The following is a 94,842-nucleotide window of genomic DNA, read 5'->3' as shown; positions in this document are numbered from 1 at the left end:
GGTCAAGGCGCGGCATGCCATAACCGGTGTCCAAGCACATTACCACTTGACCAGTTCAGCCTTGCCGGCGATGGGCCGCAAAGCGGCCCTTGAGGGCTTACAGCCCGTTCTTCGCCTTGAACTCGCGACGACGACGATGCAGCACCGGCTCGGTGTAGCCGTTCGGCTGCTTGGCGCCTTCGACCACCAGCTCGATAGCCGCCTGGAAGGCGATGTTGCTATCGAAGTCTGGCGCCAATGGGCGGTACAGCGGGTCGTTGGCGTTCTGCTTGTCCACCACCGGCGCCATGCGCTTGAGGCTTTCCAGCACCTGGGCTTCGCTGACGATGCCATGACGCAGCCAGTTGGCCAGCAACTGCGCGGAAATCCGCAGGGTGGCGCGGTCTTCCATCAGGCCGACATCATTGATGTCCGGCACCTTCGAACAACCCACACCCTGGTCGATCCAGCGCACCACATAGCCAAGAATGCCCTGGGCATTGTTGTCCAGCTCGTTGCGTTTCTCTTCTTCGGACCAATTGGTGTCCACTGCCAGTGGGATGGTCAGGATGTCGTCGACCGAAGCCGGCGCACGCTTGGCGATCTCGGCCTGGCGAGCGAACACATCGACCTTGTGGTAATGCAGCGCATGCAGCGCAGCAGCCGTTGGCGACGGTACCCAGGCGGTGTTGGCACCGGCCATCGGGTGGGCGATCTTCTGCTCGAGCATGTCGGCCATCAGGTCCGGCATGGCCCACATGCCTTTACCGATCTGGGCGCGACCCTGCAGGCCGGTTGCCAGGCCGATATCGACGTTGGAGTTCTCGTAGGCAGCGATCCACTTCTGGGTCTTCATGGCGCCCTTGCGCACGACGGCGCCGGCTTCCATGGAGGTGTGGATCTCATCGCCGGTACGGTCGAGGAAGCCGGTGTTGATGAACACCACGCGCTCCTTGGCCGCCTCGATACAGGCCTTGAGGTTGACCGTGGTGCGGCGCTCCTCGTCCATGATGCCGACCTTCAGGGTGTTGCGCTTCATGCCCAGCACGTCTTCGATGCGACCGAACAGCTCGTTGGTGAACGCTGCTTCTTCAGGGCCGTGCATCTTCGGCTTGACGATGTAGACCGAACCGCTGCGGCTGTTCTTGCGGCTGGTGTTGCCGTTGATGTTGTGGATCGCCGCCAGGTTGGTGACCAGGCCGTCGAGGATGCCTTCCGGCACTTCGTTGCCATCCTTGTCGAGGATCGCGTCGATGGTCATCAGGTGGCCGACGTTGCGCACGAACAGCAGCGAACGACCGTGCAGGGTCACGTTGCCGCCGTTGGGCGCGGTGTACTCGCGGTCCGGGTTCATGGTGCGGGTGAAGGTCTGGCCGCCCTTGCTGACGCTTTCCGAGAGGTCGCCCTTCATCAGGCCCAGCCAGTTGCGGTAGATCACCACCTTGTCGTCGGCATCGACGGCGGCAACCGAGTCTTCGCAGTCCATGATGGTGGTCAGGGCGGCTTCCATCAGCACGTCCTTGACGCCCGCCGCGTCGGTCTGGCCAACCGGGGTGGTGGCGTCGACCTGGATCTCGAAATGCAGGCCGTTGTGCTTGAGCAGCACGGCGGTCGGTGCTGCGGCATCGCCATGGAAGCCGATCAGCTGGGCATCGTCACGCAGGCCGCTGTTGCTGCCACCCTTGAGGCTGACCACCAGCTTGCCGTCGGCAATGCTGTAGCGGGTCGCGTCAACGTGGGAACCGGCAGCCAGTGGCGCGGACTCGTCGAGGAAGGCGCGGGCGAAGGCGATGACCTTGTCACCCCGGACCTTGTTGTAGCCCTTGCCCTTTTCGGCGCCATCGGCTTCGCTGATGGCATCGGTTCCATACAGCGCGTCGTACAGCGAACCCCAGCGTGCGTTGGAGGCGTTCAGGGCGAAACGTGCGTTCATCACCGGCACGACCAGCTGCGGGCCGGCCATGCGGGCGATTTCATCGTCGACGTTTTGCGTGGAAACCTGGAAGTCGGCTGCTTCTGGCAGCAGGTAACCGATGTCCTGGAGGAAGGCTTTGTAAGCCACAGCGTCGTGGGCCTGACCTTTGCGCGCCTGGTGCCAGGCGTCAATCTGCGCCTGCAGTGCGTCACGTTTGGCCAGCAGGGCTTTGTTCTTTGGAGCGAGGTCGTTGATGATCTTTTCCGCCCCGATCCAGAACTGCTCGGCGTTGACGCCGGTTCCGGGAATGGCTTCGTTGTTCACGAAGTCGAACAGGACTTTGGCGACCTGAAGGCCACCGACTTGAACGTGTTCAGTCATTGCTTGCCTCACTCTGCTCAGCTATTCAGCTCTTCAATTTAAAGCCTGTAGCGCTTCTCTAAACACGGCACCAGAACATGCCCTATGGGCGGCTGGGTGCAGCCTTCCAGACGGGCTGGTAAGCGTTTCGTATTTTCACAGGCGCCTTGGCAGACATCGATCCGACGTTTTGTAGTCCGCGCAGCGGCATACTACATGATGCGTTGCGCTTCTGAAAATCTGACTAAATACGCCGTTCTGCGACCATTTGGTCGCAGGGGGGTCACGCTGGGAAGGGATATGTTCTCAAAAATCTGGTTAATTGTTCCAGATAAATCTTAAAACAGTACACGATTTGTTGTTCGGGTCGCCTGCGGCAGGTTGCCGCGCCTTGCCTATACTTTCCCCGCGCCTCGAATTTCAGGCGTCCAAACAGAGGAAGTGCGCGTGGACCATCTTGTATTGACAGTGATCGCCCCCGACAAGGCCGGGCAGGTGGAACGCATCGCCGAATGTATCGCCGAGCACAATGGCAACTGGCTAGAGAGTCGCATGTCGCGCATGGCAGGGCAATTCGCCGGGATCCTCAAGGTGGCGGTGCCGGCCGAATCCTATGCCGAACTGGTGTCTGCCCTGCAAGCACTGGGCAAGTACGAGATTCGCGTGCTGATCGCCGAAAGCGGCATCGAGCCGTCCTGCACCTGGAAGCCGATCGCCATGGAGCTGGTGGGCAATGATCGCCCCGGCATCGTGCGCGACATCACCCGGCTGCTGGCCGAGCAGGGCGTCAACCTTGAACGCTTCACCACCGATGTGCGCCCGGCGCCGATGAGCAGCGAGCCGCTGTTCCATGCCGACGCCTTGCTGGCGATGCCCTTGACTCTGTCGCTTGAAAGCCTGCAAAGCAAGCTTGAAGCCCTGGCGGATGACCTGATGGTGGAGCTGAAACTGCGTCCGGAAGAGTAGGCACTTATCCCGAGTTAACGTGCACCTGCCTGTGGATAAGCTGGGGAGACCCGGCTTGACGCCAGGCGGGCCGTGGCTTTGCCGGCTTTGAGCAAAAAACGATCAGAATTCAAGGGCTTGTGCACAAAGCACGGGGATGAGGGTGTGGATAACCTTGGGAGATGTCTCTACAGGCCACGTCATCCGTGGCTTGTAGAGTTTTGTACGTTTTTTGATCAAGCGCGTCGGCGCAAACTCAGCCAGGCATCCACGCTGTACAGGGCCAGGCCGGCCCAGATGAACATGAACGCCACCAGGGTGCTGTTCGACATATGTTCACCAAACAGCAGCACGGCTTGCAGCAACACCAGCGTCGGCGCCAGGTACTGCAGGAAGCCCAGGGTGGTGTACGGCAGGTGGCGGGCGGCGGCGTTGAAGCACACCAGTGGGATCAGCGTCACCGGGCCTGCTGCGATCAGCCAGAGCGCTTCGGTGGTGGTGTAGAACGCCGGTTGCGCGCTGTTCGCCAGCGGGTTGAGGAGCAGCCAGCCAATGGCCAGCGGTACCAGCATCCAGGTTTCCACCACCAGCCCCGGCAGGGCGGCGACCGGCGCCTTCTTGCGGATCAGCCCGTAGAAGCCGAAGCTCAGCGCCAGCACCAGCGAGACCCACGGCAGGCTGCCGACCTGCCACACCTGCTGGGCCACGCCGACGGCGGCCAGGCCCACGGCGACCCATTGCAGGCGGCGCAGGCGCTCGCCCAGCAACAGCATGCCCAGCAGCACGTTGATCAGCGGGTTGATGTAGTAGCCCAGGCTGGCTTCGAGCATGCGCCCGTTGTTCACCGACCAGACATAGGTCAGCCAATTGCCGGCAATCAGCGACCCGCTCAGGGCGAGGATCGCCAGGCGGCGCGGGTTGTCGCGCAGCTCCCGCCACCAGCCGGGGTGCTTCCAGAACAACAGCAGCACCGAGCCGAACAATGCCGACCAGAGCACGCGGTGGACGATGATCTCGACTGCCGGCACGCTTTGCAGGGCTTTGAAGTAGATCGGGAACAGGCCCCAGATGATGTAGGCGGTCAGGCCCAGGATGTACCCGCGACGCGGGTTGGCAGCTTGCATGCAGATTCCTTGCTTAGGCAGCTAACTAAAAATTCGGGCCATTGTAGACAGTCTGGCTCGCGCTTCTAGAACAATTTCAGCGGCTCTTCATCCAGTGCTGCGGTTTGCTCGCGCAGGGCGAGGATCTGGTCACCCCAGTAGCGTTCCTGGCCGAACCAGGGGAAGCTGCGCGGGAATGCCGGGTCGTCCCAGCGACGTGCCAGCCAGGCGCTGTAGTGCAGCTGGCGCAGGGCGCGCAGCGGTTCGATCAAGGCCAGTTCGCGTGGGTCGAAATCGTGGAACTCGTTGTAGCCGTCCATCAGTTCGGCGAGTTGGCCGAGGCGTTCGTGACGGTCGCCGGCCAGCATCATCCACAGGTCCTGGACGGCGGGACCGCTGCGGCAGTCGTCGAGGTCGACGATGTGGAAGATCTCGTCGCGGCACATCATGTTGCCGGGGTGGCAGTCGCCGTGCAGGCGGATGGTCTTGTGCGGGGTGCGGGCGTAGATCGCCTCGACCCGCTTGAGCAGGTCGCGGGCCACTGATTCGTAGGCTGGCAGCAGGCTGCGTGGAATGAAGTCGCCTTCGAGCAGGGTGGTCAGCGAGGCGTGGCCGAAGTTGTCCACAGCCAGCGCTTCACGGTGTTCGAAGGGGCGGGTGGAACCGACGGCGTGCAGGCGACCGAGCAGTTGGCCGAGGCGGTAGAGCTGGTCGAGGTTGCCCGGCTCTGGCGCGCGGCCGCCGCGACGCGGGAACAGGGTGAAGCGAAAGCCTGCGTGTTCGAAGAGGCTGGCACCGTTGTGGATAAGTGGCGCCACGACCGGGACTTCGCAATCGGCGAGTTCGGCGGTGAAGGCGTGTTCTTCGAGGATGGCCTCGTTGGTCCAGCGGCCCGGGCGGTAGAACTTGGCAATCAGCGGCTCGGCGTCTTCGATGCCGACCTGGTAGACGCGGTTTTCGTAGCTGTTGAGCGCCAATACGCGCGCATCGCTGAGGAAACCGATGCTCTCGACGGCGTCGAGGACCAGGTCCGGGGTGAGGGTATCGAAGGGATGGGACATGCTTGCTCCTGCCGTGCGGCAGAGTGGGCCGCATCATGGCTGGCATGGTAACGCAGAGCGGGGTCGCCAGGGCGGCCCATCGCGGGACCAGCCCGCTCCCACAAGGGCGATGAATTTTTGTAGCCGCTGCCGCAAGGCTGCGCTGGAGCCCGTAAGGGCTCCCAAAGGCGGCGCCTGCTATGCAGGCGAGCGCAGCCTTACGGCAGCGGCTACATGGGAGCAGAGGCACACTCAGGCGCCGATTACCCCACCGCTCTCGCCAGGGTGCTGGATCCCCACGAACAGGGTCTTCTGCCATCCGGTCACGCCAGGGCGGCCCATCGCGGGACCAGCCCGCTCCCACAAGGGCGATGAGTTTTTGTAGCCGCTGCCGCAAGGCTGCGCTGGAGCCCGGAAGGGCTCCCAAAGGCGGCGCCTGCTGTGCAGGCGAGCGCAGCCTTACGGCAGCGGCTACATGGGAGCAGAGGCACACTCAGGCGCCGATCACCCCACCATCCTCACGCACAATCGCCATCACCGACGACCTCGGCTTGCCCCCCGGCAAATGCTCCGGGAAGGTGGAACCACCCGTCTCGCCAGGATGCTGGATCCCCACGAACAAGGTTTTCTGGTCCGGCGCAAAAGCAATCCCGGTCACCTCGCAGGCCACCGGCCCGACCATGAAACGGCGGATCTCCCCGGTCGCCGGGTCGGCGCAGAGCATCTGGTTGTTGCCCATGCCGGCAAAATCCCCGGCGTTGCTGTAGTCCCCGTCGGTGAGTATCCACAGCCGCCCATCCGCATCGAAACCCAGCCCGTCGGGGCTGTTGAACATGTTCTGCGCGGTGACATTGCTCGACCCGCCCTTGGCTTCACCCGGGTGTACACCCGGGTTGCCAGCCACCACGAACAGGTCCCACTCGAAGCTCATCGCCCCCTGGTCATCGCCCGTTTCGCGCCAGCGCAGGATCTGCCCGTAGACATTCTTCTCGCGCGGGTTCGGCCCGCCCACCGGCTGGCCTTCTTCACCCCGCTTGACGTTGTTGGTGAGGGTGCAATACACCTGGCCATCCTTGGGGCTGACCACGATCCATTCCGGGCGATCCATGCGCGTAGCCTGCAAATGGCTCGCGGCCAGGCGCGCGTGGATCAACACCTGCGCCTGGCTGGCGAAGCCATTGGCGGCATGCAGGCCGTGCTTGCCGTGGGTCAACTCCAGCCACTGGCCCTTGCCGCGCGGCTTGTCGGCATGGCCGTCGCCATCATCGAAACGCGCGACATACAAGGTGCCGTGGTCCAGCAGGTTGCGGTTGGCCGAGAGGTTCTTGTGGTCAATACGGTCACGGCTGATGAACTTGTAGATGAACTCGCCGCGCTCATCGTCGCCCATGTACACCACCGCGCGGCCGTCGCCAGTTTCACCCAGGGCGGCGTTCTCGTGCTTGAAGCGGCCCAGCGCGGTGCGCTTGATCGGGGTCGACTCGGGGTCGAACGGGTCGATCTCCACCACCCAGCCATGGCGGTTGAGTTCATTGGGGTTCTTCGCCAGGTCGAAGCGCGGGTCATGCAGGTGCCAGCCAACCTCCTTGCCAGTGATCGACGCGCCATAGCGCTTTTGCCCGGCATCGAAGGCCTGGTTCGGGTCGCTGCTGCCGAAGCAGTCGGTGAAGTTCTCTTCGCAGGTCAGGTAGGTGCCCCACGGGGTCTTGCCGTTAGCGCAGTTCTGGAAGGTGCCGAGCACTTTGCTGGCGCTGTTGTCGGCCGTGGTGCGCAACCTGGCATCGCCGGCGGCCGGGCCACTCAGGCGGATCGGCGTGTTGCCGTGGATGCGCCGGTTGTAGGGCGAGCCCTGGACGAACTGCCATGCACCGCCCGCATCACGGCGCACCTCGATCACCGAGACGCCTTCGGCGGCCTGCGCCTTGTGCACGTCTTGCGCATTGGCCGGCTGGCCGCCGTGGGCAAACAGGGTGCGGTAGTTGGTGTATTCGTTGTTGATCGCCATCAGTGCGCGGTTGCTGTCATCGGCAAACGGGAACAGGCTCATGCCGTCGTTGTGGTCGCCAAATTGCACCTCCTGCGCCTGGGCCGTGCCCTGGCCGCTAGGGTCGAAGGCCGGGCTGTCGTGGTGCAGCGGCTGGCCCCAGCTGATCAGTACGGAGGCTTTGTAGCCTGCGGGCAAGGTGATGCTGTCGGCGCTGGAGGCCGCGATTGGCGCAAAGCCGAGCAAGGCGCTGTTGGCCGCTTCGATGCTGCTGGCCAGCACGCTGCGGCTGAGCAGGTTGCCGCCCAGGAACATCGCCGCGCCGCACAGGGCGCCGGCGCCGATAAAACGCCGACGGGTGAAACCGACCATCTGTTCGAGGTCGGTCGGCTGGGTTTCTTCTAATAGGCTCATCACAGGCTTCCTGCTGGTTTGCCTGCCACCTTAGTCAGCCGATATGACGGTTTTGTGGCCGTTTTTAGACAGGTGTTCCCAGCAGTACGTTAGCCGGTGAAAAGCTTACGTGCAGGGCGCTGCCGACGCCTATGCACTGGCTGGCCAGCCACGCCGGCTCGGCGAAGGCGCACAGGGTCTGGCCGTTGCCCAGCACCAGGCGCACCTCGGTAGAGCCCTGCGGGTCTTCGAGCAGTTCCTGGACCTCGGCGCACAGCAGGTTTTCGCCAGGCGCGGCACGCTCGTCGACGGTCAGCAGCTCCAGCCAGCCGGCCTTGATCAGCGCCACCACCTGGGTGCCGATCGCCAGTTCCAGGCGTTGGGTGCTGTCATGGGTGATCTGCGCCTCGATGCGCAGGTCACCGGCCAGCGCCAGTTCCACGCGGTCGTTGCGGCCCTGCGCCTGGATCGCGCTGATACGCCCGTGCAGCTGGTTGCGCGCACTGGTGCGCATCATTAGGCGGCTGAGCAGGTCGAGGTCGCTGGCGTCTTCGGCGGCTTCAAGGATCTGTGCCTGCAAGGCTTGCAGGCGTTGGTACAGGCGCAGCACGCGCTGGCCTTCCTCGGAGAGTTTCGCGCCACCGCCGCCACGGCCGCCCACACTGCGCTCGACCAGCGGGGTGGCGGCGAGGTTGTTGAGTTCGTCGATGGCATCCCAGGCGGCCTTGTAACTCATGCCGGCGCTTTTCGCGGCACGGGTGATCGAGCCTTGCTCGGCGATGTGCTGGAGCAGGGCGATACGTTGCGGGCGACGGACGATATGTTGGGTCAGCGGAGCAGACAAGGACATGGCGGGCACGATTGATGAACGAGTTCGGCTTGGAAAGTGCCCGCCTGCCGGCTGCAAGTCAAGCGCTGCCGGGCTTTGGCGTTCGTGCCAGGCAGTAGATGTCGACCCGCGCAGCGCCCTGCGCCCGCAGCAGCGCCGCCAGTGCCTGGGCGGTGGCGCCGGTGGTCAGCACGTCATCGACCAGCGCCAGGTGCTGGCCTTGCAGGGCCGCCGTCGGCTGCACGCTGAACGCCGCCTTGAGGTTGCGCTGCCGGGCGCGGGCGCTCAGGCCCTGTTGCGCCGGGGTGTCACGGGTACGGCTGAGCAGGTGGTCGGCGCAAGGGATTGCCAGTTGTCGGCTGAGCCACCGGGCGAGCATCTGCGCCTGGTTGTAGCCGCGCTGGCGCAGGCGTTGCCGGCCCATTGGCACCGGCAGCAACAGGCTCGGGCGGGCCAGCCCTTCGGCAAAGCGGTGGTTCAGCCAGTTGCCGAGCAACTGCGCGAGCAGGCGGCCCACAGGCCACTGACGCTGGTGCTTGAAGCGAGTGATCAGCGCGTCCAGCGGGAAGCCGTAGTGCCAGGGCGCCTCGACCTGCTCAAAGGCGGGGCGGCGCCGGCTGCACTGGCCACACACCAGCCCGCGCATCGGCAGGGGCAGGGCGCAGACCCGGCAGCGTTCATCCAGCCAGGGCAACTCAGCTTCACAGGCCGCGCAGATTGCCTGGGGCTGTTCGGCGGGCTCATCGCACAATAAACAGTGATGGTTGTTATTTAACCAGTTGTAAGCCAGTCGCTTTAGATGCGGTTGACAGTGCATGGCGCTTCCTTAACTATGCGAGCTATCCGTGATGCGCTCGTGGGCTTTCCTGTCCCGGCGCGAGTTCAAGCCTAAACAAGGAAACACCCATGAGCGCGAGCACAACTGCAACGCTTCGTCACGACTGGTCCCTGGCCGAAGTCAAAGCGCTGTTCCAGCAGCCGTTCAACGACCTGTTGTTCCAGGCGCAGACCATGCACCGCGCGCATTTCGACGCCAATCGCGTGCAGGTCTCGACCTTGCTGTCGATCAAGACCGGCGCCTGCCCGGAAGATTGCAAATATTGTCCGCAGTCCGGCCACTACAACACCGGGCTGGAAAAACAGAAGCTGATGGAAGTGCAAAAGGTGCTGGAGGAGGCCGCCCGGGCCAAGGCCATCGGCTCCACGCGCTTCTGCATGGGTGCGGCGTGGAAGCACCCTTCGGCCAAGGACATGCCCTACGTGCTGCAGATGGTCAAAGGGGTCAAGGCCATGGGCCTGGAAACCTGCATGACCCTGGGCAAGCTCGACCAGGAGCAGACCGAGGCACTGGCCCATGCCGGCCTGGACTACTACAACCACAACCTCGACACCTCGCCGGAGTTCTACGGCAGCATCATCACCACCCGCACCTACAGCGAGCGCCTGCAAACCCTGGCCTACGTGCGTGATGCGGGGATGAAGATCTGCTCGGGCGGGATCCTCGGCATGGGCGAGACGCTGGACGACCGCGCCGGCCTGCTGATCCAGCTGGCCAACCTGCCGGAGCACCCAGAGTCGGTGCCGATCAACATGCTGGTGAAGGTCGAGGGCACGCCACTGGCCAACGCCGAGGACGTCGATCCGTTCGATTTCATCCGCATGCTCGCGGTGGCGCGCATCCTCATGCCGCAATCGCACGTGCGCCTGTCGGCCGGGCGTGAGGCGATGAACGAGCAGATGCAGGCGCTGGCATTCTTCGCCGGGGCCAACTCGATCTTCTACGGCGAAAAACTGCTGACCACCGCCAACCCGCAAGCCGACAAGGACATGCAGCTGTTCGCCCGCCTGGGCATCCAGCCGGAAGCGCGCGAAGAGCACGCCGACGAAGTGCACCAGGCCGCCATCGAGCAGGCGCTGATCGAGCAGAAGAGCAGCGAGCTGTTCTACGACGCCGCATCCGCCTGAGGTCAGCATGAGCTTCGATCTGAAAGCGCGCCTGGAACAACGGCGCGCGGCGGCCTTGTATCGCCAGCGACCTTTGCTGGAAAGCCCGCAGGGGCCGCAGGCGGTGGTCGATGGCCAGCCATTGCTGGCGTTCTGCAGCAATGATTACCTGGGCCTGGCCAACCACCCGCAAGTGATCGCTGCCTGGCGTGCCGGCGCCGAGCGCTGGGGCGTGGGCGGCGGGGCGTCGCACCTGGTGATCGGCCACAGCGGCCCGCACCATGAACTGGAACTGGCGCTGGCCGAGTTCACCGGGCGCCCGCGGGCGCTGCTGTTCACCACCGGCTACATGGCCAACCTTGGCACCTTGACGGCATTGGTCGGGCAGGGTGACAGCGTCTTGCAGGACCGCCTCAACCACGCCTCATTGCTGGATGCCGGCCTGCTCAGCGGGGCGCGCTTCAATCGTTACCTGCACAATGATGCGGTGAGCCTGGCCAAGCGCCTGGAAAAAACCGTCGGCAATACCTTGGTCGTTACCGACGGTGTGTTCAGCATGGATGGCGACGTTGCCGATCTGCCTGCGCTGGCGGCCGAAGCACGGGCCAAGGGTGCCTGGCTGATGGTCGACGATGCCCATGGCTTCGGCACCCTGGGCAAGCACGGTGGCGGTGTGGCCGAGCATTTCGGCCTGGGCATGGATGATCTGCCGGTGCTGGTCGGGACCCTGGGCAAGGCCTTCGGCACTGCCGGTGCCTTCGTCGCCGGCAGCGAAGACCTGATCGAAAGCCTGATCCAGTTCGCCCGGCCGTACATCTATACCACCAGCCAACCGCCCGCATTGGCCTGCGCCACCCTGCAAAGCCTGCAACTGCTGCGCGACGAGCAGTGGCGTCGCGAGCACCTGGACAACCTGATCCGTCAGTTCCGCCTGGGCGCCGAGCAGATCGGCCTGCAACTGATGGACAGCTTCACGCCGATCCAGCCGATCATGATCGGCGATGCCGCACGCGCTGTGCGGCTGTCGCAGATGCTGCGCGAACGCGGCCTGATGGTGACCGCCATTCGCCCGCCCACCGTGCCGGCCGGCAGCGCCCGCCTGCGGGTCACCCTGACCGCCGCGCACAGCGAAGCGCAGGTGCAGCTATTGTTGAATGCGTTGGCCGAATGTTATCCACAGCTGGAGCCTGCCGATGCGTAATCGACTGATAGTGCTGCCGGGTTGGGGTTTGGGTACTGCTGCACTGGAACCGCTGGCCGCCAGCCTGCGGGCGCAGGACAGCACGCTGCACGTAGAACTGATGGCGCTGCCGAACCTGGCCGAAGGCGATGCCGAGGCCTGGCTGGATTATCTGGACCGCCGCGTGCCAACCGACTGCTGGCTGGGCGGCTGGTCACTGGGCGGTATGCTCGCCGCACAGCTGGCGGCGCGCCGTGGTGATCACTGTTGCGGCCTGATCACCCTGGGCAGCAACGTCAGTTTCGTCGAGCGTGCAGACTGGCCGCACGGCATGGCCAAGGATACCTTCCAGGCCTTCATGGATGGCTGCCGCAGCCACCCGCAGGTCACCCTCAAGCGCTTCAAGTCGCTGTGCAGCCAGGGTGCGCAGGAGTCGCGCAGCCTGATCCGGCAACTGGATGTCGGCATTCCCGTGATCGACCCCGTCTACCTGGCCAAGGGCCTGGAAGTGCTGGGCCAGCTCGACACCCGTGCGGCGCTGCAAGCCTTCGACTGCCCGCAACTTCACCTGTTCGCCGGCAATGACGCCCTGGTGCCGGCCGAAGCGGCCAGCGCCCTGAGTGAGCTGCTGCCGGATGTGGAGGTCGGCCTGGTCGAGGACGCGGCCCATGCCTTCGTCCTTGAGTACCCGCAGGAGCTGGCCGCGACCATCAAGAATTTCCTGCACGAGAGCGGCAATGACTGATCTATCCCTGCCGAACCTGCCTGGTGGCTTGCCCGACAAGCGCCAGGTAGCGGCATCGTTTTCCCGTGCGGCGGCCAGCTATGACAGCGTGGCCGAACTGCAACGCGCCGTCGGCGCCCATCTGCTGACGCAACTGCCCGCCGACCTGCAACCCCCGTGCTGGGTCGACCTGGGCAGCGGCACCGGGCATTTCAGCCGGGCGCTGCAGGCGTGTTATCCACAGGGCCTGGGGGTGGCCGTGGACATTGCCGAAGGCATGTTGCTGCATGCCCGCGAGCTGGGCGGGGCGCGCTACCATGTGGTGGGCGATGCCGAGCGCCTGCCGCTGCGCAGCGCCAGCGCCGGGTTGATCTTCTCCAGCCTGGCGGTGCAATGGTGCGCCGATTTTGCTGCGGTGCTCGGCGAAGCGCGGCGGGTGTTGCAGCCCGGTGGCGTGTTCGCCTTTGCCAGCCTGTGCGTGGGCACCCTGTATGAGCTGCGCGACAGCTGGCAGGAAGTGGACGGGCTGGTGCACGTCAATCGCTTCCGTCAGTTGGACGACTATCAACGGCTGTGCGCCGCCAGCGGTTTGCAGGTGCTCGGCCTGCATACGCAGCCGCATGTGCTGCACTACCCGGATGTGCGCAGCCTGACCCACGAACTCAAGGCTCTCGGCGCGCACAACCTCAACCCTGGCCGACCGACCGGCCTTACCGGGCGCGCGCGCATGCAGGGCCTGTTGCAGGCTTATGAACGCTTCCGCCAGCCTGCGGGACTGCCAGCCACCTATCAGGTAGTCTATGGCGTATTGCACAAGCCGTTAAGCGAAGGAGACTGACATGAATGCGGCCTACTTCATCGCAGGCACGGATACCGATGTTGGCAAGACCACGATTGCCGCAGGCTTGCTGCACGCGGCGCAACTTGCAGGGTTGAGCACGCTGGGTGCAAAGCCGGTGGCTTCTGGCTGTCATGTCACGCCCAAGGGCCTGCGCAACGACGATGCCCTGGCGCTGATGGCGCAAAGCACGATCAAGCTGCCCTACGAGGCCATCAATCCGTTTGCCTTTGAACCGGCCATCGCCCCGCACCTGGCGGCCCGTGAAGCCGGTGTGGTGCTCAGTGTCGGTGGGTTGCTGGCGCCGATGCGCGCGGTGCTGGAGCAAGGCGCAGACTTCACGTTGATCGAAGGTGCCGGTGGTTGGCGTGTGCCGCTGTCGAACGAGGCGAACCTCTCGGACCTGGCGGTTGCCCTGCAATTGCCGGTGATCCTGGTGGTCGGCGTGCGCCTGGGGTGCATCAATCACGCCCTGCTCAGCGCCGAGGCGATTGCCCGCGATGGCCTGTTACTGGCCGGCTGGGTCGCCAATATCGTCGATGCGCGCACCTCGCGCCTGGAAGAAAACCTCGCCACCCTGGCCGAGCGCTTGCCCGCGCCATGCCTTGGCAGAGTGCCGCGCTTGAAGGCAGTGTCTGCCGAAGCCGTCGCCGAGCACTTGCAACTGGACTTGCTGGACTAGGCAAACTCTATTGCAAGGCACAGTGCCATTAGTGTTTTTCACGGGCCTTTTGCGCGAGGGTCTGCTTCAATAGATGTATCTATTGCCACCTTCGCCTTCAGCGTCCTGGAGTTTTGAAATGGAAATCTCGGGCAATTCCGCATTCTATGCCGGCCTGGGCGCCATTCAGGCTGGGCAGAACCGCGTCGATCAAGCGGCCAGTCAAATCGCCAACACCACCGTCGAACGTGCCGCCACCAGCCAGTCCAGCGACTTCCAGGCCGAGCGCCTGCGTTCGGTCGACCGCAGCCAGCAGATGGACATGGCCACCAGCAGTGTGGAACTGGCCCTGGGTAAGCAGCAGGTCGAACTCGGTGTCAAAGTGGCCAAAGCATCGGACGAAATGCTCGGTACCCTGATCGACACCTACGCCTGACCCTGGCCGTCCGGCGCCCTTCGTTACATCTACTAATCTTTTCGCATCAGCGCCTTGGCTTTCACGCCAGGCGCTCGGCTGCGCGTTTGCAGGCGGTAGCCAGGGGGCTTGCAGGGCGTGCGGGATGGCCGAACTGCCCTGGGGCGGGTGCTTGACAAGTTTTCGGCGTAAACGTATGTTTCAAACAACTGTTTGACCGAAAGCCGCCAAGAGCTGGTCGGTGTGACGCGGTCTCCCTATTACCAGGATTCATCAGCAGAGGTTCATCGCTATGCCTGAATACAAAGCCCCCTTGCGTGATATTCGCTTCGTTCGTGACGAGCTGCTCGGCTATGAAGCGCATTATCAGAGCCTGCCGGCTTGCCAGGACGCCACGCCCGACATGGTCGATGCCATCCTCGAGGAAGGCGCCAAGTTTTGTGAACAGGTACTGGCCCCGCTGAACCGTGTGGGTGACCTGGAAGGCTGCACCTGGAGCGAGTCGGGCGTGAAAACCCCAACCGGCTTCAAGGAAGCCTACAAGCAGTTCGTCGAAGGCGGCTGGCCGAGCCTGGCGCATGACGTCGAGCACGGCGGCCAAGGCCTGCCGGAGTCGCTGGGCCTGGCGGTCAGCGAAATGGTCGGTGAGTCGAACTGGTCGTGGGGCATGTACCCAGGCCTGTCCCATGGTGCGATGAACACCATCTCCGAGCACGGCACCGCCGAGCAGCAAGAGACCTACCTGACCAAGCTGGTGTCCGGCGAGTGGACCGGCACCATGTGCCTGACCGAGCCGCACTGCGGCACTGACCTGGGCATGCTGCGCACCAAGGCCGAGCCTCAGGCTGATGGCTCCTACAAAGTTTCCGGCACCAAGATCTTCATCTCGGCCGGTGAACACGACATGGCCGACAACATCATCCATATCGTGCTGGCCCGCCTGCCGGATGCACCGGCTGGCACCAAAGGCATTTCGCTGTTCATCGTGCCGAAGTTCATGCCGAACACCGACGGTACCGCGGGCGAGCGCAACGCGGTGAGCTGTGGCTCCCTCGAGCACAAGATGGGCATCCACGGCAACGCCACCTGCGTGATGAACTTCGACGCAGCCACCGGCTACCTGATCGGCCCGGCCAACAAAGGCCTGAACTGCATGTTCACCTTCATGAACACCGCTCGCCTGGGTACCGCGCTGCAAGGCCTGGCCCACGCTGAAGTGGCGTTCCAGGGTGGCCTGAAATACGCTCGCGACCGCCTGCAAATGCGTTCGCTGACCGGCCCGAAAGCGCCGGAAAAAGCCGCTGACCCGATCATCGTCCACCCGGACGTGCGTCGCATGCTGCTGACCATGAAGGCCTTCGCTGAAGGCAACCGTGCGATGGTGTACTTCACTGCCAAGCAGGTCGACATCGTCAAGTACAGCCAGGACGAAGAAGAGAAGAAGAAGGCCGATGCACTGCTGGCCTTCATGACCCCGATTGCCAAGGCGTTCATGACCGAAGTCGGCTTCGAGTCGGCTAACCACGGCGTGCAGATCTATGGCGGCCACGGCTTCATCGCCGAGTGGGGCATGGAGCAGAACGTTCGCGACAGCCGCATCTCGATGCTGTACGAAGGCACCACCGGTATCCAGGCGCTGGACCTGCTCGGCCGTAAAGTCCTGATGACCCAGGGCGAGGCGCTGAAGGGCTTCACCAAGATCGTCCACAAGTTCTGCCAGAACCAGGAAGGCAATGCCGCCGTCAAAGAGTTCGTCGAGCCTCTGGCTGCGCTGAACAAGGAATGGGGCGAGCTGACCATGAAAGTGGGCATGGCCGCGATGAAGGACCGCGAAGAAGTCGGTGCTGCTTCGGTGGACTACCTGATGTACTCCGGTTACGCCTGCCTGGCCTACTTCTGGGCTGACATGGCGCGCCTGGCAGCCGAGAAACTGGCGGCTGGCACCACCGAAGAGGCGTTCTACACCGCCAAGCTGCAGACTGCACGCTTCTACTTCCAGCGCATCCTGCCGCGTACCCGTACGCACGTAGTGACCATGCTGTCGGGTGCCAACAACCTGATGGACATGAAGGAAGAGGATTTCGGCCTGTCGTACTGATCGATAGCCTGATCCCGAAACGCCTGCCCTAACCGGCAGGCGTTTTTTTTTGTCCCAGTAGCAAGGTTCAGGATCGCCATTGGTCCTGTGGGAGCCGGCCTTGCCGGCGATTGGCTGCGTAGCGGCCATGAATCATGGTTGTCTGGCCGGGCCTCTTCGCCGGCAAGGCCGGCTCCCACAGTGGATCGCTGCAACACCGCTGTTCTTACAGCAGGTCGTGCACATCAGTGGTCCTCAGAGGCTCACGCAATACCACTCGCGCCATCCCGTGCAGCATCAGCATCAAGCCTGCGGCATATCTGCCGTTAAAGGGGGGGCCGGCGCATTCATCTATTCATGTGCGTTGCCGATACATTAGAGGCACAATGCCATTATTGATCTGCCGGGTTGGAGATTACCCTTGTTTCGTTTATCCGCTGTACGCCTGAGCCATTTCCTGCCGTCGGTATTTTTACTGCTGTCGGGGCTCGCGGCTGCTTATGTAAGAGACCTCAGTGTCTTCTTCACGTCGCTGTTCAATGTCTTGCCTACCTTGGTCCTGTTGCTCGGCGGTGCCTACTGCGCGGTGTACCGCCGCCAGCGTGAACTGTTCCTGATGGTCACGGTGTATATCGCCTACTACCTGCTGGATATGCAGACCGACTTCTACCGTGACAACGGGCGGGTGCGCGAAGATGCCGCCGTGGTGTTCCACCTGGTCTGCCTGCTGCTGCCGATGCTGTTCGGCCTGTTTGGCGCCTGGCAGGAACGTACCCACCTGTTCCAGGACATGGTCGCGCGCTTTGCCGTGCTGCTGGCCGTCGGCAGTGTGGCGCTTGGGCTGGAGCAGAGCTTCCCGCATGCGCTGCTGGGTTGGCTCGCGGAAATCCGCTGGCCGTCGCTGCACGGGCAATGGATGAGCCTGATCCAGCTGGCCTACCCGATGTTCGCCGCCGCCTTCATCCTGGTCGTGGTGCAGTACCTGCGTCAGCCACGGCCGCTGCATGCGGCGCAGATCATTGGCTTGATCGGCCTGTTCTGGATGCTGCCGCAAACCTTCATCCTGCCCTTCACCCTGAACATCATGTGCAGCCAGGTGATGCTGATGATTGCCGCGGCGGTGTCCCATGAGGCTTACCAGATGGCCTTCCGCGATGAGCTGACCGGCTTGCCCGGGCGGCGGGCGTTGAACGAACGCATGCAGCGCCTGGGGCGCGGCTATGTGCTGGCGATGACCGACGTCGACCACTTCAAGAAATTCAACGACACCCACGGCCATGACGTGGGTGACCAGGTGCTGCGCCTGGTCGCCAGCAAGCTGTCCAAGGTGACGGGTGGCGGGCGTGCCTACCGCTATGGTGGTGAAGAATTCGCCCTGGTGTTCGCCGGCAAGACCCTTGAGGAATGCATGCCGCACCTGGAAGCCGTGCGCGAGATGATCGCCAACTACAACATCCAGCTGCGCAACCAGGAAAGCCGTCCGCAGGATGACAGCCAGGGTCGCCAGCGCCGGGGTGTCGTCGCGGCAACCAGCGTGTCGGTGACCATCAGCATCGGCGCCGCCGAGCGACTGGTGGAGCACCGCTCACCCGACGAAGTGCTCAAGTCTGCTGACGAGGCGCTCTACAGCGCCAAGGGCGCTGGGCGCAACTGTGTCATGGCGCACGGGCATCAGGCACGGCGCGGGGCCGTTCGTACGGCGTGACCGGATTGAACTATATAGTCGCCAGATGACCCTATGTCTCGCAAAAGTTGTTCGGGTACACTGTTTCCCTACTGTGTATCGGTCCTGCGGGGCCGCCCCCGACTCAAGGTGTGAGAGGTTGCCATGGCTGATTACAAAGCGCCCCTGCGCGATATGCGCTTCGTCCTCAACGAAGTCTTCGAGGTCAACAAGCTCTGGGCCCAGTTGCCCGGCCTGGCCGACGCGGTCGATGAAGAGACGGCCCTGGCAGTGCTGGAAGAGGCCGGCAAGGTCACCAGCAAGACCATCGCGCCGCTGAGCCGCGCAGCTGACGAAGAGGGCTGCCACTGGGACAATGGCGCGGTGCGCACCCCGGCAGGCTTCATCGATGCCTACCGCACCTATGCCGAAGGCGGCTGGGTGGGTGTCGGCGGCGACCCGGCCTATGGCGGCATGGGCATGCCCAAGGTGATCTCGGCCCAGGTCGAAGAGATGGTCAACTCCTCCAGCCTGGCCTTCGGCCTGTACCCGATGTTGACCGCCGGGGCCTGCCTGTCGATCAACGCGCACGCCAGTGAAGAACTCAAGGAAAAATACCTGCCGAACATGTACGCCGGCGTCTGGGCGGGCTCCATGTGCCTGACCGAGCCGCACGCCGGCACGGACCTGGGCATTATCCGCACCAAGGCAGAGCCTCAGGCGGACGGCAGCTACAAGGTCAGCGGTACCAAGATCTTCATCACTGGCGGCGAGCACGACCTCACCGAGAACATCATTCACCTGGTGCTGGCCAAGCTGCCGGATGCGCCGGCAGGGCCCAAAGGCATTTCGCTGTTCCTGGTGCCGAAGTTCATGGTCAATGCCGATGGCAGCCTGGGTGCACGCAACCCGGCGACCTGCGGTTCGATCGAACACAAGATGGGTATCCAGGCGTCGGCTACCTGTGTGATGAACTTCGACGAAGCTGTCGGCTACATCGTCGGCGAGCCGAACAAAGGCCTGGCGGCGATGTTCACCATGATGAACTACGAGCGTCTGGGCGTCGGTATCCAGGGCCTGGCTTCGGCCGAGCGCTCCTACCAGAACGCCGTCGAATACGCCCGTGACCGCCTGCAAAGCCGTTCCCCGACCGGCCCGGTGGCCAAGGAAAAGGTGGCCGACCCGATCATTGTCCACCCGGACGTGCGGCGCATGCTGCTGACCATGAAGGCGTTGAACGAAGGCGGTCGCGCGTTCTCCACCTACGTCGCCATGCAACTGGACACCGCCAAGTACAGTGAAGAGGCCACCACGCGCAAGTGTGCTGAAGACCTGGTCGCCTTGCTGACCCCGGTCGCCAAGGCCTTCCTCACCGACCTCGGCCTGGAAACCACGGTCCACGGCCAGCAGATTTTCGGCGGCCACGGCTATATCCGCGAGTGGGGCCAGGAGCAGCTGGTACGCGATGTGCGCATCACCCAGATCTACGAAGGCACCAACGGCATCCAGGCACTCGACCTGATGGGCCGCAAGGTGGTCGGTAGCGGCGGGGCGTTGTACACGTTGTTCGCCGACGAGATCCGCCACTTCACCGCTAGCGCTGGCGAGGAGCTGGGCGAGTTCGTCAAGCCGCTGAATGCAGCGCTGGATTCCCTCGATGAGCTGACCGCCTGGGTCCTGGACCGTGCCAAGTCCAACCCCAACGAAATCGGCGCCGCCTCGGTCGAATACCTGCAAGCCTTTGGCTATACCGCCTATGCTTACATGTGGGCCCTGATGGCCCGCACGGCGTTGGCCAAGCAGGGTGAAGAAGACTTCTACGCCAGCAAGCTGGGCACTGCACGCTTCTACTTCGCCCGCCTGCTGCCGCGTATTCACTCGCTCAGCGCTTCGGTGAAGGCCGGTAGCGAGTCGCTGTACCTGCTGGATGCCGAGCAGTTTTAACGATAAACACGCCATGTAAGCAAATGCTTACATGGCGTGGTGACTTTTCGCCTCTATCGCACGATTGGATCCACGGGTAATCTTTCTCACATGGACGTAGCGCAGGAAGCGCCTAGGACATAAAGGACACGAAAGGATCCCACCATGGATGGCGGGGTGAAAAGGAAGTCAGGGAAACAGTCTGCAAAACCCCGCTTCGGCGGGGTTTTCTTTTGCCTGCGTTTTTTACCCGAGCACATCCAGCGGCGACACGCCGATCTGGCGCGGGTCGATCTCTTCTTCCAGCAACGTGCGCAGCAGCTCCACCGAGGCTTGCTGGCGTTGCGCATCGCGGAACACCAAACCGACTTTCAGCGGCACCCTTGGCTCGCTCAGTGGCTTCCACAGCAGCGCCGGGTCTTGCGCGGCTTCCTGCGCGCGGCCGGGTAGCACGGTGGCCAGCGAGGTGTGCGCGAGGCTGTCGAGAATCCCGCCCATGTTGTTCATCTCGGCCTGAACCTGCGGGCGGCGTCCAAGGTTGGCCAGTTGGGTCTGCCAGATCTGTCTGACCTGGAACTCCTCGCCCAGCAACAGCATGGGCAGTTCAGCCGCCTGTTTGAGCGAGACCTTCTTGAACTCACGCAATGGGTGGGTGTTGGGGATCACCAGTTGCAGTTCGTCCTCATACAGCAGCAAGCCATGCAGCCCCGGCTGGCGCGGTGGCAGGTAGCTGATGCCGATATCCAGCGTGCCGTTGAGCAGGCGCCGTTCGATCTCCAGCCCCGACAGTTCATAGATCTGCACCACAAGGTGCGGCTGCGCCTTGCGCACCCGGTCGAGCAGCTGCGGCACCAGGCTCGGGCGCACGGTTTGCAGCACGCCGATGGCCAGGGTTCGCAGCGCCTGCCCCTTGAAGTTGCGCAGTGCCTCGCGGGCGCGCTGCAAGCCGTCCAGCAGGGGCAGGGCATGGTTGTACAGGGTGTGTGCAGCGAGGGTCGGCAGCAGGCGCTTGTTGCCGCGCTCGAACAGGCTGACATCGAGGCTGTGCTCAAGTTGGCGGATCTGTTGCGACAGCGCCGGTTGCGACAATGACAGGCGCTCGGCAGCGCGGCCGACATGACCTTCTTCGTACACCGCGACGAAATAACGCAGTTGGCGGAAATCCATAAGTAATACTTATCAAAAAAGCTCGAAAAACGAAATGGTCGTAGACCCCTGACGCGCCTAGTCTATCCCGTATTCACAAGGCTTACAGAGCCGTCAGGCGAGATGAACAGCGTGTATCCGGACAGGATTTACATAGGCAAGGCAAAAAAACGCGGTGCTGCGGTGCAGGGGTGGGGCGCATGAACCTGTTCAACCTGCGGCGTCAGGCCGCCCGTGCAGCCGAACAGGTGCCTGCGCCTGTGGCCATGGCCGAAGCCGAGCAGTTGTCCCGTGATCGCCTGATGCCTGCCACCGAACGCGCTGCGCAGATCTTCGTGCGCGGCCAGGGCTCCTGGCTGTGGGACAGCGAAGGCCGGGCTTATCTGGATTTCACCCAGGGCTGTGCAGTCAACAGCCTGGGGCACAGCCCCAAGGCACTGGTGCAGGCGCTCAACGCGCAGACCCAGGCGCTGATCAACCCGGGGGCCGGGTTCCATAGCCGTGGCCTGCTGAAGTTGGTCAACCAGCTGTGCCAGCACACTGGCAGCGACCAGGCCTACCTGCTCAACAGCGGCGCCGAAGCCTGTGAAGGGGCGATCAAGCTGGCGCGCAAATGGGGCCAACTGCACCGCAACGGCGCCTATCACATCATCACCGCCAGCCAGAGTTGCCATGGCCGCACGCTGGGTGCGCTGTCGGCTTCCGACCCGTCGCCGTGCAACCGCTGCGAACCGGGCCTGCCAGGCTTCAGCAAGGTGCCCTTCAACGACCTGGCGGCGCTGCATGCGGCGGTTGACTCAAGCACGGTGGCAATCATGCTTGAGCCGATCCAGGGTGAAGCCGGCGTTATCCCGGCCACCCAGCATTACCTCAAGGGGGTCGAGCGGCTGTGCCGTGAGCTGGGCATCCTGCTGATCCTCGATGAAGTGCAGACGGGCATCGGGCGCTGTGGCGCCTTGCTGGCGGAAACGACTTACGGCGTGCGTGCCGACATCATCACCCTGGGCAAGGGACTGGGCGGTGGTGTGCCGCTGGCAGCCTTGCTGGCCCGCGGCAGCGCCTGCTGCGCCGAGGTCGGCGAGCTGGAAGGCAGCCACCATGGCAATGCGCTGATGAGCGCGGCGGGCCTTGCCGTGCTGGCGACTGTGCTTGAACCGGGCTTCTTCGAGCAGGTGCAGGCTTCCGGCCGCCATCTGCGCGATGGGCTCAGCCGACTCGCCGGGCGCTATGGCCAGGGTGAAGTGCGAGGGCAGGGCTTGCTCTGGGCGCTGGAGCTGAGCGACGAGCTGGCCCCTGACGTGGTCAAGGCGGCGTTGCAGGAAGGGCTGCTGCTCAATGCCGCGCAGCCGAACGTGCTGCGCTTCTCGCCGGCGTTGACGGTGAGCCACGGCAATATCGATGAAATGCTTTTGCGCCTGGCGCGGGCTTTTGCCCGGGTGCATACCGCGCAGTTGAGCCTGCGTTAACCGAATTCAAACGAACCGTCTCGCGTTCCTGCGCATCGCCTCGGGCCTGATCTTTTCGGCTTGGGGCGTTTTTTTGCCTGTGATTTGCGCGGGAACGAATGGCCTGGGCGGTGAGTCTGTTGTCAGGAGACTACCAAGGAGCTGCTCATGGACCTGATCCGCATCATCATCGCGATTCTTCTGCCGCCGCTGGGCGTGTTCCTGCAGGTGGGTTTTGGCGGCGCCTTCTGGCTGAACATCTTGCTGACCCTGCTGGGGTACATTCCGGGGATCGTGCACGCGGTGTACATCATCGCCAAGCGCTGAACCTGAGGTATGAGATGAGTAGCTGGCCGCCACCGGTTTCTGTTGATTCTGACTGGCAGTGCGGGCCTCATCGCTGGCAAGGCCAGCTCCCACAGTGTCAGCGGGGAGCCGGTAAACGTAGCCGCTGCCGTGAGGCTGCGCTCGCCTGCATAGCAGGTGCCGCTTTTGGGAGCCCTCACGGGCTCCAGCGCAGCCTGTCGGCAGCGGCTACAAGACACAGGTGCAAGACAGTTGCTCCCACAGGGGTAGGCGGTCAGCACTTGCCCAATATTTCACAGTAGAACTTCCACTCCTCCTCCAGCGCATGCGCCAGGTTCGCCGCCGTGCGAAAACCATGGCGTTCGTTGGCGTAAAAGTGCCCCTGCGCGGCAATCCCGTTGGCCAGCAACGCCTCCAGCATCGTGCGGGTCTGCGCCGGTACTACCACGGCGTCCAGCTCACCCTGGAAGAAAATCACCGGCACCTTGATCTGCCCGGCATACAGCAACGGCGTGCGCGCGCGATAGCGCTCGATATCGACCTGCGGGTCGCCGATCAGCCAGTCCAGGTAATCGCCTTCGAATTTGTGCGTATCGCGGGTCAATGCAAGCGGGTCGCTGACCCCGTACAGGCTCGCCCCGCCCCGGAACACATCACGGAACGCCAAGGCGCACAGGGTGGTATAGCCACCGGCACTGCCACCGCGAATGAACGCCTGCTGCGGGTTGATCAACCCTTCACCCGCCAGGTAACTCACCGCTGCGCAGGCATCCTCCACATCCACTTCACCCCAGCGCAAATGCAAGGCCTGACGATAGGCCCGGCCATAGCTGGTGCTGCCGCGATAGTTCAGGTCGGCCACGGCAAAGCCGCGCTGGGTCCAGTACTGGATACGCGTGTCGAGCACCGGATGGCAGGCCGAAGTCGGGCCACCGTGGACGAACACTACCAAAGGCGGTGTAGATGAGCCGTCCATCGCCGGGTAGAAGAACCCGTGGGCAACGCCATCGCCGCTGCGATAGCTGATACTGCGCGGCTGGCTGATCTGTTCGCTGGGCAACGGCAGTACCCCGCCGGCCAGCACCTGAACGGCATGGCTGCTGCGATCAATGGCAATCACCGCCGCCGGGCTGCTGGCCGAGGCGGCGATGGCGTAGATGAACTGGCCATCCTGATCCAGGCTGCGAAAGCGCGTGTAGGCGCCACTGAACTCGTCGAGCGAGCCGTCCGCGCGCTGCACTCCCAGGCGGCTGAAGCCACCTTCGAACCAACTGGCCAGGTAGCTGTTCTCACCCAGCGCAAGCCAGCTGCTGGCGCCCAGTTGCCACGGTGCACTGGCATGGTCGGCCGCCAGTGCCGGCAAGGCCGCCCAGCCCTCGGGCGTTTCGCCCCACGGCTGCCAGAAGCCGTTGCGATCAGACAGGCAGTACAACCGGCCTTGCGCATCGAAGCACGGTTGCTGCAAGGATTCGGCCTCGCCGGCCACGCAATCTGCGGTTTGCCACTGGCCATCGACGCCGCGCGCACTGCACATCAGGCGGGTGATGGTCCACGGCTGCTCGGGGCGGCTCCATTCGATCCACGCCAGGCGCTGGCCATCGCCGCTCAGGGTGGGCGCGGCGTAGAAGTCCGCACCTTCGGCCAGCACCCGACGCTCGCCGTTTCGCAGTGCCACCAGGCGGTGTTCGACCTGCCCTGGCGCGTGGGTCTCTTCAACGGCCAATACCTGGCCATCGGCCCAACGCAGATCGCCATGGTGGCGCTCGCCGTGGGTCAGCGGCTGCGGCTGGCCGCCGAGCAGGTCCTGGTGGTACAGCTGCTGATCGGCTTCGTTGACGAACACCAGGCCGTCGTCGCTCAGGCAGAAGCCGCCACCGCCGTATTCATAGACCCGGCTGCGCACGCTGAAACCATCCGGCGTCAGGCAATGGGCCTGGCCATCGCGCCAGTGCCAGATCCGGCAGGCACCGTCCTGGGGCCTGAACTCGTTCCAGAACAAGCCCAGGGGGCCGACTTTCAGTTCGGCGTAGTCGGTGCCGGCGGCAACCGCCTGTTCTGCGCTGAAACGCTCAGCTACGGGCGATGAGGCGGGAGTTTCGATCATTGCGGAAAGTCATCTCGGTGAGGGGCTGGCTGGCGGTTTCGGCCTCCTCGCGTGCTGCAAGGATGACCCGGTGATCCGCCGACTTGGCGCAGACCGGGTCCGCATTGCTGGCGTCGCCGGTAAGCATGTAGGCCTGGCAGCGGCAGCCACCGAAGTCCTTTTCTTTTTCGTCGCAGGAGCGGCAAGGCTCCGGCATCCAAGCATAGCCACGAAATCGGTTGAAGCCGAACGAGTTGTACCAGATGTGCTGCAGGCTGTGCTCGCGCACATTGGGAAACTGCACCGGCAGTTGCCGTGCGCCGTGGCATGGCAGGGCGGTGCCGTCCGGGGTGATGGTCAGGAATACGCTGCCCCAACCGTTCATGCAGGCTTTCGGGCGCTCCTCGTAATAGTCCGGGGTGACGAAGATCAGCTTGCACGGGTTGCCAGCCGCCTGGAGCTTGTCGCGGTATTCGTTGGTGATCCGCTCGGCGCGTTCCAGCTGCGCGCGGGTCGGCAGTAGGCCGGCCCGGTTCAAATGCGCCCAGCCGTAGAACTGGCAGGTGGCGAGTTCGACGAAGTCCGCTTCCAGGGCGATGCACAGCTCGATGATGCGATCGATCTTGTCGATGTTGTGCCGGTGGGTCACGAAGTTCAGCACCATCGGATAGCCGTGGGCTTTCACCGCACGGGCCATCGCAAGCTTCTGCGCGAAGGCCTTCTTCGAGCCGGCCAGCAGGTTGTTCACCTGCTCGTCGCTGGCCTGGAAGCTAATCTGGATATGGTCCAGGCCGGCTTGCTTAAAGTCGGCGATCTTCTGTTCGGTCAGGCCGATGCCGGAGGTGATCAGGTTGGTGTAGTAGCCCAGGCGACGGCCCTCGCCGATCAGCTCGGCAAGGTCCTGGCGCACCAGCGGCTCGCCACCGGAGAAACCCAGCTGCGCCGCGCCCATTTCGCGAGCTTCGGCCATTACCTTGAACCACTGCGCGGTACTCAACTCCTGGCCCTGCGCGGCAAAGTCCAGCGGGTTGGAGCAGTACGGGCATTGCAGCGGGCAGCGGTAGGTCAGCTCGGCGAGCAGCCACAGCGGCAATCCGACCTCCGGCGTGGCCGGGACGTCAGGCGAGTTCGATCCAGTGTTCAGCACGGGCGACCTCCATGAACTGCTCGATGTCCTCGGGCAACTCGGGTACTCCGGGGAATTGTTCGTCCAGCGCGGCAATGATGGCGGCGACATCGCGCTCGCCGTCGATCAGCCCGCCGATCAAGGCTGCGCTCTCGTTGAGCTTGATCATGCCCTCGGGGTAGAGCAGCACATGGGCCTTTTGCGCCGGCTCGTACTGGAAGCGATAGCCGGGACGCCAGCGTGGCGTCAGGTGGCGGTCGAAGCTCATAGGGCGATCCCCTTGTGCCATACCCGCTCGCGCGTGACGCTGTGGTAGGGCGGGCGATTGAGTTCATAGGCCATGCTCATGGCGTCGAGCATGCTCCACAGGATGTCCAGCTTGAACTGCAGGATCTCCAGCATGCGCTGCTGGCCTTCCACGCTGGTGTAGTGCTGCAGGGTGATGCTCAGGCCGTGCTCCACATCGCGCCGGGCCTGGCCCAGGCGGGTGCGAAAGTACGCGTAGCCGGTCGGGTCGATCCACGGGTAATGCTGCGGCCAGCTGTCCAGGCGGGACTGGTGGATCTGCGGGGCGAACAGTTCGGTCAGCGAGCTGCTGGCCGCTTCCTGCCAGCTGGCGCGCCGGGCGAAATTGACATAGGCATCCACGGCGAAGCGCACGCCGGGGAGCACCAGTTCCTGGGAGCGCAGTTGGTCCGGGTCCAGCCCCACCGCTTGCCCCAGGCGCAGCCAGGCTTCGATTCCGCCGTCTTCACCGGGCGCGCCGTCGTGGTCGAGCAGGCGCTGAATCCATTCGCGGCGTACTTCGCGGTCCGGGCAGTTGGCCAGGATCGCGGCATCCTTCATGGGGATGTTCACCTGGTAGTAGAAACGGTTGGCTACCCAACCCTGGATCTGCTCGCGGGTCGCGCGGCCCTCATACATCGCCACATGGTAGGGGTGATGGATGTGGTAGTAGGCGCCCTTGGCGCGCAGGGCCTGCTCGAAGGCGGCCGGTGACAACGGGGTAGCGTCGTTCATGTCGGCTCCTGCAATTCGATGCTCATGCCGTCGAAGGCCACTTCAATGCCCCGGCGTTCCAGTTCGGCACGTTCGGCCGAGTCCTCATCGAGAATCGGGTTGGTGTTGTTGATGTGGATAAGTACCTTGCGTTGCCTGGGGAAGGCTTCGAGCACTTGCAGCATGCCTCCCGGGCCGTTCTGCGCCAGATGGCCCATCTCGCGGCCGGTGCGGCTGCCGACACCCCGACGCTGCATTTCGTCGTCGTCCCACAGCGTACCGTCGAGCAGCAGGCAATCGGCGCTGTGCATCTGTTGCAGCAGCGGGGCATCGACCTGCCCCAGCCCGGGGGCATAGAACAACCTGGCGCCGCTGCGCAGGTCTTCGACGATCAGCCCCAGGTTGTCGCCGGGGTGCGGGTCGAAGCGGTGCGGCGAATAGGGCGGCGCGGCGCTGCGCAGGGGCAAGGGGGTGAAACGCAGGCTGGGGCAGGCGTCGATGACGAAGCTGCCTTCCAGCGCGATGCGCTTCCACTCCAGCCCGCCATTCCAGTGGCTGAGCATGTTGAACAGCGGAAAGCCGCTGCTCAGGTCCTGGTGGACCATGTCGGTGCACCACACCTGATGCGGGCAGCCTTCGCGCAGGCTGAGCAGGCCGGTGGTGTGGTCGATCTGGCTGTCGAGCAGGATGATCGCGTTGATCCCGCTGTCGCGCAGGGCACGGCCCGGCTGCATCGGGGCGAAGCCTTGCAGCTGGGCGCGGATATCGGGTGAGGCATTGCACAGCACCCAGTGGATGCCGTCGTCGGACAGGGCAATCGACGACTGGGTTCGCGCGCTGGCGCGCAGCGTGCCGTCGCGGTAGCCCTTGCAGTTGCCGCAGTTGCAGTTCCACTGCGGGAAGCCGCCCCCGGCGGCCGAACCTAGAACCTGGATGTACATGGCTGCTCCTGCGTCAATTCAACGCCCATACGCCAGTCAGTGTATGCAGGAATGTCGCGCATGGGATTACTCCTTCCGGACAGGTCCAGGGGTGGGTAACTACTCTTTTAGTCCACCCTCGCGCTGCGCGGTTCCAGTGGCCAGCCCGAGTCAGGGGCAGGGCTGTTGGCGAGGCACAAAACGCCTAACTCGCTGCTGCACAGGTGTTGGAGGGCGCGTTCGAGTTGTGCCTCGGTGACATTGAGCATCGCAGCTTTCATGGCCTCAAGCGTCGCCTCGGGACGACCGGCGAGCTGTGCCTGCCAGGCCCATTCGGCCACGTCGGTATTGCTCATCAGGGTTTCGTCGAACTGGCTGGCCAACGCCAGGCGGGCTGCCTCATCGAGTGTGCAACCTGCCGCAAACGCCGTCAGGAACTGCACGATGTGATCGATGATTTCAGCCTGGCTGGCGCCGGGCGATTGCACGCCCAATACCAGGCCGGTGCAGCCCTGTACCTGGCGCACGGCACTGAACACGGCGTAGCCCAGTTGCAGTTCAACCCGCAGGCGTTGATAGAACGGGCCTTGCAGCAGCTGCGCCAGCAGGCGCCAGGCTGCCTCACTGTGTGCCGGGATCGAATAGAACAACAGCACGGCGCTTTCGCTATCGGCCGGCGCGGCCTGCTCCCAACGCAATGTGTTGTCCAGTTGGGTGGGTGGATGCATGCCGGGCGTACCCGGTATCTGCGCGAGCACGGCGTTCAGGTTGTGCTGGTCTGCGCTGGCGAAGCCGCTCGCCATGCCCTGCCAGGTGGCGTGCTGCCACAGCGCGCGGAGGTCGTCCGGGGTGAGGATGCACGACGGCAGTGGTCCGTCATGGCGCCCGGCAATCACCTGCGGCAATTGTTGCAGCAGGGCCCGGATGGGAATGAGTGGTTCTGCTGTGTCGGCCCCCGCCTGCCAACTGGACGGCGCAGGTGCTTGAAGGTGAGTCAGCGCCTCTTCGACCACCGCCACGACAGCGGCGGGGTTGCCGGCACAGCGCATCTGCCAGAAGCCTTGGCATGCGCTGAATTCCAGCGTCACGGCGGCGCGGCTGGCACGCTCTGCCAGGGGGCGCAACGCGCGCTCAAGTACCTTCCACAGGCGATCACGCAGGCAGGACGAGCTGTGCCAGCGCAGATACAGCACACCGTGTGAGCGTTTGCTGGGTAGCGCCGTGCTGAGCGTCAGGCCTGCTGGCAGAGGGCAGTGGGTTGCTGGCCGGCTTGCGACACCGAGCAGCGGTTCCGGGTCGGGCAGCTTCCAGGCGTTGGCGTGCTGCCGACCGCCGCCGAGGCTGCTGTCGAGCAGGCAGGCAAAGGCGTTCAGGGCGTTCGTGTCCAAGGCCTGGAACGGTTGCCCGCTACTGTCCTGGCGGGCGAGTTCCAGTGCACTGGCGGCCTGTTCCCGGCACTGTTGAATCGCGGCATATTCCTGGTTCAAACCCTGCAGGTCGGCCTTGCTCAAGAACCGCAGCCAGTCCCGCAGCAAGCGATTGACCTCGTCCGCCAGGGCCGTTGCACTCAGCCCGAAATGCACTTGCAGCAGCGCTTGCCCGGCGTGCTGATACAACGGCGTGAAATGGAAGTCGTCCAGCCAGCCGCGTTGGCGCAGTTTGGCCAACAGGCCTCCTGGCCGCGTGTCGGCCATCCAGGTGCCGAGAAAGGCGATGGCCGCCTCATAGCCTTCTGGCAGATGCTCGCAGGCGAACAACACATCCAGCTGTCGCGTGGATTGGGCCGGCGCTTGTGCGGTCAGTTTCGGTGGTCGCGCGGGGATGATCTTCTCGCCGCCGGGAAGCATCGCGCCGAACTGTTGGGCCAAGGCTTCCAGGGCTGCCAGCGACTGCGGCCCGACCAGGCTCAGGGTCATCTGCCCACCCTGGTAGAACTGCTGATGGAAGCGGCGCAGCGCCTGCTGAAAAGCTGCACTGTGCACCGGCAGGCTGAAGCGGTTGCCGGCATGGAACGCGCTCAGCGGGTGACCATCTTGGGCACTTTGCAGCAGTGTGTGCAGGCGCTGTGCCTGGCGGTTGCGTGACCAGGCGATGAACTCGGCATGCAGCACTTCGCGCTCGCGCAACTGGCGCTCGTGGTCGAAGCGTGGGTGCGCGAGCATGTCACACAGCCGCTCCAGAGCACCGGCAAATGCCGGCGTTGGGACCTCGCAGAAAAAGTCGGTGGTGCGCTCACGAGTACTGGCGTTGACCTGTCCCCCTTGGCGCTGCACATGGCGCATCAGGCCATCGTCGAGGGGGAAGGCGTCGGTGCCGAGAAACAGCAGGTGTTCAAGAAAGTGTGCCAGCCCCGGCCAGGCGCGAGGTGCGTCATGGCTACCGGCGTGCACGCGCAACGCCGCTGCGCTGCGCTTGAGGTGTGCAGCGTGACGCAGGGTGACCTGCAGGCCGTTGGCCAGGGTGAGGTGCTGAACAGCGGTGGGCATGACGGCTCCAGCGAGGCTCGAACCGTCATGCTAGCGGAAAAATCAGGCGCTGCGCGGTGGCTGATAGAGCTCCGGGCGCAGGTCGTGCAGGTACGGCGTGCTGGCGCGGCCTTCATGCACACGTTGCAGGTCGAGGTCGGCGACCAGCAGCGCCGTGTCACGCCCGGCCATGGCCAGGATGCTGCCATCCGGGCCGATGATGCTGCTTTGACCGCAGTAATGGATCTCGTCCTCGGCGCCGCAATAGTTGGCGTAGACGAGGTAGCACTGGTTTTCGTTGGCCCGGGCGCGCACGGTGACCTGGCAGATGAAATCGTAGGGCACCATGTTTGCCGTGGGCACCAGGATCAGCTCGGCGCCAGCCAGGGCCAGGCGCCGGGCGTTCTCCGGGAACTCGATGTCGTAGCAGATCAACATGCCCACCCGCCAGCCGTTGAGCTCGACCACCGGGTAATGATCCGGGCCGGGGCTGAACATCGCGCGGTCGAGGCCGCCGAACAGGTGGGTCTTGCGGTAGTTGCCCAGGCTGCTGCCATGCGCATCGATCAACTGCACGCTGTTGTAGACCTGGCCGTCCTCGCTCAGCTCCGGGTAGCCATAGACGATGGCGATGCGGTTGCTCTGGGCGATTTCCACCACGGCCAGCGCCGAGGGGCCGTCGTCGGCTTCGGCAAGACGTGCTACGGCTTCGCTGCCGATGTTGTAGCCGGTCAGGAACATCTCCGGGCACACCAGCAACTCGGCGCCACGGGCGGTGGCCACTTGCGCCTGCTGGTGCAGGCGTTCGAGGTTGCCGGGCACATCCAGTGGCAGCGGTGCGCCCTGGAACAGAGCAATGCGCATGCGGTTTCTCCTGTCAGTCGGCCAGGGCGATCGGGCCGATCTCGTTGAATACATCGCCCGGGCCCGGGTTGCTCGGGTGGGTGCTGCCGCCGAAGTGGTTCATGATGCCCCACACCGCGTTGAGCGAGGTCTGCACGGCGCCCTCGACCCAGGCTGGGGTCCAGGATACATCGTCGCCGGCAATGAAGATGCCGCGTTGTTCCGCCGGCATGTCCTGCTGCATGAAGTGCGCGTACATGCGCTGGTTGTAGCGATAGTGGCCGGGCAGGGCGCCCTTGAAGGCGCCGAGGAAGTGCGGGTCGGCTTCCCAGGACACGGTGATCGGGTCGCCGATGATATGCCCGGCGATGTCCACCTTCGGGTAGATCTTCTTCAGCGCATCCAGGGCCAGCTTCACGCGTTTTTCCACCGGGTGCGGGAGCATCTTCAAGGCATCGCTCATCCACGAGTAGGACAGGCAGATCACCCCCGGCTTGTCGTCGCCGTTGTCGAACAGGTAGGTGCCGCGGGTGAGGCGGTCGGTGAGGGTCATGCTCATGGTGTCGCGACCGGTTTGCGGGTCCTTGTCCTTCCAGAATGGGCGGTCGACCATCACGAAGGTTTTCGAGGACTGCATGTAGCGGGTGCGGTCGAGGGCCATCCACATCTTCTGTGAGAACAGCGATTCTTCGCACTCGATCTGGGTGGTCAGCAGCCAGCTCTGGCAGGTGGTGAGGACCGCCGCGTAATGGCGGGTATCACCCCAGGTGTCGGTCACGGCGAGCATACCGTCGCTGTTGCGGGTGATGCTCTTCACCCCGGCGCGTGGCGCGCCACGGTGCAGCGAGCTGAGGCTGGTACCGGCAGGCCAGTGCGCGCAACGCTCCGGCACATGGCGCCAGATGCCCAGTGGCACCTGCTCGACACCGCCGACGACCAGATGCTGGTGATCGTCGCAGTTGGTCATGACCACGCGGAAGATTTCCAGCATCGAGTTGGGGAAGTCCGAGTCCCAGCCGCCGGTGCCGAAGCCGACCTGGCCGAACACTTCGCGGTGCAGGAAGCTGAGCTTGGCGAAGGCTTTCGAGGTGGCGACGAAATCGTAGAAGGTGCGGTCGTCCCACAGCGGCACCAGGGTGTTCCACAGCGCTTTCAGGCGCGGCACATCGCGTTCGCGAATGGCCTGCTGGATATCCCCGAAGCGCGCACCATCTTCCAGGGCATCGGCCCAGGCGTCGGCGACTTCCTGGAAGAGCTTGGGCAGGTCGGCAAGTTTTTCCGCGTAGTGGGTTTGCCCTTCAAGGTCGACCACGGTGCTGCCGGAGGCGGGAGTCAGCGGGTTGGGGAAGGGCTTGGTCTGCAGGCCGAGTTTGTCGACGTAGTGGTAGAACGCCGTGGAAGACACCGGGAAACGCATGCCGCCCAGTTCCGCAACGATGCCCTCGGTGCCGGCGAAGGCTTGCGAGCGCAGGCGGCCGCCCATTTTCGAGGCTTCGTAGACGACGGGCTTGAGGCCCATCTTCATCAGTTCGTAGGCGGCGACAAGGCCGGCGATACCTGCCCCGACAATCGCCACTTCCTCGCCATGGCGTGCGGCGGGGATGCTGCCCAGGCCGGCGGGGTGTTCAATCCAGTCGTCGAAGGCGAAAGGGAAGTCCGGGCCGAAGATGGTGACGGGCTTCTTGCCGTCGGCGGGGTGGCGATTGTTGTTGTTCATGATTGACCTTGCCGGGGGCTACGCAGGGTGCGCCGCTTGAGTATAGGAAATGCCTGGCGGTCATTTTAGGGGGAGGGGTGTTCGTTATTAAGATGCAGAGTGTTGTCGATTTGTGATGATTTTGGTCATTGTGACGAAGTTGTGATGCTTTTTAACTGCATCGGCCTCGTCACAACGTACACCGGTCTTAGTGTAGGAGCCGGCGCTGCCGGCGAATGTCAGGGGCTACGGTGCAGCTTGATCAGCCCAGTGCCGCCAGGTGTTCCACCGTCTGCGGGTACTTCTGCACCAGGCGAATCAAGGCCACGGCCTGGGCATTCGGCTTGGCCCGGCCCTGCTCCCAGTTTTCCAGGGTGCGAGTATTGGTGCGCAGGTACATCGCGAACACCGGCCGCGACATGTTCAGTTGCTCGCGGATATCCACCAGTTCCGCAGCATCGATGTCTTGCAGTGCGGCGAGCTGCACTTTATGCGTGCGCAAGGTGAGCTTGCCCTGGCGTTCATCGGCCAGTGCTTCGAAGCCTTCGCTCAGTTCGGGAAAGATGTCACGTTTCATTGCTTACCCTCGTTTCCTGGGAGCAACGATAGTCTGATTTCGGGTTTTAATATACGTTATCTGCGTATCTTTAAGCGGTCAAAATGTAACCGCTACATCGGCTGCCCGCGATCAACTTTGCTGCTGAGGATGATCGACGTCGTGGTCTTCTCTACCCCGTCGACGCTGCCGATCTGGTCGAGCAACTGATCCAGTTGCTCCGGCGAGTCGCTGCGCAGCCAGGCGACATAGTCGAACTCACCGCTCACCGCGCACAACTGCTGGATCTGGCCCATGGCACTCAGCCGGCGTACCACATCCTTGCCTGAGCGAGGTTGCACGGTGATGCCGACGTAGGCCTGCAACCCGCCATCGATCACCCGCTGACCCAGGCGCACGCCGTACCCGCTGATGACCTTGGTTTTCTCCAGGCGGGCGAGTCGCGAGGTTACCGTGGTGCGGGCGATCCCCAGCTGCCGGGCCAGCGTGGCCACGCTTTCGCGGGCGTTGATTTGCAGGGCGGCAATCAGTTGGCGATCGATTTCGTCGAGGGCAGGCGGGCGTGTATCGGACATGGGAGGCTCTGGCGTGACAGTGAGCCGATTAACGCAGCTAATCGGCTCACTGTCCACCGAGCGGCACTTAGCGAACGACGCCGAAACAGTGCTGCAATTGCGGGAACGTTCCGGCGCGCACTTCACCTGCATAACACTCCAATGCTTGCTGAATCAGCGGCTGCAGGTCGGCATAGCGTTTGACGAAGCGCGGCTGATATTCGCCGAACAACCCCAGCAGGTCCTCGGTCACCAGGACCTGGCCATCACACGCGGGCGATGCGCCGATGCCGATGGTAGGAATTCTCAGGGTCTCGCTCAACTCCCTGGCCAAGGGCTCGGCAGTGCCTTCGACAACAACCGAGAACGCCCCGGCAGCCTGCATCGCCAAGGCATCGCGGCGCACTTTTGCCGCGCTGTCTTCATCCCGGCCCTGGGCCTTGAAACCGCCCTGGGTATGCACTTGCTGCGGCATCAGGCCGATATGCGCCATCACCGCAATGCCGCGTTGAACCAGAAACGCCACGGTCTCGGCCATTTCCTCGCCGCCCTCGAGCTTGACGCCCTGGGCACCGGTCTCGCGTATCAGCCGCGCGGCGCTGTGGAACGCCTGCTCAGGCGACGCCTGATAGCTGCCAAATGGCAAGTCGACCACCACGCAGGCCCGCTGCGATCCGCGCATCACCGCCTGGCCGTGGGCGATCATCATGTCGAGGGTTACCCCCAGCGTGCTTGGCATGCCATACAGCACCATGCCCACGGAGTCGCCGACGATAATCACGTCGGCCTGGGCATCGACCCAACGTGCCATCGGCAGGCTGTAGGCGGTGAGGGCGACCAGGCTACCGGCACCTTTGCGCTGCTGGATGGCCGGGATGGTCAGGCGGGTTTCACGCACGTGGGTGCTCATGGCAGTACTCCGGTCAGTTGTTCAAAGGGACGCGGCGCAGGCTACCATCGGGGTTTGTTGGCTCACTTGAGCGAAGGGGACGGGTAATGCCGTATATGGGACAAGAACAGCCGGTGCCGCCGGTGCCGACGTTGCTGTCGCAACCGGTGCAAGGGCGCATGTTCAGCATTCCGGCTGGGTACCACGTCGAGATGCACAGCCATGCCTGGGTTCAGTTCACCTATGCCAGTGCCGGGATCATGCAGGTGCTGACGGAGCGTCACAGCTACCTGCTGCCGCCGCAATGTGCGCTGTGGATTCCACCGGGGGTACGGCACACCGCCTATAGCGCGCAGACCTTGGCGTTTCGTGGGTTGTACCTGGATGACTCGGTGCTCGATGGCTATCGCCGTGACGGTGCGGTGGTGCAGGTTACCCCGCTGGTCCGCGAACTGATCGACAAGGCCAGCGGCTTCCCGCTGGAGTATCCGGCGGACGGGCCGCAGGCGCGCTTGCTGCGGGTGCTGGTCGATGAGCTTCGCGAATTGCCGGAGGCGCCGTTCAGCCTGCCATTGCCGAGTGACCCGCGCTTGCGGCGGATCACCGATGCCTTGCAGGCCGAGCCTGGGGATAACCGCAGCATCGAAGCCTGGGCCCAGCAGGTCGGGGCGTCGCGGCGCACGCTGGTGCGCCTGTTCCAGGCGCAGACGCAGTTGTCGTTCCAGGCCTGGCGCCAGCGCTTGCGGTTGCTGGCGGCGTTGCCGCTGCTGGCCGAGGGGATGAGCGTGACGGTGCTGGCCAATGAGCTGGGGTATGACTCGGTGTCGGCGTTTATTGCATTGTTCCAGCGTCATTATGGGAAGACGCCGGGGGTGTATGCGGCGGGGTTGGGGCGTGGAGGGGTTGTTACTGGTTAAGCCCTTCGAGCACATTCACCTGATAGCGGGTGCTTCGCCCCCCGCCAGGGAGGCGAACAATACAGCCCTTTTCAAGAAGATCGCTCAGGTGGCGGGTTGCTGTGGCCTTGGAAACCTGCGCGACGGCTTGATACTGGGCTGCGCTGATGCCGTTCTCAAAGCCGCGCTCACCACCATCAAGCAGGCGATTGAGTACTTTGATCTGCTCTGGAGAGAGGCTGTCGCTGCGATGAGACTGCCAGTAACGAGCCTTGCCCAGAACCCGGTCAATTCGTTTTAGTGCCTGCTCCAGGCTCTTGAGCAATGTCGACAGGAACCACTCCAGCCAGAGGGTGATATCTGGAGAGCTTCTCTGGCTACTTTCGAGCACGTGGTAGTAGCCGTTGCGATCATCAAGGATGCTCGCCGACATTGCGTAGAAACGAATGGCCTGGTGTTCGCCTTGGGCGAGCGCGAGATCGGTAAGGGCGCGGGTAAGTCGGCCATTTCCGTCATCGAAGGGGTGCAGCGTCACGAACCAGAAATGCGCGATCCCGGCGCGAATGAGTGGATCAAGCGTGGCGTCAGTCTGGCTGCTGTTGAACCAGTCGAGAAACGCCTGCAATCGCTCTGTCAGCCCTTCCCGTGGTGGCGCCTCGAAATGCACTGTGGGCCGGTCCAGGCGTCCTGAGACCACCTGCATGGGCTCGTCCCCACGCAATGTTCCGATATTGATTGGCCGAGACAGCGCTGCGGGGTCATTGGGGAATAGCCAGTGGTGCCAGGTAAACAGCCGTTGTTGCGTCAATGGTCGGTTGAAACCGGCTGTGGCATCGAACAGCAACTCGGCCAATGCTTCGCTGCGTGCCGTCGTTCGGGCGTTCTCGACGAGCCCCAGGCGGCGGGCCAGTGATGAGCGGACCGAACTGACGTTGAGCTGCTCCCCCTCGATGGCGGAGGAGGTGACGATGTTCTGTAGCAGGGTGTCCAGGCTGTTGCGCGTCTCGGCATCGCGGTCGACTGCACTGGCGATGCCTTGTAGGCGGCCTTGCAGTTGTGTGCAGGCACGCAGGAGCGGCGCAAGGCGTTCAGCTTGCCAGGTGAAGTGCGGCCAGTTCGGGTGCTGCCAGATCCACAGAAAATCGCGCATAACTGGTGCTCATGCTGTGAGCCGAATAAAAGGCTTATTCGGCTCATTAAGTGAGCCGATTGTGCGGGGTATTCGGCTCACCGTCCAGTTGCAGTGTGGTAAGAGGAAGGCAGGTCTCAAATTCCAGGCACAAAAAAGCCGCGCATTCGCGCGGCTTTTGAGAAAACTGGTGGGCCCACACGGACTCGAACCGTGGACCAAAGGATTATGAGTCCTCTGCTCTAACCAACTGAGCTATAGGCCCCAGTGGAGGCGGATTATAACGAGGGTTTCCAGGCTGTGCTATCCGAAAGATCCGAAAGTGCTAAGCGCAAAAACGTCGCAGCGAATTCCTGGGCCGGCAACGGCAGGCTGACGATGTAGCCCTGGATCTGCTCACACCCCTCCGCCGCGAGGAACTGCTGCTGCGCCTGGGTTTCCACGCCCTCGGCAATAATCGTCAACTGCATGCTGCGCCCCAGCGCAATGATCGCCCGGGCAATCGCCGCATCATGCGGGTCATCCGGCAGGCCACGGATAAACGACTGGTCGATCTTGAGAATGTCCAGCGGCAACCGCTTGAGGTAACTCAGCGAGGAATACCCGGTGCCGAAGTCATCGATGGCCAGTTGCACCCCCAGGCGTTTGAGCTGGTGCAGGATGGCCAGGCCTTCTTCAGCCTGGCTCATGATGAAGTTCTCGGTGATCTCCAGTTGCAAGTCGCCAGCCCTGAGTTGATGCGCCCTGAGCAGTTGCTCGATCCGCCGGACCAGCCCTGGCTGGCGCAACTGGGCACCGGCCAGGTTCACCGACAGCGGGCCGAAGGCGCGGTAACTCTGCTTCCACACCTGCATCTGCCGGCAAGCCTGCTCCAGCACCCAGTCGCCCAGTTGCAGGATCATGCCGTTCTCTTCGGCCAATGGAATGAAATGCTCGGGCGGCACGTCACCAAAGGTCGGGTTGCTCCAGCGGATCAACGCTTCGGCACCGACCAGGCTCTGGGTCTTGAGGCTGAACTTGGGCTGGTAGCACAGGCTCAGTTCGTTGCGCTCGATGGCCCGGCGCAGCTCGTGCTCAAGGGCGATGCGCTCACTGGCCTGGGCAGTCAGGTCGCGGGTATAGCACTCGACCCGATTGCGGCCCTTGGCCTTGGAGCGGTACATCGCCGCGTCCGCATTGCGAATCAGCGAAGCGACGTCGCAACCATCCTGCGGGTACAGGCTGGTGCCGATGCTGGCGCTGGTGAAGAACTCATGCTCGCCCGCCTGGAACGGCGCGCCGAAACAGGCCAGCAGCTTGTTGGCAATATGCTCGGCATCGCTGGGCTCATGCAGGCCGGGCAGGAGGATGATGAACTCATCACCACCCAGGCGGGCGACGGTGTCGATATCGCGCACCTGCTCTTTCAGGCGATGGGCGATGGCCTTGAGCAGCAAGTCGCCGACCGGGTGCCCCAGGCTGTCATTGATGTGCTTGAAACGGTCCAGGTCGAGGAACAACACCGCACCCTGGCGCCCCGATTCCTGCGGGCAGTTCAATGCAGATTGCAGCCGGCTTTCGAACAGCGTGCGGTTCGGCAGGCCGGTCAACGGGTCGTGGTGCGCCTGATAGTCGAGCTTGGCCTGTGCATGCTTGAGGCTGGCAATATCGGCGAACACGGCAACAAAGTGGGTGATCTCGCGATCACTGTTGCGTACGGCGCTGATCGTCAGCCATGCCGGGTACAGCTCGCCACTCTTGCGCCGGTTCTGGATTTCCCCCTGCCAATGGCCCTCGGCCGTCAACTGATGCCACATGGCGACGTAGAAGGCGCTGTCGTGATGGCCGGAAGCAAGCAGGCGAGGGGTCTGGCCCAGGGCCTCGAACTCGCTGTAGCCGGTGATCTCGCTGAAGGCGCGGTTCACTGCGCTGATGTGTTGCTCGGTGTCGGTGATCAACACGCCTTCTGCGGTGTTTTCGAAGACCGTGGCTGCCAGTTGCAGCTTCTCCTGCATCAGGTGGCGCTCGGTGATGTCGCGGGCGATGGTCAGCATGCAGTCGACACCGCCAATCGGCAGGGGCCGGGCAGACAGTTCGCACAGGCGGATCTGGCCATCGGCACGGCGGATATGGCAGCTGTAGTCACGTACAAAACCATCGCGCTTGAGCAGTTCCAGTAGCCGGCGCCGCTCGCTGAGGTCGACCCAGATCCCCAGGTCGAGTGAGGTGTGGTCCAGCGACGTCTTCGAGTCGAAGCCGCTGAGCCGGCAGAAACCCTCGTTGACCTCCAGCAGCATGCCATCGCTCTGGCGCGACAGCAGCAGGCCGTCGGGCGAGGCATGGAAAGCCTTGGCAAACTTCTCTTCGGATATTTGCAGTTGCGCCTGGGTTTCCTTGAGCTGGCTGATATCGCGCACTGCCACAACCAGCGCCGGGGTGCCGTCCAGGTCAAAGGTTTCCGCCGAGGTGAGGCCGGTGAACAGCTGGCCGTTGCTGCGCCGGAAGAGCATTTCCAGGTTGCGAATGCTGCCGGCCTGAAGACGCTGCAGGGTGCTCGGGCCGAAATCCTCCTTGCCCCAGATGTTCAGCTCGGTGGCGGTTCGCCCTATGACATCGGCGGAGCTCAGGCCGATCTGTTCCTCAAAGGCTTCGTTGACCTCCAGCAGGCAGCCATCGCTGACTCGCGCAATCACCAGGATGTCTGGGCATTGTTCAAATACCGAGGCGAATTTCTCCTCGGACAGGCGCAGGGCCTGCTCGGTGTTCTTGGCTTCGCTGATGTCGATCATGATGCCGCGCATCACCGGCTTGTGGCCGTGTTCGATCAGGCTGACGATGTCACGTACCCAAAGGATTCGCCCGTCAGCGCGGATCACCCGGTAATCGAGGCTGTGGTCGCGCCCGGCTGCGGTCTCGCTGTCGCAGTAGGCCTGGGCCCAGAGTGCGTCCTCGGGGTGCAGGATGCTGCGCCAGAACCCGGACTGTAACCACTGGCTCAGTGGATAACCCAGCAGATCCTCGGCGTGCGGCGATACATAGTTGTAGGTGAAATCGTTGGCGTCGGCTTCCCAGGCAATCGCCGACAGGCTCTCGACCAGGCCGCGGTAGTGGTATTCGCTGCTGCGCAGCTCCTGCTCCAGGGCGATGCGCCGGGAGATTTCCGAGCTGAGGCGGCGGTTGACGCGAATCACCGCCACCAGGATGGCCACCAGCAGCAATACCGTCGGCAAGCCATAGATCAACAGGTCATACCAGAGCGTGCGATGGTCGAGCACCTTACCCACCCAGCGCTCCTGGATATTGCTGACTTCCTCGGGGCTCATGTCGGCGAGCACCTTGTCGATAATGCCCACCAGGATTTTCTGGTTACGCGGTACGCCCATCGCCAGTTGATAGCGATAGGGCGTCTCGCCACTGACGTAGAGCCCTTCTAGCTTCTGTTGGCGCAGGCTCCAGACGCTGGAGGCGAGGTCGCCGACCACGGCATCCACTTCATCGGTGGCCAGTGCCTGCAACGCCGAGCTGACATTGGGCATGGCGACCAGGTTCAGGTCGGGGTGATGGGTGCGCAGCAGTTCATGCGGGGCATAGTTCTCCACCACGGCGATCTTCAGGCCATACAACTGCTCAAGGGTGCGCGGCTGGGGCCCGCCTTCGTGGGCCAGAATGACGATCGGGAAGTCCAGGTAGGGGCGGCTGAATGCCAGGTAGCTCTGCCGTTCGGGGGTAGACATGATGCCGGGCAGTACGTCGAGCGTGCCTTGTTTCGCCTGTTCGAGCACGGCTGTCCAGCTGACCGGTTCGATCGGCTTGAACGCAACGCCCAGGCGCTCCTGGAGCAATTCGATGTAGTCGGCGGCCAGTCCCTGGTAACGGCCTTCCTGGTCCCTGTATTCGAAGGGAGGCCATGAGGCATCAACGCCCAGGCGCAGCTGCGGGTGAGCGCTGAGCCAGGCCTGTTCTTCATCGGTCAGGGTAAAGGCGCCGGCCGTCGCGCTCCAGAACAGCAGGAGCTGCAACAAGAGGACCGGCAGTCTGGGCATAACGGCCTCGTCACACGTGTGGGTAGATTCGAGTGTAGACGGGGCTTTCGCGCATGGGCCAGTGGCCAAAGGCTTAAAGATGGACGGGCAGAAAAGAAAAACCCCGGCGGGTGCCGGGGTTTGTCATTACTCGTCGAGGAAGGAGCGTAGATGCTCGCTTCGCGTCGGGTGGCGCAGCTTGCGCAGCGCCTTGGCTTCGATCTGACGGATCCGTTCACGGGTCACGTCAAACTGTTTACCGACCTCTTCGAGGGTGTGATCAGTGTTCATGTCGATACCGAAACGCATGCGCAGCACTTTGGCTTCGCGAGCGGTCAGACCGGAGAGCACGTCACGGGTCGCTTCTTTCAGGCTTTCAACCGTGGCGACATCGATTGGCGACTGCATGGTCGAGTCTTCGATGAAGTCACCCAGGTGCGAGTCTTCGTCGTCACCGATCGGGGTTTCCATGGAGATCGGCTCTTTGGCGATCTTCAATACCTTGCGGATCTTGTCCTCAGGCATCTCCATGCGCTCACCCAGCTCTTCCGGGGTCGGTTCACGGCCCATTTCCTGCAACATCTGCCGGGAAATACGGTTGAGCTTGTTGATCGTCTCGATCATGTGCACCGGAATGCGGATGGTGCGCGCCTGGTCGGCGATCGAACGGGTGATTGCCTGACGGATCCACCAGGTCGCATAGGTCGAGAACTTGTAGCCACGACGATATTCGAACTTGTCCACCGCCTTCATCAGGCCGATGTTGCCTTCCTGAATCAGGTCGAGGAACTGCAGGCCGCGGTTGGTGTACTTCTTGGCAATCGAGATCACCAGACGCAAGTTGGCCTCGACCATCTCTTTCTTCGCGCGACGAGCCTTGGCTTCACCGATCGACATGCGACGGTTGATGTCCTTGATCTCGGCGATCGTCAGACCGCTCTCGGTCTCCAGATCGATCAGCTTCTGCTGACAGGCGACGATGGCGTCGTTCTTCTCACCCAGCGCCGCAGCCCACTTGGTGCTGCGCTTGGAGAGATCACCGCTCCAGGTCTGGTCGGTTTCGTTGCTCGGGAACAGGCGCAGGAAGTCGGCGCGCGGCATACGGGCATCACGCACACACAGCTGCATGATGGCGCGTTCTTGCTGACGCAGACGATCCAGGGCGCTACGAACACGCTCAACCAGCACTTCAAACTGTTTAGGCACCAGCTTGATCGGCATGAACAGTTCAGCCAGTTCGAGCATCGCCTTGATGCTGTCCTTGTGCTGACGGCCGTTCTTTTTCAGTACCTTGAGGGTGGCGTTCAGTTGTTCCTGGACGGCACCAAAGCGCTGACGAGCGATTTCAGGATCGGGACCACTTTCGGTCTCTTCCTCTTCGTCATCGCTTTCTTTCTCTTCTTCGTCATCTTCAGCGTCGGCCTTGGCCGGTGCTTTCGGATCAACCGGAGGCGGTACTTCGGCCGGCGCGGCAATGCCGTCATCCGGGTCGATGTAGCCGCTGAGGACGTCCGACAAGCGGCCGCCTTCGGTGGTCACGCGGTCGTATTCGCTGAGAATGTAATCGACAGTACCCGGGAAGTGGGAGATAGCCCCCATCACTTCACGAATACCCTCTTCGATACGCTTGGCGATTTCGATCTCGCCTTCACGGGTCAGAAGCTCGACGGTACCCATTTCACGCATGTACATGCGCACCGGGTCGGTGGTACGACCGATATCGGTCTCCACAGCCGCCAACGCTGCAGCGGCTTCTTCAGCGGCGGCTTCGTCGGTATCGGCTTCGGCCAACAAAAGGGCATCCGCATCCGGAGCACTCTCGAATACGTTGATCCCCATGTCGTTGATCATGCGGATGATGTCTTCCACCTGCTCTGGATCTGAAATATCCTCAGGCAGGTGGTCGTTGACCTCCGCGTAAGTCAGGTAACCCTGCTCACGACCGCGGGTGATCAACTCTTTGATGCGAGACTGCTGTTGCGCTTTTCCGGACATAACACCCTATCCACTGAAGGTCTTGGCGGGCAAAAAACAAGCCGAGGATTATACCCGAGCATGGACCTCACACGCCAGCTGAGGTCGGGGTTTGTGCGGGAACATTCCGGCTTAACAGGTCGCGCAGCTGATTTTTTTCCTCTGCGCTCAACTCACTTTGACGTGCTTTCCTGAGCAGATGTTCCAGGCTTCGCTCGCGTTGGCGAGCGGACAAGCTAGTTATAGTGTCGAAAAACTGTTGTTCAAGGTTGTCGGCATCGATCAGCCATTCCTTTTCCGCCAGGGCCCGCAGCAGGCGTCCTTGCTCGGTGCCGTGCCAGCGGGCAATCAACTGTAGTGAGCGTAGCTCAGGATTCTTTTGCAACGCCTCGAGCAGGGCGATCAGCAACTGGGCGTAGACGTGCTCTTCAGCGGCAAAATGGCTGGCATCTTCGACCTTCTTGGCCAACTGCGGATGGTGCAGCAGGGTGCGCAGGGCGCTCAAGGTCGGCGGTTCTACCGAGGTCGGAACGCGCGGCGGGTGGAATTCCTGGCGCTTGCCATTCTTGTCCCACGGCTTGCCCTTGCGGTTCTTGTCCCAGGGTTTGTCTTCCCACTTTTTCTTCTGCCCGCCTTGCTGCGGGGTCCACGGCTGTTGCTGCGGCTGGAAGTGTTCGCCCTGGTGGAAGTCGCTGAAGTCGGGGCTGTAGTCGGGAACCGCATCGTAGTCGATGCCCGGATCGTACGCCGGCGGCGCCTCATTGGGTGCGCTGTGGCTCAGTTGCTCGACCTGCTGGTTGTCCAGCCCGGTGATTTCCTTGAGGCGATTGCGCATCAGTGCGCGCAGGTTGGCGCCCGGCACTTTTTCGATCAACGGTGCTGCGAGGGTGGCCATATGGGCCTTGCCTTCGAGCGAGCGTGGGTCAGCTTCTTCGGTCAGCTGCTGGAAGAAATAGTCGGCCAGGGGCTGGGCGTGCTGGTTGATCCGGGCGCGGAAGGCATCGGTGCCCTCGGCGCGGACCAAGGTGTCCGGGTCTTCGCCTTCCGGCAGGAACAGGAAGCGCGCCTTGCGCCCGTCTTGCAGGCTCGGTAGCGCCGCTTCCAGGGCGCGCCATGCGGCGTTGCGGCCTGCCTGGTCGCCGTCGAAGCAGAACAGTACGCTCGGCACCACGCGGAACAAGCGCTTCAGGTGCTCCTCACTGGTCGCTGTGCCGAGGGTCGCAACGGCGTTGCGCAGGCCTTGCTGGGCCAGGGCGATAACGTCCATGTAGCCCTCAACCACGATGATTTCATCGAGGTTGCGGTTGAACTTGCGCGCTTCGTACAGCCCGTACAGCTCCTGGCCCTTGTGGAACACCGGGGTTTCCGGGGAGTTCAGGTACTTGGGCTTGTCATCGCCGAGCACGCGGCCACCAAAGGCGATCACCCGGCCACGGCTGTCGCGGATCGGGAACATCACCCGGTCACGGAAACGGTCGTAGCGCTTGCCGCTTTCAGCGTTCTCGATCAGCAGGCCAGCATCGATCATGGCTTTTTGCTGAAGGGTATCGCTGCTCAGGTGCTTGAACAGGTTGTCCCAGCCAGGCGGGGCGAAGCCCAGGCCGAAATCGCGGGCGATCTCGCCAGACAGGCCACGGCCTTTCAAGTATTCGACGGCGGATTTGCGGGTCGGGTGGCCTTTCAGCGCCTGGCGATAAAACTCGGCGGCAGCTTCGAGCAACGGGTAGAGCGGTGAGTCGGTCGGTTGGCGGGGCTTGTGCCCGCGGCCGCTTTCTTCACGCGGCACTTCCATGCCGGCGGCCTTGGCCAGCTCTTCGACGGCCTGGGGGAAGTCCAGGTTGTCGTGGTCCATGATGAAACCGAGCGCGTTGCCGCCGGCGCCGCAACCGAAGCAGTAGTAGAACTGTTTGTCGGGGCTGACGCTGAAGGAGGGGGTCTTCTCCTTGTGGAACGGGCAACAGGCGGTGTGGTTTTTGCCGGCTTTTTTCAGTTGAATGCGCGAACTCACCACGTCGACGATGTCGGTGCGGTTAAGGAGGTCGTCGATAAAACTTTGGGGGATCAGCCCGGCCATGGCACTCTCATCATCAGGCGACAAACAAGTGTAATCGCTAATGCTGCAGGGACGGCTGCGCATTCGAAGCGATGTCGAATGGCGTAACACAAAAATCGGAAGGGTGTGCTCGTCTGCAGCCGGTTAAAGCTCGTCAGGGTGACGTGCACGTCTGGCGATTAAACCAGTTCTGACGTTTAGGCAGGCTTGTCCTTGCTGCGAAACAGCTTGGACGTCTCTGCTACGACTGCCCGAAGGCAGGCATGACAGAGAAAAACAGCAGCATCTGCCGACAGCCCGGCTTGAAGGCCGGGCATGGCAGAAGCTTGCGACGCTAGTCTGTATTAGTACAGACGAACGGCGCGGCGCTGTTCGCGCTGAACTTTCTTGGCGTGACGCTTAACAGCGGCTGCTGCTTTGCGCTTACGCTCAGAAGTCGGCTTCTCGTAAAATTCGCGGCTACGAACTTCAGCCAGTACACCGGCTTTTTCGCAGGAGCGCTTGAAACGACGCAGAGCTACGTCGAAGGGTTCGTTCTCTTTAACTTTGACGGCTGGCATCCAGAGCTACCTTCATTCATTACCGGGGTCAACGAACTCGTGGCAAAAATGTGCACTGGAGAACGTCGGTTTTTAAGGGTTGCGGATGTTAACCCTTAGCTGCCCGGAATGCAAAGCCTCTGATCGAAAACCGCTGGTCGGCACCCGGAGTGGGGACTATCATGCGCGCCTTCGAATTCAGCCTCAACAAGGCGCAGACCCATGCTAGTACTGGGATTGGAAACATCCTGCGATGAAACCGGCGTCGCATTATACGACAGTGAACGCGGCCTGCTGGCCGACGCATTGTTCAGCCAGATCGACCTGCACCGCGCGTATGGCGGTGTGGTGCCGGAGCTTGCCTCGCGTGATCACGTCAAGCGCATGCTGCCGCTGATCCGACAGGTGTTGGCCGAAGCCGACTGTGTCGCCACCGAGATCGACGCGATCGCCTACACCGCGGGCCCTGGCCTGGTCGGTGCGCTGCTGGTGGGCGCTTCGTGCGCCCAGGCGCTGGCGTTTGCCTGGGGCATTCCGGCCCTCGGTGTGCACCACATGGAGGGCCACCTGCTGGCCCCGATGCTCGAGGAGCAGCCACCGGAGTTCCCGTTCGTCGCTTTGTTGGTGTCGGGTGGGCATACGCAGTTGGTACGAGTCGATGGCATCGGCCAATACGAGCTGCTTGGCGAGACACTCGACGATGCCGCGGGCGAAGCGTTCGACAAGACCGCCAAGCTGATGGGCCTGAATTATCCGGGCGGCCCCGAAATTGCCCGGTTGGCCGAGCAGGGCGTGGCGGGGCGTTTCGTCTTCCCGCGGCCAATGACTGACCGTCCTGGCCTGGAATTCAGCTTCAGTGGCCTGAAAACCTTCGCCCTGAACACCTGGCAGCAGTGCCAGCGTACTGGGGACGACGGCGAACAGACCCGTTGCGACGTCGCGCTGGCCTTCCAGCAGGCGGTGGTGGAGACTCTGACCATCAAGTGCAAGCGCGCCCTCAAGCACACCGGGCTCAAGCGCCTGGTGATCGCTGGCGGCGTGAGTGCCAACAAGGCGCTGCGCACGTCGCTGGAAGAAATGCTCGCCGGTTTGAATGGCAACGTGTACTACGCTCGGCCGCAGTTCTGCACGGACAATGGCGCGATGATCGCCTACGCGGGCTGTCAGCGTTTGGCGGCTGGCCAGCACGAAACCCTGGCCATCAGCGTGCAGGCGCGTTGGCCGATGGAGCAGTTGCCGGCGCTGTGAACCTGAGCAGGATTCATGTGCAGTGTTTAGAAATGCCGTTCGCGCCCGGCAAAAAGGTCGCGTAGATTGCCGCGATGGCGCCACACGATGAGCACGGTCAGTACGCTCATCGGCAGCAGCGCCTCCGGCTCACGCCAGGCCAGCAATGGCAGGATGAGCGGGGTGGCAATCAACGCGGCCAGAGAGCTGGTGCGAGTGAGGTAGAAGGTCAGCAGCCAGGCGCTGATGGCCAGCAAGGCGGCCGGTGGATACAGGCCGAGCAGCATGCCGGCGGCGGTGGCAACACCTTTGCCGCCACGGAAGCGGAAGTACAGCGGGAACAGGTGGCCAATCACCGCGCACAAGCCGATCCAGGCTTGTTCCTGTTGGTCCATGCCGAACAGGCGTGCGATCAGCACCGGTAGCAGGCCCTTGAGCAGGTCGCCGAGCAGGGTCAGGACAGCCAGCTTCCTGCCTGCCAGGCGCAGCATGTTGGTCGCGCCGGCATTCCCCGAACCGCTCATGCGCGGGTCTGGGCTGCCGTTGAGGCGGCTGAGGACGATGGCGAAGGACAGCGAGCCAAGCAGGTAGGCGAGCAGTGCCAGTAACCAAAACATGCTAACTATTCCGGGCGAGGACGCCCTGATTCTAACGGCGCTAGGCGCCCTTGTCGTGCTGTGGAGAGAAGTGCTTGGACAGAGTGTTCATCGAAGGGCTGGAAGTCGACACCGTGATCGGCGCCTACGATTGGGAGCGTGGCATTCGTCAGTGCCTGCGCCTGGACCTGCGGTTTGCCTGGGATAATCGCCCGGCAGCGGCGGGCGATGACCTGACCCTGGCACTGGATTACGCCAGTGTTTCGGCGCGTATCCAGGCGTTTGCCGAGCAGGCCCAGTTCCAGTTGGTCGAGACCTTTGCCGAGCGCCTGGCCCAGGTGCTGATGGCCGAGTTCCAGATTCCCTGGTTGCACTTGAAGCTGACCAAGCCGGGCGCCGTTCCGGCTGCCAGCGGTGTTGGCGTGGAGATCGAGCGCGGATGTCTCTGACCCTGGTCTACCTTGGTCTCGGTAGCAATGTCGAGCGTGAGCGGAACCTGACGGCCGGGCTTGATGCGCTGGCCGGCCTGCTGCAGGACATGCGCTGCTCGGCGGTATTCGAAAGCCAGGCGGTGGGCATCAAGAGCGGTCCGTTCTTCAATCTGGTGGTGTCTGGTCTGAGCGATTTGCCGCTGATGGAGCTGGATCGTCGGCTCAAGTTCATCGAGGCCGACAACGGCCGCTACGCGCCTGAACGCAAAGGCTTGCCGCTGGATATCGACGTGCTGATGTATGGCGACTTGCACGGCAGTTTCGACGGGCTGGTGCTGCCGCGTGCGGAGATTCTGAAGAATGCCTTCGTGCTGTGGCCGTTGTCGTTGATTGCGCCAACGCTGGTGCACCCGGGGGCGGGCAAGACAATGGCGCAGTTGTGGGGTGAGGCGCAGATCGATCAGGTCTTGGCCCCGGTGCCGTTTGAGTGGCACGGGCGGCAACTGACGGTGTAGCGCTGCTCTGCCGGGGTAACAGCCTTGCTTGGGGCACTGTGGGAGCTGGCCTTGCCAGCGATCGACCGAGTATCGGTCGCCAGCCATCCGGGCCTCATCGCCGGCAAGGCCGGCTCCCACAGGTGAAGTCAGGGTAGGGCTCAGCTACCGGCATTGTCCTTGTAGGCTTTCAGCGCCTTCAGTCGTTCCTTCTTGATCGCCTCGCCCAGGGCTTGACCGGTGTAGCCTTGCTGCACCAGCGGTTGCACCGCTATCGCGCGCGCTGCCTCTGCCGCGCCGCGCAGATATGCGGCCTGCGGATACTCCCGTGCTTCCAGCCCCAGTCTTGCGCGTGCATCCATCTCGCACGCAGCGATAAATTCCTCGAAACGCTGCGGTCGCCGATACACATCAAAGCTCTGCAAAAGCTCAAGCAAGGTTGACGCCTTCAGCTCCAGCGCCCGGTGCCCGTGGGTGTGGTACTCCCCCACCAGCAGCGCCAGCTCCTGGCAGTCGCGCGGCGCTTTGAAGCGCTGGTTCACCGCCTTGATCAGCTTGAGCCCACGGTGCTCGTGAGCAATATGCCGTGGCCATTCCTCTGGCGGGGTCAGGCCTTTCCCCAAGTTGTGCAGTAGGCAGGCCCAGCGCACAGTCAGCGGCTGCTGATGCTTTGCCGCCTGCTCAAGCACTGCGAGGGTGTGCACCCCGGTGTCCACCTCCGGGTGATGCGCTTCCGGTTGAGGCACACCAAACAGCGCGTCGACCTCCGGCATCAGTTCCTTGAGCGCACCACAGTCGCGCAGCACCTGGATAAACACCTGGGGCTGGTCTTCCATCAGCGCGCGGGCGATCTCCTTCCAGCTGCGCTCGGCGGTCAAGGCTTGAAGCTCGCCCGACTCACTCAGCTCGCGCATCAGCTCAAGGGTGTCCGGGGCCACGGTAAAGCCCAGCCCGGCATAGCGCGCGGCAAAGCGTGCGACGCGCAGGACGCGCAGGGGATCTTCGGCAAACGCCGGCGATACGTGGCGTAAAATTCGATCTTCGAGGTCTTTCTTGCCGTTGTACGGATCGGTGATGTGCCCGTCGTCATCTTCGGCCATGGCGTTGATGGTGAGGTCCCGACGAATCAGGTCTTGCTCAAGGGTAACCTCGGGGCTGGCGTGAAAGGTGAAGCCGCCATAGCCGCGACCGCTTTTGCGTTCGGTCCGGGCCAGGGCGTATTCCTCGCCGGTTTGCGGGTGCAGGAACACCGGAAAGTCCGACCCTACCGGGCGATAGCCCAAGGCTTGCATCTGTTCGACGCTCTCCCCAACCACCACCCGATCGATATCGGTGACCGGCCTGCCGAGCAGGCGGTCGCGCACGGCACCGCCGACTTTATAGATCTGCATGAAAAACCTCCGTTGAAGCCACAGGATACCCTGTCTGGCTGCAACGGAGGTCGGCTGCGCTAGAGGTGCACGACAGCGAGGTCCAGGCGGCCATAGTCGCCTTCGCTGCCGTGTTCACCCTTTGGGGGGACGTGAAAGGTTTTCATGATCTGGTCGCCTTGCAGGGTTTCCAGATGGATGTCGAAGCCCCACAGGCGGTGCAGATGCTTGAGCACTTCCTCGGTGGAGTCGCCCAGGGGTTTGCGGTCGTGCTGCTGGTGACGCAGGGTCAGCGAGCGGTCGCCGCGACGGTCGATGCTCCAGATCTGGATATTTGGCTCGCGGTTGCCCAGGTTGTACTGCGCGGCCAGGGTTTCACGAATGATCCGGTAGCCCGTCTCGTCGTGAATCGCCGGTACCAGCAGGTCGTCCTTCTGGTCGTCATCAAGGATGCTGAAGAGCTTCAGGTCACGGATTACCGTGGGCGACAGGTACTGCAGGATGAAACTCTCATCCTTGAAGCTGCTCATGGCGAACTTGATGGTCGACAGCCAGTCACTGCCGGCGATGTCCGGGAACCAGTGGCGGTCTTCCTCGGTGGGGTGTTCGCACATGCGCCGGATGTCCCGGTACATGGCAAAGCCCAGCGCGTAGGGGTTGATACCGCTGTAGTACGGGCTGTCGAAGCCAGGCTGGAAGACTACGCTGGTGTGCGACTGGAGGAACTCCATGATGAAGCCTTCGGTGACCAGGCCTTCGTCATACAGGTCGTTCATCAGGGTGTAGTGCCAGAAGGTGGCCCAGCCCTCGTTCATCACCTGGGTTTGCCGCTGCGGGTAGAAGTACTGCGCAATCTTGCGCACGATCCGCACGATTTCCCGCTGCCAGGGCTCCAGCAGCGGCGCGTGTTTCTCGATGAAGTACAGGATGTTTTCCTGCGGCTCGGCCGGGAAGCGGGCGTTGTCTTTCTCGTTGTACTTGTCGTTGCCCTTGGGGATGGTCCGCCAAAGGTCGTTGATCTGCTTTTGCAGGTGTTCTTCACGATCTTTCTGGCGACGCCGTTCCTCTTCGGCGGAAATCGGGTAGGGGCGCTTGTAGCGGTCTACACCGTAGTTCATCAGGGCGTGGCAGGAGTCGAGCAGGTCTTCGACCGCATCAATGCCGTGGCGCTCCTCGCACTGGGTGATGTACTGCTTGGCGAACACCAGGTAATCGATGATCGAACTGGCATCGGTCCAGGTGCGGAACAGGTAGTTGCCCTTGAAGAAGCTGTTGTGCCCGTAGCAGGCATGCGCCACCACCAGTGCCTGCATGCAGATGGTGTTTTCTTCCATCAGGTAGGCGATGCACGGGTCGGAGTTGATCACGATCTCGTAGGCCAGGCCCATCTGGCCCCGGCTGTAGGACTTCTCGGTGCTGAGGAAGTGTTTGCCGTAGGACCAATGGTGGTAGCCCAGGGGCATGCCGACGGAAGCGTAGGCGTCCATCATCTGCTCGGCCGTGATCACTTCGATCTGGTTGGGGTAGGTGTCCAGGGCGTAGCGCTCGGCCAGGCGGCTGATTTCTCGGTCATAGGCCTGGATAAGCTCGAACGTCCATTCGGACCCGGTCGAAAGGGGCTGGCGTTTCTGCTCTCTAGCGGTCATGTCACTAACCTGCGCTGGAAGAGTTCACGGAAGACCGGATAGATATCGCCGGCCGACACCAACTGCTGCTGCGCGAACGTATCGGGGAATGACTCGCCGATGCGCTCGTACTCGTACCACAAGGCCTGGTGTTCGCGAGGGGTGATCTCGACGTAAGTGTAGTACTGCACGAACGGCATGATCTGCTTGCTGAGGATCTCGCGGCAGATCGGCGAATCGTCGTTCCAGTTGTCGCCATCGGAAGCCTGGGCGGCGTAGATGTTCCATTCATTGGCCGGGTAGCGTTCGGCCATGACTTCCTGCATCAGTTTCAGGGCGCTGGAGACGATGGTGCCGCCGGTCTCGCGTGAGTAGAAGAACTCTTCCTCGTCCACTTCGCGGGCGCTGGTGTGATGGCGGATGAACACCACTTCAATACGGTCATAGTTCCGTTTCAGGAACAGGTACAGCAGGATGAAGAAGCGTTTGGCGATGTCCTTGGTGGCCTGGGTCATCGAGCCGGACACGTCCATCAGGCAGAACATCACCGCCTTGGAACTGGGGTTGGGTTGTTTGATCAGCAGGTTGTACTTGAGGTCGAAGGTGTCGAGGAACGGGACCCGGTGAATGCGTGCGCTCAAGCGCTCAATTTCGGCTTCAAGGGCTTGAATGTCGCCGAAGTTGTCTGGTTCTTCGCGTTTCAGGCGGGCCAGTTCTTCCTGCACTTCGCGCAGTTTCGCGCGGCTGCTGCCGGACAGGGCGATACGCCGTGCATGGGCCGAGCGCAGGGTGCGGATGATGTTGATGCGCGACGGGTTGCCTTCGTTGCTGATGCCTGCACGTACGGTCTTGAAGGTGTCGGTGCCGGTCAGGTGGCGCTTGACCAGGTTGGGCAGCTCAAGGTCTTCGAACATGAATTCGAGGAACTCTTCCTGGGTGATCTGGAACACAAACTCGTCCATGCCTTCGCCGGAGTTGCCGGCCTTGCCGCGCCCACCGCCGCCGCCACCCCCTTGTGGCCGGGCAATGTGTTCGCCCGCAGTGAATTCCTTGTTGCCGGGATGCACCACGGTCTGCTTGCCGCCGCGGCCATGGTGCAACACGGGCTCGTCGATATCGCGGCCCGGGATGCTGATCTGTTCGCCGTGCTCCATGTCGGTGATGGAGCGGCGGCTTACCGCCTCTTCGACGGCCTTCTTGATGTGGTCACGGTAGCGCCGCAGGAAACGCTGGCGGTTTACCGTGCTCTTGTTCTTGCCGTTCAGACGTCGGTCAATTACGTAACTCATTGGGCGCCTCCGGAAGGCAGCAGTAGCTGCAAGCTCTAAGCTTCACGCTGCAAGTTAGAGCATGAACTGCAAGCTACCGGCGAAGCCGCGACCCTCCGGACAAACGGCGTGCCCCCTGTAGCTTGCAGCTTGTAGCTCACCTCTGTCTTATTGGGACTTCCTGACCCGCAGGTACCATTCCGAGAGCAACCGGACTTGCTTGTCGGTGTAGCCACGCTCAACCATCCGCGTGACGAAGTCGTTGTGTTTCTGCTGATCCTCTTTGCTGGCCTTGGCATTGAAGCTGATGACGGGCAGCAGGTCCTCGGTGTTGGAGAACATTTTCTTCTCGATGACCACACGCAGCTTCTCGTAGCTGAGCCAGGTCGGGTTCTTGCCGTTGTTGTTGGCCCGGGCGCGCAGTACGAAGTTGACGATCTCGTTGCGGAAGTCTTTCGGGTTGCTGATGCCGGCCGGTTTCTCGATCTTCTCCAGCTCCTCGTTGAGGGCGATACGGTTGAGGATCTCGCCGGTTTCCGGGTCGCGGTATTCCTGGTCCTGAATCCAGAAGTCGGCGTACAGCACGTAGCGGTCGAAGATGTTCTGCCCGTATTCGCTGTAGGACTCCAGGTACGCGGTCTGGATTTCCTTGCCGATGAACTCGATGTAGCGCGGCGCCAGGTACTCTTTCAGGAAGCGCAGGTAGCGCTCGCGCACCTCTGCCGGGAATTGCTCCTGCTCGATCTGCTGTTCCAGCACATACAGCAGGTGCACCGGGTTGGCGGCGATTTCATGCGGGTCGAAGTTGAAGACCTTGGAGAGGATCTTGAACGCGAAGCGGGTCGACAGGCCATTCATGCCCTCATCGACGCCGGCCGAATCGCGGTACTCCTGGATCGACTTGGCCTTTGGATCGGTGTCTTTGAGGTTTTCACCGTCGTAGACGCGCATTTTCGAATAGATGTTCGAGTTCTCTGGTTCTTTCAGGCGCGACAGCACGGTGAATTGGGCCAGCATCTTCAGGGTGTCGGGTGCGCAGTGGGCCTTGGCCAGCGAGCTGTTGAACAAGAGCTTGTCGTAGATCTTGATCTCGTCACTGACGCGCAGGCAGTACGGCACCTTGACGATGTAGATCCGGTCGATGAACGCCTCGTTGTTCTTGTTGTTGCGGAAGCTGTGCCATTCCGATTCGTTGGAGTGGGCCAGCAGGATCCCGGAGTAGGGGATCGCCCCCAGGCCTTCGGTACTGTTGTAGTTGCCTTCCTGGGTGGCAGTCAGCAGTGGGTGCAGCACCTTGATCGGCGCCTTGAACATCTCGACGAATTCCATCAGGCCCTGGTTGGCCCGGCACAGTGCGCCCGAGTAGCTGTAGGCATCGGCGTCGTTCTGTGGGTATTCCTCAAGCTTGCGGATGTCGACCTTGCCGACCAGTGCCGAGATGTCCTGGTTGTTCTCGTCACCCGGCTCGGTCTTGGCCACGGCAATCTGGTTGAGGATCGAAGGGTAGAGCTTGACCACCTTGAACTGGCTGATGTCGCCGCCGAATTCGGCCAGGCGCTTGGTTGCCCAAGGCGACATGATGGTGCTCAGGTAACGCCGGGGGATGCCGAAGTCTTCTTCAAGAATGGCGCCATCTTCAGTGGCGTTGAACAGCCCCAGGGGCGACTCGAAGACCGGTGAGCCCTTGATCGCGTAGAAGGGCACCTTCTCCATCAGCTGTTTGAGTTTTTCGGCCAGCGACGATTTACCGCCACCTACCGGGCCGAGCAGGTACAGGATCTGCTTCTTCTCTTCCAGGCCCTGCGCAGCATGGCGGAAGTAGGAGACGATCTGGTCGATGCACTCTTCCATGCCGTGGAAGTCTTCGAAGGCCGGGTAGCGACGGATGACCTTGTTGGAGAAGATCCGCGACAACCTGGAGTTGTTCGAGGTGTCGACCAGCTCCGGTTCACCGATAGCCATCAACAGGCGTTCGGCCGCCGAAGCGTAGGCACTGCGGTCCTGCTTGCAGAGCTCCAGATACTCCTGCAGCGAGAGCTCTTCCTGGCGGGTGGACTCGAAACGTTGTTGGAAGTGGCTAAAAATACTCATGACGTCACCTCGCTCGATACGTGGAGCCGGCGCCGGATCAGTCAGTTGATGCTGGCATGCAGCCGACACTGTCGACTGCTGTATACCCCCCAGAACACCTAAAGTCGCTACCGATGACCCGTACGCCGGTGTACCGGCTCTCCCCTTTTTGGATGGCCTGGGCTTAAGGATAGTTGGTAATCGGGGAGGTCAAGGGCGGTTGCACATGAAGTTCGCCACGACCGTTCGTCTGGTCAGGCGCGAGCCCGCACGGGGCGCGGGCTGCGGGAGATGAAAAAAATTATTCGGCGTTGTCTTGGGCGGTTTCGGCCGGGTAGGTGCTGCGCCATAGTTCGAAGCCGCCGTCGATGCTGTAGACGTCGGAGAAACCCTGGCTGACCAGGTAGGCCGCCGCGCTCTGGCTGGAGTTGCCGTGGTAGCAGACCACCAGCGTCGGGGCGTCGAGGTCGGCACCACGGATGAAGTCGGCCACGGAGTGGTTGTCCAGGTGCTTCGCGCCAGGGATATGGCCATTGGCAAAGGTGGGCTGGTCGCGAATATCGACCACGACCGCACCTTGCTCACGCAGGGCCTGGGCCTGTTCGGGAGGGATGCGTTTGAATTCGCTCATGGGTACGGCTTCCTTCAGGGCTGGTCAGACATTCTAACCGGTTGTGCCGGCACGGGTTGGGGGCGGATCGTACCTTCGTCGGTGCATTCGCAGCGATGGAATTCGCCGCTGTCGACGTTGTACAGGGTCATGGCGCCACCCCAGACGCAGCCGGTATCCAGGGCGATCACGCCCGGTACCTTGCACTTGCCTTCAAGGGCGGCCCAGTGGCCGAAGATGATCTTCACATGGCGCGAGCGACGGTCCTTGTGGGCGAACCAGGGTTTGTAGCCTGGCGGGGCAGTGTCGGCGCCTTCCTTGCCCTTGAGGTCGAGCTTGCCGTCGGCAGTGCAGAAGCGCATGCGAGTGAAGTAGTTGGTGATGACGCGCAGGCGGCTCACGCCTTGCAGGTCCTTGTGCCATTTGCTCGGCTCGTTGCCGTACATGCCGTCCAGGTAAGGCTTGAAGCGGTTGTCGTCGCGCAGCACTTGCTCGACTTCGCCGGCCAGCTCCAGTGCCTTGCCCAGTGTCCACTGGGGCGGGATACCGGCGTGTACCAGGGCGATGCCGCGCTGTTCGTCGTAATGCAGCAGCTTCAGGCGCCGCAGCCAATCGAGCAATTCGCCGGCATCGGGCGCGTCGAGAATCTCGCGCAGCGTGTCGTTCTTTTTCAGGCGCTCGACGTTGTGCCAGGTGGCGAGCAGGTGCAGGTCATGGTTGCCCAGCACGCAGACCAGCGACTCGCGCATGGCATACAGAAAGCGCAGGGTTTCCAGCGATTCGGGGCCGCGATTGACCAAATCACCCACCAACCACAGGCGGTCGACGGCAGGGTTGAAGTTGACGCGTTCGAGCAGGCACTTGAGCGGCTGCAGGCAACCTTGAAGGTCGCCAACGGCGTAGGTTGCCATCAGTGCAGGGCCCCCGGCACGGCCAGGCGGAACGGCGCGATCAAGGCATCGAAGCGCTTGCCGTCTTCGGCAAACATCTTGTAGCTGCCCTGCATGGTGCCAACCCGGGTGTTGATTACCGCACCGCTGCTGTAGGTATGGCTCTGGCCGGGCGCGATCAGCGGCTGTTGGCCGACCACGCCCTCGCCACGCACCTCTTCGACACCGCCATCGCCATTGGTGATCAGCCAGTGCCGGGCCAACAATTTGGCGGGCAGGGAGCCGTTGTTCGCCACCGTGATGGTGTAGGCGAACGCGAAACGGTTGTTTTCAGGATCGGATTGTTCTTTGAGGAAACGGGTCACGACGCTGACGTCGATCTGGTAGCGGGGATCAGACATGCAAGGGGCCTTAGAAACTGACGCGAATACGGCGATGGCGTCAGTCTAGGCTATCGGCGGGGCCGACGGCCAGTCATGCCGGGCATGACTGGCCTGAACGGTGACTCAGTTGGCGCTCTGTTCGGCCAGCTTGTCGGCCAGGCGCACGAAGGCGGCGAGGTCCAGTTGTTCCGGGCGCAGGCTGCCATCGACACCGGCGGCCGTGATGTCTTCGCTGGTCAGCAGGGCCTTGAGGGTATTGCGCAAGGTCTTGCGGCGCTGGTTGAAGGCTTCGCGCACGACGCGCTCCAGCAGGCGGTGGTCCTTGGCCGGGAAGGGCAGGACGGCATGCGGGACCAGGCGCACGATGGCCGAGTCGACCTTCGGTGGCGGGTTGAACGCGCCCGGGCCGACGTTGAACAGGTGCTCCACACGGCAGTGGTACTGCACCATGATCGACAGGCGACCCCAGTCACCGCCGCCGGGGCCGGCAGCCAGGCGCTCGACGACTTCCTTCTGCAACATGAAGTGCATGTCGCGGATCAGCTCGGCGTTGGACAGCAGGTGGAAGATCAGCGGCGTCGAGATGTTGTAGGGCAGGTTGCCGACCACGCGCAGGCTGTGCGGCTCGGCGCCGAGGCTGGTGAAGTCGAACTTCAGTGCATCGCCCTGGTGCAGGCGGAAGTTGTCACGGCCCGCGAACTGCTGGTTGAGGATCGGCACCAGGTCCTTGTCCAGCTCGACCACGTCCAGCTGCGCGCCGCTGCCCAGCAGGCCTTCGGTCAGGGCGCCCTGGCCCGGGCCGATTTCCAGCATGCGCTCGCCCGCCTTGGCATGGATCGAACGCAGGATGCGGTCGATGACGCCGGCGTCGTGCAGGAAGTTCTGGCCAAAACGCTTGCGCGCCTTGTGTTGGTATTGCTCGGTCATAATCGGGTCTCGGCCATCTGGTAGGCGGTTTCCAGGGCGACTTGCAGGCTGCCGGTGTCGATCCTGCCGGTGCCGGCAAGGTCCAGGGCGGTGCCATGATCCACGGAGGTGCGGATGATCGGCAGGCCCAGGGTGACATTCAGTGCAGCGCCAAAGCCCTTGTACTTGAGTACCGGCAGGCCCTGGTCGTGGTACATCGCCAGCACTGCGTCGCAGTGCTCCAGATATTTGGGGGTAAACAGGGTGTCGGCGGGCAACGGGCCGCGAAGGTCCATGCCTTCGAGGCGCAGGCGCGCCAATGTGGGTTCGATGATGTCGATTTCTTCGTGGCCCAGGTGGCCACCTTCGCCAGCATGCGGATTCAGGCCGCAGACCAGGATGCGCGGGCTGGCGATGCCGAACTTGTGTTGCAGGTCGGCATGCAGGATGCGCGCAACACGCTCCAGGCGTTCGACGGTGATGGCATCGGCCACGTCCCGCAGCGGCAGGTGCGTGGTCACCAGGGCCACGCGCAGGCCGCGCGTGGCGAGCATCATCACCACTTGTTCAGTGGCGGTCAGCTCGGCCAGGAATTCGGTGTGTCCAGAGAACGGTATGCCGCTTTCATTGATCACGCCCTTGTGCACGGGCGCGGTGATCATTCCGGCAAAGTGCCCATCCAGGCAGCCTTGACCCGCACGGGTCAGGGTTTCGAGGACGAAGGCAGCGTTGGCTTTGTCCAGCTGGCCAGCAACTGCCGGCGAGGCCAATGGCGTATCCCAGACGTACAGGCTGCCCGAAGGGGCAGGTGAGTCCGGGAAGGCGTCCGGGCTGACCGGCAGGAGTGTGACTGCCACACCCAACTGCGCGGCCCGCTCGACGAGCAGGTCACGGCTGGTGATGGCAATCAGGGGGTAAGGCTGGGCTTGCGCGGCGAGCAGCAGGCACAGGTCAGGACCTATGCCGGCCGGCTCACCGGGTGTGAGGGCGAAGCGCTGGTGTTTCACTGGGCAGCCTGATCGGCGCCAGGAAGCTTGATTTCAACGTAGGCTTCGTCACGGATCTGACGCAGCCAGGTTTGCAGCTCTTCGTCGTACTTGCGGTTGCGCAGTACGTTCATTGCCTGTTGCTCACGCGCTTGCTCGGTGCTGTCGGTTGCACGACGGCCCATGACTTCCAGTACGTGCCAGCCGTATTGGGTCTTGAAGGGCTTGGTCACTACGCCTTGTTGGGCGCGGGCCATCTCTTCGCGGAACTCGGGTACCAACGCATTCGGGTCAATCCAGTTCAGGTCGCCGCCGTTGAGGGCCGAACCCGGGTCTTCGGAGAAGCTCTTCGCCAGTTCGCTGAAGTCTTCACCATTCTGGATGCGGTCATACAACTTTTCTGCCAGTTGCTTGGTCGCCGCTTCGCTGCGGATCTCGCTTGGCTTGATCAGGATATGACGGACGTGCACTTCGTCACGCATCATCGCCTGGCCGCCGCGCTTTTCCTGCAGCTTGAGGATGATGAAGCCGCCTGGGGTACGCAGCGGTTCGGTGATATCACCCACCGACATGCGGGCCAGCATCTGGTCGAACGGCGGAGGCAGCTGGGCTGCTTTACGCCAGCCCATCTCACCACCTTCCAGGGCGTTGTCGCTCGCCGAACGGGCGATTGCCACTTGAGCGAAGTCGGCACCTTGCTTGAGCTGCTTGTAGATCTCGGCGGCTTGCTGGGCTGCTGCCTGAATGGCCGTCGAGTTGGCGCTCTCAGGTGTCGGGATCAGGATGTTGGCCAGGCGGAACTCTTCCGACAGCTGCATCTTGCCCATGTCCGAAGCGAGGAAGTTCTTCACTTCCTGCTCCGATACCTGAATACGCTCGGCCACACGACGCTGGCGCACGCGGCTGATGATCATCTCGCGCTTAACCTGCTCGCGAGCATCATCGTAGGACAGGCCGTCATGGGCCAGTGCTGCGCGGAACTGCTCCAGGCTCATGCCGTTGCGCTGGGCAATGGTGCCGATAGCCTGGTTCAGCTCTTCGTCAGTGATACGGATGCCGGAGCGATCGCCGATCTGCAATTGCAGGTTTTCGACGATCAAGCGCTCCAGAACCTGCTGATCGAGCACGCCTGCCGGAGGTACAGCACCACCGCGCTTGGCGATGGTTTGCTGTATTTCATGCACGCGTTGGTCCAGTTGGCTCTTCATGACCACGTCGTTGTCGACGATGGCCACAACGCTATCCAGAGGTTGCACGGCGGCAAACGCCGTGCTGCTCAGCATTACAGCGCCCAGCATCAGCGGGCGCAGACAATCAATAAGCTTGGTCTTCACGTGTACGATAACCTTGAATGCCCTGGTCGAGGAACGACTCGACCTTATTGCCCACTACGCCGCCGAGGCCTTTCAGCACAATCTGCAGGAAGACGCCGTGGTCGCCTTTTTCGTTTTGCGGTGCATCCTGGCTGAACTCGTCGTAGTCAACCCAGTAGCGGTTGATCAGGCGCAGCTTCCAGCAGCAGTTGTCATACTCGAAGCCACCGAAGGCTTCCAGGGTGCGGTTGCGGTTGTAGTCGTGCTGCCAGCGGGCGATGGCCGTCCACTGCGGGACGATCGGCCACATGACGGAGAAGTCATGTTGCTGGATCTTGTAGTAGTCCTTACCCGGCGTGCCGTAGGCGCCACCACCCACCGACCACTTACCGGTGGACTGGTCGTAACGGACCATGTCGTTGCGGTAGCGGTAACCCAGGTTGACGACCTTGTTGACGTTGTCTTCAGGCTGGTAGTGGAACATCGCGCTGCCCGAGCGGGTGCTGCGGCTGTCCGGATCCCAGTTGAAGTCGGAGTTCACACGCCAATCGCGGTTGAAGCGATATTCGTACTCCAGCGCATAGGGAGAAACATTGGCCAGTGCGTCGTCGCGGGTGCGGTAGTCAATGCCCGGCAGCTGAACCTTGCGGTCCTTGAAGTAGAGTGCCTGACCAACACTGATGCGTTGACGCTCGAAGCCGTTCTCTTCAATCCAGCGGTTGGTGACGCCCAGCGAGAGTTTGTTCTCGTCGCCGATGCGGTCGGTGCCCGAGAAGCGATTGTCGCGGAAGAGCGAGGCATAGTTGAAGGTGCTTTCGACGGAGTCGAAAATCGGGATGTCCTTCTGATCCTTGTACGGTACGTACAGGTAGAACAGGCGCGGTTCGAGTGTTTGGCGGTAGTTCTTGCCGAACCACTGGGTATCACGATCGAAGTACAGGCCGCTGTCCACACTGAAAATCGGGACATTGCGATCTTGTGAGCTGCTGAATTTGCCGAGCAACGGGTCGGCAGTCTCAGCCTGGGCTTTGCCTCGGCCGTCCAGGTCCAGGTCGTAATGCGTGTAGGCATACTTGATGGAAGGCTTCAGGTAGCCGTAGGTCGCATTCAGCGGCAAGCTGACTTCCGGGGCAATGTTCATCCGGTTGCCATTTGCACGAGCAAGGCCGAAGACATTGTTGTCGTACCACGGTTGGGCAAAACCATCTTCGTTGATGAAGTTGCCGTTACGCAGGTCGCGATCAAACCTTACAAATTCGGTGTTGTAACCGAAGTTCAGGCCGCTTGGGTGATAAGGCAGCGTGCCGTTGAAGTAGACTTGCGGCAGGCGGTCGTAGGGGGTGGTCTGCGTGATGGTCGCCAGTTTGTAGGCATGCAGGTTGATGCCGGTAACGTAGGAGTCACCACGGTAGCTCAATGCCCCGCGTTGATTGATGTAGTCCGTGCTTTCGACACCAATCTGGCCAGTTTCCAGGTCCTGGAAGTAGTAAGGGTCGCTGATGTCGGTGTAGTCGACTTCAGTCATGATGCGTTCGTCCAGGCCACCCTTGTGCTGCCAGTTGATCATCCAGCGCTGATCTTTGTAGTCCGTCTGCAGCTTGCGCTCATCATCCTTGTCATTCAGGTACGCACCACCGAACTGACCTTCGCTGGACTTGGTCAGGTAGCGGAATTCGCCTTCCATCAACAAGCCGCGCTTGGCCATGTAGCGTGGGTACAACGTGGCATCGTAGTTGGGTGCCAGGTTGAAGTAGTACGGTGTGACCAGCATGAAGCCGGTGTCGCTGCTGGTGCTGAACGATGGCGGCAGGAAGCCGGACTGGCGACGGTCATCGATCGGGAAGTAGATGTACGGTGTGTAGAACACCGGAATATCCGCTACTCGAAGGGTGGCATTGGTCGCGGTGCCGAAGCCGGTGGCCGGGTTCAGCGTGATGTTGTTGCCCTTCAGCTGCCAGGCGTTGCTGTTCGGCTCACAGGTGGTATAGGTACCGTCCTTGAGGCGAATGATGGCGTTCTCGGCACGCTTGGCGTACAGCGCGTTACCGCGGATACGCGACTTGTGCATCACGTATTCGACGTTGTCGACCTTGGCCGCGCCGGTGTCCAGTTCGATTTCCGCGTGGTCACCCACGACCAGCGAACCGTTGTCGCGAATCTTCACGTTGCCGCTCAGCTCGCCACGGTTTTCCGCCTGGTACAGGTTCGCCTCGTCGGCTTCGACCTGCATGCTGCCCTGGCGCATGACCACGTCACCGGCGAGGGTGGCGATCTGCTGCTCCTGCTGGTAGCGCGAAGCCTTGGCACCGATGAAGGTCGGCGACTCGTCTTTTGGCGTGTTGTCGTTCATGCCCGGACGGATCGGCTCGATATAGGCACCGGCGCAATACGGGCCGGTCTCTGCGAGCTGGGCAGGGGTGAGCTGGTCGCGTGGGACCCAGTCGAGGTGGCTGTAGTCGGCACTGCGCGACTTCAGACCACGGCCCTTGGCCTCGGTGACGAGCATCGGGCCTTGGCCCTTCTGCTCGACAACGCCTTCGGCGCTCTGCTCGGGCGTCGGATTGGCCGAACTAACGGCCGCACCATCATGCACCGGGCGCGGCGGCAAGGTGTTGGCACTGGACTTGGGCTTGCAGTCCCAACCTCCGGAAGCGGACACTTGGCAGTCGAACTGCTCGGCAGCTACCACGTACGACGTGGCGAGAGGTTGCATGGCCAGCAAACCGCCGGTAACCAGCAACGGGAATTTTTTACGAAACGCGGGGGATTTCAATGCCATCTTATTAGTCCGGGCTTCCTGCGTGCCATCTGCCCGCGTGTGGGGCCGCACGCCTCTCGATGGTCTGAAAAAGATGCTGGATAATAAAGCATGACCCGCTTGACGGCTAGGGCCGTCGGAGACCCATGTAATGCCCGATCACGATGTACGCCTGCAACACCTGAATGTCTGGCTCGATGAGCAACTGGCAAAACTATTCCACACACACGGCTGGGGCCCGGTTCCAGCGGGTAGCCTGACGGCGGCAAGCAGCGATGCGAGCTTCCGGCGGTACTTCCGCTGGCAGGGCGAAGGCCGCAGTTTTATTGTCATGGACGCGCCGCCGCCGCAGGAAAACTGCCGTCCTTTTGTTGATATTGCGCATTTATTGGCCAGTGCCGGGGTCAATGTGCCGGTTATTCATGGCCAGGACCTGGAGCGCGGCTTCCTGTTGTTGAGCGACTTGGGCCACCAGACCTACCTCGACGTGATCAATGGCGAAAGCGCCGATGGGCTGTTCGATGTTGCCATCGAGGCCCTGCTGGCCTTCCAGCAATTGCCGATGCAGGCGCCTTTGCCCAGCTATGACGTGGCCTTGCTACGCCGTGAACTGGAGCTGTTTCCCGAGTGGTATGTGGGTCGCGAGCTCGGTGTAGTCTTCAACGATGCGCAATTGGCTGCCTGGCAGCGCATCAGCGCGGTGCTGATCGATAGCGCCCTGGCCCAGCCGAAAGTGTTGGTGCATCGCGACTATATGCCGCGCAACCTGATGGTCAGCGAGCCGAACCCTGGCGTGCTGGATTTCCAGGATGCGGTGTATGGCCCGGTGACCTACGACATTACCTGCCTGTTCAAGGATGCCTTCCTCAGCTGGCCACAGGCGCGGGTCGAAGGCTGGCTGAAGGCGTATTGGCAGCGTGCACAGGCGTGCGGTGTGCCGGTACAGGCTGACTTCGAAGACTTCCACCGTGCCAGCGACCTGATGGGCGTGCAGCGCCACCTCAAGGTCATCGGCATCTTCGCGCGCATCTGCCACCGCGACGGCAAGCCGCGCTACCTCGCCGATGTGCCGCGCTTCTTTGCCTATATAGATGAAGTGATCGCCCGCCGTCCGGAACTGGCCGAACTTGATGAGCTCATCGAGAGCCTGCTGGCTGCTGCCGGGACGCGCCCATGAAAGCGATGATTCTGGCCGCCGGCAAGGGCGAGCGGATGCGTCCGCTTACCCTGCATACCCCCAAGCCGCTGGTCCCCGTAGCCGGGGTGCCACTGATCGAATACCACCTGCGGGCGCTGGCAAAGGCCGGGTTCAAGGACATCGTCATCAATCATGCCTGGCTCGGCCAGCAGATCGAGGACTACCTGGGGGATGGCGCGCAGTTGGGCTTGAACATCCGCTATTCACCTGAAGGTGAGCCGCTGGAGACCGGCGGGGGGATTTTCAAGGCGTTGCCGTTGCTGGGTGATGAGCCTTTCGTGCTGGTCAATGGTGATATCTGGACGACGTTCGACTTCAGCCAGTTGCACACGCCGCTGCAAGGGCGTGCGCACCTGGTGCTGGTGGACAACCCGGGGCACCACGGGCGCGGCGACTTCCGTCTGCTTGAGGCGCGCGTCGAAGACGCTGATGGCACCGCTGATACGTTGACCTACAGCGGCATTGCCGTGCTCGACCCGGCCTTGTTCGCAGGCTGCCAGCCGGGCGCCTTCAAGCTGGCCCCGCTGTTGCGTGCAGCCATGGCGCGCGGTGAAGTGAGCGGTGAGCACTTCAGTGGGCACTGGGTTGACGTCGGTACCCTGGAGCGTCTTGCTGAAGTCGAGCAACTGCTCGTCGAAGGACGCTGACATGCTCTGGCCTAGCACAGTGATTGGTGCGGGAGCGGGCTTCGCAATCGCCAGTATTCCGGGTGCATTGCTGGGGGCTTTGCTTGGTCAGGCGATGGATCGCCGTTTGCAATTGCACAGCTGGGCACACCTGCGTGAGCGCCTGGGTGGCCGACCTGTGCTGCGCGATGACGAAGTACTGTTCGTGCTGCTGGGGCGCCTGGCCAAGAGTGATGGCCGGGTGGGCGAGGGGCATATACAGCAAGCACGCCTGGAAATGATGCGCCTGGAAATGGGCGACCCGGCCAGGCGTCGGGCGATCAGTGCGTTCAACCGTGGCAAGGGCGGGCGTGAGCGGTTGGACGGCCATCTACGACGTCTCAAGCAACAGCCGCATGCCGCTGAAGGCATGTTGCGGGCTTGTTGGCGCATGGTCTGGGCCGATGGGCGGGCGGGCCGGCAGGAGCGCGAGTTGCTCATGCTGTGGGGCAGGCAACTGGGCTGGAGCCAGGCCAAGGTGCAAGCCCTGGCGGGTGAGTACGAACCCTACCAACCGGCGCTGGGCAACGGCGCGTCGAGCTACCCGGATGCGTTACGCCTGCTGGGGATTACCGTCGACACCGATTCCAAGCAGATCAAGCAGGCCTATCGGCGGCTGCTCAGCCGCCACCACCCGGACAAGCTGGTGGGCAACGGTGCAAGCCCGGCCCAGGTGCGCGAGGCGACCGAACGGACCCGCGAGCTGCACCAGGCCTATTCGATCGTGCGCAAGCGCCACGGCTTCTAGTCAGTTGCTCGGTGTCGGGCTCAACCAGCCGCGAATGCGCCGGAACAGTTGCTCCTGTTCTGCGGCCTGGTTGGGCAGGGCATTCAGGGCGACCTGACGGTAGCTGCTGTCCTTGAGGCGCTTGCTCGCTTGCAGGCGTTGCTCGGCGGCACGCCGCACCTGCGGCAAGGTCGCGTAATAGAAGTCGGCAGTGGGCAGCTTCAGCGTCGGCGTCAGGCTTTCCAGGGTGCTGTCCACCCGTGCCGGGGTTTGCCCCGAGACCATCACCAGCTTCTGTACCTGCGCCGGCTGGCGTTCACTGAGGAAGCGCGCGGCCCAGTAGGCGCCGCTACCGTGCCCGAGCAGCACGATGCTGCGTGCATTCTGCTGCTGGGCGTAGGCAATGCCGGCCTCGATACGGGCGAAGATCCGCTCGGCGTCGGCCTTGTCGTCGGCGCCCGGCTCAGGGGTTGGCTCGTTGCTGTCGGTGTTCTCGGTTTCTGCGGCAGTGGCCTGGGCGATATTGGCGTTGGCGTCGGCCGGGGTGTCCTTGGCGGGCGCGGCCTTGGAGTCGTCAGCGGGCGCCTTGGCAGGAGCCGGCGCGGGTGCTGGCGTGCGGGCGATCGGCGCGTCGGCTTGCAGGTCTGGCAGGCTCAGGCTCAGCGTCGACCATTGCACATCCGGGAACTTGCGCCGCAGCGGGCCCACGCCCTTGGGCCAGTCAGCCGTTTCGCCGGCACCGGGCACGATGATCAGCGCACCTTCCGGGTTTGGCGTGTTGGCCGGTTTCCACAAGGCCAGGAACGCCTCGCTGCCGGCTTGCAGGGTTTGTTGCTCGTCCTTGGGCACCTGGCGCTCCAGGGCCTGGGCATCTTCCAGGCTGCGCTCGGCCAAGGCCTGGCGCTGCACCTGCTTGGCGGGTGCCTGCTCCGGCGCTTCTGGCGTTTCGCCGGCCAGTGCTTGTGCGGTACAAGGTAGTATCAAGGACAGGCATAACGCAGGAAGCGTCGTGCGATAAAGTAAGAACATTGATCGATCCAGGCCAGAGAGATACCGGCAGCCTAAAGGTATTTGTCCGGGACGGCCAAGTTCGGCGACCGTCCGTTCATTGACGAGATTCCAGATGAAGCGTTTGCGCTGCCTGTTGGTTATCGGCTGTTTGTGGCTGCCCTTGATGGCGGGAGCGGCGCCCGTGGCTTCTACGCCCGGTGTGCAACTGGAGCCGGCGCAGCAACAGTGGCTGGATCAGCATCGCAGCCTGCGGGTCGGCCTGGTGTTGCAGGCGCCCTTCGCCCAGTTCGACCGGCGCCTGCAACAGCTGTCCGGGGTCAACGTCGAGCTGATGAACTGGCTGGCCCGCCAACTCGGGCTGGACCTGACCTGGCGCAACTTCAACGACCAGGCTGCACTGGAAGTCGCGCTGGTACGCGGTGAAATCGACCTGGCACCGGGGTTGACGCAAACACCGGCCGGCTTGCGCCTGTGGCTGTTCAGCGACCCCTACATGCGTGTGCCGCAATTGATCGTCGGGCCGCGCACCGGGGCGGTGGCGGTCGACCTGGAAAAGCTCGGCAGCACCGACCGGGTCGCCGTGCGCATGCCCAGCGCGGTGGCCGACTATCTGCGCGCGACCTATTCGAACCTCAACCTGCAAGGCGTGCCGGCCGAGCGCCAGGCCCTGCAATTGCTGCTCAGTGACCAGGCCCGCTATGCCGTGGTGGATGAGGCGCAGTTGAGCCGGCTGTCGCGGGAAAACGAATTCAGTGATCTGGTCGTGGTGGGCGATATCGGCCTGCCGCAGTTGCTGCGGGTTGCCTCGCGCCGTGACTGGCCGCAACTGGCCGATATCCTCGAGCGCGGCCTGCAAGCCATCCCGGCCAAGGACCTGGAACAACTGCACAACCGCTGGCTGCAGCCCAAGTACCCGCGTTTGAGTGAGTCCCCCGGCTTTTGGCAGAACCTGGCCCTGCTGCTGGCCGCGTTGCTGTTCAGCAGCATGGCGATCGTGATCTGGCAGCGCCGCCAGCAGCATCAGCTGGAGCAGAGCCTGTTGGCCGCGCGCGAGTCGCTGGCCCAGCGCCAGGCGCGTGAGGAAGCGTTGCGCCTGAGCCAGTTTTCCATCGACCAGAGCACCGTGGGAATTCTCTGGGTGCATTGGGACAGCCATGTGCGCTACGCCAACCGCGCGGCCGAAGCGATGCTCGGCTACCCGTCCGGGGCGCTGATCGACCGGCCGTTGATCGACTTCGAACCCAACCTGCACATGGACCGCTGGCTTGACCTGTGGAAGCGCGCCCGGGCCAACGATGAGGCGGCGCAGCATTTCGAGACCCAGTGCCTGCGCGCCGATGGGCGCCTGCTGCCGGTGGATGTGTCGCTGAGCTTTCTGCGTTTTCGCGATGCCGAATACCTGGTGGTGTTTCTCGCCGACATCACCGAGCGGCGGCGTGCCCTGGCTGCGCTGCGTGAAAGCGAGGCGCGGCTGAAAGGGATTGCCGGCAACGTGCCGGGGTTGGTGTTCCGCCTGGAGCGCAACCCGGCGGCCGGTGAGCTGGAGTTCCCCTATATCAGTGAAGGCAGCGCGGCGCTGGTCGGCTACACGCCTGCCGAACTGCAGCATCCGGATGTCGGCTTGCGCAGCCTGGTGCACCCCGAGGACCGCGCTGACTACCACCAGGTCCAGGACCGTGCACTGGAATCCGACAGTGACTGGTCCTGGCAGGGGCGGATATTCACGCGCCAGGGCGAGCAGCGCTGGGCGGACATCAAGGCCAGTACCCGGGTGCTGGGCGATGGCCGGGTGGTGTGGGACGGCATTGTCTGGGACATCAGCCAGAGCAAGCAGGCAGAGCAGGCACTGGCGCGCTCGCAGGAACAGCTGCGCGAGCTGTCGGCGCACCTGGAAAGCGTGCGGGAAGAAGAAAAGGCCCGGATCGCCCGCGAGGTACATGACGAGCTGGGGCAAATGCTCACCGTGCTCAAGCTGGAAACCTCCATGTGCGAGCTGGCCTATGCCGAGCTCGATCCCGGGCTCAACGAGCGCCTGGGCAGCATGAAGCGCCTGATCGCCCAGCTGTTCCAGCTGGTGCGCGACGTGGCGACGGCGTTGCGCCCGCCGATTCTCGATGCCGGGATAGCCTCGGCCATTGAGTGGCAGGCCCGGCGTTTCGAGGCGCGCACACAGATCCCGTGCCTGGTCGAGGTGCCGGAGAACCTCCCGCCCTTGAGCGACGCCAAGGCCACCAGCCTGTTCCGCATTCTTCAGGAGGCGCTGACCAACGTCATGCGCCACGCCCAGGCGCATACTGTGCAAATCAGCCTGAGCCTGGAAGACAACCAGCTGTGCCTGACGATCAGCGACGATGGTGTCGGCTTCAGCCCTGGCGACAGCCGGCCGACCTCGTTTGGCCTGGTCGGCATGCGCGAGCGGGTATTGATGCTGGGCGGCAGCATGCGCCTGGACAGCGAGCCGGGCGAGGGCACCAGTTTGAGCGTACGCATACCGCTGAACCGAGACAGGAGCTGAACCGTGATTCGAGTATTGGTTGCCGAAGACCACACCATTGTCCGTGAAGGCATCAAGCAGTTGATTGGCCTGGCCAAGGACATGCAAGTGGTGGGCGAGGCCGGTAATGGCGAGCAGTTGCTGGAGGCCTTGCGTCACAAGGCGTGCGAAGTGGTCTTGCTGGATATCTCGATGCCCGGGGTGAACGGGCTTGAGGCGATCCCGCGGATTCGTGCGATGACGGCGCCGCCGGCGATTCTGGTGCTGTCGATGCATGATGAGGCGCAGATGGCCGCGCGGGCCTTGAAGATCGGCGCTGCCGGGTATGCCACCAAGGACAGCGACCCGGCGTTGCTGCTGACGGCGATCCGGCGGGTGGCGGGAGGCGGGCGCTACATCGACCCGGACCTTGCCGACCGCATGGTCTTCGAGGTTGGCCTGACGGATTCGCGGCCCTTGCATTCGTTGTTGTCGGAGCGCGAGTTCTCGGTGTTCGAGCGCCTGGCCCAGGGTGCCAACGTCAATGACATTGCCCAGCAGCTGGCGCTGAGCAACAAGACCATCAGCACGCACAAGGCGCGGCTGATGCAGAAGCTCAATGTGAATTCGCTGGCCGAGCTGGTGAAGTACGCCATGGAACACAAGCTGGTGTAAGTGTTCTGTTTGCGACCTCGTCTTCCTCTGTGGGAGCCGGCCTTGCCGGCGATGGGTCGCAAGGCGGCCCCGATTGGCAAGGCTTTGCCTCGCATCGCCGGCAAGGCCGGCTCCCACAGGGAACAGGGGTATTTCAGGATGGATGCCTGAAAGCGACATACCTGTAGGGCAATCCCTACCCCCACGCTTCCACCCTGCTGATAGCAATCTCTCAGCCCCCCCGATTTGCCTGGCTGCCGGCCTTCTCTAGGCTTTGAACACAGCAGTCATCCAACAAAAAGGTACGGGTATGAGTGAGGTGAATTCGAGCGCTGCAACCGGCGAAGTGCTGGTCAGCTTCCGTGGTGTGCAGAAGAGCTACGACGGCGAATCGCTGATCGTCAAAGACCTCAACCTGGACATTCGCAAAGGCGAATTCCTGACCCTGCTTGGCCCCTCTGGCTCGGGCAAGACCACCAGCCTGATGATGCTGGCCGGGTTCGAGACCCCCACCGCCGGCGAGATACTGCTGGCCGGTCGCTCGATCAACAACGTGCCGCCGCACAAGCGCGACATCGGCATGGTGTTCCAGAACTACGCGCTGTTCCCGCACATGACCGTGGCCGAGAACCTGGCCTTTCCGCTGAGCGTGCGCAACCTGAGCAAGACCGACGTCAGCGAACGGGTCAAGCGCGTGCTGAACATGGTCCAGCTCGACAGCTTCGCCCAGCGCTACCCCGGCCAGCTTTCCGGCGGCCAGCAGCAGCGGGTGGCCCTGGCCCGTGCGCTGGTGTTCGAGCCACAGCTGGTGTTGATGGACGAACCGCTGGGTGCGCTCGACAAGCAACTGCGTGAACACATGCAGATGGAGATCAAGCATATCCACCAGCGCCTGGGCGTGACCGTGGTCTACGTGACCCACGACCAGAGCGAAGCACTGACCATGTCTGACCGTGTCGCGGTGTTCCATCAGGGCGAGATCCAGCAGATCGCTGACCCGCGCACCCTGTATGAAGAGCCGAAGAACACCTTCGTGGCCAACTTCATCGGCGAGAACAACCGCATCAATGGCCGTCTGCTCAGCCAGGACGGCGACCGCTGCCTGGTGGCCCTGCCGCGTGGCGAGAAGGTCGAGGCGTTGGCGGTGAACGTCGGCCAGCCCGGCGAGCCGGTGACCCTGTCGATTCGCCCGGAGCGCGTACGCCTGAACGGCCACAGCGAACATTGCAGCAACCGATTCTCAGGCCGTGTGGCCGAATTCATCTACCTGGGCGACCACGTGCGGGTGCGCCTGGAAGTTTGCGGCAAGGCCGATTTCTTCGTGAAGCAGCCGATTGCCGAACTCGACCCGGCGCTGGCCGTGGGCGATGTGGTACCGCTGGGCTGGGCAGTCGAGCACGGTCGTGCGCTCGATCCTATCCTGGAAGCCCATTGAGGTTTGCTTCACCAACCCTGCACTGTGGAGAGAATAAGAATGCTCAAGCACTTGAAGTTGACCGCCCTGACCCTGGGCCTGTTCGCGGCGTCCCAGGCGATGGCAGCCGACCTGACCGTGATTTCCTTCGGCGGCGCGAACAAGGCGGCGCAGGTCAAGGCGTTCTACGAGCCGTGGGAAAAGGCGGGCAACGGCAAGATCGTTGCGGGTGAGTACAACGGCGAGATGGCCAAGGTCAAAGCCATGGTCGACACCAAGAGCGTGTCCTGGAACCTGGTGGAAGTCGAATCGCCAGAGCTGGCGCGCGGCTGTGACGAAGGCATGTTCGAGGAGCTCGACCCGGCCCTGTTCGGTGATCAAGCTGACTACGTGCCGGGTGCTATCCAGCCGTGCGGCGTGGGCTTCTTCGTCTGGTCCACGGTCATGGCCTACAACGCCGACAAGCTGAAGACCGCACCGACCAGTTGGGCTGATTTCTGGGACACCAAGCAGTTCCCGGGCAAGCGCGGCCTGCGCAAAGGCGCCAAGTACACCCTGGAATTCGCCCTGATGGCCGATGGTGTCGCGCCGAAGGATGTCTACAAAGTGTTGGGCACCAAGGAAGGCCAGGACCGCGCCTTCAAGAAACTCGACGAACTCAAGCCAAGCATCCAGTGGTGGGAAGCCGGTGCACAGCCGCCGCAGTACCTCGCCTCGGGCGACGTAGTGATGAGCTCGGCCTACAACGGTCGCATCGCCGCCGTGCAGAAAGAGAGCAACCTGAAGGTCGTGTGGAACGGCGGCATCTACGACTTCGACGCCTGGGCCATCCCGAAGGGCGCGAAAAATGCTGAAGAGGCGAAGAAGTTCATCGCCTATTCGGTCAAGCCCGAGCAGCAGAAGATCTACTCCGAAAACATCGCCTACGGCCCGGCCAACTCCAAGGCGGTTGCGTTGCTGTCTGACGAGATCAAGAAGGACATGCCGACCACCCCGGAAAACATCGCCAACCAGGTGCAGATCGACGTGGCGTTCTGGGCTGACAACAGCGAGCAGTTGGAGCAACGCTTCAACGCCTGGGCAGCCAAGTAAGCCGTGCTGATGGAGCGTCAGCGTGCTGCTGACGCTCCCTGTTTCCTCGATTTTCGGAGTTTGCTATGGCCATCGCAGTGCCCCTGAACGAAGGCGCCGGTCCAAACCTCAAGCAGCGCCTGGCGCGTGCCGAGCGGGTCAACCGCTGGAAAGCGCAGGCCTTGATTGCACCGCTGGCGCTGTTTCTGCTGCTGGTGTTTCTCGTGCCGATTGCTGCGCTGTTGTACAAGAGTGTCGGTAACCCCGAGGTCGTCAACGGCATGCCGCGCACGGTGCTCGCCGTGGCCGAATGGGATGGCAAGAGCCTGCCGGGCGAACCGGTGTACAAGGCCCTCAGCGAAGACCTCGCCGAATCACGCAAGAACCAGACCCTGGGCGACCTGTCCAAGCGGTTGAACATGGAATTGGCCGGCTACCGCAGCCTGCTGGCGAAAACCGCCCGCGCGCTGCCATTCAAGACCGAGCCGGCCTCTTATAAAGAAGCGCTGCAAGAACTCGACGAGCGCTGGGGCGACCCGGCCTACTGGCAGGCGATCCGTCGCAACACCAGCACCGTCACCCCGTTCTACCTGCTGGCGGCGGTCGATCATCGCATCGACGACCTCGGTGAGCTGGCGCGCACCACGCCAGACCAGGCCATTTACCTGGACATCTTTGCCCGCACCCTGTGGATGGGTGTGGTGATCACCGTGATCTGCCTGCTACTGGCCTACCCATTGGCCTACCTGCTGGCCAACCTGCCGACCCGGCAGAGCAACCTGCTGATGATCCTGGTGTTGTTGCCGTTCTGGACCTCGATCCTGGTGCGGGTCGCGGCCTGGATCGTGTTGCTGCAATCGGGCGGGTTGATCAACAGCGCCCTGATGGCGCTGGGCATCATCGACAAGCCGCTGGAACTGGTGTTCAACCGCACCGGTGTGTACATCTCCATGGTGCACATCCTGCTGCCGTTCATGATCCTGCCGATCTACAGCGTGATGAAAGGCATCTCGCCCACCTACATGCGTGCGGCCATCTCGCTGGGCTGCCATCCGTTCACCAGCTTCTGGCGGGTGTACTTCCCGCAGACCTATGCCGGTGTTGGCGCCGGTTGCCTGCTGGTGTTCATCCTGGCGATTGGTTACTACATCACCCCGGCGCTGCTTGGCAGCCCGAACGATCAGATGGTCAGCTACTTCGTCGCCTTCTACACCAACACCAGCATCAACTGGGGCATGGCCACCGCGCTGGGTGGGTTGCTGCTGCTTGCGACCGTGTTGCTGTACCTGATCTATAGCTGGCTGGTCGGCGCCAGCCGCCTGCGTCTGAGCTGAGGAGCTATTCATGCTGAGCCCCTACATGTCGCCCGTCGAGCGGGTCTGGTTCTACACCTTGCGCATCCTGTGCGGGCTGATCCTGTTGTTCCTGGTGTTGCCGGTACTGGTGATCATTCCGCTGTCGTTCAACAGCGGCAGCTTCCTGGTCTATCCGCTGCAGGGCTTCTCGCTGCAGTGGTACCACGACTTCTTTGCCTCGGCCGAGTGGATGCGGGCGCTGAAGAACAGCATCATCGTCGCCCCGGCCGCTACTGCCCTGGCGATGATCTTCGGCACCCTGGCCGCCATCGGCCTGACCCGTGGCGACTTCCCCGGCAAGTCGCTGGTGATGGCGCTGGTGATTTCGCCGATGGTGGTGCCGGTGGTGATCATCGGGGTGGCCAGCTACCTGTTCTTTGCCCCGCTGGGCCTGGGTAACAGCTTTATCTCGTTGATCCTGGTGCATGCGGTGCTGGGTGTGCCGTTCGTCATCATTACCGTGTCGGCGACCTTGCAGGGCTTCAACCACAACCTGGTACGGGCGGCGGCCAGCCTCGGCGCCTCGCCGCTGACGGCGTTCCGCCGGGTAACCTTGCCGCTGATTGCGCCGGGGGTGATTTCCGGGGCGCTGTTTGCCTTTGCCACCTCGTTCGATGAAGTCGTGGTGACGTTGTTCCTGGCCGGCCCCGAGCAGGCGACGCTGCCACGGCAGATGTTCAGCGGCATCCGCGAGAACCTCAGCCCGACCATTGCGGCGGCGGCGACCTTGTTGATTGCCTTCTCGGTGGTCTTGCTGCTGACCCTGGAATGGCTGCGCGGGCGCAGCGAAAAACTGCGGACCCAACAGCCCGCATAACACAGGCATCTGCTGTCGCCCCTGTGGGAGCCGGCAACGCCGGCTCCCACGCAGGTAGATGTGGGGCACCCGTCGCAGTGCTTGATACCGGTCAGCCCCAGACCGGCAGCCTGAGGTACAATGCGCACCACCGTGATTCTGCCAACAGGTGCGCCATGCAGCCCTACGCTATTGCCCCCTCGATTCTTTCTGCCGATTTCGCTCGCCTGGGCGAGGAAGTCGACAACGTGCTGGCCGCTGGTGCCGACATCGTTCACTTCGACGTGATGGACAACCACTACGTCCCCAACCTGACCATCGGCCCGATGGTTTGCACCGCCCTGCGCAAGTACGGCGTTACCGCGCCCATCGACGTGCATTTGATGGTCAGCCCGGTCGACCGCATCATCGGCGACTTCATCGACGCTGGCGCCAGCTACATCACCTTCCACCCGGAAGCCACCCTGCACATCGACCGCTCGCTGCAACTGATCCGCGACGGCGGCTGCAAGGCCGGCCTGGTGTTCAACCCGGCCACCCCGCTGGACGCGCTGAAGTACGTGATGGACAAGGTCGACATGATCCTGCTGATGAGCGTGAACCCGGGCTTCGGCGGCCAGAAGTTCATCCCCGGCACCCTCGACAAGCTGCGTGAAGCCCGCGCCCTGATCGAAGCCAGCGGTCGCGACATCCGCCTGGAAATCGACGGTGGCGTGAACGTGAACAACATCCGCGAAATCGCTGCCGCAGGCGCGGACACCTTCGTCGCGGGTTCGGCCATCTTCAACACTCCGAACTATCAGGAAGTGATTGCCAAGATGCGCGCAGAACTGGCCCTGGCTCGCCCATGAGCGGCTTCGAGCAGCTGTTCCCCGGGGCGCTGCCCAGGCTGGTGATGTTCGATCTGGATGGCACGTTGATCGATTCAGTCCCCGACCTGGCTGCGGCAGTGGACCATATGCTGCTCGAAATGGGCCGACAGCCTGTCGGCCTGGGCGCTGTGCGCGAGTGGGTCGGCAATGGTGCACCGGTGCTGGTGCGCCGGGCGCTGGCCGGGCAACTGGACCACAGCGGCGTGGACGATGACGAGGCCGCACGCGGCCTCGAGGTGTTCATGGAAGCTTACGCCGAAGGGCATGAGCTGACGGTGGTCTACCCAGGCGTCAGCGAAACGCTCAAGTGGCTGCACAAGCAGGGCGTGGAAATGGCCCTGATCACCAACAAGCCGGAGCGCTTCGTCGCGCCCCTGCTGGACCAGATGAAAATCGGTCGCTATTTCCGCTGGATCATCGGCGGCGACACCCTGCCACAGAAAAAGCCCGACCCGGCCGCGCTGCTGTTTGTCATGCAGATGGCCAACGTCCCGGCTGACCAGGCGCTGTTCATCGGCGACTCGCGCAGTGATGTGCTGGCGGCCAAGGCCGCCGGGGTGCAGTGCGTGGCGTTGAGCTACGGCTACAACCATGGCCGGCCGATCAGCGAAGAATCACCGGCATTGGTGATCGACGACCTGCGCGCGTTGTTGCCTGGTTGCTTAGATGAAGCCACTGAGCTAACGTTGGCGGACGTTCAATCCCCCCCTGATAGAGACTCCATCGTGGTGGCAACCGGCAAACTCTGGATGAAAGTCATCAAGGCCCTGGCCCGCTGGCGTTGGCGCGCCTGACTTCTATCTGGCCGGCTTGACCCGGCACGTTTGCCCGTCCGACCCCTTGCTCCACTGCCACGAGGCTATCATGACCCGCGAAGAATTCCTGCGCCTGGCCGCTGCCGGCTACAACCGTATTCCCCTGGCCTGCGAGACCCTGGCCGACTTCGACACGCCGCTGTCGATCTACCTGAAACTGGCGGACCAGCCCAACTCCTACCTGCTCGAATCGGTGCAGGGCGGGGAGAAGTGGGGGCGCTATTCGATCATTGGCCTGCCATGTCGCACCGTGCTGCGCGTGCATGATCACCAGGTGCGGATTACCCACGACGGTGTCGAGATCGAGCGCCACGATGTCGAAGACCCGCTGGCCTTCGTCGAAGCCTTCAAGGAACGCTACTCGGTGCCGACCATTGCCGGCCTGCCGCGTTTCAATGGCGGCCTGGTCGGGTACTTCGGCTACGACTGCGTGCGCTACGTGGAAAAACGCCTGGGCAAGTGCCCGAACCCAGACCCGCTGGGCGTTCCGGATATCCTGCTGATGGTCTCCGACGCCGTGGTGGTGTTCGACAACCTGGCCAGCAAGATCCACGCAATCGTCCTCGCAGACCCTGCCCAGGAAAACGCCTACGAGAACGGCCAGGCGCGCCTTGAGGAACTGCTCGAGCAGTTGCGCCAGCCGATCACCCCGCGCCGCGGCCTGGACTTGTCCGGCCCGCCGGCGCCAGAGCCGGCGTTCCGTTCCAGCTTCACCCAGGCTGACTACGAGCGCGCCGTCGATACCGTCAAGGAGTACATCCTGGCGGGCGACTGCATGCAGGTGGTGCCGTCACAACGCATGTCCATCGACTTCAAGGCGGCGCCCATCGACCTGTACCGGGCGCTGCGCTGTTTCAACCCGACGCCGTACATGTACTTCTTCAACTTCGGTGACTTCCATGTCGTCGGCAGCTCGCCAGAAGTGCTGGTGCGGGTCGAAGACAACCTGGTCACCGTGCGCCCGATTGCCGGCACCCGCCCGCGTGGCGCCAACGAGGAAGCCGACCGAGCCCTGGAAGACGACCTGCTCAGCGACGACAAGGAAATCGCCGAGCACCTGATGCTGATCGACCTGGGCCGCAACGACACGGGCCGGGTCTCCGAGACCGGCACGGTCAAGGTCACCGAGAAGATGGTGATCGAGCGCTATTCCAACGTGATGCACATCGTCTCCAACGTTACCGGCCAGCTCAAGCAAGGCCTGAGCGCCATGGACGCGCTGCGCGCGATCCTGCCGGCCGGCACGTTGTCCGGGGCACCGAAGATCCGCGCAATGGAAATCATCGACGAGCTGGAGCCGGTCAAGCGCGGCGTCTATGGCGGTGCGGTGGGTTACCTGGCGTGGAACGGCAACATGGATACGGCGATTGCCATTCGAACGGCAGTGATCAAGGACGGCGAACTGCATGTGCAGGCCGGTGGCGGTATCGTGGCCGATTCGGTGCCAGCGCTGGAATGGGAAGAAACCATCAACAAGCGTCGCGCGATGTTCCGCGCTGTGGCACTGGCCGAGCAAACGCCACGCGGTTGAATACACCCGTGAGGTGAAAAACGGCGCTCAGGTTGAGCGCCGTTTTTTTTGCGATCAGAAGTCCAGGCTGAGTGCCAGGTTGATTCCTTGTTGCGTCAGCTCGTCGCTCTTGCGCCAGTTGTACCCGCCACGCAGGTTCAGCCCCGGCGTCAGCTCATGGCTCAAGCCGATGCTGGCGCGGTTCAGGTTGCTCTGCGGGGTGTAGCCGGTCAGGGTGAAATCATTGCCCGGCAGGCTGTTCAGGTGCAGGGTCAGGTCCTGACGGTCGTCCTCGAATTCGTGCTCGTGGGCGACTTCGGCGAACAGCTGGGTGCCGGGGACGAGCTGGTACTTGCCTTGCAGGCCCACACCCAGGCGCCGCGACTTGCGGTCCTGGTCGTCGAAGCTCAGCGCGGTGGAGCGGGCGCCTTTCTCCGCGTAGCCATCGACCTTGACCCGGGCGAAGTCAGCGCTGATGAACGGCGAAAGGTGCCAAGGGCTGCTGGCAGCGGCCAGGTCGTAACCCAGGCGTGCAGCGAAGGCCCAGACCTCGCCATCGGTGTCGCCTTTTTCGCTGCGGTCATTCACGCCAAAGGCAAAGGTCCGTTTCAGGTCGCTGTAGTCCAGGTGCCCGGCAGTCAGCGCGGCATCGGCCCACCACTGGTTCTGCTGGAACTGTACGAAGCCGGTGGCCAGGTAGCTGTCGAGCTTGTAGTCCGAGTCCTGTTCGCCAGCTTCCAGTTTCTGCTGATAGACGCCTGCCGCGACGCCGGCACGCCATGCCTCGTCGATGCGGTAGCTGCCGCCAAGGGTGAGGTTGTAGCCATGGCCGTCGGCGCTGGCCGAGCCGCGTTGATCGTCAAAGTCGAGCTTCTGCCCGCCGGTGGCAATGATTGCTTGCCACTGGCCGACACCTTGCCAGTTGCCTTGCCACTGGTTGCGCAGTTCATCCTGATGCGCGCGCAGGCTGGCGTGGGCCATTTCCGGTAGCAGTGTCAGCTCCCACGGGGCGGAGAGAATCGAATAGCCGTAGTCGGCGATCAGTTGCTGGCCCGCGATGGTTGGGTGTACCGAGTCGTTGAACAGCAGCTTGGTCGGATCGGGGCTGGTGCCGTTGGCGCCGTACACCGGGTTCTGCAGACAGTTGTTGCCGCTGTAGCAGGTGCCCAGCAGGTTCTGCCCGGTGGCCAGGCCGAAGTCGCCCGGCGAGGCAATGGCTTCACGCAGCAGCAACGGAATGTTCAGCGGGATGATTTGCGCATCGATCTGCCCGAGGCGTTTGACCAGTTCCTGGTTGAACACGCTGCTCAGCTGCGACAGTGGGCCAGACTGCGGTGTCCCGCTGAAGGCCGGTGTCAGGCCCAGGTCCGGCAGCAGCCAGACCATGATGTAGCGCGCGCCGCCACTTTGCAGGGCTTGTGCGCTGGCGGCCAGGCGATCGGCCGAGGCCACGGCTTGCGCCGGGCTGGTCACCAGGCCCTGAAGGAAGTCGTTGCCGCCGCCGGTGAGGTAGTACAGCGCGTTCGGGTCGGCCAGTGCTCCGCCGGCCAGATAACCCGGGCGCTGGCGCAGGACCGTGCCGCCACCGGGGTTGCCCGGTGGAATGACGGCTTGCGAGGTGCTGGTGATCGAATTGAGGATCTGGTCGGTGCGATAGCCGCCAACAGCCCAGTTGTTGCCATCTGGCAAGCCCAGCGCGGCATTGACCGGAGACGTCGAGGCGCCCAGTTCGGCGCCGGACAGGCCCAGGTGTGCGCCGAGGATCATCGGCGAGGTGGCGGCGAACTGGCCGTTCGGCCCGCGGTTGGTAAAGCGCTGGGTGCTGCCGGGTGGGCCGGCAGTGTCGGGGAATTGCCCGGCGTCGGCGAGACTGTCGCCAAACACGATCATCGTTGAATACGGGGAGGGGGAGGCGAAGGTCTGACTGCAGGCCAGGGCCAGGGCGCCAAGTGCAAAGCGAAAGCGCGGGCGTTTCTCCATCGAAAAGATCCTTTTTCTTTATTTTTATAGGACAAAGCCGCTTGACCTTAGCAAGGTGCAGGGATTGTTTCCATTACCTTGCTACTCGCCTTGTCCCCTCCATATTGCACGCGCCGCGCCGGTAGGCTACTGTGCGGGAACGTATGAACGAGACCTACCCCGTGTTGATCGTCAGCAAACTCTTGATGCGCGTTATCAAGGCCCACGCCCGTTGGCGTTGGCGCGCCTGACTTTATCTCTTGCCGGCTCTGCCCGGCCCAGTACCGTTTTGCCTTTCCGAAGTGTTTCACCTGTTCCCACCGCCGGCTTATGCCGCGTTGCACAGGGCTGGCGCGCATGTCACCAGCAACGGAAGGCGTGAATTCAAAGTCAGTAGATTCAAGAGGTAGACCCCAGATGTTACTGATGATCGACAATTACGACTCCTTCACCTACAACGTCGTGCAGTACCTCGGCGAGCTCGGTGCAGAGGTCAAGGTCATTCGCAATGACGAACTGACCATCGCCCAGATCGAAGCCCTGCAACCGGAGCGCATCGTCGTCTCCCCTGGCCCGTGCACCCCGACCGAGGCCGGCGTTTCCATCGAAGCGATCCTGCACTTTGCCGGCAAGCTGCCTATTCTTGGCGTATGTCTCGGCCACCAGTCCATCGGCCAGGCCTATGGCGGTGAAGTGGTACGTGCCCGCCAGGTGATGCACGGCAAGACCAGCCCGGTGTACCACCGCGACCTGGGCGTGTTCGCTGGCTTGAACAACCCGCTGACCGTGACCCGCTACCACTCGCTGGTGGTCAAGCGCGAGACCTTGCCGGACTGCCTGGAAGTGACCGCCTGGACCGCTCGGGAAGACGGCACGGTCGACGAGATCATGGGCCTGCGGCACAAGACCCTGAACATCGAAGGGGTGCAGTTCCACCCCGAGTCGATTCTCACCGAGCAAGGCCACGAGCTGTTCGCCAACTTCCTCAAACAGACCGGCGGCCGCCGCTAAGGATCGATCATGGATATCAAGAGCGCGCTGGCCCGTATTGCCGGGCAACTGGACCTTTCCACCGAAGAAATGCGCGACGTGATGCGCCTGATCATGACCGGTCAGTGCAGTGAGGCGCAGATTGGCGCCTTCCTCATGGGCATGCGCATGAAGAGCGAGAGCATCGATGAAATCGTCGGTGCCGTGTCGGTGATGCGCGAGCTGGCGGACGGCGTCGAACTCAAGACGCTGGATGGCGTGGTGGATGTGGTCGGCACCGGCGGTGACGGCGCAAATATCTTCAACGTGTCCACCGCCTCGGCCTTTGTCGTTGCCGCCGCCGGTTGCACGGTGGCCAAGCATGGCAACCGCGCCGTGTCGGGCAAGAGTGGCAGCGCCGATTTGCTGGAAGCGGCGGGTATCTACCTGAACCTGACGCCGGTGCAGGTGGCACGCTGCATCGACAGCGTCGGCATCGGCTTCATGTTCGCCCAGTCGCACCACAGCGCCATGAAATACGCAGCCGGCCCGCGCCGCGACCTGGGCCTGCGCACCCTGTTCAACATGCTCGGCCCGCTTACGAATCCGGCCGGGGTCAAACACCAGGTCGTCGGGGTATTTGCCCAGACCCTGTGCCGGCCATTGGCCGAGGTGCTCCAGCGCCTGGGCAGCAAGCATGTGCTGGTGGTGCACTCCAAGGATGGCCTGGACGAGTTCAGCCTCGCCGCGCCGACCTATGTGGCAGAACTGAAAAACGACCAGATCACCGAATATTGGGTCGAGCCCGAAGACCTTGGCATGAAGAGCCAGAGCCTGCATGGCTTGGCCGTGGAAAGCCCGGCGCTGTCGCTGGAGCTGATCCGCGATGCCCTGGGTCGGCGCAAAACCGAGAACGGCCAGAAAGCCGCTGAAATGATCGTGCTCAATGCGGGCGCCGCACTGTATGCGGCCGACCATGCAATGACCTTGAAGCAGGGCGTGGAACTGGCCCATGACGCGCTGCACACCGGCCTGGCCCGGGAAAAGCTGGAAGAGCTGGGCGCCTTTACTGCGGTATTCAAAGTGGAGAATGAAGGATGAGTGTGCCGACGGTTCTGGAAAAGATCCTCGCCCGCAAGGCCGAAGAAGTAGCCCAGCGCAGCGCGCTGGTCAGTCTTGCTGAAGTCGAGCGCCTGGCTAAGGCTGCTGATGCACCACGCGGCTTTGCCCGGGCACTGATCGAGCAGGCCAAGCGCAAGCAACCTGCGGTGATCGCCGAGATCAAGAAGGCTTCGCCGAGCAAGGGCGTGATCCGCGAAAACTTCGTGCCGGCCGACATCGCCGTCAGCTACGAGAAGGGCGGGGCGACCTGCCTCTCGGTACTCACCGACATCGACTACTTCCAGGGCGCCGATGCCTACCTGCAGCAGGCGCGCTCGGCGTGCAAGCTGCCGGTGATCCGCAAGGACTTCATGATCGACCCGTACCAGATCGTCGAGGCGCGTGCGCTGGGCGCCGACTGTGTGTTGCTGATCGTTGCCGCGCTCGACGATGTGAAAATGAAGGAGCTGGCCGACATCGCCAAAGGCGTCGGCCTCGACGTGCTGGTGGAAGTGCACGACGGTGATGAGCTGGAGCGCGCGCTGAAAACCCTCGACACACCGCTGGTGGGGGTCAACAACCGCAACCTGCACACCTTCGAAGTCAGCCTGGAAACCACCCTCGATCTGCTGCCGCGCATTCCTCGCGACCGCCTGGCCATCACCGAGAGCGGTATTCTCAACCGTGCCGATGTCGAGCTGATGGAAATCAATGAGGTCTACTCGTTCCTGGTCGGTGAGGCGTTCATGCGTGCCGAGCATCCAGGGGCCGAGTTGCAGCGCTTGTTCTTCCCTGAGCGGGCGGTGCATAACCTGGTGCCAGGCCTGGACTGAAGCGTTCCTCGAAAGCCGGCGATGCCGGCTTTTTTGTATCCACAGGAAAATCGTGATGACCATAAATGCTGTTGCCGTCACTGTCGAAGCCGGCCTGCACGCCGAGCAGGAATTGCTCAGTGCCGTGTGCAAGGGCGAACAGGCGTTTGGCTTGTTGTTCTGGCAGCCCACCGACCGGGCGCTGGTCATGCCGCGGCGCATGAGCCGGCTCGATGGCTTTGAAGCGGCCTGTGCCGAACTGGCGATTGCCGGTTGGCCGGTGCTGTTGCGCGAAACCGGCGGCGAGCCGGTGCCTCAGTCGCCTGCGGTGATCAACGTGGCGCTGGTGTATGTGGCGCCACACAGTGAAGGCGATCAGAACCGCATCGAAAATGCCTACCTGCGTCTTTGCGAGCCGCTGTGCGAAGTACTCAGCGAATGGGGCGGGATGGCCTCGGTGGGTGAAATCGAAGGCGCGTTCTGCGATGGCCGCTACAACGTCAACCTCAACGGTCGCAAGCTGGTCGGCACGGCCCAGCGCTGGCGCCAGGGGCTGGGCGGCAAGCGCCCGGTGGTGCTGGTGCACGGCGCCTTGTTGCTGGATAACGAGCGTGAGTCGATGGTGGCGGCGGTCAATCGCTTCAACGAATGCTGCAACCTTGAGCAGCGTTGCCTGGCCCACAGCCACATCGCACTGCATGAAGTGGTGCCCGAGGCGCCACTGTTGGAGCGCCTCACCCAGGCCTATGGCGAAGTGATCAAAGGCATTGCCCGGGATTAACGGGTGCCGAAGACCACCATGGTCTTGCCTTTCACGTTTACCAGGCTGCGTTCTTCAAGGTCCTTGAGGACGCGGCCGACCATCTCGCGCGAACAACCGACGATACGGCCGATCTCCTGGCGGGTGATCTTGATCTGCATGCCGTCCGGATGGGTCATGGCGTCCGGTTGCTTGCACAGCTCCAGCAAGCAGCGGGCGACGCGCCCGGTCACGTCGAAGAACGCCAGGTCGCCGACCTTGCGCGTGGTATTGCGCAGGCGCTGGGCCATCTGGCTGCCGAGGGCGTAGAGAATCTCCGGCTCCTGGCGCGCCAGTTCGCGGAACTTGTCGTAACTGATCTCGGCGACTTCACATTCGGTCTTGGCGCGCACCCACGCGCTGCGACGATGCTCCTGGTCGACCGCTTCAAACAGCCCCAGCTCACCGAAGAAATCGCCATTGTTGAGGTAGGCGATGATCATCTCGTGGCCCTCATCGTCTTCAATGAGGACGGTGACCGAGCCTTTGACGATAAAGGACAGCGTTTCGGCGCGATCACCCGCGCAGATGATATTGCTCTTGGCCGGATAACGTCGGCGCTGGCAATGGGCAAGCAACTTGTCGATGTTCTTGATCTTGGCTGGAAGGCTCGAAGCAACCATGGCTAATCCCGGAAAGACGCGACGCGTGAGCATTTTTTATAGGCTGCCTGGCAAGATGCGCCAGTGAATTGGCGTCAGCTTATCAGACACTTCCGTTTGTATCGGCATATTTACTCGAACGCTTAGCCTTTTCGGACGGGGTCGCAGGGTCTAAGCTGGCAACCTTTTTAACTACAAGGCAGGCCGGGTGATGAAAGCGCGTATCCAGTGGGCAGGCGAAGCCATGTTTCTTGGTGAGTCGGGCAGTGGCCATGTCGTGGTAATGGACGGTCCGCCTGAAAGCGGTGGACGCAACCTGGGCGTGCGGCCGATGGAAATGTTGCTGCTGGGCCTGGGTGGCTGCAGCAACTTCGATGTGGTCAGCATCCTGAAGAAGTCCCGCCAGGCCGTTGAGAGTTGCGAGGCGTTCCTTGAAGCCGAGCGTGCGGACGAAGACCCGAAGGTTTTCACCAAGATCCACCTGCGCTTCGTGGTCAAGGGCCGTGGCTTGAAAGAGGCCCAGGTCAAGCGCGCCGTCGAGCTGTCTGCCGAGAAGTACTGCTCGGCGTCGATCATGCTGGGGCGCGCGGGCGTTGAAATCACCCACGCCTACGAGATTGTCGAGCTGGGTTGAATCCGCCAACAAGAAAGGGGCCCTGATCAGGGCCCCTTTTTTATCCATACGCCGGCAGGTGTCGCCCTGGCCAGCGCTCCAGCGCGAGCAACCAGATCAGCCCCGGGACCAAGGCCAGCAACAGCCATGGCAATTGATAGGCGAACAGGCTGACGATTTCCAGCGACGACCAGGTGGCGCCGGCGCTTTCGGCAAACAGCTGGCAAAGCAGGAAGGCGCTGGCGCCGGCCAATATGATGAACGCTGCAATCAGCGCCAGATGACGGCGCACAAGGCAGCCCAGGAGCACGAACAGCAACATGCCCGGCGCTGAGAAAATCAGCAGCTCGATGCTGCTGTTGCTTTGTGGCTCGACCAGGTAGGGAAGCTCCAGGGTGAACGCTTCGTGGGCAAGGCGGGCACTGGACAGGCAAATGTACAGGTAGCCGACCAGGGGCAGGCCAACGCTCTGCAGCACGCGCGTGAGCAGCCGGCGCACCATCAGCGGCGCAGCCCCGGCAGCGTACGCAGCAAGGCGGCGGGTAATCGGCTGCGCAGGTTGCTACTCAAGCGTTCGCGATGTTTCTGGTACAGCAGCCCCAGCCCGATCACGCCCAGCCCGATCAGTGTCACGATCACCGGGAACAGCAATGAGTCGGCAAACACGTCATACGACAGGTAGCCCAGGTACGCCGCCACGCCCAGCGCGCCGAAGACCATGAACAGTGGGCGGCGCAACAGCACCGCAACGGTCATCAGGCCCAGGTTGATCAGGCAGTACATCGCCTTGGCGAACTCGCTGTCGCTGTTCATCGAGGTCAGGGCGCCCCAGAACGCCAGCAACCCGGCCAGGTAGCCCCAGAAGGCATAATCGCGTTGGGTGCGGCCATCCACCACCAGGAACACCAGGAGCAGAGCCAGGCCAAACCACAGGGATACCTGCTGGCGTTGTTCCCAGTTGAACGGGTCGCCATATACCCATTCGGTCAGGTCCATGGACATGAACCACAGCGCCAGGGCGATGGGCATGACGATGAACGGGAAGGGGATCAGGCGCAGCATCAACAGGCCGGCCAGCACCGTCGCGGCTTCCATCAGCAGCCAGCCGCCCTGCACGTAGGTGTAGTAGTTGTGATAGTCTGCCTGGCTGTCGTCCAGCGGCCAGAAACCGGTGATACGCTCGATGGCAAACACCGCCAGCGGCACAATGCTCACCGCCACTGCCGCGAGCACACCGGCAGGGATCACTTGGCCACGGCGCTGAAGTACCAGGCCGGCAATGGTCATCGAGGCGATATACAGCAGGGCCACCATCAGCAGCGCGCTGTCACCGATGCGCATCCAGGCCTCGTTCAGCAGCCAGCCCATGGCACCCATGATCAACAGCGCACCAAAGTAGAACGCCACATGGGCCAGTTGGAAACTGGCCTGTTGCGCGGGCTGTTGCTTGAGGAAGTCGAGCAGGGCCAGATCCTGGCCCGGGTTCAGAACGCCTGCGCTGACGGCGCGGGCCAGGTCCTTGGCGTCGAAGCGTTCGGTCATGTCAGCCGACCTCAGATGCGATAGGTGCTTTTGGTCATGACCTTGGCCATCAGGCTCATGCCGAACTTGACCGGGGCCGGGAAGCGGAAGCCGCCAGCATCCAGTGCTGCATCGGCGTGCTGTTCTTCGTCGATGCGCATCTGCTCAAGAATCGCCCGGGACTTCTCGTCTTCAGCCGGGATCTGCTCCAGGTGCTCATCCAGGTGCTTGCACACCTGATGTTCAGTGGCGGCCACGAAGCCCAGGCTGACCTTGTCGCTGATCAGGCCGGCGACGGCGCCAATACCGAAGGACATGCCATAGAACAGCGGGTTGAGCACGCTTGGGTGGCTGCCCAGCTGACGAATGCGTTGTTCGCACCAGGCCAGGTGGTCGATTTCTTCTTCGGCGGCGTGTTCCATCGCCTTGCGTACCTGAGGCAGCTTGGCGGTCAGGGCTTGGCCCTGATACAGCGCCTGGGCGCAGACTTCACCGGTGTGGTTGATGCGCATCAGGCCGGCGACGTGGCGGGTTTGCTCTTCATCGAGCTCGGCGTCGGGCTGGACGATTGCCGGCGAAGGCCGACCGGGCTGGCCGCTGAAGGGCAGCAAGGTGCGCATGGCGGTGTCGGCCTGCAGCAACAAGCGGTCGAGCGGCGAATAGTGACGTTCGGTAGCCATCGGGCACCTCCGCAAGAATGTGCCCGACAGTTTAACCCAAACCTTATGACAGGGCTTGCGCTGGATCAGCCCGGCGGCCAGTGCATCTGACGCTGGCCGAGCACGTGCATATGGATGTGGTAGACCGTCTGGCCACCCAGTTCATTGCAGTTCATGACCACGCGGAAACCGTCTTCGCAGCCGAGTTCCTTGGCCAGGCGCTGGGCGGTGAACAGGATGTGTCCGGCCAGGCCCTTGTCGTCTTCAGTCAGGTCGTTGAGGGTGCGGATCGGCTTCTTCGGAATGACCAGGAAGTGCACCGGTGCCTGCGGGGCGATATCGTGGAAGGCCAGTACCTGGTCGTCCTCGTAAATGATCTTCGCGGGGATCTCCCGGTTGATGATCTTGGTGAACAGAGTATCCACAACGCTTGCTCCATGGTGGTGGTCGGCTGAGTGTACTCAGGCAGTACGCTGGCGCCCAGCAGCTTTCGCCTCAGCGTGGGCAGTAGGCCTGGTTGATCGCACCGGCCAGCTTGCGTGCCATCCAGCGCGACAACCAGCGCGGGCTCAGGGCCAGCCAGCGATTGCGCCGCCCGGGGATGATCACCGCGCGATTCTTGTCCAGCGCCCGAACGGTGTAGAGCGCCACTTCTTCCGGGCTCAGGCAGCGATTGCCTTTCTGCAGGCGGGGAATGTTGCGCTTGGCCGAACGTACCGGGCCGGGGCACAGCACAGACACCTTGATCCCGGTGCGTTTCAGTTCTTCGCGTAGCCCTTCGCTGAAATGCAGTACATAGGCTTTGCTGGCGGCGTAACTGCTCATCCAGGGGCCGGGGGCAAAGGCTGCTAGTGATGCGATATTGAGAATCTGCCCGCCACCCTGCACGGCCATGGCGTTGCCCAGGGCATGGCAAAGACGGGTGAGGGCGAGGATGTTCACCTCGATCAGGTCCTGCTCATCGGCCCACTCCTGTGCAAGGAAGTGCCCATAGGAGCGGATGCCGGCGCAGTTCACCAGCAGGTCGATCTGTCGCTCACCCTCTTCAAGCTCCAGCAGGAACCCGGACAAGCGCAGTGGCTCGCCCAGGTCACAGGCGCGGAACAGCACTTCGACGCCAAAACGCTGGGTCAGCTCAACGGCAATCGGCTCCAGCTCATCGCGCTGACGGGCGACCAGGATCAAGTTGCGTCCACGGCGCGCCAGTGCTTCGGCCAGTGCCAGGCCAAGACCGCTGGAGGCACCGGTGACCATGGCGTAACGGGACATGCAGTTCTCCAGAAAGAGGGTGGGGCGTGATGAAGCGGCTAGTTTACAGACTGGCCGCGACAAAGGCTGCCCCGCACGGCCTCAACGCGGCCAGTTTTGCCCCAGTTGGCTGGCAAAGGCCTGGGCCTGACGGTATTCGGCGTCCAGGCGGGCAATGAGCTGGTCGACTGAAAGCTGCTCGTCGATTGCCCCGGCGCCCTGGCCGGCGGACCACACGGTCTTCCAGGCCTTGGCTTCGTCGTCGAGCGGCTTGAGCTTGGTCTCGGCGCCTTTGCCTTTGAGGTCAGCCATGTCGTAGCCGGCTTGCTCCAGGCTTTGGCGCATGAAACTGGCCGGCACGCCTGATACTGCGGGGGTATGAATGATGTCGGCAGCCTTGGCCTGCAGGAGCATGTCCTTGTAGGGCGCGGGTGCCGCGCTTTCCTGGCTGGCGATGAAATGGGTGCCGAGGTATGCCAGGTCGGCACCCAGAAGCTGCGCCGCGAGGATTTCGTGGCCGCGGTTCAGGCAGCCGGCCAGGAGCAGGGTCTTGTCGAAGAACTGACGAATTTCGGCGAGCAGGGCGAATGGGCTCCAGGTCCCGGCATGTCCGCCAGCGCCCGCTGCCACCGCAATCAGGCCATCAACACCGGCTTCAGCGGCTTTCTCCGCGTGCCGACGCGTGGTGACATCGTGGAACACCAGGCCGCCATAACTGTGGACGGCGTCCACTACCTCTTTAACCGCCCCCAGGCTGGTTATGACGATAGGCACCTTGTGCTCGACGCACAGGGCCAGGTCGGCCTGCAGGCGCGGGTTGCTCGGGTGGACGATCAGGTTGACGGCATAGGGTGCAGGCTTGTCAAAGGTAGCCAGGCCCGCTTCGATTTCTTCCAGCCAGGCCTTGAAGCCTGCGCTATCGCGCTGGTTCAGCGCCGGAAAACTACCCACCACGCCATTGCGACAACAGGCCAGGACCAACTTGGGGTTGGAGATCAGGAACATCGGGGCTGCGACGATGGGTAGGCGCAGGCGTTGTTCAAGCAAGGCAGGCAATGACATGGTGGTTCCTCGAAGTGGATGGTGACAACGATTAGAACGGCTTGACCACGACCAGAATTACGATCGCCAGCAGAATCACCACCGGCACTTCATTGAACCAGCGGAAGTAGGTGTGGCTGCGGGTGTTTTCGCCGCGGGCAAAGCGTTTCACGTTGGCGCCGCACATGTGATGGTAGCCGGTGAGCAATACCACCAGGGTCAGCTTGGCATGCATCCAGCCTTGGCTGAAGTAACCCGGGACCAGGCTGAGCATCCAGATACCAAAGACAAAGGTGGCGATCATCGCCGGGCCCATGATGCCGCGGTACAGCTTGCGTTCCATGATCACGAAGCGATCCTGGCTGATCTTGTCTTCACTCTGGGCGTGGTAGACGAACAGGCGCGGGAGATAGAACAACCCGGCAAACCAGCAGACCACACTGACGATATGCAGCGCTTTGATCCATAACAGCATGTTTCTAGTTCCTTCAGGGTTCACGGTCGTCAGATAGTAGTGGCTAGAGCGCTAGCGCGTCATCTCAACGGTTGTTACCAGTCGCGTAGGCCCATATCATCGGTGGCTTTCCAGTCGGTTCGTTGAAAGGGGCAGGTTTATGGTCAAGGTCGGTATCGTCGGCGGCACGGGGTACACCGGTGTCGAGTTGCTGCGTCTGTTGGCACAGCATCCACAGGCGGAAGTTGCGGTCATCACCTCGCGATCCGAAGCCGGCTTGCCGGTGGCCGATATGTACCCGAACCTGCGCGGCCATTACGACAACCTGGCCTTCAGCGTGCCGGACACCAAGGCCCTGGCGGCCTGTGATGTGGTGTTCTTCGCCACCCCGCACGGTGTTGCCCATGCATTGGCCGGCGAACTGCTGGCAGCGGGCACCAAGGTGATCGACCTGTCGGCCGACTTCCGTCTGCAGGACGCGGAAGAATGGGCCAAGTGGTACGGTCAGCCGCACGGCGCGCCGGAGCTGCTCAAGGACGCGGTCTACGGCTTGCCGGAAGTGAACCGTGAGCAGATCCGCCAGGCCCGCCTGATCGCCGTGCCGGGTTGCTACCCGACGGCCACCCAACTGGGCTTCCTGCCATTGCTGGAGGCCGGCATTGCCGATGCCTCGCGCCTGATTGCCGACTGCAAGTCCGGTGTCAGCGGCGCTGGCCGTGGCGCAGCGGTGGGTTCGCTGTTCTGCGAAGCGGGCGAAAGCATGAAAGCCTATGCCGTGAAGGGCCACCGTCATTTGCCGGAAATCTGCCAGGGCCTGCGTCGTGCAGCCGGTGGCGATGTCGGCCTGACTTTCGTGCCACACCTCACGCCGATGATCCGGGGTATCCACTCCACGCTCTATGCAACCGTTGCCGATACCTCGGTCGACCTGCAGGCACTGTTCGAAAAGCGTTACGCCAATGAACCGTTCGTCGATGTAATGCCAGCGGGCAGCCACCCGGAAACCCGCAGCGTGCGCGGTGCCAACGTCTGCCGAATCGCCGTGCATCGGCCGCAGGGTGGCGACCTGGTCGTGGTGCTGTCGGTGATCGACAACCTGGTCAAGGGCGCGTCGGGGCAGGCGGTACAGAACCTGAACATCCTGTTCGGCCTGGACGAGCGTATGGGCCTGTCCCACGCCGGGCTGCTGCCTTAAATCGAGCGTTCGAGTGGCAGGCCTGCGCCTGTCGCTCGACTTTCGTCGCTGCTTCTATTGTTGACCGATTTTCTCGGAGAAGCGGATAATGCACGCCATCACGCATTATGGCGGCATAGCGCCGGGAGATAGTCAGCATGAGCGTCGAATCCTTCACCCCTACGATTTTGCAATTTACGCAGGGTGCTGCGCACAAGGTGAAGACCCTGGTCGATGAAGAGGGCAATGAGCGCCTGAAGTTGCGTGTATTCGTGACGGGCGGCGGTTGCTCGGGCTTCCAGTACGGCTTCACGTTCGATGAAGACGTTGCTGAAGACGACACCATTGTCGAGCGCGAGGGCGTTGCCCTGGTGGTCGACCCGATGAGCTTCCAGTATCTGGCAGGCGCTGAAGTGGACTACCAGGAAGGTCTGGAAGGCTCGCGCTTTGTCATCAAGAACCCGAACGCCACCACTACCTGCGGTTGCGGCTCGTCGTTCTCGATCTGAGGTTTGGGCTTACAGCAAAACGCCGCGCTTATGCGCGGCGTTTTGCTTTGTGCGGTCAGGCGGGGTAGATGGCGCCAAGGATGCGCAGGCCCTGTGCGCCGGTCACACTGGGGCGGTTTCCGGCAATCCCCTCCAGGCAGCAATGCGCAAGCCAGGCAAAGGCCATCGCTTCAACCCAGTCCGGGTCGACACCGCATACTGCAGTGCTGCTGACACGGGCGTTGGGCAGTAGCTCGGCCAGGCGCTTCATCAGGGTACCGTTGTGCGCGCCACCACCGCACACCAGCAAGGCTTGGGTCTTCTGCTGGGCTGCTTGCAGGGAGCTGACAATGCTCAGCGCGGTGACTTCAAGCAGCGTTGCCTGTACATCCTGGTCTGGCAATGTCGGCTGTTTGCTCAAGTGCTGCATCAGCCAGGGCAGGTTGAACACTTCGCGACCGGTGCTTTTGGGGCCGGTGCCGGCAAAGAACGGGTCACTCATCAGGCTGTTCAGTAATCCCGGCACGACCTGGCCGCTGGCAGCCCAGGCGCCGTTGGCGTCATAGCCGTGGCCTTGCTTCTCGCTGATCCAGGCATCGAGCAGCACATTTCCCGGGCCGCAGTCGAAACCACTGACCGGCGTGTCACGCTCGATCAGGCTCAGGTTGCTGAAACCGCCAACGTTGAGCACCGCCAGGCGTTCGCCCTGGGCCTCGAACAAGGTTTCATGGAAGGCTGGCGCCAGGGGAGCGCCTTGGCCGCCAGCGGCGACATCGCGGCGGCGGAAGTCGCCGACTACCGTGATGCCCGTCAGTTCTGCCAGCAGCGCCGGGTTGCCGATCTGCACGGTAAAGCCGCGCGCCGGTTCGTGGCGGATGGTCTGGCCGTGGCTGCCGATGGCGCGGATGGCCTGTGGCTGGAGTTGCCGGGTTTGCAGCAGATGCTGGATGCCTTGCGCGGCGAGGCGCACCCATTCGGCTTCGGCTAACGCCGCTCGGGCAATTTCGTCCGGCCCGCTGCTGCACAAGCCCAACAGGGTCTGGCGCAGCGTTTCTGGCATGGGGATGTAATGGGTGGCGAGCAGCGTGAGGCGTTGCTCTTGTTCGATCAAGGCGATGTCCAGGCCATCAAGGCTGGTCCCGGACATCACACCCAGATAGAGGGCCATGGCTTAGCGCTTGTTCGACGCGAGCATGGTGGCCTTTTCCTGGTCCATGCGCGCCATCAGCGGTTGGCTCTGCTGCATGAAGCGCTGGCGCTCTACCTTGGCAATCGGATCAGCCATGGGCAGCTTCTGGCCCAGCGGGTCGACGTGCACACCATTGACCTGGAACTCGTAGTGCAGGTGCGGGCCGGTCGACAGGCCGGTGGTACCGATGTAGCCGATGATCTGGCCCTGCTTGACCGAGCCACCGGTTTTTACGCCTTTGGCGAAGCCCTGCATGTGGCCATAGAGGGTCTGGTAGCTGTTGCCGTGCTGGATGATGACGGTGTTGCCGTAACCGCCGCGACGGCCAGCGAGCAAGACCTTGCCGTCGCCGGCAGCCTTGATCGGGGTGCCACGTGGGGCTGCGTAGTCGACGCCTTTGTGTGCACGGATCTTGTTCAGGATCGGGTGTTTGCGGCCGGCCGAGAAGCGCGAGCTGATGCGGGCGAAATCCACCGGGGTACGGATGAATGCCTTGCGCATGCTGTTGCCGTCAGCGGTGTAGTAGCTGGTGTTGCCGGCCTTGTTGGTGTAACGCACGGCGGAGTAGCTTTTGCCGCGGTTGGTGAAGCGGGCAGAAAGGATGTTGCCATTGCCCACGACCTTGCCGTTGACCACTTTCTGCTCGTAGATGACGTCGAATTCGTCGCCCTGGCGGATGTCCTGGGCGAAGTCGATGTCGTAGCCGAAGATGCTCGCCATGTCCATGGTCAGGCTGTGGTTCATGCCGGCGCGCTGGGCCGATGCCGACAGCGAGCTCTTGATGGTGCCGTGAATATAGGCCGAGCGCACCACGGGCTTGGTGACTTCACGGTTGAACGCGTAACCGTTTGCGGCCTTGGTCAGGCGAATGGTTTCCAGGTCGCTGACCTTGCTGTGCAGGCTGGCCAGTTGGCCGTCCTTGTCCAATTCGATCTGCAGCACCTGGCCATGCTTGAGCTGGCTGAATTGCTTGGCTTGCTTGTTGCTGGCCAGTACTTCATGCACGGCAGTGGCGGGCAAGCCTACCTTGGCGAACAGCGTCGACAGGGTGTCACCACGGGCGACGGTGACTTCGCGGTGGCTTGGGTCCTTGCTGGCGGTGGCTTCAGGTGCCGGTGCCGGCTCGGCCTTGGCCGCTTCTTCAGTGGGCTGGGTAGTGTTCTCGATTTGCGCAAATGGCGACGGGGCAGCTTCTTCGGTGGCTTGAGGCGCTGCGCTTTCCTGTTGTTTCAGCTGTTCGGCTGGGGATTCCAGCTCGAGGTTGAGGGTGGTTTTCTTGGCTTCTACTTCGCTGGATGGAAATACCAGCAAGGCCAGGCTGAGCAAGGCGGCAATGCCGCTCGCGGCCAACAGGTGGCTCTTCGGATAAAGCGGGGGCGCTTTAGGCGGTTCTTTGATCATGGGTAAGTTGACTTTGAAAAAGATGAAATGGAAAAGATGAATGACATGATGAAGATGAAATAACTGTATAAAATATAACCAAATCCCCTTCAGCGCAAGCGCGCAGACGTCATCAGTCGGGTATCGGGTCACATGCGGGCCGGGAACTTGTAATTGATGGCTGATCTTGTATCGTTGGGGCCCTTTGAATTCGAGCCTTACGGGTCTGTTATGAAGTCGGTTGAAGAGCAGCTAGCGCTGATCAAGCGTGGTGCGGAAGAGGTACTGGTCGAATCGGAGCTGGTCGAGAAGCTCAAGCGTGGGCAGCCACTGCGGATCAAGGCGGGTTTCGACCCGACGGCGCCTGACCTGCACCTGGGCCATACCGTGCTGATCAACAAGCTGCGTCAGTTCCAGGAGTTGGGCCACCAGGTCATCTTCCTGATCGGCGACTTCACCGGCATGATCGGTGACCCGAGCGGCAAGAGTGCGACCCGTCCACCGCTCACTCGTGAGCAGGTGCTGGACAACGCCGAGACTTATAAGCAGCAGGTGTTCAAGATTCTCGACCCGGCCAAGACCGAAGTCGCGTTCAACTCCACCTGGATGGACCAGTTGACTCCGGCGGACTTCATTCGCCTGGCGTCGCAGTACACCGTGGCGCGCATGCTCGAGCGCGATGACTTCGACAAGCGCTACACCACCAATCAGCCGATCGCCATTCACGAGTTCCTCTACCCGTTGGTCCAGGGCTATGACTCCGTTGCACTGAAGGCGGACGTGGAGCTGGGCGGTACCGACCAGAAGTTCAACCTGCTGATGGGGCGTGAGCTGCAGCGCAGCTACGGCCAGGAAGCGCAGAACATCGTGACCATGCCGTTGCTCGAAGGGCTGGACGGCGTGAAGAAGATGTCCAAGTCGTTGGGCAACTACGTCGGCATCCAGGAGGCACCGGGTGTGATGTACAGCAAGCTGGTGTCGATCCCGGATACGCTGATGTGGCGTTACTTCGAATTGCTGAGCTTCCGCTCGATGGAAGAGATTGACGGTTTCCGGGCGGACGTTGCTGCAGGCGCCAACCCTCGTGACATCAAGATCAAGCTGGCTGAGGAGATCGTCGCGCGCTTCCATGGTGAGGAGGCTGCTGCCAACGCTCATCGCGCAGCAGGCAACCGCATGAAGGAAGGCGAGCTGCCGGAAGACCTGCCTGAGATCGAAGTGCTGGGCTGCGAAGACATGCCGATCTCTGCTGTCCTTAATAAGGCAGGCCTGGTAAAGAACTCGGCGGCGGCGCGTGATCTGCTGGCGGCAGGTAGCGTACGTGTCGATGGCGAGGCGGTTGATCGCGGCTTCATGTTTGCCCTGGGCGCAACGCATGTGTGCCAGGCCGGTAAGAAGGCCTTTGCGCGGATCACCCTGAAAGCTGAGTAACGCTGCTTATATATAGAGGGGCGCAGCTAATTTGAAATCCTTTGGAATTAGCCCTTGACGCCCCATTTGATTTCTCTATAATTCGCCCACTTCCGGCGTAGTCGGAACAGAAAACTCCTTGAAACTCAATGAGTTAGATGTTCCAGGTAGTGCTGGGATGCTTCGATCGAAAGATCGACAGCGGTGAAAAAGGCAGTTGACAGCAACGATAAGTTCTGTAGAATTCGCCTCCCGCTGACGAGAGATCGTAGCGAGTTAAGCGCTTGAAGTTAAACAGGAAATTCTGAAAGACTTCAAAATAAACGCTTGACAGGCTCTGGG

At 62.7% G+C, this 94,842-nt stretch carries 83 protein-coding genes and 1 tRNA gene; 36 read left to right on the top strand and 48 right to left on the bottom strand.

The genetic code is table 11. The annotated features are described in order from the left end of the window. Positions 1-97: 97 nt before the first annotated feature. Positions 98-2,275, bottom strand: a complete 2,178-nt coding sequence (locus M5G11_RS09405; RefSeq protein WP_273909690.1) for a malate synthase G — start codon at positions 2,273-2,275, stop codon at positions 98-100. Between the two features lie 426 nt (positions 2,276-2,701). Here M5G11_RS09405 and M5G11_RS09400 point away from each other — a divergent pair, with 426 nt between their 5' ends. Beyond that, positions 2,702-3,220 (top strand): glycine cleavage system transcriptional repressor, encoded by a 519-nt coding sequence (locus tag M5G11_RS09400; RefSeq protein WP_273909691.1) that lies wholly within the window; start codon positions 2,702-2,704, stop codon positions 3,218-3,220. A 215-nt stretch (positions 3,221-3,435) separates the two neighbouring features. Here M5G11_RS09400 and rarD read toward each other — a convergent pair whose 3' ends face one another. From rarD to M5G11_RS09375, 5 genes are all read right to left on the bottom strand, one after another. Beyond that, positions 3,436-4,323 (bottom strand): EamA family transporter RarD, encoded by an 888-nt coding sequence (gene rarD, locus M5G11_RS09395; protein ID WP_273909692.1) that lies wholly within the window; start codon positions 4,321-4,323, stop codon positions 3,436-3,438. Between the two features lie 65 nt (positions 4,324-4,388). Further along, positions 4,389-5,363 carry a serine/threonine protein kinase gene (locus M5G11_RS09390; protein ID WP_273909693.1) on the bottom strand — a complete coding sequence of 325 codons (975 nt, stop codon included), beginning with the start codon at positions 5,361-5,363 and terminating at the stop codon, positions 4,389-4,391. Between the two features lie 472 nt (positions 5,364-5,835). Next, positions 5,836-7,740 (bottom strand): PhoX family protein, encoded by a 1,905-nt coding sequence (locus M5G11_RS09385; RefSeq protein ID WP_273909694.1) that lies wholly within the window; start codon positions 7,738-7,740, stop codon positions 5,836-5,838. A gap of 64 nt (positions 7,741-7,804) precedes the next feature. Then, complete coding sequence (locus M5G11_RS09380) at positions 7,805-8,569, bottom strand: TOBE-like domain-containing protein (RefSeq protein ID WP_273909695.1); 765 nt, start codon at positions 8,567-8,569, stop codon at positions 7,805-7,807. 58 nt (positions 8,570-8,627) lie between these two features. Then, entirely contained in the window at positions 8,628-9,365 is a 738-nt protein-coding gene (locus M5G11_RS09375; RefSeq protein ID WP_273909696.1) for a ComF family protein, read from the bottom strand. 89 nt (positions 9,366-9,454) lie between these two features. Between M5G11_RS09375 and bioB the strand changes: the two genes are divergently transcribed. From bioB to M5G11_RS09330, 9 genes are all read left to right on the top strand, one after another. Next, on the top strand, positions 9,455-10,513 hold the full coding sequence (gene bioB / locus M5G11_RS09370) for a biotin synthase BioB (RefSeq protein ID WP_273909697.1): 1,059 nt from the start codon (positions 9,455-9,457) through the stop codon (positions 10,511-10,513). A gap of 7 nt (positions 10,514-10,520) precedes the next feature. Then, positions 10,521-11,693: an 8-amino-7-oxononanoate synthase gene (gene bioF / locus M5G11_RS09365; RefSeq protein WP_273909698.1), complete on the top strand. Its 1,173-nt coding sequence runs from the start codon at positions 10,521-10,523 to the stop codon at positions 11,691-11,693. Next, positions 11,686-12,417: an alpha/beta fold hydrolase gene (locus tag M5G11_RS09360; RefSeq protein ID WP_273909699.1), complete on the top strand. Its 732-nt coding sequence runs from the start codon at positions 11,686-11,688 to the stop codon at positions 12,415-12,417. The genes bioF and M5G11_RS09360 overlap by 8 nt, the downstream gene beginning before the upstream one ends. Continuing rightward, entirely contained in the window at positions 12,410-13,234 is an 825-nt protein-coding gene (gene bioC, locus M5G11_RS09355; RefSeq protein ID WP_273909700.1) for a malonyl-ACP O-methyltransferase BioC, read from the top strand. Before M5G11_RS09360 ends, bioC begins: the two co-directional genes overlap by 8 nt. Position 13,235: 1 nt before the next feature. Next, positions 13,236-13,916 (top strand): dethiobiotin synthase, encoded by a 681-nt coding sequence (gene bioD, locus M5G11_RS09350; RefSeq protein WP_273909701.1) that lies wholly within the window; start codon positions 13,236-13,238, stop codon positions 13,914-13,916. A gap of 118 nt (positions 13,917-14,034) precedes the next feature. Continuing rightward, positions 14,035-14,331 (top strand): pyrroloquinoline quinone biosynthesis protein PqqE, encoded by a 297-nt coding sequence (locus M5G11_RS09345; RefSeq protein WP_273909702.1) that lies wholly within the window; start codon positions 14,035-14,037, stop codon positions 14,329-14,331. A gap of 271 nt (positions 14,332-14,602) precedes the next feature. Next, on the top strand, positions 14,603-16,408 hold the full coding sequence (locus tag M5G11_RS09340; protein ID WP_273909703.1) for a phenylacyl-CoA dehydrogenase: 1,806 nt from the start codon (positions 14,603-14,605) through the stop codon (positions 16,406-16,408). A 400-nt stretch (positions 16,409-16,808) separates the two neighbouring features. Continuing rightward, positions 16,809-18,092, top strand: a complete 1,284-nt coding sequence (locus M5G11_RS09335; RefSeq protein ID WP_273909704.1) for a GGDEF domain-containing protein — start codon at positions 16,809-16,811, stop codon at positions 18,090-18,092. 123 nt (positions 18,093-18,215) lie between these two features. Continuing rightward, positions 18,216-19,994 carry an acyl-CoA dehydrogenase C-terminal domain-containing protein gene (locus tag M5G11_RS09330; protein ID WP_273909705.1) on the top strand — a complete coding sequence of 593 codons (1,779 nt, stop codon included), beginning with the start codon at positions 18,216-18,218 and terminating at the stop codon, positions 19,992-19,994. 225 nt (positions 19,995-20,219) lie between these two features. Here M5G11_RS09330 and M5G11_RS09325 read toward each other — a convergent pair whose 3' ends face one another. After that, on the bottom strand, positions 20,220-21,140 hold the full coding sequence (locus M5G11_RS09325) for a LysR family transcriptional regulator (RefSeq protein ID WP_273909706.1): 921 nt from the start codon (positions 21,138-21,140) through the stop codon (positions 20,220-20,222). A 179-nt stretch (positions 21,141-21,319) separates the two neighbouring features. Between M5G11_RS09325 and M5G11_RS09320 the strand changes: the two genes are divergently transcribed. After that, positions 21,320-22,585, top strand: a complete 1,266-nt coding sequence (locus M5G11_RS09320) for an aspartate aminotransferase family protein (RefSeq protein ID WP_273909707.1) — start codon at positions 21,320-21,322, stop codon at positions 22,583-22,585. A gap of 147 nt (positions 22,586-22,732) precedes the next feature. Further along, a complete protein-coding gene (locus M5G11_RS09315; protein ID WP_041022294.1) occupies positions 22,733-22,891 on the top strand; it encodes a YqaE/Pmp3 family membrane protein in 159 nt (52 codons plus the stop codon). A 253-nt stretch (positions 22,892-23,144) separates the two neighbouring features. Here M5G11_RS09315 and M5G11_RS09310 read toward each other — a convergent pair whose 3' ends face one another. From M5G11_RS09310 to panB, 11 genes are all read right to left on the bottom strand, one after another. Further along, positions 23,145-24,974 (bottom strand): S9 family peptidase, encoded by a 1,830-nt coding sequence (locus M5G11_RS09310; RefSeq protein ID WP_273909708.1) that lies wholly within the window; start codon positions 24,972-24,974, stop codon positions 23,145-23,147. Then, positions 24,940-26,100: a pyrroloquinoline quinone biosynthesis protein PqqE gene (pqqE, locus tag M5G11_RS09305; RefSeq protein WP_273909709.1), complete on the bottom strand. Its 1,161-nt coding sequence runs from the start codon at positions 26,098-26,100 to the stop codon at positions 24,940-24,942. The genes M5G11_RS09310 and pqqE overlap by 35 nt, the downstream gene beginning before the upstream one ends. Next, complete coding sequence (gene pqqD / locus M5G11_RS09300; protein ID WP_273909710.1) at positions 26,072-26,347, bottom strand: pyrroloquinoline quinone biosynthesis peptide chaperone PqqD; 276 nt, start codon at positions 26,345-26,347, stop codon at positions 26,072-26,074. The genes pqqE and pqqD overlap by 29 nt, the downstream gene beginning before the upstream one ends. Then, positions 26,344-27,099: a pyrroloquinoline-quinone synthase PqqC gene (pqqC, locus tag M5G11_RS09295; RefSeq protein ID WP_273909711.1), complete on the bottom strand. Its 756-nt coding sequence runs from the start codon at positions 27,097-27,099 to the stop codon at positions 26,344-26,346. The genes pqqD and pqqC overlap by 4 nt, the downstream gene beginning before the upstream one ends. Further along, positions 27,096-28,019 carry a pyrroloquinoline quinone biosynthesis protein PqqB gene (pqqB, locus tag M5G11_RS09290; RefSeq protein WP_273909712.1) on the bottom strand — a complete coding sequence of 308 codons (924 nt, stop codon included), beginning with the start codon at positions 28,017-28,019 and terminating at the stop codon, positions 27,096-27,098. The genes pqqC and pqqB overlap by 4 nt, the downstream gene beginning before the upstream one ends. 107 nt (positions 28,020-28,126) lie before the next feature. Further along, positions 28,127-30,484 carry a pyrroloquinoline quinone biosynthesis protein PqqF gene (gene pqqF / locus M5G11_RS09285; RefSeq protein WP_273909713.1) on the bottom strand — a complete coding sequence of 786 codons (2,358 nt, stop codon included), beginning with the start codon at positions 30,482-30,484 and terminating at the stop codon, positions 28,127-28,129. A gap of 42 nt (positions 30,485-30,526) precedes the next feature. Beyond that, positions 30,527-31,327 (bottom strand): carbon-nitrogen hydrolase family protein, encoded by an 801-nt coding sequence (locus tag M5G11_RS09280; protein ID WP_273909714.1) that lies wholly within the window; start codon positions 31,325-31,327, stop codon positions 30,527-30,529. A 13-nt stretch (positions 31,328-31,340) separates the two neighbouring features. Next, positions 31,341-33,023 carry a flavin monoamine oxidase family protein gene (locus tag M5G11_RS09275; RefSeq protein WP_273909715.1) on the bottom strand — a complete coding sequence of 561 codons (1,683 nt, stop codon included), beginning with the start codon at positions 33,021-33,023 and terminating at the stop codon, positions 31,341-31,343. A gap of 241 nt (positions 33,024-33,264) precedes the next feature. Further along, positions 33,265-33,579: a helix-turn-helix domain-containing protein gene (locus tag M5G11_RS09270; protein ID WP_273909716.1), complete on the bottom strand. Its 315-nt coding sequence runs from the start codon at positions 33,577-33,579 to the stop codon at positions 33,265-33,267. 92 nt (positions 33,580-33,671) lie between these two features. After that, positions 33,672-34,133: an Lrp/AsnC family transcriptional regulator gene (locus M5G11_RS09265; protein ID WP_273909717.1), complete on the bottom strand. Its 462-nt coding sequence runs from the start codon at positions 34,131-34,133 to the stop codon at positions 33,672-33,674. 67 nt (positions 34,134-34,200) lie between these two features. After that, positions 34,201-35,022, bottom strand: coding sequence for a 3-methyl-2-oxobutanoate hydroxymethyltransferase (gene panB, locus M5G11_RS09260; RefSeq protein ID WP_273909718.1), 822 nt, complete (start codon positions 35,020-35,022; stop codon positions 34,201-34,203). Positions 35,023-35,108: 86 nt separating this feature from the next. Here panB and M5G11_RS09255 point away from each other — a divergent pair, with 86 nt between their 5' ends. Beyond that, positions 35,109-35,918: an AraC family transcriptional regulator gene (locus M5G11_RS09255; protein WP_273909719.1), complete on the top strand. Its 810-nt coding sequence runs from the start codon at positions 35,109-35,111 to the stop codon at positions 35,916-35,918. Here the strand turns inward: M5G11_RS09255 and M5G11_RS09250 are convergent. The 6 genes from M5G11_RS09250 to rpsU form a co-directional block, all read right to left on the bottom strand. Beyond that, positions 35,908-37,047 (bottom strand): Fic family protein, encoded by a 1,140-nt coding sequence (locus tag M5G11_RS09250; RefSeq protein WP_273909720.1) that lies wholly within the window; start codon positions 37,045-37,047, stop codon positions 35,908-35,910. The two genes, M5G11_RS09255 and M5G11_RS09250, sit on opposite strands and share 11 nt — an antisense overlap. Before the next feature lie 167 nt (positions 37,048-37,214). Beyond that, a tRNA-Ile gene (locus M5G11_RS09245) sits at positions 37,215-37,291 on the bottom strand. A gap of 13 nt (positions 37,292-37,304) precedes the next feature. Continuing rightward, complete coding sequence (locus M5G11_RS09240; protein ID WP_273909721.1) at positions 37,305-41,048, bottom strand: bifunctional diguanylate cyclase/phosphodiesterase; 3,744 nt, start codon at positions 41,046-41,048, stop codon at positions 37,305-37,307. Positions 41,049-41,174: 126 nt separating this feature from the next. Beyond that, positions 41,175-43,022, bottom strand: coding sequence for an RNA polymerase sigma factor RpoD (gene rpoD / locus M5G11_RS09235; RefSeq protein ID WP_273909722.1), 1,848 nt, complete (start codon positions 43,020-43,022; stop codon positions 41,175-41,177). A gap of 67 nt (positions 43,023-43,089) precedes the next feature. Further along, a complete protein-coding gene (gene dnaG / locus M5G11_RS09230; protein ID WP_273909723.1) occupies positions 43,090-45,075 on the bottom strand; it encodes a DNA primase in 1,986 nt (661 codons plus the stop codon). A gap of 323 nt (positions 45,076-45,398) precedes the next feature. Then, a complete protein-coding gene (gene rpsU, locus M5G11_RS09225) occupies positions 45,399-45,614 on the bottom strand; it encodes a 30S ribosomal protein S21 (RefSeq protein WP_002551877.1) in 216 nt (71 codons plus the stop codon). A gap of 201 nt (positions 45,615-45,815) precedes the next feature. Between rpsU and tsaD the strand changes: the two genes are divergently transcribed. Beyond that, positions 45,816-46,841 (top strand): tRNA (adenosine(37)-N6)-threonylcarbamoyltransferase complex transferase subunit TsaD, encoded by a 1,026-nt coding sequence (tsaD, locus tag M5G11_RS09220; protein ID WP_273909724.1) that lies wholly within the window; start codon positions 45,816-45,818, stop codon positions 46,839-46,841. A gap of 26 nt (positions 46,842-46,867) precedes the next feature. Here tsaD and plsY read toward each other — a convergent pair whose 3' ends face one another. After that, a complete protein-coding gene (gene plsY / locus M5G11_RS09215; protein WP_273909725.1) occupies positions 46,868-47,437 on the bottom strand; it encodes a glycerol-3-phosphate 1-O-acyltransferase PlsY in 570 nt (189 codons plus the stop codon). A 74-nt stretch (positions 47,438-47,511) separates the two neighbouring features. On the opposite strand from plsY, the gene folB reads away from it, so the two are divergent. Together folB and folK are read left to right on the top strand one after the other, a co-directional pair. Further along, positions 47,512-47,865 (top strand): dihydroneopterin aldolase, encoded by a 354-nt coding sequence (folB, locus tag M5G11_RS09210; RefSeq protein WP_273909726.1) that lies wholly within the window; start codon positions 47,512-47,514, stop codon positions 47,863-47,865. Continuing rightward, positions 47,856-48,362 (top strand): 2-amino-4-hydroxy-6-hydroxymethyldihydropteridine diphosphokinase, encoded by a 507-nt coding sequence (gene folK / locus M5G11_RS09205; protein WP_273909727.1) that lies wholly within the window; start codon positions 47,856-47,858, stop codon positions 48,360-48,362. The genes folB and folK overlap by 10 nt, the downstream gene beginning before the upstream one ends. A 140-nt stretch (positions 48,363-48,502) precedes the next feature. Here the strand turns inward: folK and M5G11_RS09200 are convergent, their stop codons facing one another. From M5G11_RS09200 to M5G11_RS09150, 11 genes are all read right to left on the bottom strand, one after another. Beyond that, positions 48,503-49,732, bottom strand: coding sequence for a multifunctional CCA addition/repair protein (locus M5G11_RS09200; RefSeq protein ID WP_273909728.1), 1,230 nt, complete (start codon positions 49,730-49,732; stop codon positions 48,503-48,505). Positions 49,733-49,791: 59 nt separating this feature from the next. Continuing rightward, positions 49,792-51,357, bottom strand: coding sequence for a SpoVR family protein (locus tag M5G11_RS09195; protein ID WP_273909729.1), 1,566 nt, complete (start codon positions 51,355-51,357; stop codon positions 49,792-49,794). After that, positions 51,354-52,625 carry a YeaH/YhbH family protein gene (locus M5G11_RS09190; protein WP_273909730.1) on the bottom strand — a complete coding sequence of 424 codons (1,272 nt, stop codon included), beginning with the start codon at positions 52,623-52,625 and terminating at the stop codon, positions 51,354-51,356. Before M5G11_RS09190 ends, M5G11_RS09195 begins: the two co-directional genes overlap by 4 nt. Before the next feature lie 147 nt (positions 52,626-52,772). Then, positions 52,773-54,695, bottom strand: a complete 1,923-nt coding sequence (locus M5G11_RS09185) for a PrkA family serine protein kinase (protein ID WP_273909731.1) — start codon at positions 54,693-54,695, stop codon at positions 52,773-52,775. A gap of 280 nt (positions 54,696-54,975) precedes the next feature. Beyond that, entirely contained in the window at positions 54,976-55,305 is a 330-nt protein-coding gene (gene glpE, locus M5G11_RS09180) for a thiosulfate sulfurtransferase GlpE (protein WP_273909732.1), read from the bottom strand. A 14-nt stretch (positions 55,306-55,319) separates the two neighbouring features. Then, positions 55,320-56,195 carry a symmetrical bis(5'-nucleosyl)-tetraphosphatase gene (locus tag M5G11_RS09175; RefSeq protein ID WP_273909733.1) on the bottom strand — a complete coding sequence of 292 codons (876 nt, stop codon included), beginning with the start codon at positions 56,193-56,195 and terminating at the stop codon, positions 55,320-55,322. After that, positions 56,195-56,575: a Co2+/Mg2+ efflux protein ApaG gene (apaG, locus tag M5G11_RS09170; RefSeq protein WP_273909734.1), complete on the bottom strand. Its 381-nt coding sequence runs from the start codon at positions 56,573-56,575 to the stop codon at positions 56,195-56,197. Before apaG ends, M5G11_RS09175 begins: the two co-directional genes overlap by 1 nt. A 105-nt stretch (positions 56,576-56,680) precedes the next feature. Beyond that, the gene (gene rsmA, locus M5G11_RS09165) at positions 56,681-57,484 is read right to left on the bottom strand and encodes a 16S rRNA (adenine(1518)-N(6)/adenine(1519)-N(6))-dimethyltransferase RsmA (protein WP_273909735.1); all 804 of its coding nucleotides are present in this window, start codon (positions 57,482-57,484) and stop codon (positions 56,681-56,683) included. Beyond that, the gene (pdxA, locus tag M5G11_RS09160) at positions 57,481-58,470 is read right to left on the bottom strand and encodes a 4-hydroxythreonine-4-phosphate dehydrogenase PdxA (protein WP_273909736.1); all 990 of its coding nucleotides are present in this window, start codon (positions 58,468-58,470) and stop codon (positions 57,481-57,483) included. Before pdxA ends, rsmA begins: the two co-directional genes overlap by 4 nt. Further along, positions 58,467-59,783, bottom strand: a complete 1,317-nt coding sequence (locus tag M5G11_RS09155; protein ID WP_273909737.1) for a peptidylprolyl isomerase — start codon at positions 59,781-59,783, stop codon at positions 58,467-58,469. Before M5G11_RS09155 ends, pdxA begins: the two co-directional genes overlap by 4 nt. Beyond that, positions 59,764-62,541 (bottom strand): LPS-assembly protein LptD, encoded by a 2,778-nt coding sequence (locus M5G11_RS09150; RefSeq protein WP_273909738.1) that lies wholly within the window; start codon positions 62,539-62,541, stop codon positions 59,764-59,766. The genes M5G11_RS09155 and M5G11_RS09150 overlap by 20 nt, the downstream gene beginning before the upstream one ends. A 130-nt stretch (positions 62,542-62,671) precedes the next feature. Here M5G11_RS09150 and M5G11_RS09145 point away from each other — a divergent pair, with 130 nt between their 5' ends. The 3 genes from M5G11_RS09145 to M5G11_RS09135 are packed head-to-tail and all read left to right on the top strand — an operon-like array spanning position 62,672 to position 65,131. Continuing rightward, positions 62,672-63,697 carry an aminoglycoside phosphotransferase family protein gene (locus M5G11_RS09145; RefSeq protein ID WP_273909739.1) on the top strand — a complete coding sequence of 342 codons (1,026 nt, stop codon included), beginning with the start codon at positions 62,672-62,674 and terminating at the stop codon, positions 63,695-63,697. Continuing rightward, positions 63,694-64,365 carry an N-acetylmuramate alpha-1-phosphate uridylyltransferase MurU gene (murU, locus tag M5G11_RS09140; RefSeq protein ID WP_273909740.1) on the top strand — a complete coding sequence of 224 codons (672 nt, stop codon included), beginning with the start codon at positions 63,694-63,696 and terminating at the stop codon, positions 64,363-64,365. The genes M5G11_RS09145 and murU overlap by 4 nt, the downstream gene beginning before the upstream one ends. A gap of 1 nt (position 64,366) precedes the next feature. After that, complete coding sequence (locus M5G11_RS09135) at positions 64,367-65,131, top strand: DnaJ domain-containing protein (RefSeq protein ID WP_273909741.1); 765 nt, start codon at positions 64,367-64,369, stop codon at positions 65,129-65,131. Here M5G11_RS09135 and M5G11_RS09130 read toward each other — a convergent pair whose 3' ends face one another. Continuing rightward, on the bottom strand, positions 65,132-66,139 hold the full coding sequence (locus M5G11_RS09130) for an alpha/beta hydrolase family protein (RefSeq protein WP_273909742.1): 1,008 nt from the start codon (positions 66,137-66,139) through the stop codon (positions 65,132-65,134). A gap of 94 nt (positions 66,140-66,233) precedes the next feature. Between M5G11_RS09130 and M5G11_RS09125 the strand changes: the two genes are divergently transcribed. From M5G11_RS09125 to trpE, 9 genes are all read left to right on the top strand, one after another. Continuing rightward, positions 66,234-68,636, top strand: a complete 2,403-nt coding sequence (locus tag M5G11_RS09125) for a PAS domain-containing sensor histidine kinase (protein WP_273909743.1) — start codon at positions 66,234-66,236, stop codon at positions 68,634-68,636. A 3-nt stretch (positions 68,637-68,639) separates the two neighbouring features. Further along, a complete protein-coding gene (locus M5G11_RS09120) occupies positions 68,640-69,269 on the top strand; it encodes a response regulator (RefSeq protein ID WP_273909744.1) in 630 nt (209 codons plus the stop codon). Positions 69,270-69,558: 289 nt separating this feature from the next. Next, on the top strand, positions 69,559-70,683 hold the full coding sequence (locus tag M5G11_RS09115) for an ABC transporter ATP-binding protein (RefSeq protein WP_273909745.1): 1,125 nt from the start codon (positions 69,559-69,561) through the stop codon (positions 70,681-70,683). A 39-nt stretch (positions 70,684-70,722) separates the two neighbouring features. Continuing rightward, complete coding sequence (locus M5G11_RS09110) at positions 70,723-71,754, top strand: ABC transporter substrate-binding protein (protein WP_273909746.1); 1,032 nt, start codon at positions 70,723-70,725, stop codon at positions 71,752-71,754. Positions 71,755-71,819: 65 nt separating this feature from the next. Then, positions 71,820-73,067, top strand: coding sequence for an ABC transporter permease (locus tag M5G11_RS09105; RefSeq protein WP_273909747.1), 1,248 nt, complete (start codon positions 71,820-71,822; stop codon positions 73,065-73,067). Between the two features lie 10 nt (positions 73,068-73,077). Next, positions 73,078-73,905 carry an ABC transporter permease gene (locus M5G11_RS09100; protein ID WP_273909748.1) on the top strand — a complete coding sequence of 276 codons (828 nt, stop codon included), beginning with the start codon at positions 73,078-73,080 and terminating at the stop codon, positions 73,903-73,905. Positions 73,906-74,060: 155 nt separating this feature from the next. After that, the gene (gene rpe / locus M5G11_RS09095) at positions 74,061-74,735 is read left to right on the top strand and encodes a ribulose-phosphate 3-epimerase (protein WP_273909749.1); all 675 of its coding nucleotides are present in this window, start codon (positions 74,061-74,063) and stop codon (positions 74,733-74,735) included. Continuing rightward, positions 74,732-75,550 (top strand): phosphoglycolate phosphatase, encoded by an 819-nt coding sequence (locus M5G11_RS09090; RefSeq protein ID WP_273909750.1) that lies wholly within the window; start codon positions 74,732-74,734, stop codon positions 75,548-75,550. Before rpe ends, M5G11_RS09090 begins: the two co-directional genes overlap by 4 nt. 70 nt (positions 75,551-75,620) lie before the next feature. After that, positions 75,621-77,102, top strand: coding sequence for an anthranilate synthase component I (gene trpE / locus M5G11_RS09085; RefSeq protein ID WP_273909751.1), 1,482 nt, complete (start codon positions 75,621-75,623; stop codon positions 77,100-77,102). Positions 77,103-77,156: 54 nt separating this feature from the next. On the opposite strand, the gene estP is transcribed toward trpE, so the two are convergent. Beyond that, complete coding sequence (gene estP / locus M5G11_RS09080) at positions 77,157-79,061, bottom strand: esterase EstP (RefSeq protein WP_273909752.1); 1,905 nt, start codon at positions 79,059-79,061, stop codon at positions 77,157-77,159. A gap of 396 nt (positions 79,062-79,457) precedes the next feature. Between estP and M5G11_RS09075 the strand changes: the two genes are divergently transcribed. From M5G11_RS09075 to M5G11_RS09060, 4 genes are read left to right on the top strand one after another with little or no spacing between them, the layout of a single operon-like run. Beyond that, positions 79,458-80,051: an aminodeoxychorismate/anthranilate synthase component II gene (locus tag M5G11_RS09075; RefSeq protein ID WP_273909753.1), complete on the top strand. Its 594-nt coding sequence runs from the start codon at positions 79,458-79,460 to the stop codon at positions 80,049-80,051. A 9-nt stretch (positions 80,052-80,060) separates the two neighbouring features. After that, the gene (gene trpD, locus M5G11_RS09070) at positions 80,061-81,110 is read left to right on the top strand and encodes an anthranilate phosphoribosyltransferase (RefSeq protein WP_273909754.1); all 1,050 of its coding nucleotides are present in this window, start codon (positions 80,061-80,063) and stop codon (positions 81,108-81,110) included. Beyond that, a complete protein-coding gene (gene trpC / locus M5G11_RS09065) occupies positions 81,107-81,943 on the top strand; it encodes an indole-3-glycerol phosphate synthase TrpC (RefSeq protein WP_273909755.1) in 837 nt (278 codons plus the stop codon). Before trpD ends, trpC begins: the two co-directional genes overlap by 4 nt. A 55-nt stretch (positions 81,944-81,998) precedes the next feature. Continuing rightward, positions 81,999-82,703, top strand: coding sequence for a lipoate--protein ligase family protein (locus M5G11_RS09060; protein ID WP_273909756.1), 705 nt, complete (start codon positions 81,999-82,001; stop codon positions 82,701-82,703). Here the strand turns inward: M5G11_RS09060 and crp are convergent. After that, positions 82,700-83,344: a cAMP-activated global transcriptional regulator CRP gene (gene crp / locus M5G11_RS09055; RefSeq protein ID WP_273909757.1), complete on the bottom strand. Its 645-nt coding sequence runs from the start codon at positions 83,342-83,344 to the stop codon at positions 82,700-82,702. The two genes, M5G11_RS09060 and crp, sit on opposite strands and share 4 nt — an antisense overlap. 190 nt (positions 83,345-83,534) lie before the next feature. Between crp and M5G11_RS09050 the strand changes: the two genes are divergently transcribed. Then, entirely contained in the window at positions 83,535-83,957 is a 423-nt protein-coding gene (locus tag M5G11_RS09050; RefSeq protein WP_043859826.1) for an OsmC family protein, read from the top strand. A 40-nt stretch (positions 83,958-83,997) separates the two neighbouring features. On the opposite strand, the gene M5G11_RS09045 is transcribed toward M5G11_RS09050, so the two are convergent. The 7 genes from M5G11_RS09045 to hemJ form a co-directional block, all read right to left on the bottom strand. Then, positions 83,998-84,438, bottom strand: a complete 441-nt coding sequence (locus M5G11_RS09045) for a hypothetical protein (protein WP_273909758.1) — start codon at positions 84,436-84,438, stop codon at positions 83,998-84,000. Further along, positions 84,438-85,478 carry a DUF2157 domain-containing protein gene (locus tag M5G11_RS09040; RefSeq protein ID WP_273909759.1) on the bottom strand — a complete coding sequence of 347 codons (1,041 nt, stop codon included), beginning with the start codon at positions 85,476-85,478 and terminating at the stop codon, positions 84,438-84,440. The genes M5G11_RS09045 and M5G11_RS09040 overlap by 1 nt, the downstream gene beginning before the upstream one ends. Before the next feature lie 11 nt (positions 85,479-85,489). Next, complete coding sequence (coq7, locus tag M5G11_RS09035) at positions 85,490-86,137, bottom strand: 2-polyprenyl-3-methyl-6-methoxy-1,4-benzoquinone monooxygenase (RefSeq protein ID WP_273909760.1); 648 nt, start codon at positions 86,135-86,137, stop codon at positions 85,490-85,492. Between the two features lie 65 nt (positions 86,138-86,202). After that, positions 86,203-86,541, bottom strand: a complete 339-nt coding sequence (locus M5G11_RS09030; RefSeq protein ID WP_273909761.1) for a histidine triad nucleotide-binding protein — start codon at positions 86,539-86,541, stop codon at positions 86,203-86,205. A gap of 70 nt (positions 86,542-86,611) precedes the next feature. Continuing rightward, positions 86,612-87,385 (bottom strand): SDR family NAD(P)-dependent oxidoreductase, encoded by a 774-nt coding sequence (locus M5G11_RS09025; RefSeq protein ID WP_273909762.1) that lies wholly within the window; start codon positions 87,383-87,385, stop codon positions 86,612-86,614. Between the two features lie 81 nt (positions 87,386-87,466). Further along, positions 87,467-88,426: an NAD(P)H-dependent flavin oxidoreductase gene (locus tag M5G11_RS09020; protein ID WP_273909763.1), complete on the bottom strand. Its 960-nt coding sequence runs from the start codon at positions 88,424-88,426 to the stop codon at positions 87,467-87,469. A 31-nt stretch (positions 88,427-88,457) separates the two neighbouring features. Further along, the gene (gene hemJ / locus M5G11_RS09015) at positions 88,458-88,880 is read right to left on the bottom strand and encodes a protoporphyrinogen oxidase HemJ (protein WP_273909764.1); all 423 of its coding nucleotides are present in this window, start codon (positions 88,878-88,880) and stop codon (positions 88,458-88,460) included. A 139-nt stretch (positions 88,881-89,019) separates the two neighbouring features. On the opposite strand from hemJ, the gene argC reads away from it, so the two are divergent. Together argC and erpA are read left to right on the top strand one after the other, a co-directional pair. Beyond that, positions 89,020-90,054: an N-acetyl-gamma-glutamyl-phosphate reductase gene (argC, locus tag M5G11_RS09010; RefSeq protein ID WP_273909765.1), complete on the top strand. Its 1,035-nt coding sequence runs from the start codon at positions 89,020-89,022 to the stop codon at positions 90,052-90,054. Between the two features lie 137 nt (positions 90,055-90,191). Next, positions 90,192-90,542 (top strand): iron-sulfur cluster insertion protein ErpA, encoded by a 351-nt coding sequence (gene erpA / locus M5G11_RS09005; protein WP_273909766.1) that lies wholly within the window; start codon positions 90,192-90,194, stop codon positions 90,540-90,542. 55 nt (positions 90,543-90,597) lie between these two features. Here the strand turns inward: erpA and M5G11_RS09000 are convergent, their stop codons facing one another. Together M5G11_RS09000 and M5G11_RS08995 are read right to left on the bottom strand one after the other, a co-directional pair. Continuing rightward, the gene (locus M5G11_RS09000; protein ID WP_273909767.1) at positions 90,598-91,689 is read right to left on the bottom strand and encodes an anhydro-N-acetylmuramic acid kinase; all 1,092 of its coding nucleotides are present in this window, start codon (positions 91,687-91,689) and stop codon (positions 90,598-90,600) included. A gap of 3 nt (positions 91,690-91,692) precedes the next feature. Beyond that, positions 91,693-93,111 carry a peptidoglycan DD-metalloendopeptidase family protein gene (locus tag M5G11_RS08995; RefSeq protein WP_273909768.1) on the bottom strand — a complete coding sequence of 473 codons (1,419 nt, stop codon included), beginning with the start codon at positions 93,109-93,111 and terminating at the stop codon, positions 91,693-91,695. Between the two features lie 210 nt (positions 93,112-93,321). Between M5G11_RS08995 and tyrS the strand changes: the two genes are divergently transcribed. Further along, complete coding sequence (gene tyrS / locus M5G11_RS08990) at positions 93,322-94,521, top strand: tyrosine--tRNA ligase (RefSeq protein ID WP_273909769.1); 1,200 nt, start codon at positions 93,322-93,324, stop codon at positions 94,519-94,521. Positions 94,522-94,842: the final 321 nt, after the last annotated feature.

Origin of the sequence: Pseudomonas fontis, from assembly GCF_028656955.1 — a bacterium.
In the GTDB taxonomy this organism is placed as follows: domain Bacteria; phylum Pseudomonadota; class Gammaproteobacteria; order Pseudomonadales; family Pseudomonadaceae; genus Aquipseudomonas; species Aquipseudomonas fontis.
This window is presented reverse-complemented; position numbering and strand designations above follow the sequence as displayed.

Excerpts from the sequence above, each read along its gene's own strand:
- M5G11_RS09405 (WP_273909690.1), bottom strand. The coding sequence starts at position 2,275 with ATGACTGAACACGTTCAAGTCGGTGGCCTTCAGGTCGCCAAAGTCCTG.
- rarD (WP_273909692.1), bottom strand. The coding sequence starts at position 4,323 with ATGCAAGCTGCCAACCCGCGTCGCGGGTACATCCTGGGCCTGACCGCC.
- M5G11_RS09390 (WP_273909693.1), bottom strand. The coding sequence starts at position 5,363 with ATGTCCCATCCCTTCGATACCCTCACCCCGGACCTGGTCCTCGACGCC.
- M5G11_RS09385 (WP_273909694.1), bottom strand. The coding sequence starts at position 7,740 with ATGAGCCTATTAGAAGAAACCCAGCCGACCGACCTCGAACAGATGGTC.
- M5G11_RS09380 (WP_273909695.1), bottom strand. The coding sequence starts at position 8,569 with ATGTCCTTGTCTGCTCCGCTGACCCAACATATCGTCCGTCGCCCGCAA.
- M5G11_RS09375 (WP_273909696.1), bottom strand. The coding sequence starts at position 9,365 with ATGCACTGTCAACCGCATCTAAAGCGACTGGCTTACAACTGGTTAAAT.
- bioB (WP_273909697.1), top strand. The coding sequence starts at position 9,455 with ATGAGCGCGAGCACAACTGCAACGCTTCGTCACGACTGGTCCCTGGCC.
- bioF (WP_273909698.1), top strand. The coding sequence starts at position 10,521 with ATGAGCTTCGATCTGAAAGCGCGCCTGGAACAACGGCGCGCGGCGGCC.
- M5G11_RS09360 (WP_273909699.1), top strand. The coding sequence starts at position 11,686 with ATGCGTAATCGACTGATAGTGCTGCCGGGTTGGGGTTTGGGTACTGCT.
- bioC (WP_273909700.1), top strand. The coding sequence starts at position 12,410 with ATGACTGATCTATCCCTGCCGAACCTGCCTGGTGGCTTGCCCGACAAG.
- bioD (WP_273909701.1), top strand. The coding sequence starts at position 13,236 with ATGAATGCGGCCTACTTCATCGCAGGCACGGATACCGATGTTGGCAAG.
- M5G11_RS09345 (WP_273909702.1), top strand. The coding sequence starts at position 14,035 with ATGGAAATCTCGGGCAATTCCGCATTCTATGCCGGCCTGGGCGCCATT.
- M5G11_RS09340 (WP_273909703.1), top strand. The coding sequence starts at position 14,603 with ATGCCTGAATACAAAGCCCCCTTGCGTGATATTCGCTTCGTTCGTGAC.
- M5G11_RS09330 (WP_273909705.1), top strand. The coding sequence starts at position 18,216 with ATGGCTGATTACAAAGCGCCCCTGCGCGATATGCGCTTCGTCCTCAAC.
- M5G11_RS09325 (WP_273909706.1), bottom strand. The coding sequence starts at position 21,140 with ATGGATTTCCGCCAACTGCGTTATTTCGTCGCGGTGTACGAAGAAGGT.
- M5G11_RS09320 (WP_273909707.1), top strand. The coding sequence starts at position 21,320 with ATGAACCTGTTCAACCTGCGGCGTCAGGCCGCCCGTGCAGCCGAACAG.
- M5G11_RS09315 (WP_041022294.1), top strand. The coding sequence starts at position 22,733 with ATGGACCTGATCCGCATCATCATCGCGATTCTTCTGCCGCCGCTGGGC.
- M5G11_RS09310 (WP_273909708.1), bottom strand. The coding sequence starts at position 24,974 with ATGATCGAAACTCCCGCCTCATCGCCCGTAGCTGAGCGTTTCAGCGCA.
- pqqD (WP_273909710.1), bottom strand. The coding sequence starts at position 26,347 with ATGAGCTTCGACCGCCACCTGACGCCACGCTGGCGTCCCGGCTATCGC.
- pqqC (WP_273909711.1), bottom strand. The coding sequence starts at position 27,099 with ATGAACGACGCTACCCCGTTGTCACCGGCCGCCTTCGAGCAGGCCCTG.
- pqqB (WP_273909712.1), bottom strand. The coding sequence starts at position 28,019 with ATGTACATCCAGGTTCTAGGTTCGGCCGCCGGGGGCGGCTTCCCGCAG.
- pqqF (WP_273909713.1), bottom strand. The coding sequence starts at position 30,484 with ATGCCCACCGCTGTTCAGCACCTCACCCTGGCCAACGGCCTGCAGGTC.
- M5G11_RS09280 (WP_273909714.1), bottom strand. The coding sequence starts at position 31,327 with ATGCGCATTGCTCTGTTCCAGGGCGCACCGCTGCCACTGGATGTGCCC.
- M5G11_RS09275 (WP_273909715.1), bottom strand. The coding sequence starts at position 33,023 with ATGAACAACAACAATCGCCACCCCGCCGACGGCAAGAAGCCCGTCACC.
- M5G11_RS09270 (WP_273909716.1), bottom strand. The coding sequence starts at position 33,579 with ATGAAACGTGACATCTTTCCCGAACTGAGCGAAGGCTTCGAAGCACTG.
- M5G11_RS09265 (WP_273909717.1), bottom strand. The coding sequence starts at position 34,133 with ATGTCCGATACACGCCCGCCTGCCCTCGACGAAATCGATCGCCAACTG.
- panB (WP_273909718.1), bottom strand. The coding sequence starts at position 35,022 with ATGAGCACCCACGTGCGTGAAACCCGCCTGACCATCCCGGCCATCCAG.
- M5G11_RS09255 (WP_273909719.1), top strand. The coding sequence starts at position 35,109 with ATGCCGTATATGGGACAAGAACAGCCGGTGCCGCCGGTGCCGACGTTG.
- M5G11_RS09250 (WP_273909720.1), bottom strand. The coding sequence starts at position 37,047 with ATGCGCGATTTTCTGTGGATCTGGCAGCACCCGAACTGGCCGCACTTC.
- M5G11_RS09240 (WP_273909721.1), bottom strand. The coding sequence starts at position 41,048 with ATGCCCAGACTGCCGGTCCTCTTGTTGCAGCTCCTGCTGTTCTGGAGC.
- rpoD (WP_273909722.1), bottom strand. The coding sequence starts at position 43,022 with ATGTCCGGAAAAGCGCAACAGCAGTCTCGCATCAAAGAGTTGATCACC.
- dnaG (WP_273909723.1), bottom strand. The coding sequence starts at position 45,075 with ATGGCCGGGCTGATCCCCCAAAGTTTTATCGACGACCTCCTTAACCGC.
- rpsU (WP_002551877.1), bottom strand. The coding sequence starts at position 45,614 with ATGCCAGCCGTCAAAGTTAAAGAGAACGAACCCTTCGACGTAGCTCTG.
- tsaD (WP_273909724.1), top strand. The coding sequence starts at position 45,816 with ATGCTAGTACTGGGATTGGAAACATCCTGCGATGAAACCGGCGTCGCA.
- plsY (WP_273909725.1), bottom strand. The coding sequence starts at position 47,437 with ATGTTTTGGTTACTGGCACTGCTCGCCTACCTGCTTGGCTCGCTGTCC.
- folK (WP_273909727.1), top strand. The coding sequence starts at position 47,856 with ATGTCTCTGACCCTGGTCTACCTTGGTCTCGGTAGCAATGTCGAGCGT.
- M5G11_RS09200 (WP_273909728.1), bottom strand. The coding sequence starts at position 49,732 with ATGCAGATCTATAAAGTCGGCGGTGCCGTGCGCGACCGCCTGCTCGGC.
- M5G11_RS09195 (WP_273909729.1), bottom strand. The coding sequence starts at position 51,357 with ATGACCGCTAGAGAGCAGAAACGCCAGCCCCTTTCGACCGGGTCCGAA.
- M5G11_RS09190 (WP_273909730.1), bottom strand. The coding sequence starts at position 52,625 with ATGAGTTACGTAATTGACCGACGTCTGAACGGCAAGAACAAGAGCACG.
- M5G11_RS09185 (WP_273909731.1), bottom strand. The coding sequence starts at position 54,695 with ATGAGTATTTTTAGCCACTTCCAACAACGTTTCGAGTCCACCCGCCAG.
- glpE (WP_273909732.1), bottom strand. The coding sequence starts at position 55,305 with ATGAGCGAATTCAAACGCATCCCTCCCGAACAGGCCCAGGCCCTGCGT.
- M5G11_RS09175 (WP_273909733.1), bottom strand. The coding sequence starts at position 56,195 with ATGGCAACCTACGCCGTTGGCGACCTTCAAGGTTGCCTGCAGCCGCTC.
- apaG (WP_273909734.1), bottom strand. The coding sequence starts at position 56,575 with ATGTCTGATCCCCGCTACCAGATCGACGTCAGCGTCGTGACCCGTTTC.
- rsmA (WP_273909735.1), bottom strand. The coding sequence starts at position 57,484 with ATGACCGAGCAATACCAACACAAGGCGCGCAAGCGTTTTGGCCAGAAC.
- M5G11_RS09150 (WP_273909738.1), bottom strand. The coding sequence starts at position 62,541 with ATGGCATTGAAATCCCCCGCGTTTCGTAAAAAATTCCCGTTGCTGGTT.
- M5G11_RS09145 (WP_273909739.1), top strand. The coding sequence starts at position 62,672 with ATGCCCGATCACGATGTACGCCTGCAACACCTGAATGTCTGGCTCGAT.
- murU (WP_273909740.1), top strand. The coding sequence starts at position 63,694 with ATGAAAGCGATGATTCTGGCCGCCGGCAAGGGCGAGCGGATGCGTCCG.
- M5G11_RS09135 (WP_273909741.1), top strand. The coding sequence starts at position 64,367 with ATGCTCTGGCCTAGCACAGTGATTGGTGCGGGAGCGGGCTTCGCAATC.
- M5G11_RS09130 (WP_273909742.1), bottom strand. The coding sequence starts at position 66,139 with ATGTTCTTACTTTATCGCACGACGCTTCCTGCGTTATGCCTGTCCTTG.
- M5G11_RS09125 (WP_273909743.1), top strand. The coding sequence starts at position 66,234 with ATGAAGCGTTTGCGCTGCCTGTTGGTTATCGGCTGTTTGTGGCTGCCC.
- M5G11_RS09115 (WP_273909745.1), top strand. The coding sequence starts at position 69,559 with ATGAGTGAGGTGAATTCGAGCGCTGCAACCGGCGAAGTGCTGGTCAGC.
- M5G11_RS09110 (WP_273909746.1), top strand. The coding sequence starts at position 70,723 with ATGCTCAAGCACTTGAAGTTGACCGCCCTGACCCTGGGCCTGTTCGCG.
- M5G11_RS09105 (WP_273909747.1), top strand. The coding sequence starts at position 71,820 with ATGGCCATCGCAGTGCCCCTGAACGAAGGCGCCGGTCCAAACCTCAAG.
- M5G11_RS09100 (WP_273909748.1), top strand. The coding sequence starts at position 73,078 with ATGCTGAGCCCCTACATGTCGCCCGTCGAGCGGGTCTGGTTCTACACC.
- rpe (WP_273909749.1), top strand. The coding sequence starts at position 74,061 with ATGCAGCCCTACGCTATTGCCCCCTCGATTCTTTCTGCCGATTTCGCT.
- M5G11_RS09090 (WP_273909750.1), top strand. The coding sequence starts at position 74,732 with ATGAGCGGCTTCGAGCAGCTGTTCCCCGGGGCGCTGCCCAGGCTGGTG.
- trpE (WP_273909751.1), top strand. The coding sequence starts at position 75,621 with ATGACCCGCGAAGAATTCCTGCGCCTGGCCGCTGCCGGCTACAACCGT.
- estP (WP_273909752.1), bottom strand. The coding sequence starts at position 79,061 with ATGGAGAAACGCCCGCGCTTTCGCTTTGCACTTGGCGCCCTGGCCCTG.
- M5G11_RS09075 (WP_273909753.1), top strand. The coding sequence starts at position 79,458 with ATGTTACTGATGATCGACAATTACGACTCCTTCACCTACAACGTCGTG.
- trpD (WP_273909754.1), top strand. The coding sequence starts at position 80,061 with ATGGATATCAAGAGCGCGCTGGCCCGTATTGCCGGGCAACTGGACCTT.
- trpC (WP_273909755.1), top strand. The coding sequence starts at position 81,107 with ATGAGTGTGCCGACGGTTCTGGAAAAGATCCTCGCCCGCAAGGCCGAA.
- M5G11_RS09060 (WP_273909756.1), top strand. The coding sequence starts at position 81,999 with ATGACCATAAATGCTGTTGCCGTCACTGTCGAAGCCGGCCTGCACGCC.
- crp (WP_273909757.1), bottom strand. The coding sequence starts at position 83,344 with ATGGTTGCTTCGAGCCTTCCAGCCAAGATCAAGAACATCGACAAGTTG.
- M5G11_RS09050 (WP_043859826.1), top strand. The coding sequence starts at position 83,535 with ATGAAAGCGCGTATCCAGTGGGCAGGCGAAGCCATGTTTCTTGGTGAG.
- M5G11_RS09045 (WP_273909758.1), bottom strand. The coding sequence starts at position 84,438 with ATGGTGCGCCGGCTGCTCACGCGCGTGCTGCAGAGCGTTGGCCTGCCC.
- M5G11_RS09040 (WP_273909759.1), bottom strand. The coding sequence starts at position 85,478 with ATGACCGAACGCTTCGACGCCAAGGACCTGGCCCGCGCCGTCAGCGCA.
- coq7 (WP_273909760.1), bottom strand. The coding sequence starts at position 86,137 with ATGGCTACCGAACGTCACTATTCGCCGCTCGACCGCTTGTTGCTGCAG.
- M5G11_RS09025 (WP_273909762.1), bottom strand. The coding sequence starts at position 87,385 with ATGTCCCGTTACGCCATGGTCACCGGTGCCTCCAGCGGTCTTGGCCTG.
- M5G11_RS09020 (WP_273909763.1), bottom strand. The coding sequence starts at position 88,426 with ATGTCATTGCCTGCCTTGCTTGAACAACGCCTGCGCCTACCCATCGTC.
- hemJ (WP_273909764.1), bottom strand. The coding sequence starts at position 88,880 with ATGCTGTTATGGATCAAAGCGCTGCATATCGTCAGTGTGGTCTGCTGG.
- argC (WP_273909765.1), top strand. The coding sequence starts at position 89,020 with ATGGTCAAGGTCGGTATCGTCGGCGGCACGGGGTACACCGGTGTCGAG.
- erpA (WP_273909766.1), top strand. The coding sequence starts at position 90,192 with ATGAGCGTCGAATCCTTCACCCCTACGATTTTGCAATTTACGCAGGGT.
- M5G11_RS09000 (WP_273909767.1), bottom strand. The coding sequence starts at position 91,689 with ATGGCCCTCTATCTGGGTGTGATGTCCGGGACCAGCCTTGATGGCCTG.
- M5G11_RS08995 (WP_273909768.1), bottom strand. The coding sequence starts at position 93,111 with ATGATCAAAGAACCGCCTAAAGCGCCCCCGCTTTATCCGAAGAGCCAC.
- tyrS (WP_273909769.1), top strand. The coding sequence starts at position 93,322 with ATGAAGTCGGTTGAAGAGCAGCTAGCGCTGATCAAGCGTGGTGCGGAA.